The following is a 113,644-nucleotide window of genomic DNA, read 5'->3' on the forward strand; positions in this document are numbered from 1 at the left end:
ATCGTGTTCGAGCACCCGGGCCGGGAGACCTTCGGCGCGTCGGTCTACGCCGCGCGCAAGGGCGGCACGATCGTCACCTGCGCCTCGACCTCGGGCTATATGCATCAGTACGACAACCGGTACCTGTGGATGAACTTGAAGCGGATCATCGGCTCCCACTTCGCGAACTACCGCGAGTCGTGGGAGGCGAACCGGCTGATCGCCAAGGGCCTGATCCACCCGACGCTGTCGAAGACCTACGCGCTGGAGGAGACCGGGCAGGCCGCCCTCGACGTGCACCGCAACGCCCACCAAGGCAAGGTCGGCGTCCTCGCACTCGCCCCCCAAGAAGGCCTCGGCGTCCGCGACGAAGAGAAACGCGCCAAGCACATCGAAGGCATCAACGCATTCCGTGTCGCGTACTGAATCAGGGCTCGGGTTCTTCGGTGACGGCCGCTTCGCCGATCCGGCGGCCGATCTCCTGCAGCTGCCGCTGCTGCGCCTTGCTCAGCGGGTCGAACACCAGCCGGCGCACCTCGGCGACGTGGCCGGGTGCGGCGTCGACCAGCTTGTCCCAGCCCGCCTCGGTGAGCGTCGCCAGCGTGTAGCGGCCGTCTCCGGGGTCGGGCCGCCGGGTCACCCAGCCGACCTTTTCCATCCGCTTCACCACGTGCGACAGCCGCGACAGCGAGCCGTCGGCGAGCACGGCCAGCGTGCTCATACGCAGCGTCCGCTCCGGGGCCTCGGACAGCCCGGCCAGCACCTGGTACTCGAAGAAGCTGACGCCGGAGTCGCGCTGCAGCTGGGCGTGCAGCGCCGACGGCACCCGGATCAGCAGGCTTGCCAGGGCAATCCAGATCTCTCGCTCCCGTTCGTCCAGCCAGCGAGCTTCGTTCGCTTCCATAGCCTCATTCCGAATAGCCGTACCCCGGCAAACCTAGCGCAGAGCACTTGAAGGTTCAACTCAAATCACTTGACGCTTCAAGTCAAGCGCTGCTAGCTTACGGCCAGTTGCCCCACCTCGGAATCGGAGATGCCGAAGATCATGAATGTCGCACTCTGGATCATCGCGGGCCTGCTGGCGCTCGCGTTCCTGGCCGCAGGCGCGATGAAGCTGTTGCAATCCAAGGAGAAGCTCGTCGCCTCCGGCATGGCCTGGGCGGACGGCTACTCCGGCGGCTCGGTCAAGGGCATCGGTGCGATCGAGGTCCTCGGCGCCCTCGGCCTGATCCTGCCGGCGCTCCTGGTCATCGCACCGATCCTGACCCCGATCGCGGCCCTCGGCCTGGCGATCGTGATGCTCGGCGCGATCATCGTCCACATTCGCCGCAAGGAGAACCAGGCCCTGGGGGCCCCGGTGGTCCTCCTGATCCTCTGCGCGATCGTGGCTTGGGGCCGCTTCGGCCCGTACGCGATCAGCTGAAGCGGCCGCCCTGGCGCCGGTCCGAGAGGCCGGCGCCAGGACGCACGAACCGGCGGCCCGGCCCGGTCACCCGCATTCCGGACGGTTCCCACGGAACGGGTGCCTGTGGACACGGGCCGCTTGGGCTTGCCGACCTCCGACGAGCAACCCCCATTCTCGTTTGGGGGCACAGGTGCGCGCCGCTGTGCGCGACCTGGCGGGTTGCGTCCGGCCACCCCGGCGGACCGTCCTCTTCGGAGGGTTGCGCGTCCTGCTGGGCGGGCGGGCGGGCCGCGGCCGCCCCGCCGCTCGCGGCGAAGACGCTCGTCGACGAGCTGGGAACGGGCGGGGTGATCACCGGGCTGCTCGTGCTGCTGGTCGGTCTCGCGCTCGCCGGTGCGGATGGCCGGTGACTCCCTGCTCGAACGCGCCGCGGAGTCGGTCGTGCTGGTCGCGCGGAAGCGGTTCGCCCGGCCGGCGCGCAGTGCACTCATCCGAGTCTCGCGGTCCTGGCCGGGTCGCCCGGCCTGGGAACTGCCGCCTTACCGGTGCCGCGCGTCGTCCAAGCGGCGGGCCTCGGCGGCTTGCTCGAACGGGGTGTCGCCCGCCGGGTGGCGGTCGCCCAGGTCGGCGAACAGCGCCGCCACCTTCACCGAGTCGTGGTGGGTGGCCAGGTCGGCCAGTTCGGGGTCGGTGGCCGCCAGCACCTGCCGGAAGCGTAGCTCGGCCAGGGGGCCGAGACGGTCGTAGATCTGCAGGAACACCTTCTGGGCCCGGTCGCGCGCCCAGTCGGCCGGGAGCAGCTCGGCCGGGAGGTCCGGGTCGGTCTCCGGGAACCGGCGCCAGTCCACGCGCAGCTCGGTGCGGGTGCGCAACGCCTGCGCCGGGCTGATCAGGCCCGCGTCCAGACCCGTCAGCACCTCTTCGTAGCGCTCGACGAACTGCTCGTACTCGTGGGCCAGCGGCTCGAGGTCGAACGCCGTGACCGCCGCGGCCGGGCCGGGGACCTCGGTGGCGCGGAAGACCGTCGCGGTGCGGAGGTCCAGTTCGCGGAGCGCGGTGAGCGCGGGATCGGCCAGGTCGTGCGGGCTGATCCAGACGCCGTCGTACAGCGCCGCGAACCGCAGGACCCGCAAGCGCGACCGCAACGCCGTGCGCAGCCCGCGATCCTGTTCCGGCACGGAGAAGGTGACCACCGTCCACCGGCCGTCCCACTCGGGGGCGGTCGTGCCGAAGGTCAGCATCCGCTGGGTGCGCTCGATGATGACCTCGGACGTGCGCGCGGGGATGCCGTAGGCCGTCGTCCGGCCGCTGCGCGACACCGTGAGCAGGCCGCGGGCGGCCAGCCGGCGGATCGCGGCCCGCGCGCTCGCCGGGCTGATGTCGAACTCGCCGAGCAGCTGCACCAGGGCGGCCGACGGGATGTGCTCGTCGCGCCAGTACCAGAAGTCGCCGAGCAGGGACGTCAGGAGCAGCTGGGGCTCGGCTCCCTGCTGGGAGCGGGGCAGCGGCCCCGAGGGCGTCGCTGTCATCGCGCGCCTGCCTCTTCCACGGTCGGTTCCGGCGGCCGGTCCGCCGCGGGTGTCCATGGTGGCAGTGCGGCGCGGGCGGCGGAACCGAGGGGTTGAATCACGCGACACATCATGCGACGATCGGCGCCCAGATAGCAACCAATTGATCCTCCGGGTTCCCGCGCCGCCCGCTCGGACGGCCTTCCTCAGGAAGAAAACGACATGGGTTCCTCTCTTCGTCAATGGCGTCGAAGCTCGCTCGCCGTGGCCGCCGCCGGGCTCGTCCTGGCCGGGTGCACGGTCGACGACGGCGCGGCCACGGCGCCCACGGCCGCCGCCCTGAGCGCCGACCAGGCCCTGCACGACCAGCTGCCGCAGGCGGTCAAGGACTCGGGGGTGCTCCGGTTCGCCGGCGACTCCCACCCGCCGTACCGGACCGTCGGCCCGGACGGGAAGACCGTCACCGGCATCGACCACGACTTCCAGGTGGCGCTCGGCCAGCTCCTGGGCGTGCGCACGGAAACCACCATCGTCAGCGGGCTCCCGGCCGCGCTGCAGGGCATGCTCAGCGGCCGCTACGAAGCCTTCAACGGGCCGGTCAAGGCCACCGCCGAACGCGAGAAGCAGTTCGACACCGTCACGTGGATGACCACCCGGACCTCCTACGTGATCCCGCAGGGCTCCGCCGCCGGTGTCAAACAGGCCGCCGACCTGTGCGGGAAGCGCGTCGCGGTCGTCACCGCGAGCGTGGTGGAGGACCAGCTCGCCAAGCTGTCCAAGTTCTGCGAAGGCGCGCAGAAACCGGCCGTGCAGGTGGTCGGGCTGGACGACACCAACGCGACCCTGCTGGCCGCGAAGTCCGGCCGGGCCGACGCGGCCGGGATGACCCAGGCGGCCGCGATCGACGTGACCACCCAGCAGAAGGGCCAGTACGAATACGTGACGCAGACCGAGGAGCAGGGCGCCACGAAGGACAACCTCGCGCTGTACACCCCGAAGGCCGGCAAGCTCGGGCCGGTGCTGCAGAAGGCCTTCGAGGAGCTGTTCCGCAACGGCACCTACACGCGGATCATGCACCAGTGGGGCCTCGGCGACGTCACGGTCCCGCAGCCCATCTTCGACGCGGCGTCGGCGAAATGACCACCGTGTCCACAGTGGAGGAGACGGCGACCGCGCCCGACGACGTCGCCGGGGCCCGCGGCCGGTTCCGCCCGCTGCGCTGGCTGTTCGTGCTCGTGCTGGCCGTGGTGCTCGCCCAGCTGGCCGTCTTCCTGGTCGGCAACTCCCGGTTCCAGTGGGACGTCGTCGCGAAGTACCTCTTCGAGAAGAGCGTGCTGGCGGGCCTGGGCACCACGGTGCTGCTCGCGGTCGCGGCGATGGTGCTCGGGTCGCTGGTCGGCGGGGTGGTCGCGGCGATGCAGCTGAGCGGGTTCGGGCCCGCCCGGTGGGTGGCGACGCTGTGGGTGGGCCTCTTCCGCGGCATCCCGCCGCTGGTGCAGCTGATCTTCTGGTTCAACCTCGCCTACCTGCTGCCGAAGCTCTCGATCGGCATCCCGTTCGGCCCGGTGTTCGGGACGTGGGACGCCAACAGCGTCATCACGCCGCTGACGGCCGCGGTGATCGGCCTGTCGCTGGTCGAATCCGCGTACCTGGCGGAAATCTTCCGCGCCGGGGTGTCCTCGGTGGACCCGGGCCAGCGCGACGCGGCCCGCGCGATGGGGTACCCGCCGGCCCAGACGCTGCTGCGGATCGTGCTCCCGCAGGCGATGCGCGTGATCATCCCGCCCGCGGGCAGCCAGTTCATCAACGTCCTCAAGGGCACCGCGCTCGTGTCGGTCATCGCGATGTCGGACCTGCTGCACTCGGTCCAGGTGATCTACAACCGCACCTACGAGATCGTGCCGATGCTGCTGGTGGCCTGCTTCTGGTACCTGGTCGTGGTCACCCTCCTGACGGCCGGGCAGCGCCGGCTGGAACGCCGGTTCTCCCGCGGCCACCGGGACGTCCGATGACCGCGCCGGTGCTGCGGATCAGCGACGTCCGCAAGGAGTTCGGGCCGGTGCACGCGCTCGACGGCGTCCGCCTCGACGTGCACGAAGGCGAGGTGGTCGTCGTGATCGGGCCGTCCGGGTCCGGGAAGTCGACCCTCGTCCGCTGCGCCCACCAGCTGGAGCCCATCGACGGCGGGGCGATGTACCTCGACGGCGAACTGCTGGGGCACCGGCGGTCGCCGGGCGGGCTGCGGCCGCTGACCGAGCGGCGGATCGCCGCCCAGCGGCGCCGGATGAGCATGGTCTTCCAGCAGTTCAACCTGTTCCCGCAGTTCACCGTGCTGCGCAACGTGACCGACGCGGCGATCCGCGTCCACGGCCGGGATCGGTCCACTGTGGAGCGGGAGGCCCGGGAACTGCTGGAGCGCATCGGCCTGGCCGGGCGCGAGGACCACTACCCGCGGCAGCTTTCGGGCGGGCAGCAGCAGCGCGTCGCCATCGCCCGCGCGGTGCTGGTCCGGCCGCGGATCATGCTGTTCGACGAACCGACCAGCGCCCTCGACCCCGAGCTGGTCGACGAAGTCCTCGCCGTGCTGCGGAGCCTCGCCGCGGCGGGGACCACGATGGTCGTCGTCACCCACGAGATGACCTTCGCGCGCGAGGTCGCCGACCGGTGCGTGTTCATGGAAGCGGGCCGGATCGTCGAGGAGGGCCCGCCGGGCGAGCTGTTCGCGCGGCCCCGGACCGACCGGCTGCGTGCCTTCCTGTCCCGCCATCTGTCCGAACCGGAAGGTGTCTCGTGATCACTGTCGGCGCCGTCGGCGACCTCATCCTGGACGAGCCCGATCCGGAGTTCTTCCTCGCCCCGGCCGCGCCGGTGCTGCAGGGGATGGACCTGGCCATCGGCCACGTCGAGGTCCCGCACTCCACCACCGCGGTCCAGCAGAGCACCGACGTCCCCGCGCCGCCCGCGGACCCGGCGGCGCTGAAAGCGGTGGCCGGGGCCGGGTTCGCGGTCGTCACGCTGGCGGGCAACCACGTCCTCGACGCCGGGGCCGGGGGACTGGCCGACACCATCGCCTACTCCCGCGCGGCGGGGATGGAGACGGCCGGTGCCGGGCCGGACCTCGCCCACGCCCGGCGTCCGGCGATCGTCGAACGCGGCGGCCTGCGGATCGGCGTGCTGTCGTACAACTGCGTCGGACCCCGCGAATCCTGGGCCGCCTCGCGCAAGCCCGGCTGCGCGTACGTGCACGTGCTCACCCACTACGAGCTGGACCACGCCAGCCCGGGCGGGCCGCCGAAGATCTACACCTTCGCCGACCCGGACAGCCTGGACGCGATGGCCGCCGACGTCCGCCGCCTGCGGGCCGAGGCCGACGTCGTGCTCGTCTCGCTGCACAAGGGCGTCGGGCACACCCCGGTCGAGGTCGCGATGTACGAGCGCCCGGTCGCCCGCGCGGCGGTCGACGCCGGTGCCGACGCGGTGTTCTCCCACCACCCGCACATCATGCGCGGCATCGAAGTCCACCGGGGACGGCCGATCTTCCACGGGCTCGGCAACTTCGCCACCGTCACCCACGCCCTGACGCCGGGAGCCGGGGTCGGCGCCGACGAGCTGCGCGCGTGGGCCGAACGGCGCACGAAGCTCTACGGCTTCGCGCCCGACCCGGACATGCCGTTCTTCCCGTTCCACCCGGAAAGCCGCAACACCGCCATCGCTTTCTGCCGCTTCGACGAGACCGGGCTGCGCGAGGCCGGGTTCGTGCCGTGCTGGATCGACGACCAGGGGCGGCCGGTCCCGGTCGGCGGCACGCCGCAAGGCGAGGCCGTCACGAAGTACGTCGAGGACATCACCCGCGGGGCCCGGCTGGGCGCCTGGTTCACCACGCGCGGCAGCGAAGTGCTCGTCGACCTCACCGAGGGGGTTTCTTCATGACCGACCAGCCACTGGCCGGCCGCACCGTCATCGACCTGACCACCGCGCTCGCCGGGCCGTACGCGACCCTGCTGCTCGCCGGGCTCGGCGCGACCGTGATCAAGGTCGAAAACCCCGCCACCGGCGGGGACTCCTCCCGCAACAACGCGCCCTACGTCGGCCGCGACGGGCTCAACCTCGCCCGGCGGCACGACGACGACCTGTCGGTGTCGATGCTGCTGCGCGGCCGCAACAAGCTCAGCGTCACCCTGGACCTGAAGAACCCCCGGTCACGAGCGGTGTTCACCGACCTCGTCCGCGACGCCGACGTGCTGGTCGAGAACTACAGCCCGGGGGTCACCGACCGGCTGGGCATCTCCTACGACCAGGTCAAGGAGATCAACCCGCGGCTCGTCTACACCTCGATCAGCGGGTTCGGGGCCCAGGGCGGCCCGGGTTCGGGCAAGGCGATGGACTCGATCATCCAGGCGCTCAGCGGCGTGATGCTGACCGCGGGGGAGCCCGACGAGGGCCCGGTGCGGTTCGGCCTCCCGATCGGCGACCTCCTCGCGCCGCTGTTCGCCGTGGTCGGCACGGTGTCGGCGCTGCTGCAGGCCGAGCACACCGGCGAGGGGCAACATGTCGACGTGTCGATGCTCGGCGCGCTGACCTCGCTGGTCGCCTGCGAGCCGTTCGACGCCTTCGACGCGGTCGGCCTGCCACAGCGCACGGGGGCGATGGTGCCGCGGCTGGCGCCGTTCGGAATCCTGCCGGCTCTCGACGGTCACCTCGCGCTCTGCGCCCCGACCGACGCCTTCGCCCACGGCGTGCTGCGCGCGATCGGCCGGCCGGAGCTGGCCGAGGACGACCGCTACCGCACCCGGGACCAGCGCGTCCGTGCGGCCGACGAGCTGCACGAACTCATCCGCGAGTGGTGCCGCGTCCGGCCCCTGGCCGAGATCCTCTCGGCCTTCACCGCCGAAGGCGTGCCCGCGGCCGAGGTCCGCGAACCGCGTGAAGCCGTGCGGGATCCGCTGGTTCTGGCGCGCGAAGAGGTCGTGCCGCTGCGGCACCCGCGGCACGGGGACGTCGCCGACCTGGCCGGGACCGGGGTGCCGATCCGGTTCTCCGCGGCGCGCGTCTCCCTGGACCGGCCGGCGCCGGGGCTGGGGGAGCACAACGAGCACGTCTACCGCGAGCTGCTCGGCTACACCGAGGAGCAGCTGGCGGACCTGGTCGCGGAGGCGGTCATTTGAGCACCGTGGGGTACGTCGGTGCCGACGTCCCGGTCGAGCTGATCACCGCGGCGGGCCTGCGTCCGCTGCGGCTGACCGGGAAGCCCGGCCGGGAGAGCACCCTCGGCGACCGCTACCTCGGGCGCGGTGTCGACCCGGTCGCCCGGTCGGTCCTGACGCGGATCCTCACCGGCGACTACGGCCCGCTCGAAGCCATCGTCGTCTCCCGCGACTGCGAAGCGTCGCTGCGCCTGTTCTACGCGCTGCGGGAGCTGCACCGGATCGAGCCGGCGCTGGGGCTGCCGCCGGTGCGCCTGGTGGACGTGCTGCACCTGCCGCACCACACGACCACCCGGTACGTCCACGCGAAGATCGCCCAGCTGCGGGCCTGGCTCGGCCGCTGGCGGCCGATCGGCGACGACGACCTCGCCGAGGCGATCACCGCGCACGACACCCTCCGGCGGTCGCTCGGCCGGCTCGCCGCCCTGCGCCGGGCGAACCGGCTCAGCGGCACGCGGTTCCTCGAAACCGTCGCCGCGACCACCGCGGTGCCGGTCACCGACGCCATCGCGCTGGTCGACCGGGTGCCGGCCGACCCGCGCGAGGTCGACGGGGTGCGGCTGTTCCTCACCGGGAGTTCCCACGACGGCGCGGGGGTGTACGAAACGTTGGAGCGCAACGGGTTCCTCGTCGCCGGGGAGGACCACGACTGGGGCGAGCTGCTCTTCGCGCGCACCTGCGCGGCGCCGACGGAACTCGCGCTGGCCGAGCGTTACCAGTACAACGGCCCGTCGGCACCCCGCGCGTCGATCCGGCAGCGTGCCGCGCACACCGCCGCGGCCGCCCGCGCCTGCGGTGCCGAGGTCCTGTTCTCCTACGTGCGGGTGCACGACGACGCGCCGCCGTGGGACTTCCCGGAGCAGCGGGCCGCGACCGGACTGCCGGCGATCCTGGCCGAGCGTCAGCCGTACGGCGAACTGACCGCGGAAGCGCTGGCCGCCCTGGCGCCGGCGGGAGCGGCGGCATGACCGCCCGGCTGGCGTCGGCGACCACCGCGACCGCCTACCAGCGCGAATGGTTCGCCCGGGTGCGCGCAGAGGGTGGCCCGCTGGCGCTGGTCAACGCGGACGCGCCCCAGGAGATCTTCCGGGCGATGGACATCCCGTACGTGGTCAACCAGTGGTGGGCTTCGATCGTCGCCGCTAAACGGCAGACCCAGCGCTACCTCGGCCTGCTGCGCGAGCGCGGCTACCCCGACTACATCGAGCAGTACAGCGCCACCTCGCTGGCGTCGGCGTTCGAAGACGACCCCGGTCAGGCGCCGTGGGGTGGCCTGCCGACGCCGTCGATCGTGCTCGGCGAGACCACCGGCGACGCGGCCCGCAAGATCTTCGACGTCTGGGACTCCCGTCCCGGCGTCACGTACTACCCGCTGGAAAGCGCGGCGGAGAACGCGGTCCCGGAGCGGTGGTGGGAGCTGATGCCGCACCGGTGGGAGGAGGCGATCGGCCGTGACCGCCTCGACCTGCTGACCGGTGAGCTGACCGGGCTCATCCGGTTCCTGGAGCAGACCACCGGCCGGGTGTTCTCCGAGACCCGGTTCCGCGAGGTCCTGGACCTGGTCAACGAGCAGCAGGAGTGGAACCGCCGCACCCGCGACCTGATCGCCGCCGCCCGGCCGTGCCCGATCGCCGTCACCGACGGCATCCCCAGCGTCATGGTGCCCCAGTGGCACCGGGGCACCGAGTGGGCCCGCGATGCGGCGCGGGCGTTCCACGACGAGGTCCGCGACCGGATCGACGCCGGTGTCGCGGTGTGCCCGGACGAGCGGTTGCGGCTGATGTGGGTCGGCCGCGGGCTTTGGTTCGACCTGGACTTCTACCGCCGGTTCCAGGAGTCGCACGGCGCGGTCTTCGTGTGGTCGATGTACCTGGCCATCGCGGCCGACGGCTACCTGCGCTACGGCGACGATCCACTGCGGGCGCTCGCCGCCCGCTTCGCCGCCTTCAGCGACCAGCTCTACACCCCGCCGTGGTCGGCGGAGTGGTACGTCAAGGAAGCCCGCCACCACGGCGTCGACGGCGTGGTGCACCTCGTCTCCGACGACGCGCGCGGCAGCTACTTCACCACCCGCGCCCTGCGCGCGGCGGGCATCCCGGTGCTGGAACTGCCCGCGGACAACGTCGACGCCCGCACCGGGGACGACCTGACCGCGCGGATGACCGCGTGGCTCGACGACCTGACCTGACCGTCCGGAAAGGACTATTGTGCGATCTCCACTTCGCCGACGAAGCCGAAGTGCGATCCTCGTGACTGCTGCCCTCGGGCTGGCCGTCGCCGGGTGCACGGTCGGCACCGATTCCCCGGGCCTGGCCACCGGAACGAACCTCCCGGTGGTGCAGTCCCTGCACGACGCGTTGCCGCAGGCGATCAAGGACGCCGGCGAGCTCCGGTTCGCCGGCGACTCCCACCCGCCCTACCGCACGGTCGCGCCGGACGGCACGGTCACCGGGATCGACGCCGACTTCCAGGCCGCGATCGGCCAGGTCCTCGGCGTCCGCACCCGGACCGTCGTCGTCGCCGGGCTCCCGGCCGCGCTCCAGGGCATGCAGGCCGGCCGGTACGACGCGTTCAACGGCCCGGTCAAGGCGACCGCCGAGCGCGAGAAGCAGTTCGACACGATCACCTGGATGACCACCCGCACCGCCTACGTGTACCCCACCGATTCGACGGCCGGGATCGCGCGGGTCGAAGACCTGTGTGGCAAGCGCATCGCGGTGGTGACCGCGAGCGTCGTCGAAGACCAGCTGAACAAATTGTCCCGGTTCTGCACGGACACCAAACGGAAGCCGACGCAGACCGTCGGCCTCGACGACACGAACGCGACGCTGCTGGCCACCCGTTCGGGCCGCGCGGAGGCCGCGGGGATGACCGAGGCCGCGGCGATCGACGTCACGCAGCGGCAGGGCGGGAACAAGTACGTCACGCAGACCGAAGCGCAGGGGGCGGTCAAGGACGACCTGGCGTTGTACATCCCCAAGGCGTCCGGACTCGGCCCGGTGCTGCAGAAGGTGTTCGAAGAGCTCTTCGCGGACGGCACGTACGTCGGGATCATGTCCCGCTGGGGGCTCAACCAGGTCTCGGTGCCGAAGCCGGTCTTCAACGCGGCCACCCCACGGTGAGAGGACTTCCGATGGCATTGCTCAAACCGGCCCTCGTCGCCGCGGTGACGGCGCTGGTCGCGGTGACCGCGGCGATCGTCGTCCCCGGTTCCCCCGGGGCCGAGGTCGCGGCCCCGCCCGCGCCACCCGCGTCCGCGGTGTTCCACCCCGTCGTCCGCGAAGCCGCGGCCCGGACCGGGGACTACGCCGCCGAGTACACCGTCTACCGGCCCGCGGACCTGGACCGGGTGCACGGCCGCCTGCCGGTCGTCGTCTTCGGCAACGGTGCGTGCCGGCACACGAGCAACGACGAGCTGCTGACCCTCGAGACGCTGCTCGCCGCGCACGGGTTCGTCGTCGTGGCCGTCGGCGGGTTCGACGAGCCCGCCCTGACCGAGAACGGGAGCCCGGACCCGGAGGTGATCACCGACGCGATCACCTGGGCCGAACGGGAGAACGGCCGCCGGGGCAGCGCCCTGCGGGACCGGCTCGACCCGCGGCGCGTCGGCGTCACGGGCCATTCGTGCGGCGGCATCGAAGCGCTGGTCGCGGGCGCGGACCCACGGGTGAAGTCGGTGCTGTCGCTGGACAGCGGCTTCTTCGCCGACGGCACCCTCGGCTACGGCCGCGAGCACCTCCGGAACCTGCACACGCCCACGATGTTCGTCGACGGCGGCCCGGACGACGTCGCCCACGCCAACAGCGGCGAGAACTACGACCTGGTCACCGTGCCCGCCGTCCGCGCCACCAACCCGGCCGCCGGCCACACCGGGTTCGTCTACGGTCAGCGCACCGGCAGCCCGGACCCGAGCGTCCGCGAAGAAGCCGTTCGCGTGTTCGTCAACTGGTTCGACTTCACCCTCGCCGGCAACCGCGACGCGCGCGGCTACTTCCTCGGTGCCGGCTGTGGTCTGTGCGCCACCCCCGGCTGGACCGTCACCGCCAAGAACTTCTGACAGGAGTGCTCATCATGGGGACCAGACTCACTTTCCTGGCCGCGGTGACGGTCGTCGCCGCCGGGCTGCCGGCCACCGCCCACGCGGCGGAACCCTGCGTCGGCACGGCGACCTGTGTCGGCGGGCAGCTGGCCGACGGGACGCCGTACAGCTTCGCGAAGCCCGCCCGGTGGAACGGAACCGTCCTGGTGGACATGGACTTCGCCGCGGGCGGGCTGACGAGCGCGCTCACCGCGAGCCTCGTCGAGCGCGGCTACGCGGTGGGCGGCACCACCCGCACGGTGACCGGCTGGAACATCGCGCAGGCCATCGACAACCAGGCGGAAGCCCTGGGGCGCTTCGAAAAAGCCTTCGGCCACCCGCGGTACGCCATCGCCGAAGGCCGCTCGATGGGCGGGATGGTCGCCGCCGGCGTCGCGCAGGTGCACCCCGGCCGGTTCGACGCGGCGATCCCGATGTGCGGCGGTCTCGGCGGCGCGGTGGGGCAGTGGAACCAGAAGCTGGACACCCTCTTCACGCTCAAGACGCTGCTGTTCCCCGAACTCCCGGTGACCGGCATCCCCGCCGACGTCCCGGGCACGCAGCAGCGGTGGATTTCCGCGGTGACGTCGGCGCAGGCGACCCCGGCGGGCCGGGCCCGGATCGCGCTCGCGGCGGCGATCGGCCAGCTACCGGGCTGGGGCCTGGCCGCCGACGGCTCGCCGACGCCGGTGCCGGCCGGTCACGACGTCGACGGGGTCGAGCAGGGGATGTTCCTCGCCCTGGCCGGCGGTCCGCTGCCGTACGTCGGGCAGGCGGTCAGCAGCAGGCGGGCGATCGAGCAGCTGGCGGGCGGGAACCCGTCGTGGAACACCGGTGTCGACTACGCGCACCAGCTCACGATGGCCGAACCGAGCCAGCGGAACGCCGTGCGGCGGCTGTACCAGCGCGCGGGCCTCGACCTGCGCGCCGACCTCGGCCGGCTGGCCGCCACACCCCGCGTGTCCGCCGACCCGGCCGCCGTCCGCTACCTGGAGCGCGGCATCGTGTTCACCGGCGACCTCCGGATCCCGGTGCTCACGGTCAACGGCACGGGCGACCAGATCTCGACGGTCGCCCAGCAGCAGTCCTACGGCGCCTCGGCCGCCCGCGCGGGCAAGGCGGCCCTGCTCCGCCAGACCTACGTGCAGACCGCGGGCCACTGCACCTACACGACCGGCGAACAGCAGGCGGCCATCGACGGCATGCTGACCCGCCTGCGAACGGGGCACTGGCCCGACACCGCACCGGCGGCCCTGAACCGCGCGGCGGCGGCCGCGGACGGCGTTCCGGGCCGGTACCTGCCGTACACACCGCCGCGGTTCAACCGGGCGTACCCCGCGAGGTGAACGCGGGCGGAGCGGTCGGCGTGCCGCGCGGGCTCGATCAGCCGCGCAGGGCCAGCAGGCGACGCGGCGGGTGGTAGGCGTACTCGTAGCCGAGGTCGCGGAAGCCCAGGCACAGGGCGAACGGGCCGTCGCCGAATTCCCGTTGCAGGGAGCGCCAGTTTCGTGCGAGGTATTCGACCGCCGCCCACGTGGTGTCTCCCCGGCGGCCCAGGCAGAAGAGCACGGTGGTGTCGCGTGCGGTGTCGTGAACCTTCTCGACCACGGCGAGGTCCAGTGATTCCGACGTCACCAGCCGGCCGAGGTCCGCACCGCTGAGCACCTCGACGCTCATCTCTGCGGGCGGCAGCGGGTGGTCGCCGGCGTCGGGGTGTTCGGCGGAAGTCCGGAGGCTCACCAGGTTCTCCTGCAGGTACAGCCTGCGGATGCTGTTGCGAGGCGCGGCTCCCACCACGATGAGGTTTCCGCTCAGGTCGGGAAAGTGCTGGGGGTCGTCGCTCGGGGCCGGGCTCACGGTGGTGCGGAAGTCGTAGCGGTGCCGCCCCAGGTAGATCGTGTCCACCAGGCCGCGGACCAGGTCCGGGAGGCGGAACGAGGCCGAGCCGAACAAGCGCGTGATCGCCTCCGAGGCGCGCAGTTCGTGGAGGGAGATGGAGTACCCGCGCGGGCGGGAGCTGCTCGCCGTGGTCCACAGGTTCGACAGGCAGACGACCAGGTGCTGGTTCGTGTGCAAGCCGAAGAACCGGCGGAAGCGCCGTTGCGCGAGCCGGGCCAGCGCGGCCACCGCGAAGCCCAGTCCGAGCCAGAACACGACGTTCGCGATGACATTGGTGGCGATGTCCAGCAGCACGCGATGCTCCTTTGGTCTTCACCCGGCGGATGCTGTCCGGATCGAGCGCAGCACCCAGAAGCCGGCGCCGTGGGCGATCAGGTCGTAGTCGGTGCCCGGGCGGAGGGCTCGGGCGTAGGCGAGCATGGCCTGCTCGGTGCGGCTGGTGTTCTCCAGGACGAAGTACTCCGGGGTGACCGGGCCGGTGTTGCCGATGAAGAAGACCCGGCACCGGCCGGTCAGGTGCGCGATGGGTCCGATGTCGGCCTCGACCGTGGCGTTGTCCGGGATCACGCCGAGCACGTCGGCCGCCACCCGGGCGCGGTCGGAGGTCCGGTAGGTGGCCGGTTCCGTCAGCTTGGCCAGCGGCAGGCTCACCACCGTGAGGGCCACGGCGACCGCGGCGGCCATGGCGGGCAGGTGAGCGGCGTAGGAGCGGAACCAGGGACGGCGGGACCCGGCCGTGCGGCGGAGCGCGTCGATCAAGGCCAGGGACACGATGGGCATGAGAACGGCGCTGTAGTGCCAGCCGGTGCTCCAGTAGTGCTCTTCGAACGAAACGAACCGCCACGTCACGGTCGGGACCGCCACCAGCAGGAGCGGTGACCGCAGCGCGAGGAGCCCGGTCGTCGGGACGAGGATCCACAGCAGCGTTTCGATCCGCTCGCCGATGCCGTGGCCGGCGGCCGGGTCGGCGCTCGTGGCCGCCAGCTTGGACCAGAACCCGTAGGTTCCGGTGGGGTGGAAAGCCGGGATGACGACCACCAGGCAGGCAACGCACGCCACGGCTCCGAAGACCGCCGCCGCGACCGCCAGCGCTCTCGTCCGAGCCGAGACGGGCGGCGTTGCGCAGGAGACCAGGCCGGCGATCACCGCCAGCGTCAGCCCGAGGTCCTCCTTCACCAGCACCAAGGGCAACGACCAGGCCAGCGCGGCCCGCCAACGGCGGTACAGCAGCGCCTCGAGCGCCCACGCGATGAGGGGAACCGCGAAGCAGATCTCGTGGAAGTCGAAGTCGACCGCCCGCTGCAGGCCCCACGACAGTCCATAAGCGACACCGAGCGCCGCGCCACGGCCCGGGCCGAGGACCCGCCCCGCGGCCCGGGTCACCGGGATCACCGAGCCGGCGAAGAGCACCGACTGCGCGACCAGCAGGGTCACCGGCGTCGGTGCCAGCCGGTACAGCGGCGCCAGCACCGCCGTCACCGGGCTGAAGTGATCGCCGAAGATAAGGAAGCCGGCGCCCTTGAGGTCGGCCACGGGCGCGTCGAGATGGGCGTAGGCGCGCACCACCTGCTCGAAGATGCCCAGGTCGAAGGACATCGTGTGGAAGTTCCGGTAGCGGCTCACCGACACCACCGCGTAGGCGACGCCGAAGACCGCGGCCAGGAGGTAGGGCGTGCGGGGCGTCGACCGATCGTTCTTCCGGACGGCATCGGAGCCGAGGGCCGTCGCGAGAGTGGTCATCGGTGCGGACCGCCGCTGAGCGGGGAAGAAGCGGTGATCGTCGTCGTCGCCGCGGCCGAGATGCCGGCGGTCGGCGACGGCGGGCCGGCCGGCTGGATCTGCCGGTCCCGTGCCGAGGTGGCGATCACGGCGATCGTCCCGACGGACACCACCACGGCCGCGACGACCGAGGCGATGGCCCGCCGGCCACGCCGGCGGGCGGCGAGCACGCGGATGCGGTCGACGCCCACCGGCCGGGACAGGCGGGCGGCGTCCGCGGCCACCCGGCCCAGCAGCTCGCCGACCTGCCGGTCGGCGGGAGAATCGAGCCGGTCGTCGTCAGGCATCGCGGTCCTCCAGCATCCCGGCCCGGTCGCCCAGCAGCGGCGCCAAGGCGGCGCGGCCGCGGAACAGCTGCGTCTTGACCGTGCCCGCCGACACCCCGGCCTCCGTGGCGACCTGGTCGATCGGCAGGTCGAAGACGTAGAACAGCGTCATGATCAGCCGCTGGCGCGGGGGCAGGGTGCGCAGCGCCTGCTCGAACACCACACCACCCGGCTGCGGTCCGCCGTCCGCGGCCGGCGCCTGGAGGCCCCACCTCGCCCACGCCTCGGCGGCTCGCCGCCCGCGTCGCCAGCGACTGATCGCCAGCCGGGTCGCGGTCACCCGCACCCAGGACTCCGGCGTCCCGGCCGCGTCGAGCTTGTCGCGCCGGTTCCAGGCCCGGACGAAGGCCTCCTGCACGGCGTCCTGCGCCTCGTGCAGGTCTCCGGTCACCAGGTAGAGCCGGCCGGTCATCGGCTCGGCCCAGTGGCCGTAGAAGGCTTCGAACTCATCGTCGGTCACCGCAACTCGCTCTCGAACTGATCCACGTCAGTGGTAGTACGCCTCGAGAGGGCCGGGAGGTTGACAGCGGCGGAGTCCCCGCTCGGAACGTTCGTGCGGCAAAGCTGCCCCGAAGACTCTTGTCCGCGCCGTCACCGGCCCCGCCAGGTGTAGAGGTGGTGGGGCGGGGACGGGGGCACTGTGGAACGGACGACGTGTTGCGTCGTGGGTGGCGGCCCGGCGGGCATGGTGCTCGGCTTGCTGCTGGCGAGGGCCGGGGTCGAAGTCACGGTGCTGGAGAAGCACGAGGACTTCCTGCACGACTTCCGCGGCGACACCGTGCATCCGGCGACCCTCCAGCTGGTCGACGACCTGGGGCTGGGGGAGCGGTTCGCGCGGTTGCCCCAGACCCGGATCACCGACGTCGTGCTGCCCGACGGCGCCGGCGGGCTCCGGGCGGATCTCACGGTGGCCTGCACCGGCCGGAATTCGGTCCTGCCGGCGGTGGCCGGGCTGGGCGTGACCGAGTTCGCCGTCCCGTTCGACACCTGGTGGTTCCGGCTCTCGCGGCGTGACGGCGAACAGGTCGGCGAGCTGACCCGGCGGCCGGGGCGGGGACGGTTCGCGATCGTCATCCCGCGGGAGGGCTACTTCCAGATCGGGTACGTCGCCCGCAAGGGCACCGACGGCCGGTTGCGGGCCCGCGGCATCGACGCGTTCCGGCGTGACGTGGCCGAACTCCTCCCCGAGTACGCCGACCGGGTCGGCGAGCTGGTCTCGATGGACGACGTCAAGCTGCTCGACGTCCGGCTCACCCGGCTGCGCCGCTGGCACGCCGAGGGTTCGCTGTGCCTCGGGGACGCCGCGCACGCCAGGTCGCCGGTCGGGGGCGTGGGCATCAACCTCGCGGTCCAGGACGCCGTCGCGACGGCGACCCTGCTGGCCGGGCGGCTCCGGCGGGGTGCGGTGCGCGGGGCCGACCTCGCCCGGGTCCGGCGGCGCCGGTTGCCGTCGCTGCTGATGGTGCAGGCGTTGCAGCGGATCATGCACGCCGACCTCGCCGGCCCGCTCGGGTCCGGGCGGCAGGCGGGGCCGGCGGGCCGGTTCATGACCGCGGCGCAGTGGGTGCCGGGCCTGCGGACGCCGGCGGTGTACCTCGTCGGCGTGGGCCTGCGCCTGGAGCGAGCTCCGGCGGCCGCCCGGGAAGCCTGCCGCGGGCACCTGTCCGACGCCTGATCCCGCCGTGGCCGCGCCGCGGACCGGTCAGGCCGTGAAGCCGCCGTCCACCGGGAGGACCACTCCGCTCAGGTGGCTTGCCCGGTCGCTCAGCAGGAACGCCGCCGTCGAGCCGACTTCCGCGCCCGTGCCGGCCTTGCGCAACGGCGTCGCCGCGATGCGGGCTTCCACGCCGCCCGGGATCGTGCGGCGCAGCTCGTCCAGCATCGGGGTCTCCGTCGGGCCCGGGGCGAGCGCGTTGACCCGGATGCCCAGTGGCCCGAAGTCGTGGGCGGCCGTGCGGGTCAGGCCGATCACCGCGTGCTTCGTCGCCTGGTAGGCGCCCATGCCCGGACTGCCCCGCAGGCCGCCGATGCTGCTCACGTTCACGATCGAGCCCGCGCCCCGGCCCTCCATCGCCGCGACCTCCGCCCGCAGGCACAGCCACGTGCCTTTCACGTTCACCGCCATGATCCGGTCGAAGTCCGCTTCGGACACCCGGTCGAGCCGCCCGCCGCCGCCCATGGCCGCGTTGTTGAACGCGCCGTCGAGCCGGCCGAAACGCGCGACCGTCGCCGACACGAACGCGTCGACGTCGGCGGCCGAAGAAACATCGCCCGTCGTGTAGGCGACGTCGTGGTCGCCGAGTTCGGCGGCCAGTTTCGCCAGCGGCTCTTCGTGCCGGGCCACCAGCATCACCGAAGCACCGTCCGCCGCGAACACGCGCGCCGCGTCCGCCCCGATGCCCGAACCGGCCCCGACGACCAGGACCACCTTGTCTTGCAACAGGCTCATGCGTTCCCTCCACGAAGTGCCAGCATCGCGCGGGCGTCGGCGGGGGTGGCGACGGGCTTGCCGAGGTCTTCCACCACCGCCCGGATCTTGCGGACCTGCTGGGCGTTGCTCTCGGCGAGCTGCCCCTTGCCGATCCACAGGCTGTCCTCCAGCCCCACCCGCACGTGGCCGCCGAGCCACGCGCTGTGCGTGCCGAAGCTCATCTGGTCGCGGCCGGCGGCGAACGCCGAAAACGCGTAGTCGTCGCCGAAGAGCTTGTCCGCGATCCGCACCATGTGCTCGAGGTTGGCGTGGTCGGCGCCGATCCCGCCGAGGACGCCGAACACGCCCTGGATCAGCAACGGCGGTTTCGCCAGGCCGAGTTCGGCGAAGTACGCCAGCGAGTACAGGTGCCCGATGTCGTAGCACTCGTACTCGAACCGGGTCCCGGACTCGCCGAGCGTCCGCAGCGTGTGCTCGATCTCGTCGAAGGTGTTCACGAACGGCTTCGAGTAGGTGGCGAGCACGTACGGCCGTTCCCAGTCGTGCTTCCACTCGGTCACCTTGCCGGCGATCCCGGAGTAGACGAAGTTCATCGACCCCATGTTCAGCGACGCCAGCTCGGGCCGCAGCCGGTAGGCGGCCGCGAGCCGTTCGTCCATCGTCATCGAGGACGCGCCGCCGGTGGTGATGTTGATGACGGCGTCGGTCTGGCCGGTGATCCGCCCGACGATCTTCTCGAACACGCCGGGATCGGGCGTCGGCCGCCCGTCCGGTTCGCGGGCGTGCAGGTGGACGATCGCCGAGCCCGCGTCGATGGCCGCCAGCGCGGCGTCGGCGACTTCGTCGGCGGACAGCGGCAGGTACGGGCTCTGCGAAGGGATGTTCACCGATCCGGTGATCGCGGTGGTGATGATGACCTTTTCGGCCGGGCGCATCAGGTCTCCTGTTCGGCGAGGGCGCGGTAGGCGTCGAGTTTCGCGTCGTCGAGCGGGCCGACCAGCGTCAGCGCGACCTGGGTGGCGCCCGCGTCGTACTGCGCTCGCGCCGCTTCCCGGACTTGCGAAGGCGTGCCGCAGGCGACGAGCGCGTCGACGAGCCGGTCGGACCCCGGTGGCGCGAGGTCGGCATCGGTGAAGCCGAGCCGCTGCAGCTTCGCGAGCTGGTGGGGGAGCGTCAGGTAGTAGGCGAGCCGGCCCCGGGCGACTTCGCGGGCGGCGGTGCGCGACCGGCCGACCACCGCCCACTGGACGACCGACAGGAAGAGGTCGCCGACCGTCTCGCGCGCCCAGCGGGTGTGTTCCGGCGTGACGAGGAAGGTGATCAGCCCGTCGGCCCGCTCGGCCGCGAGCCGCGTGATCCCTTCCGAATACGCGCCGAGCACCTTCGGCACCCCGGCGGCCACCTGCTCGACGCCGTCGAGGTACTCCCGCAGGAACGGCAGCGGTCCGACCCCGCGTTCGCGGACCGCTCCGCTCACTCCGAGACCCAGCATGTACCGCCCGGGGTGGCCGGCGGCGAGGTCCCGCGCGGCCGAGCCCGCCGATTTCGGTACGCGCTCCAACGCCCGCGCGACCCCGTTGCCGACGACCAGTCGCTCGGTGGCCGAAAGGACCAGCGCCGCCGTCGTGAACGCTTCGCGGCCGTTCACCTCGGGAATCCAGACCATCCGGTGGCCGCACTCCTCGAGCGTCCGCACGAACCGCACGACCCCGTCGTGATCGAGGTCGTCGAGCTCGGCGATCGACAACGCCGTGCGCGGCAGCGAAAGCGTCATGAAGTCGCTTCCCGGAAGGCCGTGACCAGGCTGCGAGCGGCTTCGGCCAGCATCGTCGTGTCGTTGCTGAGCAAGACGAAGTCGCAGCCGTCGCGGACCGCCTGCGCCGCCTTCTCCGGGACTCCGCCGAACGCGAGCCCGCACTTCTTCCCGGCGTCGTGCGCGGTCGCGATCGCCGAGGCGATCAGGTCGAGCACGTCCGGCGACGCCGGCGTCGAACCCATCGACATCGACAGGTCCGCCGCGCCGACGAACACCGCGTCCACCGTGTCCAGCGCGAGCATGTCCGGTGCGGCCTTGATCGCCTCGACGCTTTCCAGCTGCGGGATGCACAGCACGTCGTCGTTGCCGTCCGCGAGGTACTCCGCGTTCGGGCGCAGGCCCCACGATCCCGCCCGGCTGGTGCCGCCGGCGCCGCGGACGCCGTGGGGCGGGAACCGGCACGCCCGCCCGACGGCTGCCGCCTCCTCCACCGTGTCCACGTGGGGCACCAGGATGCCTCGCGCCCCGGCGTCGAGGATCTTCTGGATCGTCGACGGCGTCTTGTCCGGCACCCGCACCAGCGGCGGCACGCCCAGCGCCGCCGCGGTGTTGATCAGCCGGTACGCCGTCACCAGGTCCAGCGGTGCGTGTTCCAGGTCGATGACGACGAAGTCGAACCCGGCGAACGCCATGATCTCGGCCGGCTCGGTCGAGGCGATCTTCAGCCAGGTCCCGACAGGAGTGGCCGCACGGGTGAACAGCCCGCCCCCGGTCCGCCCGCTCACGGCATCGGGTAGTCGTCGGCGTTCAACACCCAGCCCGGTTTCTCCGAGAAGTCCACCCGCGGCGGGCTGAAGATGTCGATCAGCTGGTTCACGCCCGGGTCGCTCGCCGCGGAGGTGTGCACGGTCGGCGGCGGGATGACCGTGACCGACGGGCTGCCGATCCGGACGTGCTCGTCCTCGCGCCAGGTGGTGCTGTCGGGCAGCCACGGCGTCCGGATGTGGTGCACGTATTCCCCCTGTACGGCCAGGGAAAGCTGCTCGAAGTCGTCGTGGTGGTGCGGCGAGAGCTTGCGCGGGTCGCGCGGCCCCTCCTGCAGCGGCAGGAAGTTCACCATGAACGACCGGGTGCGGAAGATCCGCCCGAACCGCTTCGGGTCGTCCGGCACGTCCGACAGCGGGTAGCAGCGGACGCGTTCTACGACGGGCGCCGGCCAGCGCTCCAGCAGCGTGACGCGCGGGTGGTCCTCGACGTACGCGTCCGCGTTGGCCACGCGCGCGCGCCACGCGGGCTCGGTCGCTTCGACCAGCCGGACCAGCGGCCCGTCGCCGTGCACGCTGATCCGCGACGCGCCGGGCGGGACGACGACCAGTCCCGGTGAGTCCACTTTGGTCTCGCCATCGGCGGTGCGCACGGTGAACGCGGGGGAGGCGTCGGTGACGACGATCGCCAGCTCCCCTTCGAGGGTGCCGTTGTCGAGGTCGTCGCCGCCGCGGGCGTCGGTGTGGATCAGGATGACGTTCTGCGCCCGCACCACCGGGGTTTCCCCCAGGTCGAGGTACTGCGCGGCCGAGATCGCGGCGCCGCTGTCGGCCCGGGCCGCGGTGGCCAGACCCGAGCGGGGATCGTCCTTTTCGTACACGAGCGGGTCCTTTCAGGCGTCGAGGTTCAGCAGGTACGCCGGGTTGTCCCGGACCATCCGCCGCAGGTCCTTCTCCGGCAGCCCGAGGTCGAGCAGCGCTTCGCCGACGCGCAGCCAGGCGTCGACCGGCTTCGGGTTGGCCTTCTGGCCGAAGTCCGAGGCCAGCACGGTGTGCTCCGGGCCGAGCGTCTCGATCCAGGTCAGCAAGTTCTTCGGGTCCCACTTCTGGGTGCCTTCGGGGTCGTACATGCCGACCTCGTGCTCGACGAACGCGCCGAGCTCGATCAGCTCGCGGCACAGGGCGGGCTCGGCGCCGATGACGAAGTCCGGGTGGCTGACGGCCATCCGCTTCAGGCCGCGCTCGTGCGCCTCCTGGAACAGCGTCTTGATGTACTCGGGGTACATGTGCCCGCCGTTGAGCACGGCCTGCTGTTCCTTGATCTCGTCGAGGATCTCGAGCGCTTCGGGCTTGAGGGCACCTGCGCCGTCGACGATGTCGATGCGCTCGAGCGTCAGCGGGACGGTGGTGGTCGGGAAAGCGCCGTCCTCGGGGTGGCAGTCGAGGTGCCGGCCGGAGGAGATGGTCGGGAACCAGACCACTTTGCCGCCCATGCGCAGGGTCATCCGCACGGCGTGGACGTTGAGCCCGCCGACGGTGCTGTTGAGCGCGATGCCGCCGAAGACCTGCGCCTCGACGTCGGCGAGCCGCCCCCGCATCGCGAGGACGTCCATCTGGGTGTTGTGGTGGTGGGACTTGGCGACCATGGCGCGCATCCCGATCCGGGCGCCGTCCCGCGCGGCCTCGACGTGGTCGAACCGCCGCGGGAACGGGCTGGGGCCGGAGTGGACGTGCATGTCAACCAGGCCGTCCAGGACGGAGGCGATGGCGGGGCGCGGGCTCATGAGCGGCCTTCCGTTCGCATTATGAAGTCAAAGTTCACTATAAGACCGTCTGTCAACCCTGCGACCGCTCTTGTGTCTCGATGAACCCCTATTTAGAGTGTTCGACGTTCACTTGGTGAACATTCAGTTCGGAGCAACGGAGGACGCTGATGTCCACACCGCCCAGCGCCGCGGAGACGGTCGCCCGTCCCGGCACCCCGCACGGCCCGGACGCGACCAAGGTGCGTGCCGCGATCCGCGGCGGGACGCTCGCCTACTTCGTCGACCAGTTCGACATCTACCTGCCGATCGTCGTGCTGGCCCCGGCCGCGGCGTACTTCCAGGCGGCCAACCTCGGCGCGAGCACCACCGCGCTCCTGGCGTCCCTGGTGTTCGCGTCGACGCTGATCGGCCGCCCGCTCGGCGCGATCGTCTTCGGCCACTTCGCCGATACGGTCGGGCGCAAGCGGACGACGCTGGTCGCGGTCGGCGGCTTCGGCACCATCACGCTGCTGACCGCGCTCCTGCCCGGGCACGAGACGATCGGGATGTGGTCGGTCGGCACCCTCATCGCCCTGCGGTTCGTCGACGGGATCTTCCTCGGCGGCGAGTACACGACGGCGGTGCCGCTGGCGATGGAGTGGAGCCCGAAGCACAAGCGCGGCCTCTACGCCTCGATCATCACGTCGACCTCGCCCGCCGCGTACGCGGTGATCGCCGCGATCACGCTGCTGATGCTGCAGCTGCTGCCGTCCGCCGGCCTGCACAGCGCGTACGTCCAGTGGGGCTGGCGGATCCCGTTCTTCGTCGGCGCGGCGCTGGCGGCCGTGCTGTTCCGCTACTACCTCAAGCAGGTCCACGAGCCGCCGGCCGAGCTGACCGGCGAGAAGCACAAGCTGCCGTTCGTCCGGCTGGTGAAGAAGTACCCCCGGGCGCTGGGCCAGGTGTTCATCCTGATGACCGGGACGTGGCTCGCGACCAACATGGAAGCCGCCGTGACGCCGGCGCAGCTGAAGGCCCACCTGGACCTGTCGAGCAAGGAGGTCACCATGACCATGCTTGTCATCAACGCGGCCGCCGCGCTGTCCTACCCGGTGTTCGGGTGCTGTCCCAGCGCATCGGCCGCCGGCGGTTCTACATCGGCTACGGCCTGTCGATGGTCGTGATCGGCGCGGGTTCCTACACGCTGCTGATGGCCTCGAACGGCGGCTTCGGCGCGGCGCTCGGCTTCGGCGTGCTCATCGGGGTGTTCACGGTCGGCACGTTCGGCCCGATCGCGGCGTACCTGACCGAGCGGTTCCCGGCGAGCATCCGCTCGACCGGCTACGGCGTCGGCTACAGCCTCGCGCTGATCGCCCCGGCGTTCTACCAGTTCTACCTGCAGCGGTTCGACGGGGTCATGCCCGCGCACCTGGCTCCGGGTGTCCTGATCGTGCTGGCCGGCCTGCTGATCAGCCTCGGCGGCTTCCTCGGCCCGGAGACCAAGGACGTCGACATGTCCGACGACAGCACGATTCCCGCACTGTCCTGAGTGGATCGTGGCTGCCTACACCGCGCGCCGGCTGTCGTCGGGGCGGTAGTGCCCGCCCAGCTCGTGGGTGAGCTCGCGGGCGGTGTCGACCACGACCCTCAGCTCGGGTGTGTCGTCGCCCATCGACAGGGTGTTGTCCGGGCCGACGATCGCGATCGTGGCGCAGATGCCGTACTCGTCGAAGACCGGCGCGGCCACCGCGACGATGCCGGGCGTGCTCATCGCGGAGCAGCGGCCGGCCGCGCGCACGCGTTCGACGTCCGCGCGCAGCTCGTCGCGCGCCGGGCCGGACAGGGTGCCGATGAGGCGTTCCATCGACAGCTGGTCGGCGTGGTAGGCGAGGAACACCTTGCTCTGCGCGGTGTCCAGCGGCAGGTGGCTGCCGACCCGCACGGACACGATGACGATGGTCGAGGCGTTCTCCTCGACCCGCGAGACCACCGGGCCGGTGAGGCCCCAGAGGCTGAGCACGACGCTGGTCTGCGTCGCGCGCGAGAGCGCCTGCATGTGCCGTGGCGCCAGGTTGACGACCCGTCGGTGCCCGATCGCGAACGCGCCGAGCTGCAGCAGCAGCCCGCCGGGCACGTACCCGCCGTCGGCGCTGCGTTCCAGCAGGCCGGCCGCGACGAGCGAGGTGCAGTACCGGTACGCCGTGGTGCGGTTGAGACCGAGCCGTTCGGCGACCTCCCCGGCGGTCAGTTCCGGGGTCGCCGGGTCGAACAGCGAGAGGATCTGGCTGACCCGGCTCACCGCCTGGATGTCCGCCTGGTCCGCGCGGGCCTCCGGGGACCGCGTCGGTTTGGTCACGAGGTGCCTCCGCCGAACGTCTGGAATCCGTGTTCACTTCGTGAACACGGACCTCAGGCTACACGGACCAGGCACCTCGTTCCCGGCGACGCGGGTGCCGCGCCGGGCGGCACCCGCGTCACCGGAGGAGCGTCAGGAGAGCCGGGCGACCTCCGTGTCCGTCAACGCCTGGCCGATGACGTGGACGTCGTCGACCGCGCCGCTCCAGGAGTCGACGTTGCGGCCGTCGTACTTGGCGCGCCCGACCGTGAACGCGCCGGTGCTGGCCAGCGCCGGTCCGGCCGGGGCCGTCGCGACCCGCACGCCGTCGACGTAGAGCCGGATCTCGCTGCCGGCCCGCACTCCGGTGAGCTCGTACCAGCGGCCGATCTCCGGCACGACCTCGTACCGGGCCCGGTTGCCGCCGGGCGTGCTGAACGCGAACGCGCCCTGCCCGTACTGCAGGTAGAACGGGCTTTCCCGGTCCCGGCCGTCCTGGCTCACCGCGGTCGCGTAGTTGCCGGGCAGCTGGTCGAGCCGCACCTTCGCGGAGACCGTGTAGTCCCCGGTCGTGTCGACCACCGGGCCGTAGGTGTCGGCGGAGCCGCCGGTGAACTGCAACGCGCCGTCCTGGAACGCCACCCCGGTCGGCGTGAGCGTCAGCGGGTTGCCGCCGCCGCTGGTGTCCTTCGCGGTGGTTCCCCGGCGCTCGTCGAGGTTCCAGTCGCCCTTGCCCGCGTACGGGTAGGGTTTGCCCGCGTTCGCGCCGGCCTCGATCACCCGCCGGTTGATCTCGCGGACCGGACCCGGGTCGACCTTGATGCGCTTGCGGTCGTAGGTCCAGAGCCCGTTCAGCTCGCCTTCCAGGTCGGTCACCTGCGTGTAGACCGACGCCGACAGCTCGGCCCGCGCCTGCCCGAGGTAGAACGTGCGGGTGTTGTCGACGTACTTCGCCGTCAGCGCCGCCTTGTCCGCCACCCCGCTGTAGATCGCGATCGGCGCGCCCGGCCACTGGTGGCCCGGCGTGCGCAGGGTGAAGCCGCCGTGCTCGCCGTCCATCGCCACGCGCTTGCCGTCCGGACGAGCCGGGTCGGTGTTGTTGTAGTCGTGGTGGTCGATGACGTCGCCCGCGCCCGAGTCACCCTTGGAGGCACAGCAGTTCACCCCGCTGTGGGCGTTGACGATCCGGCTCGGGTCGGCGGCCTTGACCTGGTCGGTGATCCGGCCGGTGGCGGCCTTGTCCCACTCGCCCCAGCCCTCGTTGAACACGATCCAGGCGTAGACCGACGGGGAGTTCTGCAGCTGGTGCATCTCTTCCAGGCCCTGGCTGAGCCACGCCTGCTGCGCCGCCGGGTTGTCGCCGTCCTCGACGGACACGAAGTCCTGCCACACCAGCAATCCGAGCCGGTCCGCGTGGTAGTACCAGCGGGCAGGCTCGACCTTGATGTGCTTGCGGACGGCGTTGAAGCCGAGGTCCTTCTGCGCCTTCAGGTCGAAGACGAGGGCGTCGTCGCTCGGCGCGGTGTTCAGGCCGTCCGGGTAGAAGCCCTGGTCCAGCTGCATCAGGGAGAAGAACGGCTTGCCGTTGAGGGTCAGCTTGGGCACGCCGCCGACGTTCGTGATGCCGGTGGACCGCATGCCGAAGTAGCTCTTGACCCGGTCGCCGCCCAGCTTGATCTCCAGCTGGTACAGGTACGGGTCGTCCGGCGTCCACAGGTGCGGGTTCGGCACCGCCAGCCTGAGGTTCGCGTTCGCCGGTCCGCTCACCGTGCCGACCGCCCGGCCGCGCGCGTCCTTGGCGACCGCCGTGACGGTGCCGGTGCCCGCGGACTTGACGTTCAGCGCCAGCGAGTTCGTCGTGAGGTCGGGCGTCGTCTTGAGCTCGTCGATGCCCCGGTCCGCCACCGGCTCCAGCCACACCGTCTGCCAGATGCCCGACGACGGGGTGTAGAAGATGCCGCCGGGGTTGGCGGACTGCTTGCCCTTGGGCTGGTACGGGCCGGTCGTGTCGGTGACGGCGACGACGATCTCCTGCTCGCCACCGCGCTTGAGCGCGTCGGTGATGTCCGCGCCGAACGCCGTGTACCCGCCGGTGTGCTCCGCGACGAGCTTGCCGTTGACCCACACCTTGGCCTGGTAGTCGACGGCGCCGAAGTTGAGCTTGAGGCGCTGGCCGCCACCGATGTTCCAGTCGCGCGGGACGGTGACCGTGCGGCGGTAGAACATGTGGTCCTCGTGCCGTTCGAGCCCGGAGAGCTGCGACTCGATCGGGTAGGGCACGACCACCTTTTCGGGCAGCCGCTTGCCGAACGTGGGCTGCTGGCCGTCCTTGGCGGCCGAGAACTCCCATGGGCCGTTGAGGTTGAGCCACTTGTCGCGCTCGAGCTGCGGCCGCGGGTACTCCGGCAGCGGGTTGCGCGGGTCGACGTGCTCGCCCCACGGCGTCCGGAGCCGTTCGGCCGACGCGTTCGCGACGATGCGCCCGGCCTTGCCGACCTTCGTGCCGTTCACCGCGAGCGCGCCCGCGCCGTCGTAGTAGAGGGTGACCCGCTGGCCCTTCAGGACCTTTTCGGCCAGCTGGATCGTCGCCCGGGTGCGGCTCGTCGCGATGGACGAGACCGGCATCGGCGTCGCGTCGACCTCGATGCGCAGGTGGTCCTTCAGGTCGCTCGTCCCGGACACCCGGCCGTCGAAGTCGGCTGTGAGCGTGCGGCCGTCCTTGGAGACGTCCGCCGTGCGCGGCACGACCGCGAAGTCGGCCGGCGGCGTGAACGCCGACAGCGGCACGATCTGCTTCGCGATGCTCCCGCTCGACCAGCGCAGGAACATGTTGGCGCCGCCGGTGTCCTGGAACATTTCGAGCTTGAAGCCGTACTGCTTGCCGGCGGTCAGCGTGACCGGCGCGCTGGTCTGCTCCTTGTCCCAGTCGCCGACCCAGTGGTCGATCACCGGCGCGCCCTCGAGGAACAGCCGGAAGCCGTTGTCGCCGATGGCGTAGAACGTGTAGTCGCCGGTCTGCGGCACGGCGAGCTGCCCGGTCCACCGGGCGGTCGTGTTCTCGGTGCGCCCGGCGACCAGGCCGAAGACCGAGGTCAGGTCGGGGTGGTCGACCTCCCCGTCGAGCGCGGTGCCGGCCAGGTTCGCGAAGTCGTGCGCCCCCGGCGCCGACGGCGTGAAGTATTCGGCCTTGAGGCCGTGCACGGGCTCGGCGGCCCCGGCGGGTGGCGTTCCCGACGCCACGCCCAGGGCCACCAGCAGGGCGAGGAGGACAGTAGCGGCTCTTCTCATCGGCGGGGACCTCCACTTTTACAACGTTGTAAAACGCTCCGGGGAGATCCAATCAGATAAATCGGACTCCTGTCCAGATCGCCTTGGCCGGCGGGCCCCGGCCTCAGGCCGCCGACCGGCGCCCGGCGGGGCGCCGCCGGAGAGCGGTTTCGAGCACCGCCGGGGGCCGGTACTCCTGGTCGAGCGCGGTTCACCCTTGCCGAAAACGCTGGGGAACCCAGGCCCGATCACGACGGGAGGCGGGTTCCTCGCCTGCCTGATCGGCCGCGGTCAGGATCCCGCGGCCGCGCGGACTTCCTCCAGCACCTGCCGCAGCGGCCGGCCGGTGGCGGCCGCGGCGGCTTTCACGTCCTCGTACTCCGGCTGGGCCGTCACCACCACGCCGTCGAGGTAGCCGCGCTTCACGCTCACCGGGCGGCCGCGGTAGTCCACCGTCACGCTGTCGCGCGGCAGTGACCGCCGCTCGGTGGGGGACAACCGGACTCCCAGCGTCGACGTGTGGGCGAACACCGCCGCGCAGAGGCCGTCCACGCGGTCGTCCGCCGCCAGGGCCGTGAGGACCATGCCCGGCCGGCCCTTCGGCGTCGTCGCCGGGGTGCACCACGCGTCGGCCGCGCCCGCGGTGCGCAGGGCTGCCAGGACGTCGGGCCACAGGCGGGGATCGAGGTCGTCCACCGTGGTCTCGATGACGGTCATCTTCGCGCGGGCCCAGGTCCGGTCCGGCTCCGCGGCCGATCCGATGACCACCCGGACGATGTTCGCGTGGCCCGGGGGATCGGCCGTTCCCGCGCCGACGCCGACGCCGGCCGGCACGCAGGCCGGCATCGGGCCGTACGCGTCCGCCAGCGTGACGAGCAGTGCCGCGCCCGTCGGCGTGCACAGCTCCCGGGCGGCGGGGTGTGCGGCGACCGGGGCGCCCGCCGCGGTGAGCAGCGCGAGCACCGCCGGTGGGGGCACGGTGAGCCGGCCGTGCGCCGCGGTCACCGTGCCGCCGCCGACGGCGATCGGCGACACCGTCACGGTTGCCTCGAGCAGGCCGAGGGCGTCCAAGCCGAGCGCGCAGCCCACGATGTCGACGATCGCGTCCAGCGCGCCGACTTCGTGGAAGTGCACCTGGTCCCGCTCGATGCCGTGCACGGCGGCTTCCGCGTCGGCCAGCGTGTCGAACACCCGGGTGGCGAAGCGTTCCGCGGCACCGGAGAGCGCGGCGGACGCGATCAGGTCGAGGATCTCCGGGAGGTGGCGGGCGTGCCGCGTCTCGGGCGCCTCGACCACGACCTGGCGCGCCCGCAACCCGTGCCGCCGCACCACCTGCTCGGTCAGCCGGACGCCGTCGACGCGCAGCCGGCCCAGGCCGTCGACGATCCCGGCGAAGTCCGCGCCCGCGTCGACCAGCGCGGCCAGCAGCATGTCGCCGGCGCAGCCGTTCCCGGCGTCGATCCACGCGACGGTCACGGTGCCACCGACTGCCGGGCGACGCGGGCCGCGGCGACGCCCGCGCCGAAGCCGTTGTCGATGTTGACCGTCACCACGCCGGGGGCACAGCTGTTCAGCATGGTGAGGAACGCGGTCAGGCCGTCGAGGTGCCAGCCGTAGCCGACGCTCGTGGGCACGGCGATCAGCGGCGTGCCGCACAGTCCACCGAGGACGGTGGGCAGCGCCGCCTCCATCCCGGCGATCGCCACCACGGCGTCGGCGCCGGCGATCCGGTCGCGTTCGGCCAGCAGGCGGTGCAGCCCGGCCACACCGACGTCGACGACGAGATCCGGCTCCGCGCCGAACACCGCCACCGTCGTCGCGCATTCGCGGGCGACGGGCAGGTCCGACGTTCCCGCGCAGACCACGGCCACCCGGCCGCGCGGTGCCGGTGCGGTCCCGAGCGTCACCGTCCGGCCGGTGTCGTCGACCGCGGCCTCCGGCAGGCGTTCCCGGCACAGCGCCCGCGCTTCGTCCCCGACCCGCGTGGCGAGCACCGCGCGTGCGGGATGGGCTTCGTGCAGCCGGGCCAGCGCGGCCGCGATCTGCTCCGGCGTCTTCCCCGCACCGAACACCACTTCCGGATCCCCGGTGCGGGCCGCCCGGTCGAGATCCAATCGCGCGAAACCCAGATCGGCGGTCGCCGCCGTAACCCCAGTCGTCACCACCCGCGAGACGTTAGCGTTCCGGCGCGCCGTATGTAAACTGTTTCGGGGGAGGCCGTCCGAATCCGGTAATGGAGTTGGGGGAAAAGTGCTGTTCTTCGGCCGAAAAATGATCACCGCGAACGGACAACCAGCAGGGAAACCGTAATGCGCGCCGGAATCGGAGATCGGCTGCTGGCCCGGGTCCGCGAGCTCGGGAGCGTCGCGGTCGCCTTCTCCGGCGGCGTCGACTCGGCGCTCGTGCTGGCCGCGGCCGCGCGGACCCTGCCGGCCGGACGCGCCCTGGCGGTGATCGCCGACTCGCCCAGCCTCGCGCGGGCGGAACTCGTGGCCGCGCGGGAGGTCGCGGCCGGTCTCGGCGTCGAACTGGCCGAGGTCGCGACCGCCGAGCTGGCCGTGCCGGGGTACCGGGACAACGCCGGGGACCGGTGCTACTTCTGCAAACAGGCGGTGCTCGGCGCGGTCGGCGCCCTCGCGCTCCGGCGCGGGTTCGCGCACGTCGCGACCGGGACGCACGCCGACGACCACCGCGCGCTGCACCGCCCGGGCCTGCGTGCGGCCCGTGAGCTGCAGGTCGTCGAGCCGCTGGCCGAAGCCGGGCTGGGCAAGGACGACGTCCGGGCGCTGGCCGCCGCGTGGTCGCTGCCCGTGGCCGGCAAGCCGTCGGCACCCTGCCTGGCGTCACGTATCTCCGTGGGCGTTCCCGTCTCTTTAGGAAGGTTGGGTCTGGTGGAGCGCGCCGAGATCGCGGTGCGCGCGCGGCTGGCCGAGGCGGGGATCCGCCCCGGTGATCTGCGCGTCCGCCTGCTCGGTGCCGGGTTTCGGGTGGAGGTGGATGGTCCGGCGCACGCGGCCGTCGAAGCGCGGCCGGGGCTCGCGGCCGCGGTGGTCGGCGAGCTCGGTGACCTCGGCCTGAGCGGTCCGGGTGCGGTCACCGTCTATCGTGCGCCCGCACTCGCGCCGCCGCCGTAAAGGTCATTCACTCCGCGCATTCGATGTAGTCATTTGTGCCGTCATCGGACGACGCGGGAAAGCCGGCTCACCGAATGCGGGGCTATCGTGTTGGCTTTGTTCGGAAAACACCGTGTCGATTTTAACGTCTCGCTGAATGCTTTCTTCGGCTAAGTTTTCCGGTTCGGCGGGCGCTGCCGCGTACGGTGGCCGCACGCGTACGGTGGGGGAGGATCGGATGTACTTCGAGTTGCTCGGCACCCTGCGGGTCCAGCGCGACGGGGAGCGGGTGGACCTCGGCGGCCCGCGCCAGCAGCGGCTCCTGGTGATGCTGCTGCTCAGTGCGAACAAGGTGGTCGGCGCGGACCGCTTGCTGGAGGCCATGTGGGACGGTGAGCCGCCGGTGACGGCGCGAAGGCAGCTGCACAACGCCGTCGCCGCGCTGCGACGCAGCTTCGGGACCGCCAAGCACCTCGTGGTCAAGGACGGTCCCGGCTACCGCATCACCGTCGATCCGCACGGCGTCGACGCGCACCGGTTCACCGCGATGGTCGCCTCGGCCTCCGCGGCGGCCGCGGCCGGGCGGGCAGCTGCGGCCGTCGAGCTCCTGGAGGCGGCCCTGGCGCTCTGGAACGGACCCGCGCTGTCGGGTTTGGACAACGCCGTGTTCGAGATCGCCGCCGCGCGGTTCGAGGAGAACCGGCTGACCGCGACCGAACGGCTCGCCGCGCTGCGCCTGGACGGCGGGGAGGCGTCGGCGCTCGTGCCGCAGCTGGGCGAGCTCGTCTCGCGGCACCCGCTGCGGGAGGAGTCGCGCAAGCTGCTGATGCTGGCCCTGCACCGGTGCGGGCGCACCGCCGACGCGCTCAACGCCTACGAACAGGGCCGCCGGATGCTGCGTGACGAGCTGGGTGTCGACCCGGGCGCGAGCATCCGCGAGCTGTACGAGCGGATCCTGCGCGACGACCTGCCGAAGCGGCGGCCCGAGCCCGCCCCGGGCCGGTCGTTCCTGCCGTACGACACCGCGCACTTCACCGGCCGCGCCGAGGAGCTGCGGTCCCTGTCGGTGCACCGGTCGGCGGGAACCGCGCTGAGCATCCTGGCCATCGACGGCATGCCCGGCGTCGGCAAGACCACCCTGGCCGTCCGGCTCGCCCACCAGCTGGCGCACCGGTTCCCGGACGGGCACCTCTACCTCGACCTGCACGGCCACACGGCCGGCCGGGAGCCGCTCGAACCGGACACGGCGCTGGAGCGGCTGCTGCTGGACTTCGGGCTCGCGCCGGACCGGATCCCCGGCGGCTGCGGCCAGCGCGCGGCGCGGTGGCGCGCGGAGCTCGCCGAGCGGCGGGTCCTCGTGGTGCTGGACAACGCCCTCGACGCCCGGCAGGTCCGGCCGCTGCTGCCCGGCACGGGAAAGGCGCAGGTGATCGTCACCAGCCGCCGCCGGCTGGCCGGCCTCGACGGGGTGACGGCCCGTTCGCTGGACGTCTTCGGTCCGCCCGACGCGGCGGCGCTGTTCACCCGGATCGCCGGTGCGGACCGCACGGCGGGCCGGGCGGACGCGGTCGCGGAGGTGGTGGCGCTCTGCGGGTACCTGCCCCTGGCGGTGGCGATCGCGGCGTGCCGGTTCCACAACCGGCCGGCGTGGTCCCTCGACGACCTGGTGTTCCGGCTGCGGGACCGCGTCACGCGCCTGGCCGAGCTGAGCCTGGAGGACCGCGGCGTGGCGTCGCGGCTCGAGGTGTCCTACGGGAGGCTGCCGGCCGGGCAGCGCCGGCTGTTCCGGGTCCTGGGCGCGACCACGCGCCCGGGCGAGGAGTTCGACGCCGCCGACGCGGCACGGCTGGTGGGCCGGCCGGTGCCGGAGGCGGAGCGGTCGCTGGAGGCGCTGTTCGACGCCCACCTGCTGCGCCAGCGGGCGGCGGGGCGGTACCACTTCCACGACCTGGTCCAGGAACACGCGCGGACGAAGGTGGAGGAGCCGGAGCTGGGCGACGGGCTGCTGACCACGTTCGGCCGGGCCACGCTGACTCCGGTCGGCGACCTGGAGTGCAGCATCGGCTGAACCGCCCGGCCCGCCGCGATCCGTCCGTAGCCGATCGGCTCCGGACGGTTTTCTGTTGCCGGCCGGTGACCGGTCGACCTCGCTGTGCGACGCCGGTATCCGTTGTGCCGCAACGCTCTCGCCGCTGATGCAGCACCGATGCGTCTCCGATGGACACACCCGGCACGCTCGGCGGCGGAGTCGAAAAGCCCGCGGTCCCGCTGCAGAAAGTGATGCCATGGAGTTCACGCACCAGACCGTCCTGAGCCCGGAACTGCGGGCGCAGGTCCTCGCCGACCCGAGCATCGGCGGCGGGAACCTGCTGCCCGCCATGCTCGAGCTCAACCCCCGCCCGGACGAGCCGTTCATCCATTCGCTCACGCCGATCCCGTACACCGACGGGGAAACGAAGCACTGGTTCAGCCTCCGCGACCTCGACCACCTCGTGCAGAGCTGGTCGGTCTGGTACCTGGAACGGGGGGTGCGGCCGCACGACCGGGTCGCCGTCTTCCCGCCCGACTCCCTCCAGTACTTCCTGCACCTGTCGGCGCTCGCGCAGATCGGCGCGATCTCCATGCTCATCAACAGCAACGCCAAGCGCGACAGCGCCGTGGCGCTGATCGAGCGCAGCGGCGCCACCGGCCTCTACACCGACGCCGAGCGGCTCGCCCGGATCACCCCGGACCTCGACCGGCTGAACCTGGACTGGGTGCACACCGAGCAGTCCGGGCCGCCGTCGGCGGTGCTGCCGGACGCCGACCGGTTCCGGCACCACCCGGACGACCCGGTCGGCCTCATGCACTCCTCCGGCACCACCGGCCTGCCGAAGCCGGTCATCCACACGCACAAGACCATTTTGGACGGTCCGAAGTGGCGTGCGGTGAACTACCGGGAAGAGCCGGACGCGCTCATCCTGAACGCGCTCCCGCAGTCGCACCAGGGGTGTGTGTCCTTCAACGCCTACGCCGTGCTGGGCGGGCAGCCGATGGTCGTCCACCGGGACGTCTCCGGCGCCGAGCTGGCCGAAGCCGTCGAGACGCACCGGCCGACCATGGTGATGGCCTTCGGCCACGCCTACCCGGAGCTCGCGGCGATCGAGACGCCGAAGGGCGCGCTCGACTCGGTGAACATCTGGGTGTCCATGGCGGACGCCATCCACGAGCGGCACCTGAAGGACATCCTCGGCCGCCGGTCGCCGGAGCTGCCGCCGGCGGCGTTCTTGGACCGGCTCGGTACCACCGAGCTCGGCTGGGGCGTGCTCATGCAGCCGCGCACCCTCGCGACCGAGCGCAACGACCGCTGCGTCGGCAAGTCGGTCGGGTTCGCCGAAGTCGCGATCGTGCGGGAGAACGGGACGCTCGCCGAGCCGTACGAGTACGGCTTCCTCGGCGCGAAGCCGCCGTCGATGACCGTGGGCTACTGGGGGAACCAGGACACCTACTACCGCAGCAAGCTCGCCGGGTACTGGCTGACCGGCGACATCGCGTACCGCGACGAGGACGGCAACTTCTACCAGGTCGACCGCGCGGTCGATGTCGTGCACACGGCCGCCGGGCCCGGGTACTCGGTGCTGATGGAGGAACTGATCCTCAACGAGGTCGCCGGCATCGAGGACTGCACCGTCGTGGCCGGCGGCCACCACGGGGAACAGCTGGCCGTGGCCGTCGTGACGGGCCGGGACGTGGACGCGGAGAAGGTGCTGTTCGCGGCCAACGAAGCCCTGCGGGCCACCGGGAAACCCGAACTGGCCGTCGTCGAGGTCGCCACCGGCGGCGACGACTTCCCGCTCGGGGTCACCGGCAAGTCGCTCAAGCGCTTCCTGCGGGACAAGTACCAGGACCTCGCCGTGCACGTCCGCGACCGCCGGGGCAAGACCCTCGCCGCCGTCGACGCGCTGGCGTGAACCCCTCTCGAGAAGAGACGATCGCCGTGACCGACCAAGACTTCCTGCTCGTGTTCGATGAGACCGTGACCCCCGCCGGGGTCGGCGTCTGGCTGCGGTACCTGGAGTCCGCGGGCGTGCCCACGCAGCTGTACCGGCTCGGCGCCGGGCACGTCCTGCCGGTGTCCGGAGTGGACGGTGACGGGCTGCTCGCCGCGGCGCCGGACCTGCCGCCGCCGACCCGGCGCGTGCCGCGCGGCGGCGAGGCGTGGCTGGGCCGCCGGGAGATCCGCCCGGCGGGCACCGCGGTCTCCCTCGGCCCGGCCACGATCGGGGACGGCTCGGTCGCGGTGATCGCCGGCCCGTGCGCCGTCGAGACGCCGGAGCAGATGCTCGCCACGGCGGAGCTCGTCGCCGAACACGGTGCCGTCGGCCTGCGCGGCGGGGTCTTCAAGCCGCGGACGTCGCCGCACTCGTTCCAGGGCCTCGGGTTCACCGGCCTGGAGCTGCTCACCGAAGCGAGGGCGAAGACGGGACTGCCGTTCGTCACCGAGGTCGTCGACTCCGAACACGTCAAACGGCTGGCCGAGGTGGTGGACGGCTTCCAGATCGGCGCGCGCAACATGCAGAACTTCGCGCTGCTGAGCGCGGTGGGCCAGAGCGGCCTGCCGGTGGTGCTCAAGCGCGGGTTCGGCTGCACCGTCGAAGAGACCCTCGCCGCCGGGGAGTACCTGCTGCTCGAAGGCAACGACCAGGTCGTGCTGTGCGAGCGCGGCATCCGCACGTTCGAGCCGTCGTCGCGGTTCACGCTCGACCTGACGGCGGTGGCGCTGTGGAAGCAGCGCACCCACCTGCCGGTCATCGTGGACCCGAGCCACTCGGGCGGCCGGCCGGAACTGGTCGAGCCGCTGTCGCTCGCGGCCGTCGCGGCCGGGGCGGACGCGCTGCTGATCGACGTCCACGTCCGGCCGGAAGAGGCCCTGTGCGACGCCAAGCAGGCGCTGCGGCCGGAGCAGTTCGCCGGGCTGATGACCCGCCTCGGCGACGTCGCGGCCGGGCTCGGCCGGAGCCTGCAGAGACGCTGACCAAATCACCGGGAGTGGGAGACAGTGTTCGGGGAGACGTCGGAGATCGCGGTGGTCGGGCTCGGCCCGCGCGGGTTGTCGGTCGCGGAACGGCTGAGCGCCAACGCCGGCTCGCTCGTGCCGCCCGGCCACCGGCTGGTGGTGCACCTCGTCGACCCGCGGCTGGCCGACGGCGGCCAGGTGTGGCGCAGCACGCAGGACCGCCTGCTGTTGATGAACACCGTCGCCGGCCAGGTGACCATGTTCGTCGACGAGACGGTCGACTGCGCGGGCCCGGTCGTGCGCGGTCCCAGCCTGTACGAGTGGGCGCGTTCGATCGCCCTGCTCGGCAGCCCGGACGTGCCGGACGCCGTCCGGGCCGAAGCCGAGGTGCTCGGCCCGGACGACTACCCGTCGCGGGCGTTCTACGGCAGCTATCTGCGCTGGACGCGGCGGCGGATCACCCGGACCGCACCGCCGTCGGTGCGGTTCGCGGCCCACCAGGCGCGGGCGGTCGACGTCCGGGACGGCGGCGCCGGCCGCCAGGACGTCGTGCTGGACGACGGCACGGTCCTCGCCGGCCTGGCCGCCGTCGTGCTCGCGCTCGGGCACCAGCCGCACGAGCTCACCCCGGCCGAAGCGGAGCTGAGCCGGTACGCCGGGCGTCACGGCCTGCGCTACTTCGGGCCGGGCAACCCGGCCGACGCGCCGGCGGACGACGTGCCCGCGGGGGAGCCGGTGCTCCTGCGCGGGATGGGCCTGAACTTCTTCGACCACCTGGCCCTGCTCACGCTCGGGCGCGGCGGCCGGTTCACCCGCGAGCCGGGCGGCGCGCTGGCGTACGTGCCGTCCGGCCGGGAACCGCGGCTGGTCGCCGGATCGCGGCGCGGGGTCCCGTACCAGGCCCGCGCCCGCAACGAGAAGGGCGCGTCCGGACGGCACGAACCGCGGTTCCTCACCCCCGCCGTGATCGAGCGGCTGCGGGACGGCGCCGACTTCCGCCGGGACGTCTGGCCGCTGATCGACCAGGAGGTCCGCACGGTCTTCTACGCCGCCCTCGTGCGGGAGCGGGGGTGCGAGTGCGACGCCGAGGAGTTCACCGAAGCGTTCGCGGCGGCCGGTCCCGCGGAGGTGCCCGCGGATCCGCTGGCGGTGCGGGAAAGCGAGGCCCAGCGGATCGTGCTGGCCAAGTTCGGGCTCGACCGGAGCTGGGACTGGCGGCACGTTGCGGCGCCGTACTCCGACGCCGACCTCGCCTCGACGGCGACCTTCCGCACCTGGCTGCGGTCCTATGTGGACACCGAGCTGGCCGAGGCGCACAGGGGCAATGTGACCGGCCCGCTCAAGGCGGCCACGGACGTGCTGCGCGACCTGCGCAACGAGATCCGGCTGGCCGTCGACCACGGCGGGATCTCCGGCGCCTCCTACCGCGACGACCTGCGGCGCTGGTACATGCCGCTCAACGCGTACCTGTCGATCGGGCCGCCCGCCGAACGCGTCGAGCAGTTCGGCGCGCTGCTGGACGCGGGCGTGCTCGAGGTGCTCGGCCCGGACCTGCGGATCGACGGCACCGGCGGCCGGTTCGTCGCGTGGTCCGCCGCGTGCCCCGACGTCGTCGTCCGCGCGAAGTCGCTGATCGAGGCGCGCCTGCCGGACACCGACCTGCGGCGCACGACGGACCCGCTGCTGCGGACGCTGCTCGCCCGCGGGGAGTGCGGCCCGTACCGCCTCGGCGAGTTCGAGACGGGCGGGCTGGCCGTCACGCGGCGGCCGTACCACGTGGTGGACGCGGAGGGCCGGCCCCACCCGCGGCGGTTCGCGTTCGGCGTCCCGACCGAGGCCGTGCACTGGGTGACCGCGGCGGGCATCCGGCCGGGTGTCAACTCGGTGATCCTCGGCGACTCCGATGCCATCGCGCGGTCGTGCCTGGGGCTCGCGGTGGAACACGACGACCTGGGGAGGACCGCATGAGTGACCTGCTCGCTCCCGCGTGGGCCGCGACCGGCGCCGGCGCGCTCGTCGACGACCACGCGCTGCTGACCGCGATGCTCGACGTCGAGGCCGCCCTCGCCGAAGCCCAAGCCGAGCTGGGGGCGATCCCCGGGACCGCGGCGAAGGCCATCCGGGCCGTGGCCGTGACCGACCTCGACCCGCAGGCCATCGCCGCGGGGGTGCGCGAGACGGCGAACCCGGTGGTCGCGTTCGTCGCCGGGCTCACCGCCGCGGTCGACCCGGCCGCCGCCGAGTACGTCCACCGCGGCAGCACCAGCCAGGACGTCCTCGACACGGCCTTGATGCTGCTCTGCGCGGGCACCCTGGACCGCGTCGAGCGGGACCTGCTGGCCACCGCCGGGACCCTGGCCGGGCACGTCCGCGCGCACCGGGACACGCCGATGGCCGGGCGCACCCTGACCCAGCACGCCGTGCCGGTCACGTTCGGGCTCAAGGCGGCGACCTGGCTGCACCTCGTCCTCGACGCCGTCGAGCGGGTGCGCCGGGCGCGCGCGGACCTGCCGGTCTCGCTCGGCGGCGCGGCCGGGACCCTCGCCGCGTACGAGGAATACGGGCCGGGCTCGCTGGAGCTGCCCGACCGCGTGGCGGAGAAGCTCGGCTTGGCCCCGCAAGTCCTGCCCTGGCACGGCATCCGCACGCCGATCGCCGACGTCGCTTCGGCGCTGCTGGTCACCACGGGCGCGCTCGGCAAGATCGCCGCGGACGTCCTCGTGCTGGCGCGTACCGAGATCGGCGAGGTCACCGAGGAGCGCGCGCCCGGGCGAGGGGCGTCCTCGGCGATGCCGCAGAAGCACAACCCGGTGTTCGCGACGCTGGTGGCGACCGCGGCCCGGCAGCTGCCGCCGCTCGCCGTGGTCCTCTTCCAATCGATGACGGCCGAGGACGAACGGTCCTCGGGCGGCTGGCACGCGGAGTGGCAGCCGCTGCGGGACGCCCTGCGGATCGCCGCCGGGGCCACCGCGAACGGCGTCCGGCTGGCCGAGACGCTGCGGGTGCACCCCGAGGCGATGGCGGCGAACCTGCGGCTGACCCGGGGCGCGATCGTCTCCGAACGCGTCACCGCCGTCCTGGCCCCGAAGCTGGGCAAGGCCGCGGCCAAGCGCCTGCTGACCGAGGCCACCGCCGAAGCCGAGCGCACCGGCGCGGAACTGGCCGGCCTGCTCGACGTTTCCCCCGGCCTGCTGGACCCGGCGGGCTACACCGGACTTTCCGGCCCGCTGGCCGACCGGGCCCTGGCCCGTTTCGAACGCGAGGAGCGACGATGACGACCCTGGACTTCGCCCGCGAGCGGCGGGACCCGATGCCCGCCGAGCAGCGCGAAGAACTCCTGCGCATGCCGGGCTTCGGCTCGCTCTACTCCGACCACATGGTCACCGCCCGGTGGACCACCGGCCGCGGGTGGCACGAGGCCACGAGCCGGCCCCTCGCCGCGTTCTCGTTGCACCCGGCCACCATGGCGTTCCACTACGGACAGACGATCTTCGAGGGGCTGAAGGCGTTCTGGCGGCCGGACGGGAAGCACGTCCTCTTCCGGCCGCGCGACCACGCGGCCCGGTTCGCGCGCTCGGCCCGCCGGATGGCCATGCCCGAGCTGCCGGAGGCGGACTTCCTCGCGGCCGTGGAGGCGCTGCTGAGCGTGGACGGCGACTGGGTGCCGCGGACGCGGGGGCACAGCTTCTACCTGCGGCCGTTCCTGATCGCCAGCGAGACGCACCTGTCGAACCGGCCCGCCGAGGAGTACCTGTTCGCGGTGATCGGCAGCCCCGCCCGGCCCGCGTCGGCGGAACCGGCGCCGATCCGGCTGTGGGCGTCCCCGGAGTACGTCCGCGCGGCCGACGGCGGCACCGGCACGATCAAGTGCGGCGGCAACTACGGCGGGTCCTACCTGGCGCAGCGGGAGGCCGCGGCGCACGGCTGCCACCAGGTCGCCTGGCTGGACGCGCGCGAACGCCGGTACGTCGAGGAAGTGGGCGGCTCCAACCTGTTCTTCGTCGAAGGCGAAAGGCTCGTGACGCCGCCGCTGAGCGGGACGCTGCTGGCCGGCGTGACCCGCGACTCGGCCCTGCGGCTGGCCGGGCGGCTCGGGTACGCCGTCGCCGAAGAGCCGGTCACGCTCGAAGACTGGGAACGCGGCTGCCGCGACGGGCGCATCACCGAGACGTTCGCGTGCGGCACCGCCCGCGCGCTGACTCCGGTCGGGCACGCGGTCACGCCGGAGGGCGAGTGGGCCGTCGGCGACGGCACCACGGGCCCGGTCACCCGCCGCCTCCTGAACACCCTGCTGGACATCCAGTACGGCGAAACCCCGGACGAATTCGGCTGGCTGCACCCGCTGGAGAGGACCTCGTGAAGATCGACTTCTACTTCGACCCGGCCTGCCCGTTCGCCTGGATCACCTCGCGGTGGATCCTCGAGGTGGAGCAGCACCGCGACCTCACCCTGCGGTTCCGGGTGATGAGCCTCGGCGTGCTCAACGAAGACCGCGAGCTCGAGCCGTGGTACCGCGAGTTCTGCGACCGCTCGTGGGGCCCGGTCCGGGTCTGCGTCGCCGCCGCCCGGCAGCACGGCGAGGAGGTGCTGCGCGACCTCTACACCGCGCTGGGCACCCGGATCCACAAGGGAAAGAACAAGGACTTCGCCGACGTCGTCGCGCAGGCGCTGGCCGAGGCCGGCCTGCCGGCCGGGCTCATCGACGCGATGGAGAGCACCGAGTACGACGAAGCCCTGCGCAAGAGCCACGCCGAGGCGCTCGCCCCGGTCGGCGCCGATCTCGGCACGCCGGCCATCCACGTCGACGGCACCGGCTTCTTCGGGCCCGTGCTCAACGCCATCCCGCGCGGGCAGGACGCCGTCGACCTGTTCGACGGCGTGGTCGCGCTCTCCCGCAACCCGCACTTCTTCGAGCTGAAGCGCGCCCGGACGCCGGGCCTGGACTACGAATGAGGGAACGGCCATGAGACGCATCGGGTTCGTCGAGTCGAACCGGTCCGGGTCCGGCTTCGACGCCCTGCGGGCGGCCCGCCGGCTGGGGCTGCACGTCACCTTCTTCAGCTGCGGCCTGGACCGCTACCACGCGACACCGGGCGGCACCGAAGTGCTCGAAACGTGCGTCGACGAGGTCGTGGCCTGCCCGACCCACGAGCTGGAACCGCTGCTGGAGGCGGTGAAAGCGGTCGACGCCGCGAAGCCGCTCGACGCGCTGCTCTCGGTAGCCGAGTACGAGGTCATCCCGGCCGCCGACGCGGCCCGGCAGCTCGGCCTGCCCGGCCCCGACCCGGCCGCCGTCCGGATCGCGCGGGACAAGGCCGCGCAACGGCGGCGGTGGGCCGAGCGCGGGGTGCCCGTCCCGGAGTTCCGCGTCGTCACCACCGCCCGAGACGCCGTCCGCGCCGCCGGAGAGATCGGGCTGCCGTGCGTGGTCAAAGCCGTGGACGAGACCAGCGGCGCGCACGTCGTCCGCTGCACCACGCCCGACGAGGTCACCGGAACGTTCACGGCGATCCGCTCGGCGGCGACCAACCGCCGCGGTCAGGCCCGCTCACCCGAGGTGCTCGTCGAGGAATGCCTCGTCGGGTTCGAGGTCAGCGTGGAGGTCCTGGCCGAGGGCGGGACCGTCCGCGTGCTCGGGGTGACCGACAAGATCCTCGGCGGGCGCAACCGGTTCATCGAGCTCGGGCACAGCTTCCCGACGGCGCTGCCGGACCCGGTCCGGCGCGAGCTGGCGTCGGCCGCCGTGGCCGCGACCACGGCCGTCGGCTTCGACCTGGGCATCGCGCACGTCGAGATCAAGTACACCGGCGCGGGCCCGAAGCTCGTCGAGATCAACCCGCGCCCGGCGGGCGACCGGATCACCGAGCTGATGGACCACAGCTTCGGGTGGTCCACGATGGAGCTGCTGATCCGCCAGTACCTCGGCGAGTCCGTCGGCGACGTCGTGACCGAGCCGCAGAGTGGCGCGGCGATCCGTTACCTCACCGCCGATCCCGGCGTCGTGACGGAGGTGACCGGCCGGGCCATCGCTGCCGCGCTGCCCGGGGTCCGCGAGGCCGTCGTGTCGGTGGGGCCCGGTGCGCGGGTGGATCCGTTGCGGGTCAACGAAGACCGGGTCGGGCACGTCCTGGCGACGGCCGGTGACGCCTACCTGGCGGGCCGGATCGCCGAAGCGGCCGCCCAGCAGATCGTGGTCGCCACCCGTGCCGATGCGCCGCCGATGGTGCGCTGATGGCCGCGTCGGCGAGGCTGGACCACTCCGAGCCCGGACAGGAGCAGACATGCCGAACCTCGTGATGGTCATGCCCTATAAGGCGTACCTCGGCAAGGCGCGGGCGGAGGGCTTCCGGATCACCGCCATCTGGGACCCGGCCGAGGCCGCACGGCTGTTCGGCGCGGACGCTCCCGGGTACCTGAAGGAGGTCGAGAGCCTGGCCGAGAGCCTGTGGCTGGTCGACTTCACCGACCGCGCGGCCTACGCCGAAGCGATCCGCGCGGCCGTCCGGGACACCGGTGCCCGGCACGTCTGGCACGTCGGCAGCGAGGAGAGCATGCAGCTCGCCTACGAGGTCGCCGACGAACTCGGCGTGGCGGTCAACGCACCGCGGTCGGTGTTCCTGCTCAACGACAAGCTCGCCATGCGCACCCTGTTGCGCGACAAGGGCATCTCGACCGTCCGGTTCGCCGTCGCGGACCGCTGGCAGGACGTCGAACGCCTGCTGGCGCGCTTCACGCTGCCGGTCGTGGTGAAGCCGGCCGCGCTGTCGGCCAGCCGCGGGACGCGGCTGCTCACCGACCCCGCCGAGCTGCCCGGGTGGGGCGACGAGCTGGCCGCGCTGGCCTGCTCCGGGCCGCTGCTGGTCGAGGAGTACCTGCGCGGACCCGAGTTCAGCGTCGAGACGATGACCGTGCGCGGCGAGCACCACGTCCTCGGCGTGACGCGCAAGCTGCTCGGCCCGCTGCCGCACTTCGTCGAACGCGGGCACCTCTTCGGCGAACCGGAGACGGCGCAGACGCGGGCCGTCGCCGCGCTCGCGGTCGAGCTGCTCGACGCCGTCGGCTACCAGTGCGGACCGGCGCACACCGAGGTGATCCGCACCGCGGACGGCCCGCGGATCGTGGAATCGCAGGCCCGGCTGGGCGGCGACAAGATCCCGGACCTCATCGGGCACGCGCGCGGCTTCGACGTCAAGCGCGCGATGTTCGCCGCGCTCGCCGGGCGGACGTCCCTGCCGGAGCCGAACGGCCCGGTCGGGCACATCGCGTACTTCTCCTTCCCCCCGGGAGTCCTGCGGTCGGTGACCGGGCTCGACGCCGCCCGCGCCCTGGACTACGTGGACACCCTGAGCTTCCCGTTCGCGCCCGGTGACGTCCTGCCGGAGACGGTCAGCTCGAAGACCCGCCACGGGTTCGTCATCCTCACCGGCTCCGCGAACGCGGCGGAGGCCCAAGCCCGCGCGGACCACGTCCGCGCCCTGATCGAAGTGGAAGTCCGATGAGGGCCTTCTTCGCCCTGCACCGCAACGTCCGGGTCCGGATCGGCCTCGCGTTCGTGCACAAGCTGATCGACGCGATGATCCTCACCTTCATCGCGATCTACCTCGCCGCGCACGTCGGCGTCGCGGTCGCCGGCGCGCTGATCCTGGTGTTCGCCGCGTTCGCGGTGGTCGGCATGCTCGCCGGCGGGCACCTGTCCGAACGCTGGGGACGCCGTCCCGTGCTCGTGATCGGGGACGTCGTCGGCACCGGGTTCCTCGCGCTGATGGCGGTCGCCTACTACGCCGGCTGGGGCGCGCTCGCCGTCTACTTCAGCTACGCCGTCGTGAAGTTCGGGACGAACCTCGCGCTGCCCGCCAACGACGCGACGATCATCGACGTGACGCCCCCGGAGGAGCGCAAGTTCGTCTACACGGTCAACTACTGGGTCATCAACCTCGCGCTCGGCACCGGGGCGCTGCTCGGTGCCTTCCTGTACAGCACCCACTTCGGCGCGGTGATCCTCGGCGGCGCGATCGGCATGGCGTTCGCCCTCACCGTGACCGTCACGCTCGTGGCGGAGACCAAGCCGGAGACGCCCCGGCCGGCCACCAAGCTCACCGGGGTCGCCCAGTTCGTCCAGGGCTACCGGGTGGTGCTGGCCGATGCGACGTTCCGCCGGCTGATCATCGCCGCCACGCTGATCCTGACCCTCGAAGGGCAGCTGAGCACGGCGATCGGGATCCGGCTGGCGACGGACTTCCCGGTGCAGCCGGTGTTCCCGTTCGGCGAAGTCACCGGCGTGGAGATGCTCGGCGTGCTCAAGGCGGTCAACACCGTCCTGGTCGTCGCGTTCGCGCTGGTGGTCAACACGCTGCTCAAGCGGATGCCGGACCGCGCGCGCCTGTACGCGGGCATCACGCTGTACGCGGGCGGGTTCGCGGTCCTCGCCGTCACCGACGACGCGTGGCTGCTGCTCGTCGCCGTCGTCGTGCTGACCGCCGGGGAGCTGATGAACCTGCCGGTGCAGCAGGCCCTGCTGGCCGAGCTGGCCCCGGACGACGGCCGGCCGCGGTACCTGGCCGCGTACTACCTGCACATCCGGTTCGGCCAGATCGTCAACTCGATCCTGATCAGCCTGAGCGCGATCGTCAGCACGCAGGGTATGGCCGGGATCTACCTGCTCTTCGGCGTCGTGATCATCCTCCAGTACCGCGTGATCCTGGCCCGCCGCGCGACGCCCGTCCCGGTCTCCGCCTGAACCCCCTGGAAGGTAACCATGTCGGCACGGTCCGATCGGATCACCAAGGCCTACCTCGACGCGTGCGCGGACCCAGCGAGCCCCTTGCGCCACGCCCGGGAGAACCTGGAGCTGTCGGAGACCAAACGGCTTTCCTGGCCCCGGTTGCTGCCGCGGCCGGTCGTCGTCGACGAGGCGGAGTACCGCGCGTTCGGCCGGGACCTCGTCACGGTCTACGAGCTCGTCTGCGCCTTGCCGCGGCGGCTGTTCGACGGCGACTTCGACCGGTTCCGCCGGGCGCTCGGCATCGACGACCGGCACGCCGCGCTGATGACCCGGCTGCTCGGCGAAGGACCGCCGCCGCTCTACGGCCGCGCCGACGTCTACTACGACGGCACGGCGTTCAAGCTGCTGGAGTACAACATCGGCAGCGCGCTCGGCGGCCTGGACATGGTGGGCACGCTGCCCAAGGCGTACCTGCGGGTCCCGGCGGTCGCCGAGTTCGCCGCCGAGCACGGCCTCGGGTTCCTGGACATGGGCTCCGACCTCGCCGCTGCACTGCGCACCGCGGGCAAGCCGATCGGCGCCGGCGAGCCGGTGGTCGCGATCGTCGAAGGCCCCGGCGGGATGACGACCTACGGCCACCAGCGCCGGGCCATCGCGGAGCTGCTGGCGGAGAACGGCGTCGAGTGCCGCGTCGGCGAGATCGGCGACCTGGCGTTCCGCTCCGGCAAGCCCTACCTCGACGGCACCGCGGTCGACGTCATCCTGCGCTACTACGGCCTCGAGGAGATGCTGGCGCACCCGGACTGCGACGCGCTGCTGGAACCGGTGTTCCGCGCGCACGAGAACGGCCGGGTCGTCGTCTGGACCCCGACGAACGTGTTCAGCAACAAGGGCACCCTCGCCATGCTGTCGGAGTTCGCCGGCACCTTCGAGCCGGCCGAGCGGGCGGCGATCGAGCGCGTGCTGCCGTGGAGCCGGATGCTCGGCCGCCCCGGCGCCGGTCCCGACGCCGGGCGCATCGAGGAGTGCCTCGAGCGACAGGACCGGCTGGTGTTCAAGCCGACCGGCCTGTACGGCGGCCAGGGCGTCGTGATCGGCCCGGAGGTCGACGCGGCGACCTGGCGGGAAACGCTCGAAGCCGGTTCGCGGACCGGCTCGCTGGTCCAGGAGATCGTGCGGCCCAACCTGGAGGCGGTGATCGACCCCGGCACCGGCGAGCGCTCCGAGTGGTACGCGCTGTGGGCGGCGTTCATGACGCCGACGGGGCTGTCCGGCGGCGGCGTGCGCGCCATCCCGCCCGGCGGCACCACGGTCATCACGATGATCAACAACCCCGACGTCCGCAACACCTGTCTCGTCACCTGCTGAGCAAGGAGAATCCCGGTGCCCCGATTCGTCGACCTCACGCACGGCTTCTACGACGGAATGCCGTCCTACCCCGCCGACTGGTTCCCGAAGTTCGTCAGCGAACGTTCGATGACGCCGGAGACCGACCCGTACGGCACCAAGCGCACGTTCTCCTACCTGCACGTGTTCCCGCACAACGGCACGCACATGGAGTACAAGCTGCACTTCTTCCCCGGCACCGAAGGCATCGACGAGGTGCCCCTCGAGACGCTGATCGGCCGGGCCTGCGTCGCCGACCTGTCCTTCAAGGGCGAACTCGACGAAGTGACCGGCGAAGACCTCGAAAAGACGCTGCGGGCCGTGTGGCATCCCGGCGACCGGCTGCTCATCCGCACCGACTACCTGCGGCACAACTGGGGCCGCCCCGACTACTGGGACCGCCCGCCCTACCTGACGCCCTCGGCGGCGCGGTGGGCCATCGACAACGGCGCCTGCCTCATCGGGTTCGACTGCCTCACCGAGCGGCCCGGCGACGCGGAGTCCCCGGTGCACCACGCGCTGCTCGCCGCCGGCATCCCGCTGCTGGAGTACGTGACCAACCTGCACGAGCTGACCCGGCCGGTCGTGCAGCTGATCGCGCTGCCGACCAAGGTGGCGGGCGCCGAGGCCGCGCCGGCGCGGGTCATCGCGGTGGAGGACACCGATGACTGAGGCGGTCGCCCTCACGGCCGTCGGTGCCGACGCCGACGTGCCGGCCGGCCTGGACCGGCTCCTGGACCTGCTCGGCGGCCCGCTGTCCGGGCTGCCGGCCGGCGCGGAGGTGCTGATCAAGCCGAACCTGTTCCAGACGGCACCCGGGTTCCACGTGCGGCCGGCGCTGCTGGCCGCGATCGCCCGCGTGGTCGCCGAGCACGGGGCGCATCCGGTGATCGCCGAGCGCACCCACGCCATCTACGAAATCCTGGGCGACCACGAGGCCGCGAAGTACGCCCGGGTCGTCAGCTTCGACGACCTGCCGCTGCGCATCACCGGCATCCCGGAGGCGACGTCGCTGCGGGTGCCGATCGCCGTGCCCGAGCTGATCCTGGACTGCGACTACTTCATCGGCGTCCCGCAGCTGCGCACGCACGCGAGCGTCGTCTACTCGAACGCGATGAAGAACCTGGTCGGGTTGCTGCCCGGGTACACGACCCGGATCGTGCACATGGCGGGGGTCGACGAGTCCACCGTGGACCTGAATCTGATGCGCCCGCAGGACCTGGTGGTGTGCGACGGGACCACGGTGATCGAGGGCAACTACCCGATGGACGGGCGGGCCCGCGAGGCCGGGTTCCTGGCCGCGAGCCGCAACGCCGTCGCGCTCGACGTCGCCGTCGGCACGCTGGCCGGCTTCGACCCGGACAGCGTCGCGTACCTGCGGGACGCGCACGAGCGGGGGATGGGGCCGGTTTCCCTGGACGACATCGAGCTGCTCGGGACCCCGCTCGAGGACCTGGCGTTCGACATGGTGAAGGCGCCGGTCGAGATCGTCGTGCCGCGCGAGGGGATCCACGTCTACGCCGAGAACGCCTGCCCGGCGTGCAGCCGGTTCGTCGCCGGGGCGATGAAAGCGCTGGCCGGGGAGCTGTGCGAGTGGGACGGGGAGCTGACGGTCATTTCCGGGCCCCAGGTCGAGGTGCCGCCGTTGCGCGGGGAAGTGGTGCTCGTCGGCAACTGCCTGTACGAAAGCCGGGACCTGGGCATCTTCGTCGAAGGCTGCCCACCGCGGGCGATCCAGCTCGCGGCGTTCCGCTACGCCATGGGCAAGCCCGTCGGCGCCCACGAGCGGACGCAGTTCCGGGTGCCGGCGGGCGCGCGATGATCACGTCCGCGCTGTCGCCCGGAGCCCGGCTGCACCGCCACGTCGTCCGGCTGGTGTCTCCGGTCGACCCGGTGGCGGCCGCGGCGGCGTTGCGTCCGGCGGGGCGCGTCATGCTCACCGCCGGGCCGGGCGGCCGGGACGCGGTGCTGGCCGCGGGCGAGCTGGCCGTCCTGTCGCACCCCGGCGGTGACGGGCCCGCCCCGCTCACCGCGGCGGTGGAGCTGCTGGCCGGGCTGGACCTGCCGCCGGACACCGCCGACGCCGAGGCGGCCTGGTACGGCTTCCTGGCCTACGACGCCGCGCGCGACTTCGAGCGGCTGCCCGACCGCCACCCGTCGGGCGGGCGTCCGGTGTACGAGTTCTTCCTGCCCGAGGTGCTGGTCACCGAGGGGCGGGTGATCGGCCGCGGCACGACACCGGCGGCCGCGCGCAAGGCGGCCGAACTCGTCGCCCGCACGCTCGACCGGCTCGTCGTGGCCCCGCTCGGGGCGGTCGCGGTCGGCGCCGGGACGTTCGGCTTCGGCTACGACGAGTACATCGACGCCGTGCGGCGCGCACAGCGGCACATCCTCGACGGCGACGTCTTCCAGCTGGTGCTGTCCAACGCCTGGACCGCACCGGCCACAATGGATGGGCTGACTGTCTACAAAAGACTTACGGAGATCAACCCGTCGCCGTACCACTTCTGGTACGGCGGTCCGAGGTTCGAGGCCGTCGGCGCGTCTCCGGAGCCGTGCCTGACGCTCTCGGGCGGCCGGGCGCTGATCCGCCCGCTGGCCGGCACCCGGCCGCGGGGCCGCGACGGCCACGCCGACCGGCTCGCCGAGGACGACCTGCGTTCGTCGGTGAAGGAGCTGGCCGAGCACCGGATGCTGGTCGACCTGGCCCGCAACGACCTCGGCCGGGTCTGCCGCCCCGGCAGCGTGTCGGTGGAGCGGCTGCTGGCCGTCGAGCGGTACTCGCACGTCATGCACCTGACGTCGGACGTCCGGGGCGAGCCGTCGGAGGGGCGCGGCACCGCCGAGCTGATCCGGGCGACGTTCCCGGCGGGCACCATGACCGGCACGCCGAAGGTGCGCGCGATGGAGCTCATCGAGGCCCTGGAGCCGGCCCGGCGCTGGCTGTATTCGGGTGCGGTCGGCTCGTTCGGGGTGTCCCACGTGGACCTCTACCTGACGATCCGCAGCATGGTGTGGTGCGACGGCGAGGTCCGGCTGCAGGCCGGCGGCGGCATCGTCCACGACTCCGACCCCGCCGAGGAGTACGCGGAATGCCTCGCGAAGCTCGGGTCCGGCGCCCGGGCCCTCGGGGTGACGGTGGAAGGGGCGGCGGCATGATCTGCGTGCTCGACAACTACGACTCGTTCGTCTACAACCTGGTGCAGTACCTGGGAAACCTCGGCGCGGAGTGCGAGGTCCACCGCAACGACGAGATCTCGGTGGCCGACGTCGCCGCGCTCGAGCCGGACCTGGTGCTGATCTCACCCGGCCCCGGCGACCCGGCGGACGCGGGCATTTCGGTGGACCTGGTCCGCGGCCTCGCCGGGCGCGTGCCGATCCTCGGAGTGTGCCTGGGCCACCAGGCGATCGGCGCGGCGTTCGGGGCCCGGATCATCCACGCGGCCGAGCCGATGCACGGCAAGTGCACACCTTTGACCCACGATGGCCGCGGGGTGTTCGCGGGCCTGCGCACCCCGCTGACCGTGGCCCGCTATCACTCCCTGGTGATCGACCCGGCGTCGCTGCCGGCCGGCCTGGAGGTCACGGCCTGGTCGCCGGCGGGCGAGGTGATGGGCGTCCGCCACCGCGAGTTCCCGATCGAAGGCGTCCAGTTCCACCCGGAGTCCCTGTTCACCGAGGAGGGCGTGGCCATGGTGGCGAACGCGATGCGCTCACGCAGCCTGGTGCACGGCTGAGCCCGGCCGCGGTCGAGCCTGCGGCCCCACTCCCCGGTGGGAGCAGGGCCGCAGGCTCACTCGGTCAGTGGACGTACACCGAATACCCGATGCCACCCGACCTGCCGCCGTCCGCTGTGTTGCCTCGGACGAACACCGCGTAGGTGCCTCGCTCGGGTGGGGTCCACGTCATCGTCCCCGTACCCGAAGCGTCCGCCGGCACGGTGGCCTCGGCGGTCTCCACGCCCCGGTCGTCCCGGATGGAGTACGTGTACGAAACGATGCCCGGCATGCCCGGCGTGAAGGTGAACGTCCCCGGCACACCGGCACCGCCCGACCACACGCCCTCCGGGTATTCCCGAGACGACACGTACGGCGCGCTCAAGACGCTGAAGTAGTACGTGCTCTCCTGCGAGGACACCTGGCCGGCCGTCACCGTGCGCACCCGCAGGGTGTGGGAGGCCCAGCCGTCCGGGGGGAGCGGGGGAGCCCACGGCAGCACGGCGTGCCCGTTGTCGGCGGCCAGCTGCTGGAACGGACCCCAGTCGAACGAGTACTCGAACGTCACCGCGCCCGGCTGGCGGGCTTCGAACGCGAAGGTGCCGGGGAACACCCGGGCGTTCGGCTGGAACTCCTTCGAGGTCACCGTCGGGCCGTTCGTCACCGTCCACGTGATGTTGTCCGTCGACGACCACACGCCCGCCGCGTTCCTCGCGCGGACCAGCATCTCGTAGTCGCCGATCTTCGGCGGGGTGTAGGTCACCGTCGCGGTGGTGCCGCCGACCGGCACGGTCCACCTGGTCGCCGGGTCCGCCGCGAGCCAGTACTCGAACGTCACGGCGTTCGGCATCGGGGTGGTGAAGGTGAACGTGGCGGCCCGGCCCTCCGTCCCGATGTCGCCCTGGTGGCCGATCTCCGGCCGCCAGGTGTTGAGCGACAGCCGTTTTTCCGCCACCGGAGACAGCCCACCGGACGCGTCGCGGGCCTGGACGCGCAGCAGGGTCTGGTCGGCCGAGGTGAACTCGACCGGCAGCGCGGCGGTTCCGCCGGCCTTCGCCTTGACCGTCCACTTCGTACTCTCGGCACTGGCGAACCAGTAGTCGTACTCGACGACGTTCGGCAGTCTCGGGGCGGCCGTGTACGTGGCCGCGGTACCCAGGTCGACGTTCTCCGGCCCGCTCACCACCGGGGACGCATCGACGAAGAACCGGTACTCCCGTTCCGGCGACTTCGCGCCCGAGGCGTCGCTGCTGCGCACGAACAGCACGTGGTCACCGCCGGTGGCCGGTGTGATCGTCACCTCGGCGACGCCGCCCTCGCCGGCCGCCACCGTGGCGGACGCGCCGCCGTCCAGCCGGTAGTCGTACGCCACGACGTTCGGCATCCCCGGCGCGAAGCGGAACACGCCCGGCACGCCGATGCCGCCGTCCGGGCCGCCCTGCGGCGGGTAGCGGTCGGACGTGACCGTCGGCCGCGTCTCCTTGACGATGAACGTGTAGTAGGTGCTCAGCGAGAGGTTGCCCGCGCGGTCCCACGCCCGCACGACCACCGACTGCCAGCCGCTGGCCGTCGGCGTGAAGCTGACGGTGGCCTTGCCGTCGCGGCCGGCGGCGATCTCCCGCGTGGTCCCGCCGAAGTTGTAGTCGTACTTCGCGACGTCGGTGGACCCGTTGGGGGAGAAGGTGAAGTCGCCCGCCACACCGATCCCGCCGCCCTCGGCGCCCGCCGGGTACGTCGTGGAGACGACGGCCGGCGCGTTCGGGTCCGTGTTGTCGACGGTGAACCGGCACGGGCCCGCCGTGGCCGACTTCGCCCCCCAGCTGTCCTGGGCGTACACCTCCCACGCGTAGGTGCCGTCGGCGAGGTCGGAGGTGTCCGGGTACGCCGTGGCGGGGTCGCCCCACCCGGCACCCGTGTGCCGCTGCGCCGGGTTCGCCACCGGCCACCACGTGAATTGCCCGGACGTCAGGTCGCCGTTCGGGTCGGACACCTTCGCACTCAGCCTCAGCTGCCAGCTCGCGAGCGTTCCGGTGCCGTTCTTGGCGCAGGGTGCGTCGTTGGCGCGGAGGTCGGCCGGCTTCGCGGGCGGCGCGTTGTTGACGACCCGCAGCGTCGGCGGAGCTTCGATCAGCCGGTAGAACGCCGGGTCCGCCTCGTGGGCTTCGGCGACGCGGAAGCCCAGCGTGAGGTGCCGCGCCTGGTGGGCGACCGCGTCCCGCACCGCGGAGGTGACGTCGAACGTGGCGTGGTTGTCGATGCAGCTGCCGTCGCCACCCCTGGACGCCACCCGGGTCTGCTCCACCGGGCGGTTCTGCCAGGCCGACTGCTGGGTGTAGGCGGAGGTCCGCCACACCTCGGTGGCGCGGCTGTCGCAGTCGACGTAGTGCGTCTCGCCGGCCGACAGCAGCACCGTCGTGAACGGCGCGCCCCGCAACGAGCTCAGGTCGAAGTCCACATACGAGCGCTGGCGGTGCGGTGTGGTGTCCCAGGTGCCGATCGGCAGGCGGTCGCCCGGCTTGAAGTAGGTGGTGGTCGGTGCCGCCGAGTCGACGTAACCCCAGGACGTCGCGGACAACGTCACTTCGGAACGGTGTTGACCAGGCGTTTCGGCTACCGCGATCGCACTGTCGGTGACAATCAACGCGAGTCCTACGGCGAGCAACGTCAGCGATCTTCGTAAGGTCATGCCGGTTCCTCCCTTGTTCCCTGCATGCGGGAGGTACACGCCTGAACGGGAGGATCGGTTGCCGGCTCACCACGTGAGCGGGAGGGTGGCGATGTAGTCGGTGAGCAGTCCGGAGATGATGCGGTGGTCGTGGCCGGAGAAGTGCCAGTCGCACCCGAGGTGGTCCAGGCGCGGGTCGTCGAAGTTCCAGAACCGGACCCGGCTGTCGCCGCGGGCGTTGCGGTCGGTGACGACCTGCTGGGCCTGGGTGGCGAACAGGTTCGTCGCGCCGACGACGATGATCGTGCCGGTGCCGTACTGCGCGCGGAGCTTGTCGAGGAAACCCTGGTACGCGCTCTGGTACGCGGCGATCAGGCCGTCGGCGGTCCACGGCTCGCCGGAGTGCAGCGCCGTGCTGAAGTCGTTGGTGCCCAAGGCGACCACGACCAGCTGCGGCCGCCAGCTGGCGGGGTTGTGCCACACGTCGCCGGAAACGTTCTGCAGGGTGCGGTCGTAGTAGGTGCGGAAGTCGGTGCCGGGGTCGCCGCCGTTGTAGTTGCGGACCATGCCGCGGCCGGAGTACGCGTTGACCTGGTAGTCGGCGTTCAGGCCGTGGGCGGTGAGGGCGCCGTAGCTGAGGTCGGTGTTCGTGTTGCGGTCGATCCCGCCGTTGGCCGAGCAGTCGCGGGTGGTGGAGAGATCGCCGTAGCCCGCGGTCAGGGAGTCGCCGATGAACTCGATCTGCCGGGTGCGGGCGGCGGGTTTCGCGAGGATCTCACCGCCGGGTGCCGCGGCGAAACCGTCGAATTCGCCGGCGACCCACGGGCTTTCGGTCCGTTTGACCAGCCGCACGCTGTGTTCCGCGTTGGTCAATCCCCGGATCCGGCGCGTGGTGCGGCCCGGGGTGACCAGGGTGGCGACCGTGGTGCCGTCGATCTGGATGTCGTAGTCGTTCTGGGCGTCATTGAGCCGGACGTCGACGCCGGTGCCGCGGAAGCGGCCTTCGAAGGAGATGCCGGGCCAGGTGTACTGCGCGGCACCGGCCGTGGTCTTCACCCGGCCCACCGTGTACGCCCCGGCCAGCGGGTCCGCGGGCGGTGGCGACGTGGTCGTCGTCGGGGGGACGGGACCGTTGCACGGGGTGCCGTTGACGGCGAACCCGGTGGGCACCGGGTTGGCGGAGGTCCACGAGCCGGTGAACCCGAGCCGGGTGCTCGCGCCGGTGCCGAGGGAGCCGTTCCAGGCGGCGTTGCCGACGGTCACCCGGTCGCCGGACTGGGTGACGGTGCCGTTCCAGAGCTGGGAGACGCGCTGGCCGTCGGTGAACGTCCAGGTCAGCTGCCAGCTCGCGACCGGGTCGCCGAGGTTCGTGACGTCGACGTCCGCGCGGAAACCGCCCTGCCACTGGCCGGCGATCGCGTAGTCGACCCGGCAGCCCGTCGCGGCCCGGGCGGCGGGAACCGCGCCGACGGTGACGACGGCGGCCGCAACGGCCAGGACACCGGCGACGGCGGCCGGCCGGGATCGGCGGGTGGTGTGCATCTGCGTTCCTCCGAGAACAGGCAAGGGATGGGGCCGGTTCTGGAAGCGCTCTCAGGGTGATCTTATCCGCTGGGCCGCCGAACCTGAATGCCTCGTTCAGACGAAACGCGGAAAGTTCGGCGTGGCGGTACACGGATCGTGCGCGGGAGCAGTCTTCGTAGTGATGGCTGACTACGACGACTTCGTCCGGGCGCACCTGCCGCGGTTGCTGCGCTACGCGACGATGCTGGCCGGGGAGCGGGAGCAGGCCGCCGACCTGGTGCAGGACGTGCTGGTCAAGGTGTACCGGCGGTGGTCGCGGATCAGTGACGCCGAGCACCCCGACCGGTACGTCCTGCGGATGGTGACCAACGACTACCTGTCCTGGCGGCGCAGCCGGTCGGCCCGGCTGATCGCCGTGGGCGACCCGCCGGACGAGGCGCGCCCGGACGACTTCGCGTCGGACCACGCGGCACGCGAGGACATGTGGCAGCGCCTGGCGCGGTTGCCCCGGCGCCAGCGCGCGGTCGTCGTGCTCCGGTACTACGAGCAGCTCCCCGACGCCGACATCGCCGACCTGCTCGGCTGCGCCCAGGCCACCGTGCGGGCCCACTCCCGCAAGGCCCTGACCACCCTGAGACACGGCCTGAGCCTCGACCGGATGGCCCAGGCCAAGGAGAGCTGATGGAGATCGAAAACTTGATCAAGGACACCTTCGCCGCCCACGAACACGACGTCCCCGACAGCGACCGGGTCCTGGCGGCCACGCGGGAGCGCCTCGACCGCCGGCGCGCCGTGGTGAGCCGCCCGCTCGCGGCCGGTGCCGGGGTGGCCCTGCTCGCGCTGGGCGCGGTCGCCGTCGTCGCGCTGAACCGGTCCGAGCCGGACAACCGGGTGGCCACGGGCGCCGGCCCGAGCGGCGCTCCGGCCGCCGTCGAGGCGCCGGCCAAGCCCGGCATCGCCGAGCTCGCCATGCCCTACTCGCTCGGCTGGCTGCCGCCGGGCAAGGCCGACTACCTCGTGCGCCGGATCAACATCGGGGGCAGCGCGGCGAACCCCGATCAGCCGGTCTACGGCGGCGAGTACCTGCTGACCGTGACGTCCGGGCGCCAGGTCCTGCTGGTGGACGTGCAGGAAATGCGGTCGATGCCGATCGGGAGCGCCGCCTTCAAGTCCGGTCCGGGCCGGCCCGTCACCATCGGCGGGCGGGCGGGGGTGGAGAGCTCGAACTCCGGCGGCCCGGGCGGCTACGAGGTGTACCTGACCCACCCCGCCGGCGGCTCGCTGTACGTCAACGTGGCCGCGCAGCCGGGCAGCACGGCGGCGGCGCAGCAGCTGACCGACGCGGGCCGCCGCGTCGCGGAGAACGTCACCTTCCCCGGCACGACCACCGTCGCCCCGGCGTTCGGCCTCGGCAAGCTTCCCGACGGCCGGCGGATGTGCACGTTCGAGGTCGAGGACCACGGCCCGGGCGGGGCGCGCACGAGCTACTCGGTGGGCACGTGCAGCACCCTGCCGCCGATCCAGGTGCGCGGCGACGACGCCGACCGGGTGCGCGGCACCGCGGGCGAGCGGGTCCAGGGGCACGAAACCCGCTACGTGGAGGAGAAGGGCTACCACACGCTCTGGATCCTCAAGGCCGTCCACGGCGCGCCGATCGCCGTCGCGGGCCCCGGTCCGCGGACGGAGCTGTACACCATCGCCGAGCACCTCGTCCTGCCCCGCTGAGCGGCCGCGGGTCCTCTTCGGACAGACCGAGGAGGACCCGCGCTCAGTTCGGGGTGACGTGGACGACCACCGCGGTGGAGTTGTCGTTCCCGCCGGCCTCTTCGGTGTCGGCGAGCAGCCGGTGCACCTGCCGATCCGGGCCGTCCGCCCGCTGCAGGACCTCGCGGATCCGGGGGTAGGGCACCTGATCGGCGACGCCGTCGCTGCACAGCAGGAAGACATCGCCGGCGCGCGGGGCGACGTTCAGCACGTCCGGTTCCGAGCGCGCGTGGTCGCCGACGTACCGGGTCAGCCGGTAGCGGGCGGCGTGGGCTTCGGGTGAGTCGAAGGCGTACCAGCCGTTGACGGCGCCGAGCCACGCCATGGTGTGGTCGACGGTCAGCTGCTCCAGCAGGCCGTCCCGGAGGCGGTAGCCGCGGGAGTCGCCGATCTGCACCAGCCACAGCCCGGCGGAGGACGCGGCCAGGGCGGTCAGGGTGCAGCCGGTCAGCTGCCCGATCCGCCGCCCGGCCGCACCGACCTGCACCTGGGCTTCGGCGACGGCGGCCCGGAGCGTCGAGGCGTCGAGGGTGCCGGCCGCGCGGATCCGGTCGGTGAAGACGTCGACGGCGGTCCGGCCGGCCGCGCGACTGCCCTCCCCGTCACCCATGCCGTCGGCCACGACCGCGAGCAGGGGGTCCGCCGTCAGGTGCACGACGTCGAAGTTGTCCGGGTACCGCCGGCCGACGACACTGCCGGCCGCGGCCCGAAAGGCGAAGTCGGTCATCCGAGCCGGATGCCAGGCGATCGGCCTCAGGACGCCTTGATGAACGCCGCGGCTCGTTCGCCGATCATGATCGCCGGTGCGTTGGTGTTGCCCGTGACCAGGGTCGGCATGATCGACGTGTCGGCGACGCGGACGTTGTCCAGGCCGTGGACGCGCAGTTCGGCGTCGACCACCTTGCCCATCATGCAGGTGCCGGACGGGTGGTAGAACGAGAACGACTGCGTGCGGATGTAGTCGTCGATGTCCTGGTCGCGGTCGCTCACCGGGGCCAGGCCGGCGCGGGCGGCCTCGGCGAGCCCGCCGTCGAGGACGTCGGTGAAGCCGGGTTGCCCGGCGATCCGCATGCAGAGGCGCACGCCTTCGCGCAGCCTTTCCCGGTCGCCCTGGTCGGCGAGGTAGTTGTGGAAGATGCGGGGCTTCGCGTACGGGTGGGAGTGCCGCAGCGTCACCGAACCGCGGCTTTCCGGGCGGGCGACGTACGGGCCGAACGACATGCCGGGCTCGAGCGGTGCGGCCAGGCCCTGGTCCCGGACGATGCCCAGCGCCGCGTGCAGCTGGATGTCCGGCGCCGGCTGGTCGTCGCCCGAGTACAGGAAGCCGCCGACCTCGGTCCACGCCATCGGGCCGGTGCCCGTGGCCCGCAGCCGGTCCTCCTCCTCGGCCGTGTCCGGGCCGAGCACCGGGGGCGTGCTGCTGACGAAGCTGATGAAGCAGCCCGTGTGGTCCTGCAGGTTGCGGCCGACGTCGGGCAGGTCGTGGTGCGGGCGCACGCCGGCCGCGGCCAGCTCGCCGGCCGGGCCGACGCCCGACTGCAGCAGGAAGTGCGGCGAGTTGTACGCGCCCAGCGAGACGACGACCTCGCGTTCGACCCCGATCGTCCGGACGGTCCCGAGGTGGTCCACTTCGACGCCGGTGGCGCGCACGCCGTCGAATCGCAGGCGCAGGGCCAAAGTGGACGGCAGGACGGTCAGGTTGGCGCGCTCCGCGGCGGGTTCGAGGAACGCGACCGCGCTGCTGCAGCGCAGGCCCCGGCGCTGCGTCACCTGGTAGTAGCCGACGCCTTCCTGGTCGGCGCCGTTGAAGTCCGGGTTCGCGCGGTGTCCCGCGTTCTCGGCCGCCTCGACCCAGTTCCGCAGCAGCGGGTGCACGGCGACCGGGTCGCTGACCGTCAGCGGACCGCCGACGGCGTGGTAGTCGTCGGCCCCGCGCCGGTTGTCCTCCGACTTCTTGAAGAAGGGGAGGACGTCGTCGTAGGACCAGCCCTTGTTGCCCAGCCGTTCCCACGTGTCGTAGTCGTAGCGGTGCCCGCGCACGTAGAGCATCGTGTTCATCGAGCTGGTACCGCCGATCGCCCGCCCGCGCGGCAGGTAGGCGCGCCGGCCGCCGAGCCGGGGCTCCGGCTCGGTCTCGAAGTCCCAGTCGTAGATCGTCTTCAGCTGCTGCGAGAACAGCGCCGGGATCTCGAACAGGCGGCCTGCCGCCGCGGGACCCGCTTCGATCAGCGCCACCCGGACGTCGGGGTCTTCGGACAGTCGCGCGGCCACGGCGCACCCGGCGGACCCGGCACCGACCACCACGTAGTCGTAGCTCTCAGCTCGTGTCATGGTTCCGACGCTAGCCAGGCCGGAGGCGCCGAACCATGCACACCATGGGCGGTTCGACGCTCGCGTGGGCACTGCGGGACTCCGGTGCCCGCGTCCTGGTCGCCGAGCGGGGCGGGTTCCTGCCCCGGGAACCGGAGAACTCGCAGCCGGAGCAGATGTACCTGAAGGGGCGGTACAAGAACGCCGGCCAGTGGTACGACGGGAAGACCGGCCGGCCGTTCGCGCCCGGCGTCTACTACTGGGTGGGCGGCAACACGCGCTTCTACGGCGCCATGCTGCCCCGGTTCCGGCGCAGCGACTTCACCGAGGTCGAGCACCGCGAAGGACGCTCGCGCGCGTGGCCGTTCGGCTACGACGACCTCGAACCGCACTACGGCACCATGGAACGGCTGCTGCAGGTGCACGGCCAGACCGGCGAGGACCCGACGGAACCGCCGCACTCGACGCCGTACCCGCTTCCGCCGCTGCCGCACGAGCCGACCGTCGAACGGTTCGCCGATTCCCTGCGCCGCCAGGGGCTGCACCCGTTCCACACCCCGAACGCGCTCAACGTGGTGACCCAGGCCGACCGCGCGGCGGTGACCACGGCGGACGGCTGCCCCGACGAAACCGGGATGAAATCGGACGCGGAGAACCGGATCCTGGTCCCGGCGCTCCAGGCCGGGGTCAAGCTGCTGACCGACGCCGTGGTCACCCGCCTGATCACCGCGTCCGACGGCCGGACCGTGGTCGCCGCCGAGGCCCGCCACGGCGGCCGGACGATCCGGATCAGCGCGCGCAAGTTCGTCGTCGCGGCGGGCGCGGTCAACTCGGCGGCGCTGCTGCTGCGCTCGGCGAACCCCGGGCAGCCCGGCGGGCTGGGCAACTCCTCGGGCCTGCTCGGCCGGAACTACATGGTCCACAACAGCACGTTCTTCGTGGGCGTGAACCCGTTCCGGACCAACCCGACGAAGTGGCAGAAGACGCTGGGCATCAACGACTTCTACGAAGAGACGCTCGGCAACCTGCAGATGCTCGGGAAGCTCCAGGCCCCGATGCTCAAGCCGGCCCGGGCGTGGGCGCCGATGTGGGCGCTGGAGTTCATGTCCGCGCGCAGCATCGACATCTACCTGACGAGTGAGGACCTGCCGTCGCGGGACAACCGCGTCCGGGTCGAGGGCGACCGCACGATCATCGACTGGACCCCGACCAACGTCGGCGTGCACCACGAGCTGGTCCGGCGGATCACGAAGATCGTCCGCAAGGCCGGTTACCCGCTGATCTTCACCCAGCGGATGGGGATCGAGACCAACTCGCACATGTGCGGCACCGCGGTCGCGGGCACCGATCCGGCGGAGAGCGTGCTCGACCCGTTCTGCCGCAGCCACGACGTCGGCAACCTGTGGCTCGCGGACGCGTCGTTCTTCCCCTCGTCGGCGGCGCTCAACCCCGCGCTGACCATCGGGGCCAACGCGCTGCGCATCGCGCCCTCGATCGCGGCGGCCTGACGGCGGAAAGGAGCCCCGGGGCTGTTGCCCCGGGGCTCCCGCACGCGGCGCGACGTTCTCGTGCGCCGGACTCGGGTCTTCTCAGAGGTGTTGCTCGGTCGCCCGCGTCCGGTGGTACTCGTCCTGGCGCTCGTCGGTGACGTAGGCCGGGATCGGGAAGTCCCACCAGCCGGGGACCCACGGTCCGGCCGCGTCCCGGTCGGTGGGCACCTCCACCAGCGCCGGCTCGCCCGACTGGACGGCCTTGCGCAGGATCGGCTCGAGCGAAGCGGCGTCCGGCACCTTCCACGACTCGATCCCGAAGGACGCGCCCAGCGCGGCGAAGTCCGGGCTGTAGGGCGTGCCGTCCGGGCGTGAGAACTCCGTGCCGATGTGGCGGGACGTCTGCTTGCGCTGCCCGCCCCGGATCGACATGTACCCCGCGTTGTTCTGCACGACGAACACCACCGGCGCCCCGGTCGTCACGCTCAGCGCGATCTCCTGCGCGGTCATCAGGAAGTCGCCGTCGCCCACGACACAGGCGACCGTGCGGTCGGGCCGGCCCAGCTTCGCGCCGACGGCGGCGGGGATCGCCCACCCCATCGACGAGAAGCCCCCCGACGTCAGGTGGGTGCGGGGCTCGTACACCGGGAACGTCTGCTTCACCGCGCCCTGGGTGTTGCCCGAGCCGGCGACGATGATCGCGTCGCGGGGGAGGGCGGCGCGCAGCGCGCCCAGCGGGCGCTGGGAGGTGAACGGGAACCGGTCGCTGTCGCGGCGGCCGGCCAGCTTGTCCTCCCAGTCCTGCTTGAGCTGCGCCAGCTCGGCCAGGTACTCCGAGCGGTCCACGGCCGTGCCCGGCAGCGAGTCCACCATGGCCCCGACGGCCCGCTGCGCGTCGGCGACGATTCCGACCTCGGCGGGGTAGTTCTTGCCGATCTCGTGCGGGTCGATGTCGATGTGGATCAGCTTGGCCGGCGGGATGGAGAAGCTGATCCCCTGGGCGTAGCTGGACGCCGACCAGTCGGTGAACCGGCAGCCGACCGACACGACGACGTCGGCCGAGCTCGCGATCGCGTTGCCGACCAGCGTCCCGGTCTGCCCGACACTGCCGGCGAACAGCTCGTGGTCCTCCGGGAAGGCGCTCTTGCCGTTCCAGGTCGTCACGACCGGGATCGACCAGCGTTCGGCCAGCGCCTTGACCTGATCGCCCGCTTCCGAGGTGATCGCGCCGCCGCCCACGACGATGACCGGCCGCCGGGCGCCGCGGAGCACCTCGACCGCGCGGTCGACAGCGAGGGGGTCCGGGTGCTGGCGGCCGACCGGGATCCGCCGCTCGAGGTCGTGCAGCCGGACGTCGGCGGCTTCGGCCTGGACGTCCATCGGGACTTCGAGGTGCACCGGCCCGGGCCGCCCGGTGAGCATCGAGTTGAAGCACCGGTGCAGCACGAACGGCAGCTCCTCGACCCGGGTGACCACCCAGTGCCGCTTGCTGACGGCCTCGGCGACCTTCGGGAAGTCGTTGGCCGTGTAGCGGTCCAGCTCCTGGAGCAGGCCGTGGCCGCGCATGTGCGTCGGCGGGCCGCCGGTGATGACCAGCACGCTGGTCGAGTCGGTGAACGCCGTGCCCATGCCGATCACGGTGTTGCTCGCGCCGGCCCCGATCGAGGTGACCGCGGCGATCGGGCGGCCGGTCGCGCGGTAGTAGCCGTCCGCGAGGTGGACCGCGCTCTGCTCGTGGAAGGTCTGGACGAACGGGATCTTCGATTCGTCGTCCAGGAAGGCGTCGGTCAGGGACCAGATCCCGTGGCCGGGGATGCCGGCCACGTAGCCGACGCCGTAGTTGTGCAGGGTCCGGGCGACGATCTGGCCGCCGGTGAGGACGGGCATGTGACTCACTCCGTTCTGTGTTCGAGGGCTCCGGCGTTCAGTGGCTCCGGCGGGCGGCCCAGGCGAAACCCCGCTTGCACAGCCGGGTGACGTCCGGGTTCTGCAGGTCGTCCAGGTCGTGCCCGACGGCGCTGTAGAAGACCCGCCCCCGGCCCCAGTTCCGGGTCCAGGCTTGCGGGATCGTCCGGCCGTCCAGCCAGGACAGGTGTTCTCCGGTGAAGGTGGTCTCCGCCAGCACGTGGTTGTTCGGGTCCACGGACATGTAGTACTGCTCCGACGCCACGGCGAAGTCCCGCACCCCGGAGGTGATCTCGTGCGTCCGGTCCACGATGGACACCCGGTAGGGGTACTTCACGCCTTCGCCGGCCGGGTGCTCCAGGAAGCTCCCGCCGAGCAGCAGGTGGTACTTGAGACTGAGCCGGAACGCCGCGGCCGCGCCGTGCCACGCGGCGATCCCGGTGCCCGCCTCGACCGCGCCGAGCAGGCTGTCCTCCTGGGCCGCCGAAAGGCCTTCGGCCAGCAGCGCGTTGTTCCAGTTGAGGGCGATCAGGTCGTAGCCGGTGAGGTCGGCGTCGAGCGCGAAGACGTCGTTGGCCTCCGTGACGTCGAAGCCGAGCTCGCCGAACAGCGGCAGCGCCCACTGGTCGGCGACCTCGTAGGGCTTGTGCCCCGGCCAGCCGCCGTAGAGGTACAGCACGCGGGTCACGCGGTCCTCCTTTCTGCCTCGGTGACCGAGGCGGCACGGTCCCGCAGCCGGGCCGCGATCTCGAGCGCGTCGCCTTCGGGTGCGGTGGACTTCCGGTCCGGTTTCGCGGCCAGCAGGTAGACCAGTCCTACCGCCGACACGATCAGGAAGCCGATCAACGCGATCCAGCGGTCCACGAACGAGGTACCGGAATCACCGGTCGGGGCGGCCAGCAGGATCATCGCGAGCACGCCGTAGACCAGCGCCGCGACGTTGACGACCAGGCCGTACCGGCCCAGCGTCCAGGCCCCGGCGGGCCGCCAGCCCTTCAGCCGCATCCGCAGCGCGGCCAGCACGACCATCTGGAACGCCAGGTAGCCGGCCAGGACCTGGAACGCGACGATCCGCACCAGCGAGTCCGGCGAGAAGTAGACGAACACGAAGATCAGCACCGGCACGACGTTCACCGCGAGCAGCGCGTTCATCGGCACCCGGTGCCGGGACGTCACCTTCGAGAACAGGCGCGAGCCGGGGAACATGTCGTCCCGGGCGAAGGAGAACACGATCCGGCTCGCCGCGGCCTGCTGGCTCAGCACCCCGGCGATGAACGAGGTGAGCGCGACGATCAGGACGAGCTTGGTACCGACGAGGCCGATCGAGTTCTGCAGGATCGCCGGGATCGGGTTGGTGTCCTGCCCGGAGAGGATCGAGCCGAGGTCCGGCGCGGCGAGCGCGTACCCGGCGAAGGCGAACAGCGCGGCGACCCCGCCGACGACGACCGTCAGCTGCATCGCCCGCGGGATGCTGCGGGCCGGGTTCGGCACCTCCTCGGCGACCTCGCCGCAGGCCTCGAAGCCGTAGAAGAGGAAGAGCCCGACGAGCGACGCGGCCAGGAACGCGCCGAGGTAGCTGCCCGGGTGGCTGACGCCCGAGGTGGAGAAGAAGATCGAGATCGAGTTGTGGCGCTGGAAGATCAGCAGGTAGAGGCCGACCAGGACGATCCCGATGAGCTCCGCGGCGAGCCCGATCTTGGAGATGATCGCGAGCGTGCGGGTGCCGAAGCTGTTGCACAGCAGGCAGATCGCGGTCACCGCGACGGCGATGAGCAGCCGCTGCCCGGGCGTCGACGTCACACCCGGCTCGGCCGACGTGCCGCCGAAGAGGCTGGCCACGAAGTCCGAGCTGAACAACGCCGTGCTGGTGATCCCGATGGTGATGCAGGCGATGTAGATCCACGCCGTGAACCACGCGTAGCGGCCGTTCCACAACCGGCGTGACCACTGGTAGAGGCCGCCGGCCAGCGGGAACTGCGAGACGACCTCGCCGAACACCAGCGCGACGAGCAGCTGGCCCAGCCCGACAATGACGATCCAGAAGATCGACGGCCCCCCGGCCGTCGACAGGCCCACCGCGAACAGGGACACCACGCCGACCAGCGGCGAGAGGTAGACGAAGCCGAGCGCGAAGTTCGCCCACAGGCTCACTTTGCGGTCGAAGCGCTGCTGGTAGCCCAGCGCGGCGAGGAGTTCGGCGTCCTCGCGGGACGAGACCGGCGCGTCGGACGATGGGGCCGCGGTCACGGGGACCGCTGGGTTTTCGGTTGTCATGGCGACCTCCGGGGGCCGAAGTGATGGTGCTCCTGTGCGGTCGCGCGTCGCCGTGGTCGACCGGCTCGGCGCGGAAGATCCCCCGCTCGCGCCGGTCAGGCGCGCCCGAAAGCGTGATCGGTCCACCCGAGCCGGGCGGAACCGAAGCGTGCGCTGCGAATGTCACCCGAGCGCGCGTGTCCTTCGAAGTTCTCCAACCGGGAGACACGGCCGCAGAGCTCGCCCAGCTCGGCGCTGGACCCGGCGTCCTGGATCTCCTGGTAGGTCACGGTCTTGAGGTACTTGCCCACCCACAGCCCGCCGGTGTAGCGGGCCGCGCCCAGGGTCGGCAGCACGTGGTTGGTGCCGATCACCTTGTCCCCGTAGGCCACGCACGTCTTGTCGCCGAGGAACAGTGCGCCGTAGTTGCGCATCTTCCGCAGCGCGGCGCGGGGTTCGGCGGTGAGGATCTGGACGTGCTCGCTCGCGTACTCGTCGGCGAGGGCGTAGGCGTCGTCGAGGGTTTCGACGACGAGGACTTCGCCCTTGTCCCGCCACGCGCGGCCGGCGACGTCACCGGTGGGCAGCCCGGGCAGCAGCTCCTCGACGTGGGCGATGGTGCGCGCCGCGACCTCCTCCGAGGTGGTGATCAGGACGGCGGGGGAGTCGGGTCCGTGCTCGGCCTGGGAAAGCAGGTCGGTCGCGACGACGAACGGGTCCGCGGTCTCGTCCGCGACGATCAGCACCTCGGTCGGCCCGGCGAACAGGTCGATGCCGACCTCGCCGAACAGCTGGCGCTTGGCCTCGGCCACGTAGGCGTTGCCCGGCCCGGCCAGCAGGTCGACCGGGGCGATCGTCTCCGTGCCGAGCGCGAGCGCGGCCACGGCCTGCACGCCGCCGAGGACGTAGATCTCGTCGGCGCCGGCCAGGTGCATCGCCGCGATGCTGATCGGCGGCGGCGTGCCGCGGTCCGGCGGGGTCGTCGCGGCGACCCGCTCGACGCCGGCGACCTTGGCGGTCACCACCGTCATGTGCGCCGACGCGGTGAGCGGGTACCGGCCGCCGGGGACGTACGCGCCGGCCGCGCCGACCGGGATGTTCCGCTGCCCGAGGTAGACGCCAGGGAGCGTCTCCACCTCGAAGTCGGCGAGGGATTCGCGCTGGGCCTGGGCGAACCCGCGTACCTGCCGCTGGACGAACCGCAGGTCGTCGAGGACGGTCTCCGGCACGGAGGCGACCACCGCGGCGATCTCGTCCGGCCCGAGCCGGTGGGAGTCCGGGGCCCACCCGTCGAACTTCTCCGACCAGCGCCGGACGGCGACGTCCCCGTTGCGCCGGACGTCGGCGATGATCTCGGCGACCGTGTCGGCGATGTCGGGACGACTGGTCCGCGACGCCGTCTCCGCGATGGGCTTCTTCACGAGCTTGGCCGCTGTGGACACTGCACACTCCCTTACCGAACCGGTGACCCCTGGTGGCTTGGGCATGAAGTCTGCGCAACGTCGGTCCGGGCCGGGAGACACAATCCGTGTAATAGTGAGCGCGTACGCTTCACACACTGGGAGACCGCATGCCCGAGGTCCTCACCGTCCGCGCCGCGCTGCAGCTCGAGGTCTTCCGGCGCACCACCGTTCACGTCTTGGCCGGCGAAGACCGCTTGGACCAGCCGGTCCGCTGGGTGCACACCGGCGAAATCCCCGACATCCACCGGTTCCTGTCCGGGCAGGAAATGCTGCTGACCGCGGGACTCGGGATGGGGGACACCGAGTCGGAGCAGCGCGCGTTCATCCGCCGTCTGGCCGACGCCCACGCGGCCGTCCTCGTCGTGGAGCTCGCGGGCCGGATGTTCGACGCGATGCCGGCGGCGGTCGTCGACGAGGCCCGCGCGGTCGGCCTGCCGCTGGTCGGCCTCGACGACGAGATCCCGTTCGTCGAGGCTTCCGCGCAGGTCCACGAGGTCCTGGTGGAGACGCGGGTCAGCCGGCTGATCGCCGAAGAGGCCACCGGGCAGGCGTTCCTGGACCTGCTCCTGGCCGACGAGGACTACGTCGGCATGGTGCGCGAGCTGGCGCGGCGCACCGGGCACGCGGTGGTGCTCGAAGACGTCGCGCACCGGATGCTCGCCTACAGCGGCTCGACCCCGGCCGCGGACGAACTCGTCGCCGGCTGGGACGCCCATTCACGGGCGATCCACGAGCGCCACCACCCGATCCTGGCCGGCGACGGGCCGCGTCCCCTCGCCCGGGCGGGCTCGTTCAGCCAGGTGGTGGCCTGCGCCCGCACGGCGGTCATCCTGCGCGGCGAATCGTGGGGCTGGCTGCACCTCCTGCACGGCGGCGCGGAGCCGGGGGCCGCCGACCTCCGGGCGATGGAGCGCGCGGCCGCGGCCGTCGCGATCTCCCTGCTGAGCGAACGCGAAAGCGGCGCCCGCGCGGCCCAGCGGCAAGGGGCGTTGCTCAACCGGTTGCTGCTCGGGGACATCACGGGCGAGAAGTTCGTCAGCCGCGCCCTGGCGCTCGGGCAGGACCTGCGCGACCGCGAGCTGATCGTCGTCGTCACGGCCCGAGAGGCGGCCGGTGAGCCCTTCGGTGACCAGGACCTCGCCCGGCTCCTGCGCGAAGGACGCTGGCCGGCCGTCGTCGGCGACATCGGGGACTTCGACCTGGCGGTGGTCGGCCTCGACGCCGGTTCGGCCGCGTTGCTGGAAACCCTGACCCGCCAAGGTGTCCGGGGCGGGTTGAGCCGGGTGGTCCCTTCGCCGGCGTTGCCGCAGGCGATCCGGCAGGGCCGCAGCGCCGCTTCGGTCGCCGCATCGGCCCCGGAGCCCGAGCTCATGCGCTTCGACGACCTCGGGGCGCTGCGCCTGCTGGTGGCCCTGTCGGAAGGCCCCGAACTGACCCGTTACGTCGAGGACGAGCTGGGACCGCTGCTGGAGCACGACGCCCGCACGAGCAATCCGCTGCTGCCGACGTTGCGAACGTTCCTGACGTGCGGCGGCAACAAGGCCCGCGCCGCCGACGCCCTGTTCGTCCAGCGGCGCACGTTGTACCACCGCCTCGATCGCCTGCGGGAAATCCTGGGCCTGGACCCGGCCGAGGTGGACAACCAGCAGCGGCTCCAGCTCGCGGTCCGCGGCTATGACCTGTTGCGCCGCCGGACGCCCCGGCACCCGTGAGCCGAACTCGCGGGTTTCCGCCGGGCCGGATCACTGGTCGACCACATCCGGAAACACCGATCACCGGATCGACCCTGTTAACGTTCTTCCGGACGGAACGACGTAAATCGGATGATCAGCCGGGGAGGCCGTGTGGGCGGCGTCGGAGTCGTGGTCGGTTTCCTGATCGACTGGTTGGTGCGTCGTGCGAAGCACGAACGTCGGCGGTTCCAGGCCGAAGCTGACCCGACTTCGGATGCCGGCCTCGGCAAGCTGCACGAAATGGTGGCTCGCAAATTGGGCAACGATCCAGCCTTGGCCGCTCTGGAGGACGAGGCGACCGAAACCGGCGAAGCCACGGCCAGAACGACGACGAGGGTCCGGCTCGCGCTGGAGGAAGCCGTCGAAGGAGACGAGACTTTCGCCGCCGGACTTGCCGCTGCCGTCCGGGAGATCGAGGACGGTATCCGGACAGCGGCGGGAGATCACAGCGTCGTCGTCGCCGGAGGCGTGACGGCGGCCGACGGTGGAATCGCGATCGGTGGGGTGACCGGTGGTTCGGTGGGGGTCAATCTCCCGAACCCTTCGAGGCCGTCGCGAAACCAGGGCAGATCGCGTCCGGTGTTCCAACGCCCAACCCGCTCGTCGCGGCCGATCGGCTCAGCAACGCGTTCGGCCAGGTCGGCCAGGTCATCGTCAACCAGACCCTGGTGGCCGCGGCGTCGCGCACGTCGCTCGATCGGGTGATCTGTCCTCAGGTCGGCGGCCTTGTCCGCGTGGTCGGACGCGAGGAGGAATTGAGCCTGCTGCGGGCCGGACTGAGCGCCGGCCCCACGCCCGTCGTGCGGATCCTGTGCGGTATGGGTGGGATCGGCAAAACGAGCTTGGCCCGCGCTTATGCCCAGCGGAATCAGCGTGACTACCAGGTCGTGTGGTGGGTCCGCGCGGAAGACCCCAACGCCGTGGACGCCGAATTCCGTGGTTTGCTGGAGCTCCTCCTACCGCCGGACGAGGCGGGCCGCATCCGTGATGCCCGTTCGGCGGCGCTGATTCTGTTGTCCCGTTGGCCGAGCCCCTGGCTGCTCATCCTGGACAACGTGGCGGACGCCGCCGCCGCGCAACTGCTCATCCCCGGTGCGGGAAATGGTCATGTGCTGATTACCAGCCAGTCCGGGCATTGGCCGGTCGAGGACGCCGTCGTGCGGATCAGCGCGCTGACTCCGGCCGCGGCGATCGACCTGCTCGTCCAATTATCGCTGGATAGCGACCGGGGAAGCGCCGAAATGCTGGCCGCCGAGCTGGGCAGGCTCCCCTTGGCGCTGAGTCAGGCGGGTTCGTTCACCCGTGCCAACGGCATCGACCTCGCCACCTACCGCCGGCTTTACCGGGCGCGAGCCAGTGAGCTGAACGCCGACGCCCGGCCGCCGGATTATCCTCACACCGTGGCTACCACCTGGCAGCTGGCCATCGGACGGCTCCCGCCGGCCGCGGCGGCGCTGCTGAACATCATCTCTTTCTACGCTTCCGATGCGATTCCGCTTTCGCGATTGCTGACCGGGGTTCCGGATACGGTCGAGTTGCCTCCTGCTGTCGAATCGCACCTGCGTCCGCTGCTTGCTGACGAGCTGACCATGCACCGCGCCGTGGGCGCGTTGCACGGCCACAGCCTGATCACCGGCGCCGGGGCGGACAGCGTCACGGTCCACCGCCTCGTGCAGGCGGTGACTGTGGACCGGCTGCGCTCACGGTCCGAGGTCGACGCGTGGGCGGAGGCCGCCCACGCGCTCGTCGTCGCCGCGATGCCCTCGCGTGATTGCGTGACCGCGGCCAGTCTGAACACCTGGAACGTCCTCCGGATGCACGTTCGCAAGCTTCTCGACGTCCTGCCGCTGGAGCGAGCCGAAGTCCTGGCCACGCGGCGGGACTTGGCTTACTGGACCGGGCACGCCGGGGAAACGGCGAGGGCGCGCGACTTGCTCCGTGATCTGGTTCCCGTTTGCGAGCGTGTGGTCGGTGCCGAGCACCCGGCTACGCTCGCCACGCGCCACGAACTCGCCTACTGGACCGGGCACGCCGGCGATCCGGCGATGGCGCGCGACTTGCTCCTCGAGCTGCTCCCCGTCCACGAGCACGTACTCGGCCCGGAACACCCGGCCGTCTTGACGACCCGGCACGACCTTGCGAGCTGGACCGGGCACGCCGGCAATCCCGAAGCGGCGCGCGAGCAAGCCAGGGAACTCTTGACCGTAGCCGGGCGAGCGCTGGGTGCCGACCAACCGGCGGTGCTGGCCGTTTGGAGCACGTTGGCCCGTCTCACCGGCGAAACGGGCGATGCGGCCGCTGCCCGCGACCTGTTCGCTGAGCTGGTGCCGGCCCGGCAACGAGTGCTCGGCCCCGAGCATCCTCGTACGCTGCTCGTAACGAGCCACCTGGCCTCCTGGACGGGCCGAGCTGGGGACCCGGCGAGAGCCCGTGATCTGCTGGTCGAACTCCTTCCGGTCCGTGAGCGCATTCTGGGTGCCGAACACCCGGTGACGCTCTCGACTCGGCATGACATCGCGATCTGGACCGCTCACGCCGGCGATGTCCCGGGCGCCCGTGATCTTCTGGCCCAACTGTTGCCGGTCCGCGAAGGAGTACTGGGCACCTCGCACCCTGATGTCATCGTGACACGTGAGGCGCTCGACCGCTGGCGTCCGTGAGCAGGCTGCCCGATGGGCGAATTCCGCCACCGGGCGGCGGCACCCTTACGGCGCCAGCAAGCCGATCATCTCGTCGGCAGTCATTTCGCGCGTACCGGCCGACCCGGGTTGCCCGTGCGTTCCGATGAAACCGACGTCGTGGCGGGCGATGTCGAGGATGCCCGCCCGGCGCACGCCTGCGAGGGCGACCCGGGCGCGCTCCAGCGCCACGCCCGCGGCCTCCGGTTTGCCGAAAGTTCGACCGTGTTCACGTGACTCACCAATCGGTGGGGAGCAGGAGGATTCGCGGCCAGCCAACGATCGTGGAACGGCCGCCGGCGGGCAATCCGCGATTCTGCGAAGGAGATCTGCCCCGATGCGGGTGTCACCACCGGAGGGGCACCGCCGCCGGGCCGTGCAGGGAGACGAACATCCGTCGCCACTCGAGCTCGCCGACCGGCACCGCCAGGTGCAGCTCCGGCGCCGCCGACAGCAACGCCGTCACCCCGGCCCGCAGCTCCGACCGGGCCAGGGCCGCGCCGAGGCAGTGGTGCGGGCCGTGGCCGAAGGCCAGGTGTCCCGGCTCCCGTGCCGGATCCACCCGCTCCGGGGCGGGGAACCGGCGGGCGTCGTGGTTGCCCGCCCGCAGCGCCCCCAGCACGAAGTCGCCCGCGCGGATCGGGATGCCGCCGATCTCGGCGTCCTCGACCGCCACACGGCCCTGGTCCGCGGCCGAGCCCGGGTCCTGGCGCAGCAGTTCCTCCAGCACCGCCGGGATCGAGGCCGGGTCGCGGGGGAGGGCCGGCTCGGCCGCCAGCCGCAGCACCGCCGTGGCCAGGGCGTTGGCCGCCGGGACGTAGCCGGCGATCAGGATCGCGAACGCCAGCTGCGTGACCTCCTCCGGGCTCACCTCCGCCTGGAGCAGCCCGGTCAGCAGGTCCTCGCCCGGGGTGCGCCGCTTCGCCTCGACGAGCTCGGCGAGGTACTCGCCCAGGTTCCGCGCCGCCTCGGCCATTTCCGCGTAGTCCGGCGCCGTGAACACCGCGACGACGCCGTCGGCCCACGCCCGCAGGTCGTCCCGGGCCTCCGGGGGGACGCCGAGAAGTTCGTTGAGCACCGCCAACGCGAACGGGACCGCGTAGCCGGCGAGCACGTCGGCCGGCTGCCCCTGCGCGACGAACTTCGCGGCCGACTCCGCCGCGAGCGCCTCGACCCGGGGACGCAGCCGCTCCACCCGGCGCGGAGTCAGCGCCTGGGCGGCGGCGCGCCGCAGGCGGGCGTGTTCCGGGCCGGACATCGTGAAGAGCAGGCCGCCACCTTCGGTCGCGGGCGTGCCGGGCAGCCACGGCCGGAACCGTGGATCGGTGAGCAGCGCGCGGATGTCGGCGTAGCGCGTGACGAGCCAGGCGTCTTCGCCGGTCGCGAGGCGCACGCGGCCGACGGGCTCCTCGTCCTGCCGCCGGGCGAACTCGGCCGGGCAGCGCAGCGGTGCCGCGTCCGTGAACGGGTAGTGCATGGGATCCCCCTACTTTTCCGGTTCACCGGCCGCTTTCCGGGCCAGCGAGTGCAGTGGCACGAGCGTCGCTTCGCCGGTCACGCCGAGCGCGCGTGCGGTGAGCAGCCGGTACAGCTCGTCGGCGGCTTCGACCAGCCGCGCGGCCCGCGGTGCGACCGATTCCGCGTCGGGCTCGGCCTCGGCGAGCGCCGCGGCGAGCACCTCCTCGGCGTCACGGCGCTGGCGCTCGGCCACCGCCTCGACCAGCCCGGCCACCGGGGTGACGAGCGTGCGCCGCCGGTCGGCCGGGTCCGGGCCGGTGCTCAGGGCGCCGCGCTCCCGCAGCTGGGCGACGGCGGCGGAGACGTGGCTCTGCGCGAAGCCGGTGCGCGCGGTGAGCTCGCTGATCGAGATGCCCGGCGCTTCGACGAGCACCGAGATGACCACCAGGTAGATCTCCGGCACCTCGGGATCGGCGTCGTCGCGCATGCCCCGGGCGGCGAGCTCCATCAGGTGCTTGCCGAGCAGGTACAGGTCACTCACCTTCACATCGGAAACGATACATCGATAGTGATGTAATTGCCACGGGTAGCCTCGCCGGTATGAGGATCGGGGAGCTGTCGCAGCGCACCGGCGTGAGTTCGCGTTCGCTGCGGTACTACGAACAGCAGGGCCTGCTGACCAGTGCACGCTCCGACGCTGGGCAGCGGCACTATTCCGACGCCGAAGTGGAGCGCGTGGTGCTCATCCGGCAGCTGTTCGACGCGGGGATGTCCAGCCGGGTGATCGCGGCCGTGCTGCCGTGCGTGGAAACCCCGGGCGACCCGGACGTCGTCGAGTCGGCGTTCGCCACGATGGCGCGGGAACGCGACCGGATCGACGCCGAAATCGGCCGCCTGACCGAGGCCCGCAACGCACTCGACACCGTGATGGCGGCCAATCGGCGGCACCAGGCGGAGCTGGTGGCCCGGGTGTGACCTGCGCCTCGGGTGGTTGCCTCTGACACCGGTGTCAGCGGTGAGCATGGCCGCAGGGCCCGGAACCGCCGGGCCGGTCACCCGGAAGGCAGCAGGAAATGGGACAGGCGTGGGGTTTCGGCAGGCACGGCGGGCCTGAGGTGCAGGAGTTCTTCGACCGGCCGGATCCCGTTCCCGGTCGCGGCGAGGTGCTGATCCGGGTCGACGTCGCCGGGGTGAACCCCCTCGACCACCTGGTGCGCGCGGGCGTGGTCCCCGGTCTCGACGGCGGGCGGCCGTTCCCCCGCGTGCTGGGCATGGAGGCCGCCGGGACCGTGCTCGCCCTGGGCGAGGACGTCGACGGGCTCGAGGTCGGTGACGCGGTCTTCGGCTTCGCGCTCACCGGCGGCGGCACCTACGCCGAGACGACGGTGCTCTCGGCCCCGAACGCCGCCCGCATCCCGGCGGGCCTGGCGGCCACGGTGGCGGCGACGCTGCCGGTGGCGGGAACGACCGCGGTGGACGCACTCGACCAGCTCGGGCTGCCGGCCGGCGCGGTGCTCCTGGTGAACGGGGTCGGGGGCGGGGTCGGTCTCGCGATCGCCCGGCTGGCCGCCGCGCGCGGGCTGCGGGTGCTCGGCACGGGCAGCGCCGCCAAGCGCGAGCAGGCCGAGGCGGCCGGGGCGCGGTTCGTCGACTACACCGCCGAAGACGTCGTCGCCACGGCACGCGAGCTGGTCCCGGACGGCTTCGACGGGATCGTCGACCTGGTGGGTGGCACCTCGCTGCGGACGGTCGCGCCGCTGGCCCGCGATCCCCGCACCGTGATCGCGGTGGGGGACATGTCGGTGCCCGACCTCGGCGGGCGTTTCGTCGAGCGCCGCCTCGACCGCGAGAACCTGGAACGCTCCGCCCGGCTGGCCGTGGACGGAGTGCTGGCCCCGGTGATCACGGCGGTCCACCCGCTTTCCGACGCCCCGGCCGCCCTGGCCGCCGTCGAGGACGGCCACGCCGCGGGGAAGGTCGTGATCAAGGTGACGTGAGCCGCCCCGCCGGCTTCGAGAACCCGGCATGGCCGGGAGAGCGATCACGCTCTCCCGGCCATGTCCCAGCCTGCCCAGGGGTGCTAGCGCTGCAGAGTCAGCACTCCCGGCTTGTAGGGCAGCAGGCCGTAGTCGACGCCGTCGGAGGCGGGGTCGCGGCCCTGGTAGAGGAACTGGAGGTTGCAGGGGTCGATGGTCTTCGTCTGGTCGGGGTTGGTGCGGACGAGGTCGCCGTGACTGATGTCGTTGGTCCAGGTGGCACCGCTGTTGGCCTTGCCGGCGAAGGGGTTGCTTTCGGTGGCGGCCTGCGGGGTCCACGTGCCGCTCAGGCTGGTGGCGGTGAACGAGCGGAAGTAGCGGCGCTCGTTCGTCCCCCGTGCCTCGACGATCATGAGGTACTGGTTCTGGTCCTTGACCTTGTAGACCTCGGGCGCTTCGAACAGCTTCTGCGGGGTGTCGCTCATGATCTTCGTGTAGCTCGAGCCGAAGCTGCCCGGGAAGTTCCCGATCGGCATGGTCGCGCGGTAGATGCTGCCGTTGTCGTCGGCGAAGAACAGGTACATGTTCGTGCCGTCGCCGATGATCGTCTGGTCGATCGGGGCCCCGCCGGGGAGGGTGCCGGTGAACAGCGTCTGCTGCGCCGACCAGCCGTTGGGGTTGGTGGGATCGCTCGACGTCCGGTAGGAGAACGTGTCGGGCCAGCCCCACTGGTAGGCGAGCACCCAGATGTTCTTGGGGGCGAAGTAGAACAGTGTCGGGGCGACGGCGCCGAAGGACATCGTGCTCTGGCTCGCGCCGGCCATGTCGGACCAGTTCGTGAACGGGCTGAAGCTCGTGGACTTCCAGGCCGATCCGGTGTCGTGCGTGGTCGCGTAGACGACGTGCTTGCCGTTGTAGACGACGTTCGTGAAGTCCTTGAGGGAAACCCAGCCCTGCTTCGGGGTGGCCAGCGGGCCGGTCGAGCTCCAGCGGTAGGTGGAGGGCAGGGTGCAGGCGCCGGCGGCACCGCCGTCGACCTGGACGAGCTGCCACTGCTGGGCGGTGCCGGTGGAGCCGGTCTGCTGCACGACGCCGGCGCCGTCGGCGGTCGAGGCACCCTGGATGTCGAGGGCCTTGCCGCTGTTGCGGTTCACCAGCCGGACGTACCCGCCACCGGCGTCGGCCAGGCTGAACTGCTGGTTGGCGCCGCCGTTGGCGGTCCACTGCACCACGGGCGCGCCGTCGGCGGTGGACGCGCCTTGGACGTCGGCGAGCTTGCCGGAATGCCGCGCGCGCAGCTGGTAGTTCCCGCCGCCGGTGTCGGCGAACTGGAACTGCTGGTTGGCGGCGTTGGTCCGGCTCCACTGGATGAGCCCGGCGCCGTCGGCGGTGGCGGCGCCGGTGACGTCGAGCGCCTTGCCGCTGTTGCGGTTGACCAGGACGTACCAGGCGGAGGTGTCCACCGTGGCGGCCGAAGCCGGGGTGGGGGCCACGGTGAGCAGCCCGGCCACGGCCGCCACCACGGCCGCGGCGGCCGGCCAGGGCCGGTGCCGCCACCTCGTGGCGCGCGTGAATCCGATCGGCATGGGGATCGTTCCCTTCGTCGTTGAGGGGACTTCGAGTTCTGTTAGCGCTAACATCAAGCGGCGCGCTGGGTGCCGGGGAAGGTGGAGGGAGGGGGTAGGAGGTCGGCCGGGGTGCGTCCGAACGCACCAGAGGACTGTGAACGACAACGTCCGCGGCGTCAAGACCGGACGAGCGGGTTTCACCGGAACTCCGGCTCGACGCGGCGGAGCGGACCGGGAGCGGCGGTCACAGTAGACGGTCCCGGCCGCCGTTCGGCGGTTTTACCGCCTTGCGGAAGGTGCCTACGGTGCGCTCGCACCCATGCGGCCGGTCCGTGCCGACCACGGCTGAAGGAGGTCAGGTGTTCCGCAAACACAGACGCAGTACCCGCGCCACCGTCACGGTGCTCGCGGCGGCGGTCCTGCTCGCGGTTCCCGCGTTCGCCGCCAGTAGCAGTGCCGCCCCCGATCCGGGGCTCGCGCCCTGGATGGACGCGCGGCGTCCGGTGCCGGCGCGGGTGGAGGCGTTGCTGCACGTCATGACGCTGCCCGAAAAAGTCGGCCAGATGGACCAGCAGCTGGTCACCACGTTGACCGACCCGAACGGGACGACGTGCGGGAACAACGGATTCAACCTCCCCAATCCCGAATGCATGCGGAAAATCCTGGTGGACGCCAACGTCGGCTCGATTCTCGCGGGCGGTACCGAGAATCCCATCGACACCACCGGCAAGGGCGGGGTGGGCAACACCGGCTACGACTGGGCCACCGAGTACAACATCATCCAGCAGTACGCGATCAAGAATTCGCGCCTGCACCTCCCGGTGGTGTTCGGCGTCGACGCGGTGCACGGCTTCGGTCACCCGTGGCAGGCGCCGCTGTTCCCGCAGTCCATCGGCATGGGCGCCACCTGGGACCCCGGGCTCGCCCGGGCCGGCGGCAAGGCGACCGCGGACGCCCTGCGCGCCACCGGCTGGACCTGGAACTTCGCCCCGGTCCAGGACATCGCGCGCGACAACCGGTGGGGCCGCACCTACGAGACGTGGGCCGAGCAACCGGTCCTGTCGGCCGCGATGGGCGCCGCGAACATCAAGGGCCTGCAGTCGCCCGGAAAGCGCGGTGAGCTGAACGTCAGCGCCACGGTCAAGCACTTCGCCGGCTACTCGCAGTCGATCAACGGCCACGACCGGGCCGAGGAACTGCTCCCGATGAACTACCTCCAGACGACGATCCTGCCGCCGTACGCGGCCGGGATCGACGCCGGCGCCGGGACGGTGATGGTCAACTCCGGGTCGATCAACGGCGTGCCCGCCACCGCTTCGCGCTACCTGCTGACCGACATCCTGCGCAACCAGATGCACTTCCAGGGCGTCGTGATCAGCGACTACCAGGACGTCACCGCGTTGCAGACCGCGTACCACATCGCGCCGGATCTTCCGGGTGCCATCGCCGCCGCCGTGAACGCGGGCGTCGACATGAGCATGCAGGTCTCCGACGCGGCCGGGTGGCAGGCCGCGATCCTGCAGGCCGTCGACACGGGCAAGATCTCGCGCGCGCGGATCGACCAGGCGGTGCGCCGCATCCTCACGCTGAAGTTCCAGCTCGGCCTGTTCGACCAGCCGTGCGTGGCCGACCCGGCGAAACCGTGCGTCGACGCGAACGCCGCCAACGCCGCCGTCACGGCCGGCCGCGAGCAGACGTTGAAGGCCGCGCGAGAGTCGATCACCTTGCTGCGCAACGAGAACAACGCGCTGCCGTTGCCCGCGGGCGCGAAGGTCGTGGTGACCGGCCCGAGTGCGGACTCGATGACCAACCAGCTCGGCGGCTGGAGCGTGAGCTGGCAGGGCGTGGCGGGTGCCGGGCACGTGTGCTGCATGGGCCCGGACAACCAGATCCCGCCGGGCACCACCGTGCTGAACGGCATCCGGGCCGCGAACCCGGCCGCGGTGTACGCACCGGACCAGGCGAGCGCGGTCGCGGCCGCGGCGGACACCAGCGCCTACGTGGCGGTGGTGGGGGAGAAGGCCTACGCGGAAGGACTGGGCGACAACCCGGCGCCGGCCCTGGCGCCGGACCAGCAGGCCCTCATCTCGGCGCTGGAGGCGACCGGCAAGCCGGTGATCGTCGTGGTCGTCGCGGGCCGGCCGGTCGGGCTGGGCCCGGCCGCGAAGGCGAACGCGGTGCTGATGGCCTACCAGGGCAGCACGGAAGCCGGCACGGCGGTGGCGGATGTGTTGTTCGGCAAGGCGAACCCGGCGGGCAAGCTGCCGATCAGCTGGCCGTCCGACGCCCCGGCCGTCGGCGGGGACTTCGCCGGCACGGCCCCGTCCCCGCTGGGGGACCAGCCGAAGTTCTTCGACCAGCTGCCGAGCACCGCATCCGGTCAGGGCAACGCGTACAACCCGCAGTTCCCGTTCGGGTACGGCCTGTCGTACACGAGTTTCACCCACACGAACCTGGCGGTGACCCCGAAGATCGGCCGCGACGGCACGGCCACCGCGACGTTCACGGTCACCAACACCGGAACCCGCGCCGGCACCGACATCGTGCCGGTGTACGCGGCCCAGCCGGTGAGCCCGGTGGTGGTCCCACCGCAACGCCTGGTCGGCTTCGCCCGGGTGACGCTCGACCCGGGCCGGTCCCAGGTCGTGCGCGTGTCCGTCCCGGCATCGGCGCTGGCCACGAGCGCCGGGGACATCAACGCGTCCGGCCCACCGGTCGTGCTGCCGGGCAGTTATGTGCTGCAGCTGAACAAGAACAGCACGACGCCGTACTCGGTCGACGTGTCGGCGCCGTTCGTGATCCAGTAATCCGGTCGGTCTTGCGGGGCGGCGCGCGTCGCCCCGCAAGGCCGGACTTCAGCGGTCCTGGCCGGCCGGGCGGACGAGGATCTCGTTGACGTCCACAGTAGACGGTTGACTCACCGCGTAGAGCACGGCCCGGGCGACATCGGCGGGATCCAGCTTGGGATCACGAGACCGTTCGGCCGGAATACCGCCGGTGTCGACCAGGCCCGGTTGGATGAGGGTGACCCGGATGCCGGTGCCCACGCACTCGGCGCGGATGTTCTGGGCCAGGCCGGTGACCGCCCACTTCGTGGCCGAGTACAAGTTGCCCGGGCGGATTCCGCGGCCGGCGGCCGAGCCGGTCAGGACGAGGTGGCCGCCGGAGGCCACCAGGGCCGGGAGGGCGGCGCGGGCGGTCAGTGCGGGGCCGTACACGTTGGCGAGCACCATGTCCCGCCACTCCTCCGGTGGTGCGCCGCCCTCGCCGAGGAAGGAGGTGACGACGCTCGCGCCGGCGTTGGCGAACACGACGTCCAGCCGGCCCCACGTGTCCTGGACCCGGGTGACGAGCGCGTCGAGCTGTGTCCAGTCCGTGACGTCGCAGGCGGCCGGCCACACCCGGTCGGCGTCGCCCAGCCGGGTGGCGAGGTCGGCCAAGCGCGTCCGGTCGCGGGCGACGAGGACCAGGCGGTAGCCGGCTTCGGCGGCGAGCCGGGCGGTGGCGGCGCCGATGCCCCGGGAGGCGCCGGTGATGAGGAACACGGGATCGGTCACCGGCGCACCCTAGCCAACCCGTGGCCGTCACCGCGGTGCGCGAGCACCTCCGCCTGCTCGAAGACCGCACCGCGGCCGGCCTGCGTCCGGGCGCGTGCGACGATCGGGGCGGAACCCCAGGCCCCGGACGAAGGAGCTCCAGACCTTGCCCTCGGTGCACGCGCTGTGGTCGCCGGGCCGGGGGCTGCTGCTCTGGGCGGAGCGCGACGGCGGCCCGGCCGGCACGTCGAGCCGTTCGGCGCGGATCGCGCTGCCGCACCCGTTCGCGGTCTCCGGCGCGCAGCTGACCGCCCTGCACCCCGGCAAGCCCGCCTCGGCGACAGTGCTGCTCCCGTCGCGGGCGAACCGGCCGCTCGCCTCCTCCGAGCCGGCCGCGGGCGGCCAGCGGCGTGGCCCGGCGCCGTCGCTGCGGCCGTGGTCGGTGCCCGCGCTGATCGTCGACGCGGCCGAGCTGGACGACCTCGACGACTCGGCCTCCTACGGCGCCTCGGTCACCCACCTGCGGGCGGTGGCCCACCTGGCCGCGGACCTCGTCCGGCGCGGGCGGGTGCTGCCGACGCTGGTCCGGCAGGGCGACGCGGCGGAGGCCCGCTGGCGCCCGGTGCTGCAGGGCGTGGATTTCGTCGCGTTCGACACCCTCGTCGCGGCCATGCCGCCGGTCGGGCGGGCCGAGCAGATCGCGCCGCTCACCGGGGCCTCGCCGCGCGCGCTCGTCACCGACGCCCTGCACACCCTGGTCGACGCCGCGGTCCGGGACCGGCTGGCGCGCGCCGATCCGCCCGTCGACCTGGGCGGGGCCCGGGGCGTGACCGGGGTGTGGCTGTCCGCGCTGCAGGGCGGCGCTCCCCGCGTCGAACTGCCGCTGGACGAGCTGGGGGTCCTGGCCGACGCCGTGGCGAAGTGGGACGAGGTCGCCGACACCGACGTCGTCGACGGCCGGGCGTGCTTCCGGCTGGCCGAGGTCGGCACCCTGCGGCAGCCGGACGCGGACGACCCCGACGACCAGACCGGCGACGGCACCAAGTGGCAGCTGCAGTTCCTCCTGCGCGCCGCGGCCGATCCGAGCCTGCTGCTGCCGGCGGGGCAGATCTGGTCGGGCGAGGCGCACGGGCTGGTCCGGGACCCGAAGGGGCTGCTGGTCGCCGAGCTCGGCCGGGCCGCGCTGGTGGCCCCGATGCTGGCGCCGGCTCTGCGCCGGACCCGGCCGTCCGAGTACGACCTGAGCGTCGAAGAAGCCGAGCAGTTCCTCATCTCGGAGGCCAACCGGCTGGTCGAAGCCGGGTTCGAGGTGCAGCTCCCGGCGGCCTGGGACGGCCGCCGCCGGCTGGGGCTGCGCCTGTCCGTCCGCAGTACGCCCTCCGAGCAGGTCGTCGCCCGGGTGGGCCGGGACGAACTGGCCGCGTTCCGCTGGTCGGTCGCGGTGGGCGACGACGAGATCGGCGAGGAAGAGCTGGCCCGGCTGGTCGCGGCGAAGACGTCGCTGGTGCGGCTGCGCGGCCGGTGGATCAGCGTCGACGCCGACCGCCTTCGCGCGGGTCTCGAATTCCTGCGCCGCGACCCGCACCGGCGCACCCCGCGCCCCACCGCGGCCGACCTGCTGGAGCTCGTCCACTCCGGGCGGGAGACACCGCTCCCGGTCACCGACGTCCGGGCCGGCGGCTGGGTCGGGGACGTCCTGGCCGGCCGGGTCCAGGAGGCGCTGCGGCCGGTCGGGCTGCCGCCGTCGTTCCGCGCCACGTTGCGCCCCTACCAGCAGCGAGGGGTCGCCTGGCTGGCGTTCATGTCGGCGCTGGGGCTCGGCGCGTGCCTGGCCGACGACATGGGCCTCGGCAAGACCGTCCAGACGCTGGCGCTCGAGGCCGTCGAACGGGCGCGGGGCGATCGGCGGGCGACGCTGGTGCTGTGCCCGATGTCGCTGGTCGGCATGTGGCAGCGGGAGGCGGCGAACTTCGTCCCGGACCTGCGGGTCCACGCCCACCACGGCAGTGCCCGCGCGCACGGGGACGCGCTCGCCGCGCAGGTCGCCGCGGCCGACCTCGTCGTCACGACCTACGCCACCGCCACCCGTGACGCCGGCGAGCTCGCGGCGTTCGGCTGGCGGCGCCTGGTGCTGGACGAAGCGCACGCCATCAAGAACGCCGACACCGCGACGGCCAAGGCGGTGCGGCGGTTCACCGCCGAACACCGGCTCGCCCTGACCGGCACCCCGGTGGAGAACCGGCTGGCGGACCTCTGGTCGGTGCTGGACCTGCTCAACCCGGGGCTGCTCGGCAGCCGGTTCGAGTTCCGGCAACGGTTCGCGGCCCCGATCGAACGCACCGGCGACACCGCCACGGCCGCCGCTCTGCGCCGGATCACGCAGCCGTACCTGCTGCGCCGGGTGAAGACGGACCCCGTGATCGTTCCCGAGCTCCCGAAAAAGATCGAGATCCGGCAGGAATACCGGCTCACCCGCGAACAGGGCACGCTCTACTCCGCGATCGTCGACGAGATGATGACGAAGATCCAGCACAGCCAAGGCATCAAGCGCCGCGGCAACATCCTCGCCGCGATCACGAAACTCAAGCAGGTCTGCAACCACCCCGCGCACCTGCTGCACGACGGCTCCCCGCTCGGGGACCGCTCCGGCAAGGTCAGCCGCCTCGAAGAGGTCCTGGCGGAAATCCTGGCGTCGGGTGATCGGGCGCTGTGCTTCACGCAGTACGCCGAGTTCGGGCACCTGCTCGTGCCGCACCTGGCGGACCGGCTCGGCACCGAAGTCGGATTCCTGCACGGTGGCCTGGCCAAGGGGGCGCGGGACGCGATCGTGGACCGCTTCCAGGAGGGCGACGGGCCGCGGATCTTGTTGCTGTCGCTCAAAGCCGGCGGTTCCGGGCTGACGCTGACCGCCGCCGGCCAGGTTCTGCACCTGGACCGCTGGTGGAACCCGGCCGTGGAGAACCAAGCGACCGACCGGGCGTTCCGGATCGGGCAGCACCGCACCGTCCAGGTGCGGAAGTTCATCTGCCCCGGCACCATCGAGGACCGCATCGACACGCTGATCGACCAGAAGCGCGCGCTCGCGGGACTGGTCGTCGGCGAGGGGGACAGCCGGCTCACCGAGCTGTCCACGGACGCGCTGCGCGGGGTGCTCGCCCTGGGGGAGGAGGCGATCGATGACTGAGCCGCTGCCGTGGTGGCCGGCCCGCTTCCTCCGCGCGCTGACGGCGATCGGCGTCCTCCTGCCCGCGAAGGGCCGAGGCGACGTCGTTGCGCTGGAGGTCGGCGCCGGGCGCGTCGACGCCGAGGTGCGGGACGGCCGGAGTCACCGGGTGCGGATCGGGCTGACGGCGTTCGGCAAGGCGGACTGGGCGGCGATCACGCACGCCCTGGCGGCCAAGGCGTCGACCACGGTCCAGCTGCTCAGCGGCGAGTTGCCCCGTGACGTCGAAGAGACGTTCAAGGCGATCCGGCTGCCGTTGTTCCCGTCGTCGGCGCGGGAGGTGTCCCTGGACTGCACCTGCCCGGACGCCGAGGTGCCGTGCGGCCACTTGAACGCGGTGTTCTCCGCGCTCGTGGCGCGGGTCGGCGAGGACCCGTTCACCGTGCTGGCCCTGCGCGGCCGGAACCGGGAAATGCTGGTGGAGGAGCTGAAGAACCGGCTCATCTCGGCCGAGCCCCTCGACCCCGATGACCGGTCCCCGGCCCTGACCGAGGTCATGGACACGTTCTTCGCCAGTGGCCCGGCCCCGGGCCTGGGCGGGACAGCACCGCTGCACGGACCGCGGACGCCGTCGGACGCGCTTTTGCACCAGGTACCGCCGTTCGCGATCACCGCGGGCGGCGAGGATGTCGTGGAGTTGCTTCGGCCGGTTTATCGGGCGCTCGCCGGAGAAGACGGAATTTAGCCTCGCCTGTTCTCCGTGCCGCATACTGACCGGCATGAGAGGACCGCTGCGCGCCGTGACGCTCACCGTTCTCGCCCTGGCGGCCCTGCTCATCGCCGCGCCACCGTCCGACGCGGCGCCTGCGGCCGGCGGTGTGCTCTGGAGCAACAACAAGCAGCCCGCCACCGCTTCCACCGGCCAGGTCGGGATGTGGCGCACCAGTTCGTCCACCGCGGTCCTCGGACAGTCGATCTGGCCGTACGACTGTGTCACCTGGGGCACGTGCCCGCGCCGCGGGGACGTGTGGGCCCGGGCCGGAATCTTGGCGGTCAGCCGGGCGCACGTGCGGTTCGCCGGACCCCGGCTCGTCAAGGAACACGACCTGCTCTCCTGGGATCCCGGCAGCGGGCAGGTCCGGATCTGGACCGGTGCGGACACCGGCCGGATGGGGAGCACGCTGGTCGACCGGCCCTGCGCGGGCTGCTCGGGGAAGTGGGGGCCGGTCGCGCTCGCGGACATGAACGGCGACGGCCACGACGACATCCTCTGGTGGGAGAACTCCGATCGGGGCGCGCTCGCGTCGTGGCTGTTCGACGGGGCCGGGCACGTCATCGGCGAGCAGTGGATCACCGGGTCGTCCTGCAATGCCGTCTGCGCCGGGGACTGGCATGTCATCGGCGTCGGCGATGTGGACAACGACGGCGACGCCGACATCGCCTGGGCGAACTCCGACCTTCTCCGAACCGGCTTCTGGCTGCTCAACGGGGCCGGCCAGGTCACCAGCGCCCCGATCCCGGTCGGGTGGGGCATCTTCTGGGACAGCGTCGAGCCGATCGGGCTCGGGGACATGAACGGCGACGGCAACCTGGACATCGTGACGCTCGAATACTGGTCGGGGAAGGTCACGGTGCACACGTCCGACGGCGCCCTCACCAAGACGGGAGCCTACGACCTCGACTGGTCGTGCGGCCCCCCGTGCCGGGACGCCGGCTGGAACCCGGTCGGCATCGTCGACTCGTACCAGGTGTTCTGAGGGCGCGGTGGTCGGGCTGTCGCCGAAGTCGCCCGGTGAGCCGCGTCGACGACCGCTCGCTCAGGACTCTTCGGCGAGCAGTTCCTCGATCCACCGATGTGCCGTCGCGCAGGCGTCGGCTTCCGAGCCCCGCAGGTGCTGGACGACTTCGCCGCCGGACCAGAGCATGAGCGCGACCGTGCCGGGGCGGATGGGGGTCAGGCCGATGAGGCGGCGCCGGCCGTTGCCCTCGACGACCCGTTCGGCGGTGAGCCACTGACCGGTCGTGCCGGTGCGGGTGACCGTCCAGGCCGGGTCGGCGGCGAGTTCGGCCACCGACCGGGGTACGAGTTCCACGGACTGTTCGTCGGGCACGTCCACCACCCTCGCCTGGTCGTGTCATCCGGTGTGGCACCGGATGAATCTCAGGTTAACAACGTCTGGCCCGGTTTCCTGGGACAAGGCGCTGGGTACCGGCCGGTGCCGGCCTTCGCCGTCGACCTGGTCCACCTGCGCGGCCCGCGGATCCGGATCGCCGCGTACCGAGCGGCGCGCTGAACGGCGACGCCGGGTCGTACTTTCGGGCGATCTGGGCCGCCCGGTCCTTTCGTACCATCAGCGGGTGACCGCTGTGCTCCGCTCGCTGTGGGACGAACCCCGGCCGCCCGATCCGCCGTCGCGGGTGTGGCGGGACTGGGTGCTGCTCGGGGTGCTCTGGGCGGCGGTGGCCGCCGAGGGACTGTTCCGGCCGGACCTGCCGTGGCGGGTCGTCTCCGTGCTCGTCGTCGCCGCCTTGGCGCCGACGTTGCTGTGGCGGCGGACCAGGCCGTTCCCGATGTTCCTCACCGCCTTCGGCACGACGTCGGTGGTCATGCTGCTGACCGGCGGGGCCGCCCCGTCGGCGTACGCGACGGCCGGGCTGCTGCTCCTGGCGTACTCGCTGGCGCGCTGGGGTGCGGGCCGGGAAATCGTGCTCGGGCTGGGGTTCGTGCTGGTCGAGACCGGCCTGTCGGTCGCACTCGGGCAGGAGAGCGCCGCGGACGCGGCGGGCGGGACGGTCGTGCTGTTCGCGGCCGTCACGCTGGCCGCCGCGTTGCGGTACCGGGCGCGGGCGCGGCTGCGGGAGCTGGACCAGGCCAAGCTGCTCGAGCGGGAACGGCTGGCCCGCGACCTGCACGACACGGTCGCCCACCACGTCTCGGCGATGGCGATCCGCGCCCAGGCCGGCCTCGCGATGATGCCGACGCGGCCGGCCGCCGCGGCCGAAGCGCTGGAGCTGATCGAAGCCGAAGCGGCGCGCGCTCTCGACGAGATGCGCGCCATGGTCCGCGTCCTGCGCCGCGACGAGCCGGCCGACCTCGCCCCGAACCCGCGGATCGCCGATCTGGAGCGGCTCGCGAGCCGCTCCCGGCCGTCGGTCGACGTGACGGTCTCCGGTGACGTCGGCGACCTGCCGCCGTCGATCGGGAGCGCGATCTACCGCCTCGCCCAGGAATCGGTCACCAACGCCCGGCGCCACGCCCGGCACGTGACCCGGATCGAGGTCCGGGTCACCGCCGACGACGAAGCGGTCCGGCTGCGCGTGAGCGACGACGGGGAGCCCGGCCTCGTGCGCCCGGTGCCCTCGCCCGGCTACGGGCTCGCCGGGATGATCGAGCGGGCCGGCCTGCTCGGCGGGACCTGTGAAGCGGGCCCGGACCCGGGGCGGGGCTGGACCGTCACCGCCGTCCTGCCCCGCGGCGGGGCGGCATGAGCATCCGCGTGCTCGTCGCCGACGACCAGGAGATCGTCCGCACCGGCCTGACGATGCTGCTCGACTCCCAGCCGGACATCGAGGTCGTCGGCGAGGCCGCCGACGGCGAGGCGGCCGTCGAGCTGGCCCGGCGGCTGCGTCCCGACGTGTGCCTGTTCGACATCCGCATGCCCGGCACCGACGGCATCGAGGCGACCCGCCGCCTGGCCGGCCCCGGCGTCGAGGACCCGCTCGCCGTCGTCGTCATCACCACGTTCGACCTCGACGAGTACGTCTACGCGGCGCTGCGGGCGGGCGCGCGCGGGTTCCTGCTCAAGAACGCCGGCACGCAGCTGCTCGCCCAGGCCGTCCACGCCGCCGCGACCGGAGACGCGCTGATCGCGCCCAGCGTCACCGCGCGGCTGCTCGACGCCTTCGCGGGCACCGGATCCGAGGCGCCGAGCCAGCCCGTCGAACCCCTCACCGATCGCGAAGAACAGGTCCTGCTCAGCGTGGCGCGCGGGCGGACCAACCGCGAGATCACCGAAGAGCTCTACATCACGCTCAGCACCGTCAAGACCCACATCGCGAGCCTGATGGCGAAGCTCGGCGCCCGCAACCGCGTCGAGATCGCCATCTGGGCCTACGAAACCCGCCGCGTCCCCAAGGCGGCACCCGCGCCGCGCCGAAAGTACTAGAGCCGGGCCGTACTTCGGGCCGGTCGAGGTCCGGCCCGTGGACCGATGAGCCGCGGCCCGCCGGCGGTCATGCTGGGCGAAGACGTCCGTGCCCGACCGCCGAGAGGGGTTTTCCTTGCTGCCCACCAAGAAACCGGAGTGGCTCGTCCCGGCGGGACTGCTCCTGCTCAGTGCCGTCCCGGTGGCCGCCGGTTCCGCGCGCGTGGCCGAGCTGGCCGGCGGCGCGCGGGTCACCGCGGACAACGCGCGGTTCTTCGCCATGCCGCTGCCCGTCGTGCTGCACATCTTCGGCGCGAGCCTCTTCTGTGTCCTGGGGGCGTTCCAGTTCGTGCCGGCCCTGCGCCGGCGCCGGCCTCGCTGGCACCGCTTCGCCGGACGGCTGCTGGTTCCCTGCGGGCTGGTCGCGGCCCTGTCCGGTCTGTGGATGACGCTGTTCTCCGACCTCCCGCCGGGTGACGGCGACCTCCTCACGGTGTTCCGGTTGTTCTTCGGCACGGCGATGGCCGTGTCGATCGTGCTGGCCACGGCCGCCGTCCGCCGCCGGGACGTCCGCCGGCACCGGGTGTGGATGACCCGCGGGTACGCGATCGGGCTGGGCGCCGGGACGCAGGTGCTGACGCACCTCCCGTGGGCCCTGCTGGTGGGCGTGCCCGGCGAGGTCACCCGGGCGGTGCTGATGGCGGCGGGCTGGGTGCTCAACCTCGGCGTGGCCGAGTGGGCCCTGCGCCGGCGGCCCCACCGATCAGAAACCCGGCGCGCGATCGTCAGTTCCGGTAGCCCCTGATCCCGGTGGAAGGATGCACGACCATGACCGACGACGCCGCGCAGTTCGCGCTCCTCACCGAGCGGCACCGGCGTGAGCTGCAGGTGCACTGCTACCGGATGCTCGCGAACTACGAGGACGCCCGGGACCTGACCCAGGAGACGTTCTTGCGGGCGTGGGACAAGCGGGCGTCGTTCAAGGGGCACGCGGCGTGGCGGACCTGGCTGTACCGGATCGCGACGAACGCCTGCCTCGACTTCCTGGACAAGCGCAACGGCCGCACGCCCGTGCCGGCCGAGCTGCCGGGCGCGGCCTGGGAGGTGCTGCAGCCGTACCCCGACCGGATGCTTCCCGAGGACCCGCAGGAGTCGGCGGTGGCGCGGGAGACGATCGAGCTGGCGTTCATCGTCGCCGTCCAGCACCTGCCGCCGCGGCAACGGGCGGTGTTCATCCTGCGGGACGTCCTGGGCTGGCCGGCGGCCACGGTCGCCGACGTCCTCGAGCTGACCGTCGCCTCGGTGACCAGCGCCCTGCAGCGGGCGCGGGTGACGGTGCGCGAGCAGCTGCCCGGCCGCCGCCTCGACTGGCGCGGCCGGGCCACCCACGAGCTGTCGGACGACGAGCGCGCCGTGGTGCAGTCCTACCTCGACGCCCACGAGCGCAACGACCTCGACGGGCTGACGTCGCTGCTGCGCGACGACCTGCGCTTCGCGATGCTGCCCGGGCAGACCACGGTGAGCACGACGGCCCGGGACGCGGTGGACGGCTGGGTCTCCGGCGGGCTCTTCCGGCGCGGCCACGACGACTGGCGCGGGGTGGTCACGACGGTCAACCGGATGCCGGCCGCCGTGCTGTACCTGCGGGCGCCCGGCGACCCGGAGCACCGGCTGTTCGCCGTCGCGCTCCTGCACGTCGTCGACGGGAAGATCGCCGAGCTCACCGGGTTCGACGCCGCCGGCAAACCCTGGCTGGGCCTGCCGCCGACGCTGTGAAGGTGCTCATCGCCGCGTCTCGTACCGGGTCAGCACCACGCCGCCGGGGAAGGTCCGCGTCTCGACCAGGGTCAGGTTCACCCAGCTGTCCAGCGCGGTGAAGAAGGGCGTGCCGCCACCCACCAGGACCGGGTGGGTGGCCACGGCGTACTCGTCGATCAGCCCGGCCCGCATGGCCGCCGCGGCGAGGGTGGCGCCGCCGATGGTCATCGGGCCGCCGTCCTCGGCCTTGAGCCGGGTGATCTCGGCGACGGCGTCGCCGGTGACCAGGCGGGTGTTCCAGCCGACCTTGTCGATCGTCGAGGAGAACACCACCTTCGGCGTGTCCCGCCAGTTCCGCGCGAAGGCGACCTCCGCCGGATCGGCACCCGGCTCCTGGTCGCCGGTCGGCCAGTAGGAGCTCATCGTCTCCCACAGCTTGCGCCCGTAGAGCGTCAGTTCGCTGGCCCGCTCCTGGTCGAGCCACCACCGGAACAGCTCGTCGCTCGGCGGCCCGCTCCACCCGATGTCGTCACCGGGCGCGGCGATGTAGCCGTCCAGCGTCAGGTTCATCCCGAAGATCAGTTTCCGCATCGTGCGGCCTCCTGTGTGTCGATCTCGCAGGTATGGACGGCGGCGGCCCGGAAAACTCATCGGCGCGACGAGGCCGGGACCGCCTTGATACGGGTACCCCCTAGGGGTACTGTGACGGCATGAGCGAAGGGAACCCCATGAGCACCAGCCGCTACACCGTGACCGGCATGACCTGCTCGCACTGCGTGGCCTCGGTCAGCGAAGAGGTCGGCGCCCTCGACGGCGTCACCGAGGTCGCGGTCGACCTGCCGTCCGGGGCCGTCACCGTCACCAGCGACCGGCCGGTCGACGACGCGCAGGTCCGCGCGGCCGTCGCGGAGGCCGGGTACACGCTCGCCGGGTAGTCCGGCGCCAGGGAGGGAAGCAGACATGAACACCGCAGCACGCCTGGCCGGGTTCGGCGGGGCGCTCGTCCTGCTGGCGGCCGGGGGATTCGCCGTCGGCAGCACCGCGGGCCCGGTTTCGGCCGCGACCACCGAACACCGTGACCCGGGCGGCGAACACGCGGGCATGGCCGCTCCGGCCGGCGACCTGCCGGGCGGGCTGGCGTCGAGCCAGGACGGCTACACCTTCACCGCCGGCTCGGCGCCGGAGCCCGGGAGGTTCTCGTTCACCATCACCGGGCCGGACGGGAAGCCCGTCACCGCGTTCGACGTCGAACACGAGAAGAAGCTGCACCTGATCGTGGTCCGCCGGGACACCTCCGGCTTCCGGCACGTCCACCCGGAGATGGCGCCGGACGGCACGTGGAGCGTCCCGCTGACCTTGAGCGCCGCCGGCTCGTACCGCGCGTTCGCCGACTTCGCCCCGGCCGGAGGGAAGGCGATGACCCTCGGTGTGGACCTGTCGGTCGCCGGCGCCTACCGGCCGGTGACGTACGAACCCAGCCGGACGGCCCAGGTCGACGGCTACACCGTCGAGCTCGCCGGCGACCTGACGGCCGGAAAGACTTCGCCGCTGACGCTGACCGTCCGCCGCGGCGGCCTGCCGGTCACCGATCTGCAGCCCTACCTCGCCGCGTACGGGCACCTGGTCGCGCTGCGCGAAGGCGATCTCGCCTACCTGCACGTCCACCCGGACGGTGCGCCCGGCGACGGCAGGACGGCCGCGGGCCCGCAGGTGAAGTTCGCCGCCGAGGTCCCGAGCGCCGGGACTTACCGGCTGTTCCTGGACTTCAAGCACGGCGACGTCGTGCGGACCGCCGAGTTCACCGTCACCACCCGCGAAGGGGGACGATCATGACCAGCGCCACGGCCGAGTCCGGCCCGGTGACCGAGATCGAACTCGCGATCGGCGGCATGACCTGCGCCTCGTGCGCCAACCGCATCGAGCGCAAGCTCAACAAGCTCGACGGCGTCACCGCGTCGGTCAACTACGCCACCGAGAAAGCCCGCGTGCGCGCTCCGGAGGGTCTCGATCCGGGCACGCTGGTGGCCACGGTCGAGGCGGCGGGTTACCGCGCCACGCTGCCGCGGCCGGAACCGGCCGCCGAGTCCGAAGTGGACGAAGACGACCCGGCGCGCCCGCTGCGGCAGCGGCTGATCACCAGTGCCGTGCTGGCGGTGCCGGTGATCCTGCTGGCCATGGTGCCGGCGCTGCAGTTCACCTACTGGCAGTGGATTTCGCTGACGCTGGCCGCGCCGGTGGTCACCTGGGGCGCGTGGCCGTTCCACCGGGCGGCGTGGACGAACCTGCGCCACGGCGCGGCGACGATGGACACGCTGGTGTCGATGGGCGTGCTCGCCGCGTCCGCGTGGTCGCTGTGGGCGCTGCTGTTCGGCACGGCCGGAACGCCGGGGATGGTGCACCCGTTCGAGCTGACGATCGCCCCGTCGGACGGGGCGGGCGACATCTACCTCGAGGTCGCGGCCGGCGTCACCACGTTCATCCTGGCCGGCCGGTACTTCGAGGCGCGGTCCAAGCGCCGCGCGGGTGCCGCGCTGCGGGCGCTGCTGGAGCTGGGCGCGAAGGAGGTCGCGGTCCTGCGGGGCGGCGGCGAGGTCCGGATCCCGGCCGCCGAGCTGGCCGTGGGGGACCGGTTCGTCGTGCGGCCGGGGGAGAAGATCGCCACCGACGGCGTGGTCGAGGAGGGCAAGTCCGCGGTCGACGCGTCGATGCTCACCGGTGAGCCGGTACCGGTCGAGGTCGGCGAGGGTGCCGCCGTCACCGGGGCGACGGTGAACGCGGGCGGGCGGCTGGTCGTGCGCGCCACCCGTGTCGGCGCGGACACGCAGCTGGCGCGGATGGCCCGCCTCGTCGAGGATGCCCAGAGCGGCAAGGCCGAGGTCCAGCGGCTGGCCGACCGGGTGTCCGGGGTGTTCGTACCGATCGTGATCGGCTTGGCCGCCGCCACGCTGGGGTTCTGGCTCGGCACCGGCGCCGGCACGGCGGCGGCGTTCACGGCCGCGGTAGCGGTGCTGATCATCGCCTGCCCGTGTGCGCTCGGCCTGGCCACGCCGACGGCCCTGCTCGTCGGCACCGGCCGCGGTGCGCAGCTCGGCGTGCTGATCAAGGGGCCGGAGGTCCTCGAATCGACCCGCCGGGTCGACACGGTGGTGCTGGACAAGACGGGCACGGTGACCGCGGGCCGGATGACCCTGGCCGGCGTCCACGTCGCCGATGGCGTCGGCGAAGAGCAGCTGTTGCGGCTGGCCGGGGCGCTGGAGGACGCGTCGGAGCACCCGATCGCCACCGCCATCGCCCGGGGCGCCCGGGAGCGCGTCGACCTCCCGGCGGTCGAAGACTTCACGAACGTGGCGGGGCTCGGGGTGCAGGGGATCGTCGAGGGGCACGCGGTGCTGGTGGGCCGGACGGCGTTGCTGGAGGACTGGAGCCTGCCCCTGCCGGACGACCTCGCGGCCGCGAAGGCCGCGGCGGAGGAGCGGGGCCAGACCGCGGTGGCGGTGGCTTGGGACGGCGCGGCCCGAGGCGTGCTGCTGGTCGCCGACACCGTCAAGCCGACGTCGGCCGAGGCCGTCGCCCAGCTGCGCGAACTGGGGCTGAAGCCGGTGCTGCTGACCGGCGACAACGCGGCCGTCGCCCGCGCGGTGGCGGCGGAGGTGGGCATCGACGAGGTGATCGCCGAGGTGCTGCCCGCCGGCAAGCTGGCCGTCGTCAAGCGCCTGCAGGACGAAGGCAGGGTCGTGGCCATGGTCGGCGACGGCGTGAACGACGCGCCGGCGCTGGCGCAGGCCGACCTCGGGCTGGCCATGGGCACGGGCACGGACGTCGCGATCGAGGCGAGCGACCTCACCTTGGTCCGCGGCGACCTGCGCGCGGTCACCGACGCGATCCGGCTGTCCCGCCGCACGCTGCGCACGATCAAGGGCAACCTGTTCTGGGCGTTCGCGTACAACCTGGCGGCCCTGCCCCTGGCGGCGGCGGGGTTGCTGAACCCGATGATCGCGGGCGCGGCGATGGCCTTCAGTTCGGTGTTCGTGGTCGGCAACAGCTTGCGGTTGCGCGGGTTTGCGTCGACGTCGGTGGTCCGGGCTTGAAGCCGGTCAGCGGCCGACGGCGAAGCCCGTGATCAGCACCAGCGCGACCGCGATCGCGGGCGGAGCGAGGAAGGCGACAACCCCACCGACGATGGTGATCGACCGCCGGGTGGCCGACATGCCGTTGTCGAGCCGGCTCAGTCGGAGGGCGGTGTCGCCGCCCGCCATGGCGAGGGCTCGGCGCGGTCCGGCCACCGCGTGGATCGACACCAGCGCCGACCTGAGCGGCTCGCGGCCGCACTGTGCGGCCGCCGCCTGGTCGGCGGCCAGTTCCACCAGCAGGCGCGTTGCCGCGGGCAGCTCGCGCAGCAGGGGCACGAACCCGAGCGTCCGGCCGAGGACCTCCGCAGCGCCGGTGAGCAGGTGGTGGTGCCCGTGGACGTGGGCGCGTTCGTGGGCCAGCACGGCGCCCAGCTCGCGCCTCGTCAGCCGCGCCGCGAGGCCGTCGCTGGCGACCACCAGGGAGCGGCGGCCGCCGAGGCTGTAGGCGATCGGCCGGTCGTCCGGCAGCCACAGGGTCGGGACCGGCCGGGTGTCGCGGGCGCCGGCGAGCCGCAACGCGGCGAGGTGACGGCGGTACAGGCTCGTCCGCCGTCGCCGCCGGACGAGCCAGGTCGTCGCCAGCCGCCCGGCCGCGACCGCCACGACGGCACCCGCGATCGTGCCGGTGATGGGGTCGAGTGCGGGCAGCTCGTCGTGGTCGAGCACCGTCCAGGAGTCGTGCAGCACCCGCAGGACCGCGTCGGCCGGGCCGTGTCCCGGCAGGACGAGCAGCAGCACCCCGGCGATCGCGCCGCCGAGCACCCCGGCGGCGGTGAGCAGCCACCAGGCGAGCGCCGTCCGCGGGTCGATCCGCGCGGTGAGCCGGCCCAGGGGCCACGGAGACCACCAGCCGACCGCGACGGTGCCGAGCAGCAGAGCGGCGGCGACGATCACCGCTTCTTCGGCTTCCGGCGCAGGGCCCGGCGGAGGACGTCCGACTCCTCTTCGGTGACCGTGCTGACGAAGTGCAGGAGCACGGATTCGCGGTCGTCGACGGAGTCGAGCACCTCCCGCAGGCTCTGCGCGGTCGCTTCCGCGCGGGTGGTGACGGCGCGGTAGTGGTACGCCCGGTTCTCGAGGTCGCGCACGACCCAGCCCTTCCGGTGCAGGTTGTCCAGCACGGTCATCACCGTGGTGTACGCCGGCTTGCGGTCGCGGTTCAGCTCGTCGAGCACCTGGCGGACCCGCAACGGTTCCGCCGCGTCCCAGAGCACGTCCATCACCGACGCTTCGAGCTCGCCCAGACCCAGCATGGCACCTCCGGTGGGCAGGATACTTCCCGCCCGGCGGCCCACCGGAGAAAGCTGGTCGCCGGGGCGGCCGCCGCCCCGGCGACCCGTGCTCAGCTCTGCGTGAGCAGGCCCTGCATCTCGGCGATCTCCGCCTGCTGTGCGTCGATGATCTTCTGCGCGAGCGCCTTGGCGCCGGCGTCGCCGCCCTTGGCCAGTTCGGTCCTGGCCATGTCGATCGCGCCCTGGTGGTGCCTGATCATCATGCCGAGCCACATCTTGTCGAACTCGGCGCCCTTGGCGGTTTCGAGCTGCTTCAGGTCGGCGTCGGACATCGACCCGCCCATGCCGGGCATCGATTCGTGGGCCGGGGCGGCGCCCCAGGTGGTCAGCCAGCCCTGCATCAGCCGGATTTCCGGATCCTGGGCCTGTTCGATCCGGCTCGCGAGGCCGAGCACCTTCGGGTTCGTGCTGCGCGCCGGGACGAGCTTCGCCATGTCGAGCGCCTGGCTGTGGTGCGGGACCATCTGCTGGGCGAAGGTGACGTCGTCGGCGTTGTGGCCGGCGGGGGCGTCGGTGCCGCAGCCGCCGAGCAGGAGGGCGGCGGCCAGCACGATGCCGCCGATGAGGGAGTTTTTGCGCATGACAGATCTTTCTCTGTGCGGTGAGGGTGATCGGACGGGGAAACCGGTCGGATCACGTGCGCGAAATGCACAGGGAAATCAGGACGCTGCGGCCGGGTGGCCGTCCCCGGCTCGGCGAGCCACGGGCATCGGGCGTCCGCGAGAACGTCGTGGTGCACCAGGAAACAGCCAGGAAGAGGGCGACGGCGAGCAGGAGCGCGCCGGCCGCGCACAGCACGGCCAGGCAGAGGTGGAGGACGTCGTGCAGGCCCGGATCGTGCTCGCCGGGGTTGCTGTCCGGGGCAGCGGCGAGGACCTGCGGGCCCGGGGCGGCCATGGCGTGCATCGTCGTGGCCCCGGCCGCGCTCGCCATGCCGACGTGGTGCATCGCCACGACGCCCACGGCCAGCGCGCACAGCAGGAGGACCTGCTGCAGCTTGCCGGGCCGGGTCGCCGTCACGACTCCATCCTACTACGTGTCGTAGTAGTAGCCGGCCGGGTCGGTCAGTCCTCTGTGGATTCGGTGGGGAGCTCCGGTGGGGCCTGCAGGTCGTGGGCCCGGAACAGGACGGCGTGCTCGACCCCCATCGCCTTCCCGCTCATCGCGGCGAACTGCGGGATGAACTCGGCGGGCGCCGGGTGGTCGGGGAGCGCGGCCAGGTACGCCGCGTGCGCCTCCAGCGACGCCACGCCCCGGCGCAGCGGCTCGCCCGTGACGTCGACGCCGTGCGTCGGGTTCGTCATGCCCGGCGTGAGGTACCAGCGGGCGGAGTGCGGTTCGAGGCCCTCGTCGTCGACCTGCTCGGGGAAGACCCAGCGGTTGCCCGCGTCGCGGATCGCGTCCAGGGTCGCGAGGCCGGCCGCGCGGTGGTCGGCCTGGTCGAAACCCCACGGCGTCTCGACCTCGAAGCCGGTGCCGTAGACGACGTCGGGCCGGAAGCGGCGGATCTCGCGGCAGATGTCCCGGCGCAGGTCGAGGCCGTACACGAGCACGCCGTCCGGGTGTTCCAGGATCGTCAGGTGCTCGACCCCGACCACGGCGCAGGCGGCCCGCTGCTCGGCGGCGCGCAGGCGGGCCGTCTCTTCGGGCGGGTTGGGCATGCCGGCCTCGCCGCGGGTGAGCAGGAGGTAACCGACTTCGATGCCGCGTGCGGTCCAGCGGGCGACCGCCGCGGACGTGCCGTACTCCATGTCGTCGGGGTGGGCGACGACGCAGAGCACGCGCCGGAAGGACTCCTCGGGCAAGGCGGGCAGCGTCATGCCCGACATCCTGTCAGCCCTCGGCCGGATCGTCCGGATGACCGGCGAAGCGGCGCTCGAGGTGGGCGAGCGTCCGGTTGCATCGGGTGATCGTGTCCGGGTCGATGTCGCCGAGCAGGTCCGCCAGCAGCGCCGACCAGGCGCCGCGGAGGACCTCCAGGTTGGTCCGGGCCAGCTCGGTGGGGTGCACGGTGACGGTCCGGCCGTGGCCGGCGCGGGTCAGCAGGCCCTTGGCTTCGAGCCCGCGCAGGGCGGTGCTGACGTTCGTGCGCTGCAGCTCGGTGCGCTCGGCGATCCGGCTCGGCGTGCACCCGGGGTCCAGGTCCACGATCCGCATGACCTGGCGCTCGGTGGCGGTGAGCCGCACGACGTCCGGCCCGGCCGGGGTGCGCAGGCGGATCAGGCGCGCGACGTTGAGCACGAGATCGGCCAGGTCGGCGTAGGGATCCTGCGGCGGGAGAGGCACCCCTTTACGCTACCCGATAGTTATGTGAACATAATTATGAATCCATACTATCCGGGGAGGGTCGACGCCGATGAGCGGAAACGACGGGGTCCTGCGCGCGGGGCCGGCCGGGTTCGCCGAACTCGCCGCGGTGCTCGGCGACGCCGTCCGCGACGTCGGGGCCTGGATGGCGGAGTACGGCGGCTACGCCCCGCACCACTCCCAGGACGTGCCGCTTCCGCAGTTCCGGGAGGCGACCGCGGAACTGCACCGGCGCTTGCGCGACAACTACCCGTTCTTCCACCCCCGCTACGCCGGGCAGATGCTCAAGCCGCCCCACCCGGCGGCCGTCGCCGGCTACCTGAGCGCGATGCTGATCAACCCGAACAACCACGCCCTCGACGGCGGCCCCGCCACCGCGGACATGGAGAAGGAGATCGTCGCCGACCTGGCGGCGATGTTCGGCCTGCCGCGGCACCTGGGGCACCTGACCAGCAGCGGGACGATCGCGAACCTGGAAGCCCTGTTCGTCGCCCGCGAGACGCACCCGGGCAAGGCGATCGCGCACAGCGCCGACGCCCACTACACCCACGGCCGGATGAGCCACCTGCTCGGCGTCGAGGCCGTTCCGGTGGCCACCACCGCCACCGGGGCCCTCGATCCGGACGCGCTCGAAGACCTGCTCCGCACCGGCCGCATCGGCACGGTGGTGGCGACCACCGGGACGACGGGCCTCGGCGCCGTCGACCCGGTGGACGAGATCGTCGCCCTCGCCCGCCGCTACGGCGCCCGGGTGCACGTGGACGCGGCCTACGGCGGCTTCTTCCGGCTCATCGCCGACGACTCGGCGGACGGCGTGCGATCGGCGCCGTTCCGCGCCATCGCCGACGCCGATTCGGTGGTCATCGACCCGCACAAGCACGGGCTGCAGCCCTACGGCTGCGGGGCGGTGCTCTTCCGCGACCCGTCGGTGGCCCGCCACTACCTGCACGACTCGCCGTACACCTACTTCACGTCCGACGACCTGCACCTCGGGGAGATCTCCCTCGAATGCTCCCGCGCGGGCGCCGCGGCCGCGGCGCTGTGGCTGACGTTGCGCGTCCTGCCGCTGACCCCGGACGGGCTGGGTGCGGTGCTCCGGCCCGGGCGCCGGGCCGCGCTCGCGTGGGCGGACGTGCTGGCCGGTAGCGCCGAGCTGGCGTTGTACCAGCCGCCGGAACTGGACATCGTGAGCTACTTTCCCGTCCGGGAAACGCTTTCCGAGGTCGACCGGGTCAGCGCGCACGTGCTCGAAGCCGGGATGGCGCGACCCCCGGAGAAGGCGGTGTTCGTCGCGACCTACACAGTCACCGGCGCGGACCTCGCGCGGCGGGGACACGCCGTGCGGGCGGACGTTCCGCGGGGCCGGATCCTGCGCAGCGTCCTGATGAAGCCGGAGAACGAGGCGCAGGTTCCCGGGCTGCACCGCGAGATCGTCGACCTGAGTTCGCCGTAGCTCCTTCGCGGGATTCCTTGTCTCCTGGTCGGCCGCCGTCGTTCCGGTTCTCAGATGCCGGCCAGTGCGGCCCGGACCGCTCGCTCGACCAGGATCGGCACGAAGGCGTGCACGCGAGCATTCGCGAACCGGGCGCGTTCGCGGTCGACCATCGCGTGCAGCCGCGTCCGGGCGACGTCCGCGTAGTCGTGGTCCAAACGGTCCTCCAGTTGCGCGAAGTGGGTGTCGAGCTGCTCGGAAGCCAGGGTGTCCAACGTGCTCATCGCTCACCTTCCGGTCGGCCGTCGTACGCAGAACATGCCCCGTGAGACGACCGGAAGGTGAACCCGAGGTGAACAAAGGGGGCGCTTCTCTCTCCGTCGGGCGGGACCAGGCGCTCACTGGCCGCCACCGGGCAGCCCGCCAAGCAGGTCATCGACGGCCGCGTCGCACTGGAAGCGCAGCGCCTGCTCGCCCACTTCGACGAGCCGGTCGCCGTGATCGCGCACCGGCTCGGCTTCAGCGAACCGACGAACTACTCGAACACCCCGTAGCCCGGCACGGCGTGCGCCCGGACGCCGTCCAGGTCCAGTTCCACGCCGATGCCCGGTGTGTCGGGCAGCGTGATGTAGCCGTCCTTGACGATCGAGCCGCTCCCGTCGGGGGCGTGGACGTAGCTGTCCCACACCGCGCGTTCCTCGAGCGCGTGCCATTCCTGGACGAAGAAGTTGGGGATCGCCGCGCACTGGTGGGACGTCGCCATCGTGCCCAGCGGCGTCGACACCAGGTGGGGTGCGAAGGGGATGTAGTGCAGCTCCGCGAGGTTCGCGATCTTCTTCGCCTCGGCGAGGCCGCCGCACTTCGGGACGTCCGGCTCGATCACGTCCACGGCGCCGCGTTCGAGCAGCTCGCGGAAACCCCAACGGAGGTAAAGGTTTTCCCCCGCGCAGATCGGTGTGCGGGTCTGCTCGCGCACCCGCACCAGCGCGTCGACGTTCTCCGCCGGCAGGGGCTCCTCGAGCCACATCAGGTGGAACGGCTCGAGCTCCCACGCGATCCGGCACGCGCTCGGCAGGTCGTAGCGGGCGTGCAGGTCGATCGCCAGGTCGACGTCCGGGCCGATCGCCTCCCGGACGGCGGCCACGCGCGAAACCATCGACTGCAGCTCGGCCGCGTTGACCGTGTGGTTGAACGGGTCGAACTTGGCCGGGTGGCGCAGGTCGTCGACGTCGAACTTGAGGGCGGTGAAGCCCTCGGCGACCATCCGCTGCGCCCGGTCGACGCACCCGGCGACCGAGCCCGCGGGGTCGTCGCCGTCGCCGCAGTCGGCGTAGAGCCGGATGCGGTCGCGGAACTTCCCGCCGAGCAACCGGTACACCGGCTGGCCCGCCGCCTTGCCCGCGAGGTCCCACAGCGCGAGCTCGATCCCGGACAGGGCGATCACGAACACCCCGCCCTGCGGACCCGCGAAAACCTTGCTGCGACGCAGTTTCTCCCAGCAGCGCTCGACGTTGCGCGGGTCCTCGCCGAGCAGCAGGGGGGCCAGGGAACCGATCATCCCGACGACCGCCCCCGCGCCGGCGTCGGGGTTGGCCTCCCCGAAGCCGCTGAGGCCCTCGTCGGTGTCGATCCGCACCAGCGTGGCCTCACCGTGGTAGGCCACCACCGCCGTCGTGACGTTCACGATCCGCATTGCTCTCCCGTCCCCGGGTGGTGCGTACGAACGGACTAATGCGACGTCCAACTTGTCCGATAAGCTGATGACATGCCAAGGAGACAAGAGTCTCCGGACGCTGTCAAGGTCCGGACCCTTCCGGTGCAGGTGGCGGCCCACCTGACCCGGCGGATCGTCCGCGGCGAAATCGAAGACGGCCGGGCGCCGTCGGAACTCGACATCGTGAACGAGTTCGGGGTGTCCCGCGTGGTCGCGCGGGAGACGCTCAAGATCCTCGCCTCACTCGACATCGTCGACGTCGCGCAGGGCCGCCGCGTCGTCGTGCGGCCCCGCGCGGAATGGGACTACCTGAGCCCGCTGCTGATCGAATGGCTGCCCGCGGAGATCGTCGAGGAACTGCTGCAGGAGCTGCACCAGATGCGCGCCCTGCTCGAACCCGAACTGGCGGCCATGGCCGCGGCCAGCATCAGCGACGAGACACTGAACCGGCTCCGGGACGAGCTCGACCGCATGGCGGTGCTCGAAGCGGAGCCCGAGGCCTACCTCGAAGTCGACCACGAATTCCACATGGAGATCTGCCGGGCGGCCGACAACCGGATCCTCGACCGGATCATGTACTCCGCCCGCTGGCTCGGCACGGCCAGCCGCCGCGTCACCAACGAGGCGCCGGCCGGGCTGCACCGCGCTACCGCCCAGCACACGGAGATCTACGAGGCGCTCGTCGCGCGCGACCCGGAGGCCGCGCGCGCCGCGATGCGCCGGCACCTGAGCAACAACTACTCCACGCTCCTCGCGGAGAAGAAACAGCGAAGCAAGCGGGCCGCCCGGCGGCGCTAGCCGCCGCTCCGGACGGCGCTCGACCCCCACCAGCGTTCGGCATCACTCACCGCATGAACGACCTGCAGCGCGGCGCTCGCCCCGCTGCCCCGCCGGTTGCAACGTCGCCCCGTCGGTCCGCGTCCGCCCGATCGGACGCGAAAGGAGTGGTCATGGCAGAGAAAACGGACTGGACGAGGCGCTCGTTCCTCGGGATGAGCGCGGGGGTGGGCGCGCTGGGCGTGCTCGGTCTCGCCGGGTGCGGGAGCAGTCAGGCGCCCGCGCCGCAGGTCGACGTCCAGGTGCCCAAGGCACTGCTCGACCAGGCGGCCGCACTCCGCGGCGGCTCGGTGGGGATGCTCTCGCAGAAGCTGTACTCCGAGGCCGCCAACAAGGCCCTGGACCGGTCGCTGCAGGTGTTCGCGCAGGCCACCGGCACCACCATCCGCAACGACCTGGTCTCCGGCGACGCCGGCGACATGGTCGCGAAGATGGACGCCGAAGTGAAGGCGGGCACCAACCGCGATCTGGCCTTCATGAGCGACCGGCGGTTCGTCGGCCAGCTGCACAACCTGGGCGCTCTCACCGATGTCACCGACGTGGTCGAGGAGATGAAAGCGCTCTACGGGGAGCCCGCGACCGAGGCCAACGACTACTGCGTGTTCGACGGGCGCTGGTTCGCGATCCCGTACCACTTCATCGCGTCCGGGATGTACCTGCGCAAGGACTGGTACCAGGAAAAGGGTCTCCCGCTCAAACCCTTCTATTCGTGGGAAGAACTGCGCGACAACGCGCTGGCGGTCTCCGACCCGGCGAAGCGGCGCTTCGGCTGGGGGCTCACGGTGAACCGCTCCGGTGACGCCAACGGCTTCATCCAGAACGTCATCAACACCTACGGCGGGGCGATCGCGGACAACACCGGCACGAAGGTGGTGTTCAACTCGCCGGAGACGGTCGCCGCCGTCACGTTCATCGGCGACATCTACACGAACCCGAAGTACGCGCCGATGCTGCCGCCCGGGATCGGCAGCTGGACCGACTCGAGCAACAACGAGAACTGGCTGGCCCAGATCCTGGGGCTGACGCTCAACCAGTTCAGCGTCTACGCCGATTCGAAGACCAAGAAGAACCCGGTCTACGCCAACACGCACGTGTTCAACGGCGCCACCGGACCGGCGATCGACCAGCCGCTCGCGTTCGGCGAGTCCAACTCGTTCGTCGTGTTCAAGGGGGCGAAGAACCCCGACCTCGCCAAGTTGGTGGCGAAGTTCATGGTCGGCGGGACCGCGCTGCTCGGGGTCGCGAAGGAAGCACCGTGCCTGGTGAACCCGTCGTGGAGCAAGGTGTGGGACTCCGACCCGTACTACACGACCGGTGACCCGGCCTACCCGGCCCTGCGGGAGCAGACCCGGGTGCAGCTCCCGGTGAAGACCAAGACCGGCTACGCGTTCCCCCAGGCCCCGAGCCCCGGCGAGCAGGCCGCCCTCGCCGCCTACCTGCTGACCGACATGATGCAGTCGGTCATCCAGGGCACCAAGCCGGCCGACGCCGTCGCCGCGACGCACGGCCGGATCGTGCAGATCTTCGAGCAGCAGGGCTACCGGCAGTGACCGTCCTCCGCCCGCGCCCGGCGCCGGTCCGTCCGGCGCCGGGCCCGTCTTCCTCGCTCACCAAAACGCAGCGGCTGCTCGGGCGCGACTGGCGCCTCGCCGCGGTGTTCATCGGGCCGACGCTGCTGCTGGTCGCCGGCCTGATCCTGGTCCCGATCGCCGACTCGATCTTCACCAGCACGACCGAACGCCACGGCGCGGAGACGGTCTTCGTCGGGCTGGACAATTACACCGCCCTCGTCGGCGACGCCCTGTTCCACCACGGCGTGCTCAATTCGTTCGTCTTCACCGCCTACGCCGAGATCTTCAAGGTGACCTTCGGGCTCATCGCGGCGCTGATGCTGCACCACATGCGCCGCGGCAAGGCGCTCGTCGCCGGGGTCATCCTGCTGCCGTGGGTCATCCCGACCGTCGTCACCGCCTTCACCTGGCGGTCCCTGCTCGACCCGATCTTCGGCAGCGTCAACGTCCTGCTCACCGAGTCCGGCATCGGGCCGGGCCTCGCCTCGATCGGCCTGGTCGACAAGTGGCCCGCGGAGTGGCTGTCCGATCCCGCGCTCGCGATGCCGGCGGTCATCCTGGTCAACGTCTGGAAGGGCATCCCGTTCTTCACGGTGACGTTCCTCGCCGGGCTCAAGGCCATCGACAGCGGCCTCCACGAGGCGGCGATGGTGGACGGCGCCTCGCCGTGGCAGCGCTTCGTGCACATCACCCTGCCGGGCCTGCGGCCCGTCATGATCGTGACCGTGCTGCTGTCGTCGATCTGGACGTTCAACAACTTCGACCTGATCTGGCTGATGACCCAGGGCGGCCCGGGTGACGCCACGGCCCCGTACGTGATGGTGGCCTACTCGAAGGCGATCCAGCAGCTGCAGCTGGGCGCGGGTGCCGCGGTCACGCTGGTGATGCTGCCGGTCATCGCCGTCCTCGTGGTCATCCTCGTGCGGATGATGCGCCGCAGCGACCTGCCCGGCGCGGCCGACCTGGGCCGCCGGCGGCTGACGCCCGGGCAGCGCCGCGCGCTGCCGTGGGTCCTCGTCGCGGGCTCGGTGCTCGTGCTGACCTGGGCGTCGCCGCACATCGTCTGGAAAGCCGCGCTCGTACTGGGCGTCTTCGTGGTGCTGGCCGCCATCGTCGGCCGGGTCGTCTCCGGGTTCGCCTCGCGGGGCAACCGGCTGGCCGCCCGCCTGGTCGGCGGCACCAGCACGGGCGTCGCCCTGGTCGGTCTCCTCGGTTTCGTGCTCGCCCCGCTGTACTGGATGACGATCACGGCCTTCAAGACCGACGACCAGATCGTCGCCCGCACCGACGACCTCTGGCCGACGCCGTGGAGCACCGAGCAGTTCACCAACCTGTTCACCGGCCGGGCGTTCGGCACCTGGTACGTCAACACGATCCTGGTCTCGGTGGCGTCCACCGCGATCGCCCTGGTGTGCGCGGCGCTGGCCGGGTACGCGCTGGCCCGGCTGAAGTTCCGTGGCTCGGAGAGCTTCACGGTGACGATCCTGCTCACCTACGTGATGCCGGGCGCGCTGCTGTTCATCCCGCTCTACCAGCTGGTCAGCGGAATCGGGCTCAACGACTCGTTGTGGTCGCTCGTGCTGGCCTACCCGACGTTCACCCTGCCGTTCGCGACCTGGCTGCTCGTCGGCTACTTCAAGTCGATCCCGGCCGACCTCGAGGAGGCCGCGCTGGTCGACGGCTGCACGCGGTTCGGGGCGTTCCTGCGGATCGTGCTGCCGCTGGCCAAACCGGGCCTGCTCGCGGTGGCGCTGTTCACGCTGACCAACGCGTGGAACGAATTCCTGTTCGCCTTCGTGTTCATCACCAAGGACGAGAACAAGACGCTGCCCGTCGGCATGCAGTCGATGATCTTCGGCGACGTCGTGCCGCAGGGCCAGCTGGCCGCGGCCTCGCTGCTGATCAGCATCCCGGTCGTGCTCATGTACGGCTTCGGGCAGCGGTTCCTGACCGAAGGCCTCACCGCGGGGGCGGTGAAGGGGTGAGCGCGCCGGTCAGTCCCGGCCCTGTTCGGCGCGCCACCGCTCGTACTCGGGCCGAGCCTCGTCCGAAAGCGGGTAGTACCGCCGCAGGTCCCCGCCCTCGGCCAGCCGGATCCGGGAGAACTCCTCCCACTCCGCGTGGTCCCGGGCGGCCTCGAGCAGGGCCGGGGCGAGCTTGACCGGCACCACGACCGCCCCGTCGTCGTCGGCGACGACGATGTCGCCGGGCTCGACGAGGGTGCCGCCGCAGGCCACCGGCACGTTGACGGCGACCGGGACGATGCCGGTCTGGGCGTGGAAGTTCGGCGTGGCGCCCCGGATCCACAGCCCGAGCCCGAGTTTCCTGGCCTCGCCGATGTCGCGCAGGCACCCGTCGACCACGACGCCGGCGCCGCCGCGGCCCTTGAAGTAGGTCAGCATCATCTCGCCGAACACACCGCTGCCCATGTCGCCGCGCGCGTCGACGACGATCAGGTCGCCGGGCTTCGTGTGGTACATGACGTGCCGGTGCAGCTGCTTCTCCGGTTCGGCGTATTCGTCGACGGGGTAAAGGTCTTCGCGCTTCGGCAGGAACTGCAGCGTCAGCGCCGGGCCGGCCACGCGCACGCCGGGCGTCACCGAAACCGGGCCGCTGATGAACGCGCTCCGGATGCCCATCCGGCTCAGCTCGGCACTGGCCGTGGCGCTGCCGATGGTCGCGAGAGCCGCGCTGAGCTCGGCGGGCGGGCGAACGATGTCGGGCGTCTCGACCACGTCGGCAAGCTCCCTCGGATCTGCGCTGGGACAACCGATTCTACCGCGGAGCCCGGAATCCGCCGATCTCCCGTTCGAGCAATTCGGCCAGCCGCAGCGGGGTCCGGTCCTCGAACATCGGGCCGATGAGCTGCACGCCGACCGGCAGGCCCTCGGGGGACCGCCCGGTGGGCACGGCGGTGGCGGGCAGGCCGGGCATGGTGGCCAGACCGGCCCAGACGAGCTGGTCGAAATAGGGGTGTTCGGTGCCGTCGATGTCGATGCGCCGCTCCAGCGGAGTGGCTTCGTGGTCGTGCGGGAACGCGGGTGTCGGCGTGATCGGGCAGACGACGGCGTCGAACTCGGCGAACAACTGCCGCCAGCCGTGGCGGTGGACCTCACGGCGGTGGTTCGCGGCCATCCAGTCGCGGTGGCTGGACACCAGGGCGCGCACCCGCACGGCGTCGAGGCTCCGGTCGTCCGCGCTCAGCGCAGCGGCGTGCGCCCGCAGCTGCTCGTCGGATTCGATCGGAAACCGGGCCACCGAACCGGAAATCAGCAATTGCATGTAGAGGGCCGCGGCTTCGGTCAGGTCGGGCAGCAGCGGACTGTGCCGTTCGACGCGGGCGCCGGCGTCGGCGAGCGCGTCCGCCACCCGGTGCACGCCCGCCCGCACGGCGGACCCGGTCGGGATGCACGGGTGCTCGTCGAGGACCAGGACCCGGAAGTCGCCGAGCTTGTCGTGGCGGGCGGGTGGCAGGGAAAGCCGGTACGCCAAGCCGTGCGTCCACGGATCCGGTCCGGCCATGACGTCGAACAGGAGCGTCAGATCGCGGGCGGTGCGCGCCATCGGCCCGACGACGGCGAGGTCGAGGTCGACCGGCAGGGCCGGCTCGGACGGCGGGACCATGCCGCGGCTCGCGACCAGCCCGAGCGTCGGCTTGTGCGCGTAGACACCGCAGAAGTGCGCGGGGGTGCGCAGCGAGCCGGCGATGTCGGAGCCGAGCGACAGTGCGCCGAACCCGGCCGCCAGTGCGGCCGCCGACCCGCCGGAGGACCCGCCCGCCGTGCGATCGGGGTCCCACGGGTTGGCGGTGGTGCCGTAGATCTCGTTGAAGGACTGGATGTCCTGGAGTCCCAAGGGCACATTGGTCTTGCCGAGCACCACCGCCCCGGCGGCCACGACCCGCGACACCTGGACCGCGTCCTCGGCGGGCACGTGGTCCCGGTGCTGCGGCATCCCCCAGGTCGTCGGCAGCCCGGCGACGTCGTAGCACTCCTTGACGGTGATGGGGACGCCGAGCAGCGGCCGGTCCTCCCCGCGGGCGCGCGCCCGGTCGGCCCGCCGCGCGGCGGCGCGCGCCCGGTCGAAGTCCGGTACGCAGATGGCGTTGATCGCCTTGTCCTCCCGTTCGATCCGGGCGATCGCGTCTTCGGTCAGCTCTGCCGAGGACACTTCGCCGGCGCGCAGAGCAGCGATGAGTTCGTCGGCCGATGCGTGGTTCCATTCCATGAAAACGACCGTAACGGGCCTCGGGTGGAGCCATAAAATCCGATTTCGCGCAATGGGGACGGTCGAAGTCAGTCCGTGAATTCGTGCTCCGGCAACGGCAACACGAGCCGGAAGCAGGCGCCCTTCCCGAGTGACGTCGCCAGTTCGACGTCGCCGCCGTGGGCGCGGGCCAGGGACCGGGCGATCGCCAGGCCCAAGCCGGCGTCCGCGCCGGGTGTGCGCGTCCGGGACCGGTCCGCCCGGTAGAAGCGGGTGAAGACGCGGCTCGCCTGCTCCGCCGTCATCCCCGGGCCTTCGTCGGCCACTTCGAGCACCGCGCGGCCGTTCGCCGTGCCGACGCCGATGCGGACCCGCGTGCCCGAAGGGGTGTGGGCGGCGGCGTTACCCACCAGGTTGGTGACGACCTGCCGCAGCCGGGCCTCGTCGGCGTCGACCGGTGCCGGGCCGGGCGAGCCGGCACCGCCCGGCCCGGTCAGGGAAACGGGCCGGCCCGGGTCGAGGGCGCGCAGGTCGTGGCGGGCGTCGCCGGCCAGGGTGCGCAGGTCCATCGGGGCCCGGTCGAGCTGTTCCTCGGGGGCCTCGTCGAGCTGGGCGAGCAGCAGCAGGTCCTCGGTCAGCGCGGTGAGCCGGGTGGCTTCGCGGTCGATGCGGCGCATGGCTTCGTCCACATCGGACTCGCCGGTCAGCGCGCCCATCCGGTACAGCTCCGCGGATCCCTTGATGCCGAACAACGGCGTGCGCAGTTCGTGGCTGACGTCCGAGACGAACGTCCGCATCCGCGCTTCCGACGCGGCCCGGTCGGCGAAGGCTCGTTCCAGCTGACCGAGCATGGTGTTCAGCGACACCGCCAGGTGCCCGATCTCCGTCCCGGGCGCCGCGAGGTCCGGGACGCGCCGGGTGAGGTCGCCGCCGGCGATGGCCGCCGCCGTGTGCTCGATGCGGCGCAGCGGCCGCAGTCCCCGGCCGAGGGCGAACCAGCCGGCCGCGGTCAGCACGACGAGCAGCGCGGCCCCGGTGACCAGGCTGCTCGTCCGCAGCTGGGTGATCGTGGCGTCGGCTTCGGCGAGCGGCGCGGCCGAAACGACCGTCCCGCCCCAGCGGACGGCCGGGCGCGCGACGGCCCGCCAGCGCTGCGACCCGTCGGCGGCGTCGAGGTCGACGGCCGTCCCGTCGGCGGGAACCGAGCGCAGCGCGTCGATCGGCGGCAGCGTCGCACCGTCCACTCGCGACGAATGGAGCCCGCCCACCGCCGCGCCGCTCGGATCGAGGTACACGACGTACGGGGTGCCGAACAGCTCGAGCGCGGGGTCGACGAGATCGGGCCGCACGGCGGGGTTCGCGGACGGCGGCGGCCCGGCCGCGCGGGAGATGAGCTCGGTCATCGAACGCAGCTGGCCGTCGAGCCGGTCGAGCTGGAACCGTTCCAGCTGCCCGGAAACCAGCGCGCCGATGAGGGTCAGGCCGGCCAGCAGCAGGACCGCGGTGAGCAGGAGGAGCCGGGCCCGCAGGGAAAGCCGCCTCACCGGCGGGGCTCCCGCAGCACGTAGCCGACGCCGTGCACGGTGTGGATCAGCTTCGGTTCCCCGGTGTCGACCTTGCGGCGCAGGTAGGAGATGTAGGTGTCGACGATGCCGGCGTCGCCCCCGAAGTCCTCGCGCCACACCCGGTCGAGGATCTGTGCCTTCGACACGACGCGCCCGGCGTTCTCCATCAGGTAGCGCAGCAGCCGAAATTCCGTGGCGGACAACCGGATCGCCTGCCCTTCGCGCGTCACCTGGTGGCCCTCGGCGTCGAGCGCGAGCGTGCCGACGGTCAGCACGCCCGCCTGGTGGCCCGCGGTCCGGCGGAGGATCGCGCGGATCCGCGCGATCAGCTCCGCCAGGTCGAAGGGCTTGGTCACGTAGTCGTCGGCGCCGAGGGAGAGACCGGTGACCTTGTCGGACTGGCGGTCCCGCGCGGTCAGGAACAGGACGGGCACCGGCGCGCCGTGGCCCGGGTGCCGCTCGCGCAGCCGCCGGACCACCTCGAAGCCGTCCGCGTCCGGCAGCATGACGTCCAGCAGCACCAGGTCGGGCGGCTCGGCGGTGGCCGCGGCGACGGCTTCCCCCGCGGTCGCCGCCGACGTCACGTGGAAGCCGGCGAACCGCAGCGCGGCGGAGAGCAGCTCGCGGACGGTGGCCTCGTCGTCCACCACCAGAAGCCGGGACGTCATCGCTTCCATACCCGCGAGGATACGGAGATCCCGTCGGCGAGCAGGGAGCCCGCGAAGCCCGCCACCGCACCGGCCGCGAGCCCGGCCACCAGCGCGAGCAGCGGGTTTGCCGCCAGTCGTGCGGTGAAGACGGGCAGTGACAGGCCGAACGCGCCGACGGTGACGTCGATGGAGATCCGCGACAGCAGCGTCATGACGGCGAGCACGGCACCGGTCGCCGGCGCGAACCGCACAGCGCTCGCCACAGCCCGGCGCCAGGGCGAGCCGAGCCGGCGGCTCCGGACCGCGACACCGCAGGCGAGCAGCACCCCCGCGGCCACCCAGGACGCCGGGCCGCCCGGCGCGAGGTCCGGTGCGCAGGGGAACAGGCCGGTGGTGGAGACCGTCCACGGCACGCCCAGCCCCAGCAGCAGGACGCCGGAGACCAGCTGCGGGAGGAAGAGCAGCACGGCCCCGGCCGCGGTGGAGCCGCCGAACACCCACGCGAGGACCAGGCACCCGACGGTGCTCCCGGCCGCCAGCCACCCCACCGCGCGTACACCTCTGGTGCGGACGCGGAACCGGGTGCTGACCCAGCAGCCGCCCAGGACCAGCGACGTCCAGACCACCGCACCCAGTATCGCCGGACCGACGGCCACGGAGAACCCGGCGTCCAGTGCGCCCGGGAGCGGCAGGCGCGACGAGGCCCCGCAGCCAGCGGCCGTGACGCCGGCCGGGAGCGTCAGCTTTCCCTTTGCTGCCACCGCGAACGCGCCCAGCCCGAGCGGGAACGCCACGGCCGCCGCCGCGCCGCGGACCAGGAGCCGGTCGCCGCGGTGGCGCAGCAGCATCCCGCCCAAAACCGCCGCGCCCACCAGCGAAACCCCGAGCGGCAGCACGTGGAGGCTGCCCCGCACGGCGACCGGGAGCCCGGCCGCCGGAACGGCGCCGACGTCCGCCGAGCCGCCCACGGCGAGCGCGACGGCCGCCGCGGTCAGCGCGCCGAGGTCCCCGGCCCCCAGCAGCGCCAGGCCGGCGGCGGCGACCACGGTCATGGCGAATAGCGCGGCGGCGGCCGCCAGCACGCCCCGGCCGGCTTCCCGCATCAGACGTCCCGCCGCCGAAAGACCACGAACGCCCCGGCCAGCACGGCGGCGACCCCGGCGGCCATCCCGGCCAGGTTCAGCCACGGGTGCGGGAAGTCCGGATCGGGCACCGTCTTGAGGACCGCGGACGCGCCGAGCGTCGGCCAGTAGAAGAAGAGCCGGTGCAGCCAGGCGGGGAAGAGGCCGGCCAGGGCGGGGACCAGGAAGACGATCCCGACCAGGGTGGCGAGCGCGCCCGCGGTGGCGCGCATGATCGTGCCGAGCCCGGCCGCCAGCAGCGCGATCACCGCGAGGTAGAGCCCGCCGCCGGTCACCGCGGAGAGCACGCCCGGGTCGCCGATTCCGGCGTGCGGCACGCCGTGGCCGGCGAGGACGGCCTGGCCGAGGAAGAACGCGGCGAACATCAGCGCCTGTCCCGCCACCACGGCGACCGCCACCGCGACGACCAGCTTGGCCGCCAGCAGCCGGTGCCGGCGCGGCGTGGCGAGCAGCGACGTCTGCAGCTGCCCGGTCGCGTGCTCGGCCGTGACGACCAGGATGCCGAGCACGCCGATGATCAGCTGCGCGACGATGTAGGACGTGAGGCTGCGGTCGGTCGGGTCCCAGGGTTCGTCGCCGGGGTAGTCCTTCGCCGCGGCGTTGAGGGCGAGGGCGGTGATGCCGAGCCCGGTGCCGAACAGGCACGCGAGGGTGTACCAGGTGGAGCGCAGGCTGCGCAGCTTGATCCACTCCGCGCGGACGGCGTGCGTGAAGGACACGCTCATGCGAGGGCCCCCTGGTAGTCGACGCTGTCCCTGGTCAGCTCCATGAAGGCGTCTTCCAGGGAGACGCGCTGCGGGGTGAGCTCGGCGAGCGCGATGCCGTGGTAGGCCGCGAGTTTCCCGATCTCGGCGCCGGTCAGGCCGGACACGACGAGCGCGGCCTCGGCCCCCTCCCGCACGGTGGCCCCGGCGGTGGTCAGCAGCCGCGCGAAGCCCGGTTCGGGCGTGCGGACGAGCACCGTGCCTTCGCCGCGCACGAGCTCGCTCACGGCGGTGTCGGCGACGAGCTTCCCCCGGCCGATGACGACCAGGTGGTCGGCGGTCTGCGCCATCTCGCTCATCAGGTGGCTGGACACCAGCACCGCACGGCCCTCGGCGGCGAGGGAGCGCATGAGGCCGCGGATCCAGCGGATCCCCTCGGGATCGAGCCCGTTGACCGGTTCGTCGAAGATCAGCACCCGCGGGTCGCCGAGCAGGGCCGCGGCGATGCCGAGCCGCTGCCGCATGCCGAGCGAGAAGCCACCGGCGCGCTTGCCCGCCACGCCGTCCAGCCCGGTCCGGCCGAGCACCTCGCCGACCCGGCGCCGGGGGAGGCCGTTGCTCACCGCGAGGGCGAGCAGGTGGTCGCGGGCCTTCCGGCCCCCGTGGACGGCCCCGGCGTCGAGCAGCGCACCCACCTCGGTGAGCGGAACGGGGAGGTCCCGGTAGCGCCGCCCGCCGACGGTGACCGAGCCGAGCGTCGGCGCGGCCAGGCCCACGATCATCTTCATGGTCGTGGACTTCCCGGCGCCGTTGGGCCCGAGGAACCCGGTCACCTGCCCGGCTTCGACGGTGAACGACAGGTCGTCCACCACGGTGTCGGGCCCGTACCGCTTGGTCAGGCCCCGTATTTCGATCGTCATGCCGGCGAGCGTGGCCCGCCTGGCTGGCCGGTTCCGGGGAGGTTCTGGGAGAACCCGGTGAGTCCGCCGGTCAGGGGCGGTGGTGGCCGCGGGTCACTCGGGAAATCGCAACCGTCAGCCCTCGGCCGGCTCGATCCCCAGGTGGTCGCGCAGGGTCGAACCCGCGTACTCCGTCCGGAACGAGCCGCGCTCCTGCAGCAGCGGCACGACCTTGTCCGCGAACTCGTCGAGGCCGCCGGGCGTGACGTGCGGGACGAGGATGAACCCGTCACTGGCGTCGGCCTGGACCAGGTCGTCGATCGCCGCCGCCATCGTCGTGGGTGAGCCGATGAACGTCTGGCGGCCGGTGACCTCGATGATCAGATCGCGGGTGGACAGGTTCTTCGCCTCCGCCAGCTGCCGCCATTCGCGGGCCGTGGCGACGGGGTCGCGGTACATGCGGACGCTGGCGCGGCCGGGGGCGATCGTCGACCCGTCGACCACCGGGTCGGCCGACGGCAGCGGGCCGTCGGGGTCGTGGTCGCTCAGGTCGGTGTTCCACACCTGCTCGAGGAACTTGATCGCGGTCTGGCCGCTGACCTGCTGCCGCCGGACGACGTGGGCGCGTTCGTGGGCGTCGGCGTCGGTGTCGCCCAGGACGAACGTCGCCGCGGGCAGGATCACCAGCTGCTCCGGCTTGCGGCCGTACTTCGCCAGCCTGCCCTTGACGTCGGCGTAGAACGCCTGCCCGGCCTCCAGGGTGCCGTAGCGGCTGAAGATCGCGTCGGCGGTCGCCGCGGCGAACTCGCGGCCTTCGTCGGAATCCCCGGCCTGGATGATCACCGGCCGGCCCTGGGGGCTGCGCGGCACCGGGAACCGGCCCTCGATGTCGAAGTGCGCGTCGTGGTGGGCGAAGGCGCCCGCCGCCGGATCGCGCAGGAACACGCCCGAGCCCGCGTCCGCGGCGACCTCGTCGCCGCGCCAGGAGTCGAACAGCTCCCACGCGGTGCGCAGGAACGTCTCGGCGCGCTCGTAGCGCTGGTCCTGGGGCAGGAACCCGCCGCGGCGGAAGTTCTCGCCGGTGAAGGCGTCCCACGACGTGACGACGTTCCACGCCGCGCGCCCGGCCGAGAGGTGGTCCAGCGAGGCGAACTGGCGGGCCACCTCGAACGGCTCGTTGAACGTCGAGTTGATCGTGCCGGCCAGCCCGAGCCGCTCGGTGACCGCGGCCAGCGCCGAGAGCACCGTGAAGGTGTCCGGGCGGCCGACGACGTCGAGGTCGTAGATCTGCCCGTTCTGCTCGCGCAGCCGCAGGCCTTCGGCGAGGAAGAAGAAGTCGAACTTCGCGCGCTCGGCGGTCTGCGCGAGCTTGACGAAGGAGCTGAACTCGATGTGGCTGCCGGCTTCGGGGTCGCTCCACACGGTCGTGTTGTTGACGCCGGGGAAGTGCGCCGCGAGGTGGATCTGCTTCCGGGACATCTCGGGCCTCCTCAGACGGCGGAGTAGCGGTTGGCGGGCCGGGACAGGCCGAGCAGGCCGCGCAGCGTGCTCGCCTCGTAGCCGGTGCGGAAGGCGCCGCGGGAGCGCAGTTCGGGCACCAGGCCGCGGGTGATGGCGGTCAGGTCGTGCGGGAGCGCGCCCGGCCGGAGCCGGAAGCCGGACAGCCCGGCGCCCTGCCAGTCGAGCAGCAGGTCGGCCAGCCCCGCCGGGGTGCCGGCGAAGATGTGCGCGTCGGACGGGTACTCCGCGCCGAACCGGTCGTCGAGCCGCCGCTTGCGGTCGGCGGCCGCCTGTTCGGTCTCGTCGAGGAACACGACGACGTCGCCGAAGACGTGCAGTGTCTCGCCGCCGCGGCCGGCCTTCTCCTGCTCCTCGCGCACGGCGGCGACGATCGCGCCGGCCTGGGCGCGGTCGAAGGGCGTCACGTAGACGACGTCGGCGGAGCGGGCGGCGAGCCGGTACGGGACGGCGGCGTGGGCCAGCGCGGTGACCGGCGGCTGGCCCTGGGGCGGCCGCGGGGTGATCGACGGGCCCTTGACCGAGAACCAGCGCCTGGTGAAGTCGATGTAGTGCAGTTTGCCGCGGTCGACGAACCGGCCGGTGGCGACGTCCCGGATCTCGGCGTCGTCCTCCCAGCTGTCCCAGAGCCGGCGCAGCACCTCGACGTAGTCGGCGGCCTCGTCGAACAGGTCGGCCAGGGGACTCGGTTTGCCGGGGTCGGCGGAGTCTTCGAGCCGGAACTCGCCGAACTCGCGGCGGCCGATGTGCCGGTTGTCGTCGTGACGGCCGGCCACCTGGACGCGCACGCCGGCGCGGCCGGTGCTGACGTAGTCGAGGGTGGCGATGGCCTTCGACAGGTGGAACGGCTCGGTGTGGGTGACCACGGCGGTCGGCACGAGCCCGATGTGCGAGGTCAGCGGGGCGACGCGGGCGGCGATCAGCACGGCGTCGAGGCGGCCCTGCACGATGTCGGTCCGCTCGCCCGGCCGGTCGAGGTAGCTGACGGTCTGCAGGGCCAGCGAGTCTTCGAAGGTGACGAAGTCCAGCAGGCCGGCCTCGGCCTCGCGGACCAGGCCGGCCCAGTAGCCCGCGGTCAGCAGCTCGCCCGCGCGTGCCCCGGGTTCGCGCCACGCGGCCGGGTGCCACCCCGCTCCGTCCAGCGCGACGGCGATCCGTGGTCCTGTCATCCCGGCGTTCCCTTCTCCTCGGCCCGTACCCGCAGTGTGCGCCGGACCCCCGGCCCCGGGCGGCCGCGGCCACCTGCTGGGACGACGCCGGGCCGCGGGAATAAACGCCAGGGTCGCCGGTGGACCGTCCATTGCGGACTCCCGTTCCGCTGGGTGGACGTGCTGGCCGCCGGCGGAGGTGATCCCGAGAATGCCCGCATGACGGCGTTCACCGAGGAGACCGCTTACGACCGGGTGCGGCTCGCGCAGTGGCGGGCGGGCGGGGCGCGCATGCCGGGGTTGAGCCGCCGCGACCTGCTGCGGCTGACGGCGGCGGGCGGTCTGGCGCTGGCCGTACCGGGCACGGCCGCCGCCGCGGCCGGGGGACCGATCGTGAAACCGCTGCCGCCGGAGCTGTTCGACGTCCACGGCAGCAACGCCGAGACCCGCTGGGAAGCGATGAGCGGCCGGGGCTACCTCACCCCGGTCGACCGGTTCTTCGTCCGCGACCACACCTCGACGCCGGTGCTGGACGCCGATACCTGGCGGCTGCGGTTGTTCGGCTCCGGGTTGCGGAAGCCGGCCGAGCTGTCCTACCGGGAGCTGCGCGCGCTGCCGTCGGAGACGATCACCGCGTTCATCGAATGCGCCGGCAACGGGCGGAGCTTCTTCACGAGCCAGCAGGGCCAGACGGTCGCCGGAACGGCGTGGAAGCTCGGTGCGGTCGGGGT

102 protein-coding genes and 1 pseudogene (1 of these 103 cut by a window edge) are annotated in these 113,644 nt (G+C 72.3%); 54 read left to right on the plus strand and 49 right to left on the minus strand.

Features of this window, described 5'->3' with window-relative positions:
- Positions 1–405 (plus strand): annotated as a pseudogene (locus tag ACWEVN_RS00005) (crotonyl-CoA carboxylase/reductase); the annotation flags it as partial.
- A 1-nt stretch (position 406) separates the two neighbouring features.
- On the opposite strand, the gene ACWEVN_RS00010 reads toward ACWEVN_RS00005, so the two are convergent.
- Positions 407–883 (minus strand): MarR family winged helix-turn-helix transcriptional regulator, encoded by a 477-nt coding sequence (locus ACWEVN_RS00010; RefSeq protein ID WP_452049599.1) that lies wholly within the window; start codon positions 881–883, stop codon positions 407–409.
- 141 nt (positions 884–1,024) lie between these two features.
- Between ACWEVN_RS00010 and ACWEVN_RS00015 the strand changes: the two genes are divergently transcribed.
- Entirely contained in the window at positions 1,025–1,402 is a 378-nt protein-coding gene (locus ACWEVN_RS00015) for a DoxX family protein (RefSeq protein ID WP_452049600.1), read from the plus strand.
- Positions 1,403–1,923: 521 nt separating this feature from the next.
- On the opposite strand, the gene ACWEVN_RS00020 is transcribed toward ACWEVN_RS00015, so the two are convergent.
- Positions 1,924–2,913 (minus strand): PaaX family transcriptional regulator, encoded by a 990-nt coding sequence (locus tag ACWEVN_RS00020; protein ID WP_452049601.1) that lies wholly within the window; start codon positions 2,911–2,913, stop codon positions 1,924–1,926.
- Between the two features lie 201 nt (positions 2,914–3,114).
- Between ACWEVN_RS00020 and ACWEVN_RS00025 the strand changes: the two genes are divergently transcribed.
- The 10 genes from ACWEVN_RS00025 (at position 3,115) to ACWEVN_RS00070 (ending at position 13,520) form a co-directional block, all read left to right on the plus strand.
- Positions 3,115–4,032: a transporter substrate-binding domain-containing protein gene (locus ACWEVN_RS00025; RefSeq protein ID WP_452049602.1), complete on the plus strand. Its 918-nt coding sequence runs from the start codon at positions 3,115–3,117 to the stop codon at positions 4,030–4,032.
- Positions 4,029–4,904, plus strand: a complete 876-nt coding sequence (locus ACWEVN_RS00030; protein WP_452049603.1) for an amino acid ABC transporter permease — start codon at positions 4,029–4,031, stop codon at positions 4,902–4,904. Before ACWEVN_RS00025 ends, ACWEVN_RS00030 begins: the two co-directional genes overlap by 4 nt.
- Positions 4,901–5,686: an amino acid ABC transporter ATP-binding protein gene (locus ACWEVN_RS00035; protein WP_452049604.1), complete on the plus strand. Its 786-nt coding sequence runs from the start codon at positions 4,901–4,903 to the stop codon at positions 5,684–5,686. The genes ACWEVN_RS00030 and ACWEVN_RS00035 overlap by 4 nt, the downstream gene beginning before the upstream one ends.
- Positions 5,683–6,822 carry a CapA family protein gene (locus tag ACWEVN_RS00040; protein ID WP_452049605.1) on the plus strand — a complete coding sequence of 380 codons (1,140 nt, stop codon included), beginning with the start codon at positions 5,683–5,685 and terminating at the stop codon, positions 6,820–6,822. The genes ACWEVN_RS00035 and ACWEVN_RS00040 overlap by 4 nt, the downstream gene beginning before the upstream one ends.
- On the plus strand, positions 6,819–8,057 hold the full coding sequence (locus ACWEVN_RS00045) for a CaiB/BaiF CoA transferase family protein (protein WP_452049606.1): 1,239 nt from the start codon (positions 6,819–6,821) through the stop codon (positions 8,055–8,057). Before ACWEVN_RS00040 ends, ACWEVN_RS00045 begins: the two co-directional genes overlap by 4 nt.
- Positions 8,058–8,062: 5 nt before the next feature.
- The gene (locus ACWEVN_RS00050) at positions 8,063–9,064 is read left to right on the plus strand and encodes a 2-hydroxyacyl-CoA dehydratase (RefSeq protein WP_452049723.1); all 1,002 of its coding nucleotides are present in this window, start codon (positions 8,063–8,065) and stop codon (positions 9,062–9,064) included.
- Positions 9,061–10,284, plus strand: coding sequence for a 2-hydroxyacyl-CoA dehydratase (locus tag ACWEVN_RS00055; RefSeq protein WP_452049607.1), 1,224 nt, complete (start codon positions 9,061–9,063; stop codon positions 10,282–10,284). The genes ACWEVN_RS00050 and ACWEVN_RS00055 overlap by 4 nt, the downstream gene beginning before the upstream one ends.
- A 61-nt stretch (positions 10,285–10,345) precedes the next feature.
- Positions 10,346–11,218 carry a transporter substrate-binding domain-containing protein gene (locus tag ACWEVN_RS00060; protein WP_452049608.1) on the plus strand — a complete coding sequence of 291 codons (873 nt, stop codon included), beginning with the start codon at positions 10,346–10,348 and terminating at the stop codon, positions 11,216–11,218.
- Between the two features lie 11 nt (positions 11,219–11,229).
- On the plus strand, positions 11,230–12,153 hold the full coding sequence (locus ACWEVN_RS00065; protein WP_452049609.1) for a poly(ethylene terephthalate) hydrolase family protein: 924 nt from the start codon (positions 11,230–11,232) through the stop codon (positions 12,151–12,153).
- 14 nt (positions 12,154–12,167) lie between these two features.
- Positions 12,168–13,520, plus strand: coding sequence for a DUF6351 family protein (locus ACWEVN_RS00070; protein WP_452049610.1), 1,353 nt, complete (start codon positions 12,168–12,170; stop codon positions 13,518–13,520).
- Positions 13,521–13,557: 37 nt separating this feature from the next.
- On the opposite strand, the gene ACWEVN_RS00075 is transcribed toward ACWEVN_RS00070, so the two are convergent.
- From ACWEVN_RS00075 to ACWEVN_RS00090, 4 genes are read right to left on the minus strand one after another with little or no spacing between them, the layout of a single operon-like run.
- Entirely contained in the window at positions 13,558–14,367 is an 810-nt protein-coding gene (locus ACWEVN_RS00075; protein ID WP_452049611.1) for a hypothetical protein, read from the minus strand.
- 18 nt (positions 14,368–14,385) lie between these two features.
- The gene (locus tag ACWEVN_RS00080) at positions 14,386–15,813 is read right to left on the minus strand and encodes a DUF2079 domain-containing protein (protein ID WP_452049612.1); all 1,428 of its coding nucleotides are present in this window, start codon (positions 15,811–15,813) and stop codon (positions 14,386–14,388) included.
- Positions 15,810–16,139, minus strand: coding sequence for a hypothetical protein (locus ACWEVN_RS00085; RefSeq protein WP_452049613.1), 330 nt, complete (start codon positions 16,137–16,139; stop codon positions 15,810–15,812). Before ACWEVN_RS00085 ends, ACWEVN_RS00080 begins: the two co-directional genes overlap by 4 nt.
- On the minus strand, positions 16,132–16,638 hold the full coding sequence (locus tag ACWEVN_RS00090) for a SigE family RNA polymerase sigma factor (protein ID WP_452049614.1): 507 nt from the start codon (positions 16,636–16,638) through the stop codon (positions 16,132–16,134). Before ACWEVN_RS00090 ends, ACWEVN_RS00085 begins: the two co-directional genes overlap by 8 nt.
- 180 nt (positions 16,639–16,818) lie before the next feature.
- Here ACWEVN_RS00090 and ACWEVN_RS00095 point away from each other — a divergent pair, with 180 nt between their 5' ends.
- The gene (locus tag ACWEVN_RS00095; protein WP_452049615.1) at positions 16,819–17,853 is read left to right on the plus strand and encodes an FAD-dependent oxidoreductase; all 1,035 of its coding nucleotides are present in this window, start codon (positions 16,819–16,821) and stop codon (positions 17,851–17,853) included.
- Positions 17,854–17,880: 27 nt separating this feature from the next.
- Here the strand turns inward: ACWEVN_RS00095 and ACWEVN_RS00100 are convergent, their stop codons facing one another.
- From ACWEVN_RS00100 to ACWEVN_RS00125, 6 genes are read right to left on the minus strand one after another with little or no spacing between them, the layout of a single operon-like run.
- Positions 17,881–18,627 carry an SDR family NAD(P)-dependent oxidoreductase gene (locus ACWEVN_RS00100; RefSeq protein ID WP_452049616.1) on the minus strand — a complete coding sequence of 249 codons (747 nt, stop codon included), beginning with the start codon at positions 18,625–18,627 and terminating at the stop codon, positions 17,881–17,883.
- The gene (locus ACWEVN_RS00105) at positions 18,624–19,544 is read right to left on the minus strand and encodes a 3-keto-5-aminohexanoate cleavage protein (RefSeq protein WP_452049617.1); all 921 of its coding nucleotides are present in this window, start codon (positions 19,542–19,544) and stop codon (positions 18,624–18,626) included. Before ACWEVN_RS00105 ends, ACWEVN_RS00100 begins: the two co-directional genes overlap by 4 nt.
- A complete protein-coding gene (locus tag ACWEVN_RS00110; protein WP_452049618.1) occupies positions 19,544–20,383 on the minus strand; it encodes an LLM class flavin-dependent oxidoreductase in 840 nt (279 codons plus the stop codon). The genes ACWEVN_RS00105 and ACWEVN_RS00110 overlap by 1 nt, the downstream gene beginning before the upstream one ends.
- Complete coding sequence (locus ACWEVN_RS00115) at positions 20,380–21,150, minus strand: HpcH/HpaI aldolase family protein (RefSeq protein ID WP_452049619.1); 771 nt, start codon at positions 21,148–21,150, stop codon at positions 20,380–20,382. Before ACWEVN_RS00115 ends, ACWEVN_RS00110 begins: the two co-directional genes overlap by 4 nt.
- Positions 21,147–22,010, minus strand: coding sequence for a hypothetical protein (locus ACWEVN_RS00120; protein WP_452049620.1), 864 nt, complete (start codon positions 22,008–22,010; stop codon positions 21,147–21,149). Before ACWEVN_RS00120 ends, ACWEVN_RS00115 begins: the two co-directional genes overlap by 4 nt.
- Positions 22,011–22,022: 12 nt before the next feature.
- On the minus strand, positions 22,023–22,913 hold the full coding sequence (locus ACWEVN_RS00125; protein ID WP_452049621.1) for a DUF6282 family protein: 891 nt from the start codon (positions 22,911–22,913) through the stop codon (positions 22,023–22,025).
- Between the two features lie 149 nt (positions 22,914–23,062).
- On the opposite strand from ACWEVN_RS00125, the gene ACWEVN_RS00130 reads away from it, so the two are divergent.
- Entirely contained in the window at positions 23,063–24,058 is a 996-nt protein-coding gene (locus ACWEVN_RS00130) for an MFS transporter (RefSeq protein WP_452049622.1), read from the plus strand.
- The gene (locus ACWEVN_RS00135) at positions 23,995–24,423 is read left to right on the plus strand and encodes an MFS transporter (RefSeq protein ID WP_452049623.1); all 429 of its coding nucleotides are present in this window, start codon (positions 23,995–23,997) and stop codon (positions 24,421–24,423) included. The genes ACWEVN_RS00130 and ACWEVN_RS00135 overlap by 64 nt, the downstream gene beginning before the upstream one ends.
- A gap of 15 nt (positions 24,424–24,438) precedes the next feature.
- Here ACWEVN_RS00135 and ACWEVN_RS00140 read toward each other — a convergent pair whose 3' ends face one another.
- The 4 genes from ACWEVN_RS00140 to larB form a co-directional block, all read right to left on the minus strand.
- Positions 24,439–25,230 (minus strand): IclR family transcriptional regulator, encoded by a 792-nt coding sequence (locus ACWEVN_RS00140; protein WP_452049624.1) that lies wholly within the window; start codon positions 25,228–25,230, stop codon positions 24,439–24,441.
- Between the two features lie 132 nt (positions 25,231–25,362).
- Entirely contained in the window at positions 25,363–28,497 is a 3,135-nt protein-coding gene (locus ACWEVN_RS00145; protein ID WP_452049625.1) for a LamG-like jellyroll fold domain-containing protein, read from the minus strand.
- A gap of 270 nt (positions 28,498–28,767) precedes the next feature.
- Complete coding sequence (gene larC / locus ACWEVN_RS00150) at positions 28,768–29,952, minus strand: nickel pincer cofactor biosynthesis protein LarC (protein WP_452049626.1); 1,185 nt, start codon at positions 29,950–29,952, stop codon at positions 28,768–28,770.
- On the minus strand, positions 29,949–30,638 hold the full coding sequence (gene larB, locus ACWEVN_RS00155; RefSeq protein ID WP_452049627.1) for a nickel pincer cofactor biosynthesis protein LarB: 690 nt from the start codon (positions 30,636–30,638) through the stop codon (positions 29,949–29,951). Before larB ends, larC begins: the two co-directional genes overlap by 4 nt.
- A 147-nt stretch (positions 30,639–30,785) precedes the next feature.
- Between larB and ACWEVN_RS00160 the strand changes: the two genes are divergently transcribed.
- The 16 genes from ACWEVN_RS00160 to ACWEVN_RS00235 all read left to right on the plus strand — a co-directional run bounded on the left by ACWEVN_RS00160 (position 30,786) and on the right by ACWEVN_RS00235 (position 50,430).
- Positions 30,786–31,610: an asparagine synthase-related protein gene (locus ACWEVN_RS00160; RefSeq protein WP_452049628.1), complete on the plus strand. Its 825-nt coding sequence runs from the start codon at positions 30,786–30,788 to the stop codon at positions 31,608–31,610.
- A 217-nt stretch (positions 31,611–31,827) separates the two neighbouring features.
- Positions 31,828–33,657 (plus strand): BTAD domain-containing putative transcriptional regulator, encoded by a 1,830-nt coding sequence (locus ACWEVN_RS00165; RefSeq protein ID WP_452049629.1) that lies wholly within the window; start codon positions 31,828–31,830, stop codon positions 33,655–33,657.
- Positions 33,658–33,874: 217 nt separating this feature from the next.
- The gene (locus ACWEVN_RS00170) at positions 33,875–35,539 is read left to right on the plus strand and encodes a class I adenylate-forming enzyme family protein (RefSeq protein WP_452049630.1); all 1,665 of its coding nucleotides are present in this window, start codon (positions 33,875–33,877) and stop codon (positions 35,537–35,539) included.
- A 26-nt stretch (positions 35,540–35,565) separates the two neighbouring features.
- Entirely contained in the window at positions 35,566–36,603 is a 1,038-nt protein-coding gene (gene aroF / locus ACWEVN_RS00175) for a 3-deoxy-7-phosphoheptulonate synthase (RefSeq protein WP_452049631.1), read from the plus strand.
- Between the two features lie 24 nt (positions 36,604–36,627).
- Positions 36,628–38,553, plus strand: a complete 1,926-nt coding sequence (locus tag ACWEVN_RS00180) for an FAD/NAD(P)-binding protein (RefSeq protein ID WP_452049632.1) — start codon at positions 36,628–36,630, stop codon at positions 38,551–38,553.
- Entirely contained in the window at positions 38,550–39,860 is a 1,311-nt protein-coding gene (locus ACWEVN_RS00185; RefSeq protein WP_452049633.1) for a class-II fumarase/aspartase family protein, read from the plus strand. The genes ACWEVN_RS00180 and ACWEVN_RS00185 overlap by 4 nt, the downstream gene beginning before the upstream one ends.
- Positions 39,857–40,945: a branched-chain amino acid aminotransferase gene (locus ACWEVN_RS00190; protein ID WP_452049634.1), complete on the plus strand. Its 1,089-nt coding sequence runs from the start codon at positions 39,857–39,859 to the stop codon at positions 40,943–40,945. The genes ACWEVN_RS00185 and ACWEVN_RS00190 overlap by 4 nt, the downstream gene beginning before the upstream one ends.
- Entirely contained in the window at positions 40,915–41,538 is a 624-nt protein-coding gene (locus ACWEVN_RS00195) for a mycothiol-dependent nitroreductase Rv2466c family protein (protein ID WP_452049724.1), read from the plus strand. Before ACWEVN_RS00190 ends, ACWEVN_RS00195 begins: the two co-directional genes overlap by 31 nt.
- 10 nt (positions 41,539–41,548) lie before the next feature.
- Positions 41,549–42,817, plus strand: coding sequence for an ATP-grasp domain-containing protein (locus ACWEVN_RS00200; RefSeq protein WP_452049635.1), 1,269 nt, complete (start codon positions 41,549–41,551; stop codon positions 42,815–42,817).
- Between the two features lie 49 nt (positions 42,818–42,866).
- Positions 42,867–44,084, plus strand: coding sequence for an ATP-grasp domain-containing protein (locus ACWEVN_RS00205; protein ID WP_452049636.1), 1,218 nt, complete (start codon positions 42,867–42,869; stop codon positions 44,082–44,084).
- A complete protein-coding gene (locus ACWEVN_RS00210; RefSeq protein WP_452049637.1) occupies positions 44,081–45,322 on the plus strand; it encodes an MFS transporter in 1,242 nt (413 codons plus the stop codon). The genes ACWEVN_RS00205 and ACWEVN_RS00210 overlap by 4 nt, the downstream gene beginning before the upstream one ends.
- 18 nt (positions 45,323–45,340) lie before the next feature.
- On the plus strand, positions 45,341–46,675 hold the full coding sequence (locus ACWEVN_RS00215; protein WP_452049638.1) for a hypothetical protein: 1,335 nt from the start codon (positions 45,341–45,343) through the stop codon (positions 46,673–46,675).
- A 15-nt stretch (positions 46,676–46,690) separates the two neighbouring features.
- Complete coding sequence (locus ACWEVN_RS00220; RefSeq protein ID WP_452049639.1) at positions 46,691–47,365, plus strand: cyclase family protein; 675 nt, start codon at positions 46,691–46,693, stop codon at positions 47,363–47,365.
- A complete protein-coding gene (locus ACWEVN_RS00225) occupies positions 47,358–48,515 on the plus strand; it encodes a DUF362 domain-containing protein (RefSeq protein WP_452049640.1) in 1,158 nt (385 codons plus the stop codon). Before ACWEVN_RS00220 ends, ACWEVN_RS00225 begins: the two co-directional genes overlap by 8 nt.
- Positions 48,512–49,852: an anthranilate synthase component I family protein gene (locus tag ACWEVN_RS00230; RefSeq protein ID WP_452049641.1), complete on the plus strand. Its 1,341-nt coding sequence runs from the start codon at positions 48,512–48,514 to the stop codon at positions 49,850–49,852. Before ACWEVN_RS00225 ends, ACWEVN_RS00230 begins: the two co-directional genes overlap by 4 nt.
- Entirely contained in the window at positions 49,849–50,430 is a 582-nt protein-coding gene (locus ACWEVN_RS00235) for an anthranilate synthase component II (RefSeq protein ID WP_452049642.1), read from the plus strand. The genes ACWEVN_RS00230 and ACWEVN_RS00235 overlap by 4 nt, the downstream gene beginning before the upstream one ends.
- A gap of 64 nt (positions 50,431–50,494) precedes the next feature.
- Here the strand turns inward: ACWEVN_RS00235 and ACWEVN_RS00240 are convergent, their stop codons facing one another.
- Entirely contained in the window at positions 50,495–52,990 is a 2,496-nt protein-coding gene (locus ACWEVN_RS00240) for a DNRLRE domain-containing protein (RefSeq protein ID WP_452049643.1), read from the minus strand.
- Between the two features lie 171 nt (positions 52,991–53,161).
- Positions 53,162–54,616 carry a cellulose binding domain-containing protein gene (locus tag ACWEVN_RS00245; RefSeq protein WP_452049644.1) on the minus strand — a complete coding sequence of 485 codons (1,455 nt, stop codon included), beginning with the start codon at positions 54,614–54,616 and terminating at the stop codon, positions 53,162–53,164.
- 163 nt (positions 54,617–54,779) lie between these two features.
- Here ACWEVN_RS00245 and ACWEVN_RS00250 point away from each other — a divergent pair, with 163 nt between their 5' ends.
- A complete protein-coding gene (locus ACWEVN_RS00250) occupies positions 54,780–55,280 on the plus strand; it encodes a SigE family RNA polymerase sigma factor (protein ID WP_452049645.1) in 501 nt (166 codons plus the stop codon).
- Complete coding sequence (locus ACWEVN_RS00255) at positions 55,280–56,323, plus strand: hypothetical protein (RefSeq protein WP_452049646.1); 1,044 nt, start codon at positions 55,280–55,282, stop codon at positions 56,321–56,323. Before ACWEVN_RS00250 ends, ACWEVN_RS00255 begins: the two co-directional genes overlap by 1 nt.
- 43 nt (positions 56,324–56,366) lie before the next feature.
- Here ACWEVN_RS00255 and ACWEVN_RS00260 read toward each other — a convergent pair whose 3' ends face one another.
- Together ACWEVN_RS00260 and ACWEVN_RS00265 are read right to left on the minus strand one after the other, a co-directional pair.
- Complete coding sequence (locus ACWEVN_RS00260; RefSeq protein WP_452049647.1) at positions 56,367–57,089, minus strand: PP2C family protein-serine/threonine phosphatase; 723 nt, start codon at positions 57,087–57,089, stop codon at positions 56,367–56,369.
- A 26-nt stretch (positions 57,090–57,115) separates the two neighbouring features.
- Positions 57,116–58,693, minus strand: coding sequence for a GMC family oxidoreductase (locus ACWEVN_RS00265; RefSeq protein WP_452049648.1), 1,578 nt, complete (start codon positions 58,691–58,693; stop codon positions 57,116–57,118).
- A 44-nt stretch (positions 58,694–58,737) separates the two neighbouring features.
- On the opposite strand from ACWEVN_RS00265, the gene ACWEVN_RS00270 reads away from it, so the two are divergent.
- Entirely contained in the window at positions 58,738–60,180 is a 1,443-nt protein-coding gene (locus ACWEVN_RS00270; RefSeq protein WP_452049649.1) for a GMC oxidoreductase, read from the plus strand.
- A gap of 81 nt (positions 60,181–60,261) precedes the next feature.
- Here ACWEVN_RS00270 and ACWEVN_RS00275 read toward each other — a convergent pair whose 3' ends face one another.
- From ACWEVN_RS00275 to hisD, 4 genes are all read right to left on the minus strand, one after another.
- Positions 60,262–62,049 (minus strand): thiamine pyrophosphate-binding protein, encoded by a 1,788-nt coding sequence (locus ACWEVN_RS00275; RefSeq protein ID WP_452049650.1) that lies wholly within the window; start codon positions 62,047–62,049, stop codon positions 60,262–60,264.
- Between the two features lie 37 nt (positions 62,050–62,086).
- Positions 62,087–62,755 carry a ThuA domain-containing protein gene (locus ACWEVN_RS00280; RefSeq protein WP_452049651.1) on the minus strand — a complete coding sequence of 223 codons (669 nt, stop codon included), beginning with the start codon at positions 62,753–62,755 and terminating at the stop codon, positions 62,087–62,089.
- Entirely contained in the window at positions 62,752–64,341 is a 1,590-nt protein-coding gene (locus tag ACWEVN_RS00285; RefSeq protein ID WP_452049652.1) for an APC family permease, read from the minus strand. Before ACWEVN_RS00285 ends, ACWEVN_RS00280 begins: the two co-directional genes overlap by 4 nt.
- Positions 64,342–64,436: 95 nt before the next feature.
- Positions 64,437–65,762, minus strand: coding sequence for a histidinol dehydrogenase (gene hisD / locus ACWEVN_RS00290; protein WP_452049653.1), 1,326 nt, complete (start codon positions 65,760–65,762; stop codon positions 64,437–64,439).
- 128 nt (positions 65,763–65,890) lie between these two features.
- Between hisD and ACWEVN_RS00295 the strand changes: the two genes are divergently transcribed.
- On the plus strand, positions 65,891–67,495 hold the full coding sequence (locus ACWEVN_RS00295; protein ID WP_452049654.1) for a PucR family transcriptional regulator: 1,605 nt from the start codon (positions 65,891–65,893) through the stop codon (positions 67,493–67,495).
- 60 nt (positions 67,496–67,555) lie between these two features.
- Here the strand turns inward: ACWEVN_RS00295 and ACWEVN_RS00300 are convergent, their stop codons facing one another.
- Entirely contained in the window at positions 67,556–67,963 is a 408-nt protein-coding gene (locus ACWEVN_RS00300; RefSeq protein WP_452049655.1) for a hypothetical protein, read from the minus strand.
- A 221-nt stretch (positions 67,964–68,184) separates the two neighbouring features.
- Here ACWEVN_RS00300 and ACWEVN_RS00305 point away from each other — a divergent pair, with 221 nt between their 5' ends.
- A complete protein-coding gene (locus tag ACWEVN_RS00305) occupies positions 68,185–70,176 on the plus strand; it encodes a tetratricopeptide repeat protein (protein WP_452049656.1) in 1,992 nt (663 codons plus the stop codon).
- Positions 70,177–70,221: 45 nt separating this feature from the next.
- Here the strand turns inward: ACWEVN_RS00305 and ACWEVN_RS00310 are convergent, their stop codons facing one another.
- The 3 genes from ACWEVN_RS00310 to ACWEVN_RS00320 all read right to left on the minus strand — a co-directional run bounded on the left by ACWEVN_RS00310 (position 70,222) and on the right by ACWEVN_RS00320 (position 72,199).
- A complete protein-coding gene (locus tag ACWEVN_RS00310) occupies positions 70,222–70,386 on the minus strand; it encodes a hypothetical protein (protein WP_452049657.1) in 165 nt (54 codons plus the stop codon).
- A 154-nt stretch (positions 70,387–70,540) separates the two neighbouring features.
- Positions 70,541–71,671: a cytochrome P450 gene (locus ACWEVN_RS00315; RefSeq protein WP_452049658.1), complete on the minus strand. Its 1,131-nt coding sequence runs from the start codon at positions 71,669–71,671 to the stop codon at positions 70,541–70,543.
- A gap of 9 nt (positions 71,672–71,680) precedes the next feature.
- Positions 71,681–72,199, minus strand: a complete 519-nt coding sequence (locus tag ACWEVN_RS00320; RefSeq protein ID WP_452049659.1) for a MarR family transcriptional regulator — start codon at positions 72,197–72,199, stop codon at positions 71,681–71,683.
- 53 nt (positions 72,200–72,252) lie between these two features.
- Here ACWEVN_RS00320 and ACWEVN_RS00325 point away from each other — a divergent pair, with 53 nt between their 5' ends.
- Together ACWEVN_RS00325 and ACWEVN_RS00330 are read left to right on the plus strand one after the other, a co-directional pair.
- Positions 72,253–72,627, plus strand: coding sequence for a MerR family transcriptional regulator (locus ACWEVN_RS00325; protein WP_452049660.1), 375 nt, complete (start codon positions 72,253–72,255; stop codon positions 72,625–72,627).
- A gap of 98 nt (positions 72,628–72,725) precedes the next feature.
- Positions 72,726–73,649, plus strand: coding sequence for a quinone oxidoreductase family protein (locus ACWEVN_RS00330; protein ID WP_452049661.1), 924 nt, complete (start codon positions 72,726–72,728; stop codon positions 73,647–73,649).
- A gap of 83 nt (positions 73,650–73,732) precedes the next feature.
- Here ACWEVN_RS00330 and ACWEVN_RS00335 read toward each other — a convergent pair whose 3' ends face one another.
- A complete protein-coding gene (locus ACWEVN_RS00335; RefSeq protein ID WP_452049662.1) occupies positions 73,733–75,214 on the minus strand; it encodes a non-reducing end alpha-L-arabinofuranosidase family hydrolase in 1,482 nt (493 codons plus the stop codon).
- Between the two features lie 341 nt (positions 75,215–75,555).
- On the opposite strand from ACWEVN_RS00335, the gene ACWEVN_RS00340 reads away from it, so the two are divergent.
- A complete protein-coding gene (locus ACWEVN_RS00340) occupies positions 75,556–78,003 on the plus strand; it encodes a glycoside hydrolase family 3 N-terminal domain-containing protein (RefSeq protein WP_452049663.1) in 2,448 nt (815 codons plus the stop codon).
- Positions 78,004–78,051: 48 nt separating this feature from the next.
- Here the strand turns inward: ACWEVN_RS00340 and ACWEVN_RS00345 are convergent, their stop codons facing one another.
- Positions 78,052–78,753: an SDR family oxidoreductase gene (locus ACWEVN_RS00345; RefSeq protein WP_452049664.1), complete on the minus strand. Its 702-nt coding sequence runs from the start codon at positions 78,751–78,753 to the stop codon at positions 78,052–78,054.
- Between the two features lie 145 nt (positions 78,754–78,898).
- Between ACWEVN_RS00345 and ACWEVN_RS00350 the strand changes: the two genes are divergently transcribed.
- The 3 genes from ACWEVN_RS00350 to ACWEVN_RS00360 are packed head-to-tail and all read left to right on the plus strand — an operon-like array spanning position 78,899 to position 83,652.
- Positions 78,899–81,916 carry a DEAD/DEAH box helicase gene (locus ACWEVN_RS00350; protein WP_452049665.1) on the plus strand — a complete coding sequence of 1,006 codons (3,018 nt, stop codon included), beginning with the start codon at positions 78,899–78,901 and terminating at the stop codon, positions 81,914–81,916.
- Complete coding sequence (locus ACWEVN_RS00355) at positions 81,909–82,640, plus strand: SWIM zinc finger family protein (RefSeq protein ID WP_452049666.1); 732 nt, start codon at positions 81,909–81,911, stop codon at positions 82,638–82,640. The genes ACWEVN_RS00350 and ACWEVN_RS00355 overlap by 8 nt, the downstream gene beginning before the upstream one ends.
- A gap of 34 nt (positions 82,641–82,674) precedes the next feature.
- Positions 82,675–83,652, plus strand: a complete 978-nt coding sequence (locus ACWEVN_RS00360) for an FG-GAP repeat domain-containing protein (protein ID WP_452049667.1) — start codon at positions 82,675–82,677, stop codon at positions 83,650–83,652.
- A gap of 60 nt (positions 83,653–83,712) precedes the next feature.
- Here ACWEVN_RS00360 and ACWEVN_RS00365 read toward each other — a convergent pair whose 3' ends face one another.
- Positions 83,713–84,006: a hypothetical protein gene (locus ACWEVN_RS00365; protein ID WP_452049668.1), complete on the minus strand. Its 294-nt coding sequence runs from the start codon at positions 84,004–84,006 to the stop codon at positions 83,713–83,715.
- A 247-nt stretch (positions 84,007–84,253) separates the two neighbouring features.
- Between ACWEVN_RS00365 and ACWEVN_RS00370 the strand changes: the two genes are divergently transcribed.
- The 4 genes from ACWEVN_RS00370 to ACWEVN_RS00385 all read left to right on the plus strand — a co-directional run bounded on the left by ACWEVN_RS00370 (position 84,254) and on the right by ACWEVN_RS00385 (position 87,816).
- Positions 84,254–85,384, plus strand: coding sequence for a sensor histidine kinase (locus ACWEVN_RS00370; RefSeq protein WP_452049669.1), 1,131 nt, complete (start codon positions 84,254–84,256; stop codon positions 85,382–85,384).
- On the plus strand, positions 85,381–86,061 hold the full coding sequence (locus ACWEVN_RS00375) for a response regulator (protein WP_452049670.1): 681 nt from the start codon (positions 85,381–85,383) through the stop codon (positions 86,059–86,061). The genes ACWEVN_RS00370 and ACWEVN_RS00375 overlap by 4 nt, the downstream gene beginning before the upstream one ends.
- An 88-nt stretch (positions 86,062–86,149) precedes the next feature.
- On the plus strand, positions 86,150–86,845 hold the full coding sequence (locus tag ACWEVN_RS00380) for a DUF2306 domain-containing protein (protein WP_452049671.1): 696 nt from the start codon (positions 86,150–86,152) through the stop codon (positions 86,843–86,845).
- A gap of 23 nt (positions 86,846–86,868) precedes the next feature.
- Positions 86,869–87,816: an RNA polymerase subunit sigma-70 gene (locus ACWEVN_RS00385; RefSeq protein ID WP_452049672.1), complete on the plus strand. Its 948-nt coding sequence runs from the start codon at positions 86,869–86,871 to the stop codon at positions 87,814–87,816.
- A 6-nt stretch (positions 87,817–87,822) separates the two neighbouring features.
- Here the strand turns inward: ACWEVN_RS00385 and ACWEVN_RS00390 are convergent, their stop codons facing one another.
- Positions 87,823–88,389: a dihydrofolate reductase family protein gene (locus tag ACWEVN_RS00390; RefSeq protein ID WP_452049673.1), complete on the minus strand. Its 567-nt coding sequence runs from the start codon at positions 88,387–88,389 to the stop codon at positions 87,823–87,825.
- A 137-nt stretch (positions 88,390–88,526) separates the two neighbouring features.
- Between ACWEVN_RS00390 and ACWEVN_RS00395 the strand changes: the two genes are divergently transcribed.
- Genes ACWEVN_RS00395 through ACWEVN_RS00405 form a run of 3 tightly spaced genes read left to right on the plus strand, consistent with a single transcriptional unit; the run spans position 88,527 to position 91,886 of the window.
- Positions 88,527–88,733: a heavy-metal-associated domain-containing protein gene (locus tag ACWEVN_RS00395; RefSeq protein ID WP_452049725.1), complete on the plus strand. Its 207-nt coding sequence runs from the start codon at positions 88,527–88,529 to the stop codon at positions 88,731–88,733.
- Positions 88,734–88,758: 25 nt separating this feature from the next.
- Entirely contained in the window at positions 88,759–89,631 is an 873-nt protein-coding gene (locus ACWEVN_RS00400; protein WP_452049674.1) for a hypothetical protein, read from the plus strand.
- Positions 89,628–91,886 carry a heavy metal translocating P-type ATPase gene (locus tag ACWEVN_RS00405; RefSeq protein ID WP_452049675.1) on the plus strand — a complete coding sequence of 753 codons (2,259 nt, stop codon included), beginning with the start codon at positions 89,628–89,630 and terminating at the stop codon, positions 91,884–91,886. The genes ACWEVN_RS00400 and ACWEVN_RS00405 overlap by 4 nt, the downstream gene beginning before the upstream one ends.
- Positions 91,887–91,892: 6 nt before the next feature.
- Here ACWEVN_RS00405 and ACWEVN_RS00410 read toward each other — a convergent pair whose 3' ends face one another.
- From ACWEVN_RS00410 to ACWEVN_RS00435, 6 genes are all read right to left on the minus strand, one after another.
- A complete protein-coding gene (locus ACWEVN_RS00410) occupies positions 91,893–92,822 on the minus strand; it encodes a M56 family metallopeptidase (protein ID WP_452049676.1) in 930 nt (309 codons plus the stop codon).
- Positions 92,819–93,181 carry a BlaI/MecI/CopY family transcriptional regulator gene (locus ACWEVN_RS00415; protein ID WP_452049677.1) on the minus strand — a complete coding sequence of 121 codons (363 nt, stop codon included), beginning with the start codon at positions 93,179–93,181 and terminating at the stop codon, positions 92,819–92,821. The genes ACWEVN_RS00410 and ACWEVN_RS00415 overlap by 4 nt, the downstream gene beginning before the upstream one ends.
- 89 nt (positions 93,182–93,270) lie before the next feature.
- Positions 93,271–93,801, minus strand: a complete 531-nt coding sequence (locus tag ACWEVN_RS00420; RefSeq protein ID WP_452049678.1) for a DUF305 domain-containing protein — start codon at positions 93,799–93,801, stop codon at positions 93,271–93,273.
- Positions 93,802–93,853: 52 nt separating this feature from the next.
- On the minus strand, positions 93,854–94,240 hold the full coding sequence (locus ACWEVN_RS00425) for a DUF6153 family protein (RefSeq protein ID WP_452049679.1): 387 nt from the start codon (positions 94,238–94,240) through the stop codon (positions 93,854–93,856).
- 44 nt (positions 94,241–94,284) lie between these two features.
- Complete coding sequence (locus tag ACWEVN_RS00430) at positions 94,285–95,049, minus strand: PIG-L deacetylase family protein (protein ID WP_452049680.1); 765 nt, start codon at positions 95,047–95,049, stop codon at positions 94,285–94,287.
- Positions 95,050–95,053: 4 nt separating this feature from the next.
- Positions 95,054–95,506, minus strand: a complete 453-nt coding sequence (locus ACWEVN_RS00435; RefSeq protein ID WP_452049681.1) for a MarR family winged helix-turn-helix transcriptional regulator — start codon at positions 95,504–95,506, stop codon at positions 95,054–95,056.
- Positions 95,507–95,672: 166 nt separating this feature from the next.
- Here ACWEVN_RS00435 and ACWEVN_RS00440 point away from each other — a divergent pair, with 166 nt between their 5' ends.
- Positions 95,673–96,980, plus strand: coding sequence for a pyridoxal phosphate-dependent decarboxylase family protein (locus tag ACWEVN_RS00440; protein WP_452049726.1), 1,308 nt, complete (start codon positions 95,673–95,675; stop codon positions 96,978–96,980).
- Between the two features lie 50 nt (positions 96,981–97,030).
- Here ACWEVN_RS00440 and ACWEVN_RS00445 read toward each other — a convergent pair whose 3' ends face one another.
- Both ACWEVN_RS00445 and ACWEVN_RS00450 read right to left on the minus strand, forming a co-directional pair.
- Positions 97,031–97,243: a three-helix bundle dimerization domain-containing protein gene (locus ACWEVN_RS00445; RefSeq protein ID WP_452049682.1), complete on the minus strand. Its 213-nt coding sequence runs from the start codon at positions 97,241–97,243 to the stop codon at positions 97,031–97,033.
- Between the two features lie 251 nt (positions 97,244–97,494).
- Positions 97,495–98,652: a mandelate racemase/muconate lactonizing enzyme family protein gene (locus tag ACWEVN_RS00450; protein ID WP_310971980.1), complete on the minus strand. Its 1,158-nt coding sequence runs from the start codon at positions 98,650–98,652 to the stop codon at positions 97,495–97,497.
- Positions 98,653–98,724: 72 nt separating this feature from the next.
- Here ACWEVN_RS00450 and ACWEVN_RS00455 point away from each other — a divergent pair, with 72 nt between their 5' ends.
- The 3 genes from ACWEVN_RS00455 to ACWEVN_RS00465 all read left to right on the plus strand — a co-directional run bounded on the left by ACWEVN_RS00455 (position 98,725) and on the right by ACWEVN_RS00465 (position 103,066).
- On the plus strand, positions 98,725–99,471 hold the full coding sequence (locus tag ACWEVN_RS00455; RefSeq protein WP_310971982.1) for a FadR/GntR family transcriptional regulator: 747 nt from the start codon (positions 98,725–98,727) through the stop codon (positions 99,469–99,471).
- 152 nt (positions 99,472–99,623) lie between these two features.
- Positions 99,624–101,060 carry an ABC transporter substrate-binding protein gene (locus tag ACWEVN_RS00460; RefSeq protein WP_452049683.1) on the plus strand — a complete coding sequence of 479 codons (1,437 nt, stop codon included), beginning with the start codon at positions 99,624–99,626 and terminating at the stop codon, positions 101,058–101,060.
- A complete protein-coding gene (locus tag ACWEVN_RS00465; RefSeq protein ID WP_452049684.1) occupies positions 101,057–103,066 on the plus strand; it encodes an ABC transporter permease in 2,010 nt (669 codons plus the stop codon). The genes ACWEVN_RS00460 and ACWEVN_RS00465 overlap by 4 nt, the downstream gene beginning before the upstream one ends.
- Positions 103,067–103,075: 9 nt before the next feature.
- Here the strand turns inward: ACWEVN_RS00465 and ACWEVN_RS00470 are convergent, their stop codons facing one another.
- From ACWEVN_RS00470 to ACWEVN_RS00510, 9 genes are all read right to left on the minus strand, one after another.
- Positions 103,076–103,816: a ribonuclease activity regulator RraA gene (locus ACWEVN_RS00470; RefSeq protein WP_452049685.1), complete on the minus strand. Its 741-nt coding sequence runs from the start codon at positions 103,814–103,816 to the stop codon at positions 103,076–103,078.
- A gap of 40 nt (positions 103,817–103,856) precedes the next feature.
- Positions 103,857–105,308: an amidase gene (locus ACWEVN_RS00475; protein ID WP_452049686.1), complete on the minus strand. Its 1,452-nt coding sequence runs from the start codon at positions 105,306–105,308 to the stop codon at positions 103,857–103,859.
- 68 nt (positions 105,309–105,376) lie between these two features.
- A complete protein-coding gene (locus ACWEVN_RS00480; protein ID WP_452049687.1) occupies positions 105,377–106,831 on the minus strand; it encodes a sensor histidine kinase in 1,455 nt (484 codons plus the stop codon).
- The gene (locus tag ACWEVN_RS00485; RefSeq protein ID WP_452049727.1) at positions 106,828–107,520 is read right to left on the minus strand and encodes a response regulator transcription factor; all 693 of its coding nucleotides are present in this window, start codon (positions 107,518–107,520) and stop codon (positions 106,828–106,830) included. The genes ACWEVN_RS00480 and ACWEVN_RS00485 overlap by 4 nt, the downstream gene beginning before the upstream one ends.
- On the minus strand, positions 107,517–108,605 hold the full coding sequence (locus ACWEVN_RS00490) for a streptophobe family protein (protein ID WP_452049688.1): 1,089 nt from the start codon (positions 108,603–108,605) through the stop codon (positions 107,517–107,519). The genes ACWEVN_RS00485 and ACWEVN_RS00490 overlap by 4 nt, the downstream gene beginning before the upstream one ends.
- A complete protein-coding gene (locus tag ACWEVN_RS00495; protein WP_452049689.1) occupies positions 108,605–109,369 on the minus strand; it encodes an ABC transporter permease in 765 nt (254 codons plus the stop codon). The genes ACWEVN_RS00490 and ACWEVN_RS00495 overlap by 1 nt, the downstream gene beginning before the upstream one ends.
- A complete protein-coding gene (locus ACWEVN_RS00500) occupies positions 109,366–110,268 on the minus strand; it encodes an ABC transporter ATP-binding protein (RefSeq protein WP_452049690.1) in 903 nt (300 codons plus the stop codon). Before ACWEVN_RS00500 ends, ACWEVN_RS00495 begins: the two co-directional genes overlap by 4 nt.
- A 114-nt stretch (positions 110,269–110,382) precedes the next feature.
- A complete protein-coding gene (locus tag ACWEVN_RS00505) occupies positions 110,383–111,726 on the minus strand; it encodes an NtaA/DmoA family FMN-dependent monooxygenase (protein ID WP_452049691.1) in 1,344 nt (447 codons plus the stop codon).
- Between the two features lie 11 nt (positions 111,727–111,737).
- On the minus strand, positions 111,738–112,934 hold the full coding sequence (locus ACWEVN_RS00510) for an LLM class flavin-dependent oxidoreductase (RefSeq protein ID WP_452049692.1): 1,197 nt from the start codon (positions 112,932–112,934) through the stop codon (positions 111,738–111,740).
- A 198-nt stretch (positions 112,935–113,132) separates the two neighbouring features.
- Here ACWEVN_RS00510 and ACWEVN_RS00515 point away from each other — a divergent pair, with 198 nt between their 5' ends.
- Positions 113,133–113,644: the 5' portion of a sulfite oxidase gene (locus ACWEVN_RS00515; RefSeq protein WP_452049693.1), read on the plus strand. 727 nt of this gene lie beyond the right edge of the window; 512 of the gene's 1,239 nt are visible here — the first part of the coding sequence; the start codon lies at positions 113,133–113,135; the stop codon falls past the right edge of the window.

It is taken from the genome of Amycolatopsis sp. NPDC003861 (genome assembly GCF_053605405.1).

Excerpts from the sequence above, each read along its gene's own strand:
- ACWEVN_RS00010 (WP_452049599.1), bottom strand. The coding sequence starts at position 883 with ATGGAAGCGAACGAAGCTCGCTGGCTGGACGAACGGGAGCGAGAGATC.
- ACWEVN_RS00015 (WP_452049600.1), top strand. The coding sequence starts at position 1,025 with ATGAATGTCGCACTCTGGATCATCGCGGGCCTGCTGGCGCTCGCGTTC.
- ACWEVN_RS00020 (WP_452049601.1), bottom strand. The coding sequence starts at position 2,913 with ATGACAGCGACGCCCTCGGGGCCGCTGCCCCGCTCCCAGCAGGGAGCC.
- ACWEVN_RS00025 (WP_452049602.1), top strand. The coding sequence starts at position 3,115 with ATGGGTTCCTCTCTTCGTCAATGGCGTCGAAGCTCGCTCGCCGTGGCC.
- ACWEVN_RS00030 (WP_452049603.1), top strand. The coding sequence starts at position 4,029 with ATGACCACCGTGTCCACAGTGGAGGAGACGGCGACCGCGCCCGACGAC.
- ACWEVN_RS00035 (WP_452049604.1), top strand. The coding sequence starts at position 4,901 with ATGACCGCGCCGGTGCTGCGGATCAGCGACGTCCGCAAGGAGTTCGGG.
- ACWEVN_RS00045 (WP_452049606.1), top strand. The coding sequence starts at position 6,819 with ATGACCGACCAGCCACTGGCCGGCCGCACCGTCATCGACCTGACCACC.
- ACWEVN_RS00055 (WP_452049607.1), top strand. The coding sequence starts at position 9,061 with ATGACCGCCCGGCTGGCGTCGGCGACCACCGCGACCGCCTACCAGCGC.
- ACWEVN_RS00065 (WP_452049609.1), top strand. The coding sequence starts at position 11,230 with ATGGCATTGCTCAAACCGGCCCTCGTCGCCGCGGTGACGGCGCTGGTC.
- ACWEVN_RS00070 (WP_452049610.1), top strand. The coding sequence starts at position 12,168 with ATGGGGACCAGACTCACTTTCCTGGCCGCGGTGACGGTCGTCGCCGCC.
- ACWEVN_RS00080 (WP_452049612.1), bottom strand. The coding sequence starts at position 15,813 with ATGACCACTCTCGCGACGGCCCTCGGCTCCGATGCCGTCCGGAAGAAC.
- ACWEVN_RS00085 (WP_452049613.1), bottom strand. The coding sequence starts at position 16,139 with ATGCCTGACGACGACCGGCTCGATTCTCCCGCCGACCGGCAGGTCGGC.
- ACWEVN_RS00100 (WP_452049616.1), bottom strand. The coding sequence starts at position 18,627 with ATGAGCCTGTTGCAAGACAAGGTGGTCCTGGTCGTCGGGGCCGGTTCG.
- ACWEVN_RS00105 (WP_452049617.1), bottom strand. The coding sequence starts at position 19,544 with ATGCGCCCGGCCGAAAAGGTCATCATCACCACCGCGATCACCGGATCG.
- ACWEVN_RS00110 (WP_452049618.1), bottom strand. The coding sequence starts at position 20,383 with ATGACGCTTTCGCTGCCGCGCACGGCGTTGTCGATCGCCGAGCTCGAC.
- ACWEVN_RS00125 (WP_452049621.1), bottom strand. The coding sequence starts at position 22,913 with ATGAGCCCGCGCCCCGCCATCGCCTCCGTCCTGGACGGCCTGGTTGAC.
- ACWEVN_RS00130 (WP_452049622.1), top strand. The coding sequence starts at position 23,063 with ATGTCCACACCGCCCAGCGCCGCGGAGACGGTCGCCCGTCCCGGCACC.
- ACWEVN_RS00145 (WP_452049625.1), bottom strand. The coding sequence starts at position 28,497 with ATGAGAAGAGCCGCTACTGTCCTCCTCGCCCTGCTGGTGGCCCTGGGC.
- ACWEVN_RS00160 (WP_452049628.1), top strand. The coding sequence starts at position 30,786 with ATGCGCGCCGGAATCGGAGATCGGCTGCTGGCCCGGGTCCGCGAGCTC.
- ACWEVN_RS00165 (WP_452049629.1), top strand. The coding sequence starts at position 31,828 with ATGTACTTCGAGTTGCTCGGCACCCTGCGGGTCCAGCGCGACGGGGAG.
- ACWEVN_RS00170 (WP_452049630.1), top strand. The coding sequence starts at position 33,875 with ATGGAGTTCACGCACCAGACCGTCCTGAGCCCGGAACTGCGGGCGCAG.
- ACWEVN_RS00185 (WP_452049633.1), top strand. The coding sequence starts at position 38,550 with ATGAGTGACCTGCTCGCTCCCGCGTGGGCCGCGACCGGCGCCGGCGCG.
- ACWEVN_RS00190 (WP_452049634.1), top strand. The coding sequence starts at position 39,857 with ATGACGACCCTGGACTTCGCCCGCGAGCGGCGGGACCCGATGCCCGCC.
- ACWEVN_RS00200 (WP_452049635.1), top strand. The coding sequence starts at position 41,549 with ATGAGACGCATCGGGTTCGTCGAGTCGAACCGGTCCGGGTCCGGCTTC.
- ACWEVN_RS00205 (WP_452049636.1), top strand. The coding sequence starts at position 42,867 with ATGCCGAACCTCGTGATGGTCATGCCCTATAAGGCGTACCTCGGCAAG.
- ACWEVN_RS00210 (WP_452049637.1), top strand. The coding sequence starts at position 44,081 with ATGAGGGCCTTCTTCGCCCTGCACCGCAACGTCCGGGTCCGGATCGGC.
- ACWEVN_RS00215 (WP_452049638.1), top strand. The coding sequence starts at position 45,341 with ATGTCGGCACGGTCCGATCGGATCACCAAGGCCTACCTCGACGCGTGC.
- ACWEVN_RS00225 (WP_452049640.1), top strand. The coding sequence starts at position 47,358 with ATGACTGAGGCGGTCGCCCTCACGGCCGTCGGTGCCGACGCCGACGTG.
- ACWEVN_RS00230 (WP_452049641.1), top strand. The coding sequence starts at position 48,512 with ATGATCACGTCCGCGCTGTCGCCCGGAGCCCGGCTGCACCGCCACGTC.
- ACWEVN_RS00235 (WP_452049642.1), top strand. The coding sequence starts at position 49,849 with ATGATCTGCGTGCTCGACAACTACGACTCGTTCGTCTACAACCTGGTG.
- ACWEVN_RS00245 (WP_452049644.1), bottom strand. The coding sequence starts at position 54,616 with ATGCACACCACCCGCCGATCCCGGCCGGCCGCCGTCGCCGGTGTCCTG.
- ACWEVN_RS00250 (WP_452049645.1), top strand. The coding sequence starts at position 54,780 with ATGGCTGACTACGACGACTTCGTCCGGGCGCACCTGCCGCGGTTGCTG.
- ACWEVN_RS00255 (WP_452049646.1), top strand. The coding sequence starts at position 55,280 with ATGGAGATCGAAAACTTGATCAAGGACACCTTCGCCGCCCACGAACAC.
- ACWEVN_RS00260 (WP_452049647.1), bottom strand. The coding sequence starts at position 57,089 with ATGACCGACTTCGCCTTTCGGGCCGCGGCCGGCAGTGTCGTCGGCCGG.
- ACWEVN_RS00265 (WP_452049648.1), bottom strand. The coding sequence starts at position 58,693 with ATGACACGAGCTGAGAGCTACGACTACGTGGTGGTCGGTGCCGGGTCC.
- ACWEVN_RS00270 (WP_452049649.1), top strand. The coding sequence starts at position 58,738 with ATGGGCGGTTCGACGCTCGCGTGGGCACTGCGGGACTCCGGTGCCCGC.
- ACWEVN_RS00275 (WP_452049650.1), bottom strand. The coding sequence starts at position 62,049 with ATGCCCGTCCTCACCGGCGGCCAGATCGTCGCCCGGACCCTGCACAAC.
- ACWEVN_RS00285 (WP_452049652.1), bottom strand. The coding sequence starts at position 64,341 with ATGACAACCGAAAACCCAGCGGTCCCCGTGACCGCGGCCCCATCGTCC.
- ACWEVN_RS00295 (WP_452049654.1), top strand. The coding sequence starts at position 65,891 with ATGCCCGAGGTCCTCACCGTCCGCGCCGCGCTGCAGCTCGAGGTCTTC.
- ACWEVN_RS00315 (WP_452049658.1), bottom strand. The coding sequence starts at position 71,671 with ATGCACTACCCGTTCACGGACGCGGCACCGCTGCGCTGCCCGGCCGAG.
- ACWEVN_RS00325 (WP_452049660.1), top strand. The coding sequence starts at position 72,253 with ATGAGGATCGGGGAGCTGTCGCAGCGCACCGGCGTGAGTTCGCGTTCG.
- ACWEVN_RS00330 (WP_452049661.1), top strand. The coding sequence starts at position 72,726 with ATGGGACAGGCGTGGGGTTTCGGCAGGCACGGCGGGCCTGAGGTGCAG.
- ACWEVN_RS00335 (WP_452049662.1), bottom strand. The coding sequence starts at position 75,214 with ATGCCGATCGGATTCACGCGCGCCACGAGGTGGCGGCACCGGCCCTGG.
- ACWEVN_RS00355 (WP_452049666.1), top strand. The coding sequence starts at position 81,909 with ATGACTGAGCCGCTGCCGTGGTGGCCGGCCCGCTTCCTCCGCGCGCTG.
- ACWEVN_RS00360 (WP_452049667.1), top strand. The coding sequence starts at position 82,675 with ATGAGAGGACCGCTGCGCGCCGTGACGCTCACCGTTCTCGCCCTGGCG.
- ACWEVN_RS00375 (WP_452049670.1), top strand. The coding sequence starts at position 85,381 with ATGAGCATCCGCGTGCTCGTCGCCGACGACCAGGAGATCGTCCGCACC.
- ACWEVN_RS00385 (WP_452049672.1), top strand. The coding sequence starts at position 86,869 with ATGACCGACGACGCCGCGCAGTTCGCGCTCCTCACCGAGCGGCACCGG.
- ACWEVN_RS00390 (WP_452049673.1), bottom strand. The coding sequence starts at position 88,389 with ATGCGGAAACTGATCTTCGGGATGAACCTGACGCTGGACGGCTACATC.
- ACWEVN_RS00395 (WP_452049725.1), top strand. The coding sequence starts at position 88,527 with ATGAGCACCAGCCGCTACACCGTGACCGGCATGACCTGCTCGCACTGC.
- ACWEVN_RS00400 (WP_452049674.1), top strand. The coding sequence starts at position 88,759 with ATGAACACCGCAGCACGCCTGGCCGGGTTCGGCGGGGCGCTCGTCCTG.
- ACWEVN_RS00405 (WP_452049675.1), top strand. The coding sequence starts at position 89,628 with ATGACCAGCGCCACGGCCGAGTCCGGCCCGGTGACCGAGATCGAACTC.
- ACWEVN_RS00415 (WP_452049677.1), bottom strand. The coding sequence starts at position 93,181 with ATGCTGGGTCTGGGCGAGCTCGAAGCGTCGGTGATGGACGTGCTCTGG.
- ACWEVN_RS00420 (WP_452049678.1), bottom strand. The coding sequence starts at position 93,801 with ATGCGCAAAAACTCCCTCATCGGCGGCATCGTGCTGGCCGCCGCCCTC.
- ACWEVN_RS00430 (WP_452049680.1), bottom strand. The coding sequence starts at position 95,049 with ATGTCGGGCATGACGCTGCCCGCCTTGCCCGAGGAGTCCTTCCGGCGC.
- ACWEVN_RS00440 (WP_452049726.1), top strand. The coding sequence starts at position 95,673 with ATGGCGGAGTACGGCGGCTACGCCCCGCACCACTCCCAGGACGTGCCG.
- ACWEVN_RS00445 (WP_452049682.1), bottom strand. The coding sequence starts at position 97,243 with ATGAGCACGTTGGACACCCTGGCTTCCGAGCAGCTCGACACCCACTTC.
- ACWEVN_RS00450 (WP_310971980.1), bottom strand. The coding sequence starts at position 98,652 with ATGCGGATCGTGAACGTCACGACGGCGGTGGTGGCCTACCACGGTGAG.
- ACWEVN_RS00455 (WP_310971982.1), top strand. The coding sequence starts at position 98,725 with ATGCCAAGGAGACAAGAGTCTCCGGACGCTGTCAAGGTCCGGACCCTT.
- ACWEVN_RS00460 (WP_452049683.1), top strand. The coding sequence starts at position 99,624 with ATGGCAGAGAAAACGGACTGGACGAGGCGCTCGTTCCTCGGGATGAGC.
- ACWEVN_RS00475 (WP_452049686.1), bottom strand. The coding sequence starts at position 105,308 with ATGGAATGGAACCACGCATCGGCCGACGAACTCATCGCTGCTCTGCGC.
- ACWEVN_RS00485 (WP_452049727.1), bottom strand. The coding sequence starts at position 107,520 with ATGACGTCCCGGCTTCTGGTGGTGGACGACGAGGCCACCGTCCGCGAG.
- ACWEVN_RS00490 (WP_452049688.1), bottom strand. The coding sequence starts at position 108,605 with ATGCGGGAAGCCGGCCGGGGCGTGCTGGCGGCCGCCGCCGCGCTATTC.
- ACWEVN_RS00495 (WP_452049689.1), bottom strand. The coding sequence starts at position 109,369 with ATGAGCGTGTCCTTCACGCACGCCGTCCGCGCGGAGTGGATCAAGCTG.
- ACWEVN_RS00500 (WP_452049690.1), bottom strand. The coding sequence starts at position 110,268 with ATGACGATCGAAATACGGGGCCTGACCAAGCGGTACGGGCCCGACACC.
- ACWEVN_RS00505 (WP_452049691.1), bottom strand. The coding sequence starts at position 111,726 with ATGTCCCGGAAGCAGATCCACCTCGCGGCGCACTTCCCCGGCGTCAAC.
- ACWEVN_RS00510 (WP_452049692.1), bottom strand. The coding sequence starts at position 112,934 with ATGACAGGACCACGGATCGCCGTCGCGCTGGACGGAGCGGGGTGGCAC.